Source organism: uncultured Pluralibacter sp. (assembly GCF_913775985.1).
Classification (GTDB): Bacteria; Pseudomonadota; Gammaproteobacteria; order Enterobacterales; family Enterobacteriaceae; genus Pluralibacter.
This window is the reverse complement of the sequence record NZ_CAJYMB010000147.1, coordinates 1-115343: the sequence shown is the minus strand read 5'-3', so window position 1 is coordinate 115343 and position 115343 is coordinate 1. Positions and strand designations below refer to the sequence as shown.

Genomic DNA, 115343 nt, shown 5'->3' with positions numbered 1-115343 from the left:
AGGGCCAGAGCCAGAAGGCGCAGGAACTTTTCAGCCAGCTGCCGGGGAACCTGAGCAATACCCAGCGCCAGGAGCAGGCGCTGCTGGCAGTCGAGCTTAAGCTGGCGCAGAACGATGTTGCCGGGGCGAAAGCGCTGCTGGCAAAGATTGACCGCAGCACCGTGCACCAGGACCAGCAGGCGCGCTACTGGCAGGACGTCATCGCGGCCGAGCAGGGTAAGCCTTCACTGACCCTGCTGCGGGCGCTGATTGCGCAGCAGCCGCTGCTGGCTTCGGTACAGGATCGGCAGAAAAATATCGACGCCACCTGGCAGGCGCTGGCCTCCATGAGCCGCGAGCAGGCCGCCGCGCTGGTGATTAACGCCGATGAGAACGTGCTGCAGGGCTGGCTCGATCTGCAGCGCGTCTGGCTGGACAGCCGCGGCGATGCGGCGATGATGAAAGCCGGTATTAAAGACTGGCAGACCCGCTACCCGCAGAATCCGGCGGCGAAGATGCTGCCGACCCAGCTCGGCAATCTGCAAAACTTCCGTCCGGCGTCCACCAGCAAAATCGCCCTGCTGCTGCCGCTGAACGGCCAGGCGGCGATTTTTGGCCGTACTATCCAGCAGGGCTTCGATGCGGCCCGCAGCGGCGGCGCGAGCGCTGTTATCGGCAGCGCAGTGCCGGAGCAGTCCGCACAGGCCGCCAGCACGCAGGATAACACCGTCGCCAGTCCCGCCAGCGCCGATGTCGGCGAGCTGCTCTCCCCGCAGGCGCAGCCGGTGGCCGGCTCGCAGGCCGATCCGGTGCGCGCGCCGGGTTCCGTGCAGGACGGTGAAACGGTGCCCGCCGCTCAGCCCGCGCCTGCCAGCAGCACCCAATCCCCCGCGCCGGATACGGCTGGCCAGCAGCAGCCAGCCAGCACGTCTGCGCAGGCGCAGCCCGCCGGTGATTCTGCCTCCGTGCAGCCTGCCGCTGCGCCAGCCCCGGCACAGAGCGTGCAGCCGGCTGTCGCAACCACTGGCACAACAGAACTGAAAATTTACGATACCACCACCGCACCGGTGAGCCAGCTCCTGACCCAGGCCCAGCAGGACGGCGCTTCCATCGTCGTCGGCCCGCTGCTGAAAAACGACGTCGACAGCGTGGTTAAAAGCAACACTGGCCTTAACGTACTGGCCCTCAACCAGCCGGAAAACGTCGAGAACCGCGCCAATATCTGCTATTTCGCGCTTTCTCCGGAAGATGAAGCCCGCGACGCCGCGCGCCATATTCACGAGCAGGGCAAGCAGTCCCCGCTGCTGCTGCTGCCCCGCAGCGCGCTGGGGGATCGCGTGGCGACCGCCTTTGCCCAGGAGTGGCAGAAGCTCGGCGGCGGCACAGTGCTGCAGCAGAAGTTTGGCTCCCTGAGCGAGCTTCGCGGCAGCGTTAACGGCGGTTCCGGCATTGCCATGACCGGCAGCCCGGTCAGCGTCGGCCAGCCGCAGAGCGTCACCATTGGCGATCTGACTATTCCGGCACCGCCGGCCGATGTACAGACTAGCGGCGGCAGTGTTGACGCGGCCTATATCCTCGCCACGCCGGGTGAAATAGCCTACATCAAGCCGCTTATCTCCATGCGCAACGGTAGCCGCAGCGCCACCGCGCTGTACGCCAGCTCCCGCAGCGCCCAGGGCACCTCAAGCCCGGACTTCCGTCTGGAAATGGAAGGTCTGCAGTACAGCGAAATCCCGATGCTGGCGGGCAGCAATCCGTCGCTGATGCGCCAGGCGCTCGGCGCGGTGCATAACGACTACTCGCTGGCGCGCCTCTACGCGATGGGCGCCGACGCGTGGACGCTGGCCAATCACTTTTCGCAGATGCGCCAGATGCCGGGCTATGAACTGCACGGCAACACCGGCGATCTGACGGCTAATCAGGACTGTGTGATAAACAGGAAGTTGTCATGGCTCAAATACCAGCAGGGGCGGATCGTCCCGGCGAATTAAGCCGCAAGCAGACCGGCGACGCGTTTGAACAGCAGGCGCGCCGCTGGCTTGAGCGCAAGGGACTGCGTTTTGTCGCCGCCAACGTTCGCGGGCGCGGCGGCGAAATCGACCTCATTATGCAAGACGGCGCGACGACGGTATTTATCGAAGTCCGCTACCGCACTTCGGCCCGCTACGGCGGAGCAACCGCCAGCGTGACCCGAGGAAAACAGCTCAAGCTGCTGTACACTGCCCGCCTGTGGCTCGCCCGCCACAATGGGAGTTTTGATACTGTGGATTGCCGGTTTGATGTGGTAGCCTTCACCGGCAGTAAGATTGAATGGCTAAAAAATGCCTTCGGCGAATAGCCCGACAGAAGATTAAGGGATACCGTGCTCGACAGAATTAAAGCCTGCTTTACGGAAAGCATTCAGACACAAATTGCGGCAGCGGAAGCGCTGCCGGATGCTATTTCCCGCGCCGCGCTGACGCTGGTGCAGTCCTTGCTGAACGGCAACAAAATTCTCTGCTGCGGCAACGGCACTTCGGCGGCAAACGCCCAGCATTTTGCCGCCTGCATGATCAATCGGTTCGAAACAGAACGCCCCGGTTTACCCGCGATTGCACTGAATACCGATAACGTAGTGCTGACGGCCATCGGCAACGATCGCCTTCACGATGAGATTTACGCCAAGCAGGTTCGCGCCCTCGGCCACGCCGGCGACGTGCTGCTGGCAATCTCCACCCGGGGCAACAGCCGCGACATCGTTAAGGCGGTTGAAGCGGCGGTAACGCGTGATATGACCATTGTGGCGCTAACCGGCTACGACGGCGGCGAGCTGGCAGGCCTGCTGGGACCGCAGGACGTGGAGATCCGCATTCCTTCACACCGCGGCGCGCGCATCCAGGAGATGCACATGCTGACAGTGAACTGCCTGTGCGATCTGATCGATAACACGCTTTTTCCCCATCAGGACGATTAAAGGAGTACGCATGAAAGCATTAGCACCCCTCGCAGTCCTCGTCTCTGCACTCATGCTGCAGGGCTGTATTGCTGCGGCGGTGGTCGGCACCACGGCAGTGGGTACCAAAACCGCCACCGATGCACGCACGGTCGGCACCCAGGTGGACGACGGCACGCTGGAGCTGCGCGTCAACAGCGCCCTGAGCAAAGATGAACAGCTGAAGAAAGAAGCGCGCGTAAGCGTGATGGCCTATCAGGGGAAAGTGCTGCTGATGGGCCAGGCACCGTCAACTTCGCTGGCCCAGCAGGCGAAGCAAATTGCGATGGGCGTCGACGGCGCGTCGGAAGTGTTTAACGAAATCCGCCAGGGACAACCTATCGGGCTCGGCACCGCGTCATCCGACACCTGGATAACCACTAAAGTCCGTTCGCAGCTGCTGAGCAGCGATCAGGTGAAATCCTCCTCGGTGAAGGTTTCCACTGAAAACGGCGAAGTGTTCCTGATGGGGCTCGTCACCCCGAGAGAGGGACAGGCGGCGGCGGATATCGCCAGCAGAGTCAGCGGCGTGCAACACGTCACCACGGCATTTACCAATATTCAATAACGTCGCAGCCCGGCAGCCGCCGGGCTTTTTTGTCCTACGCCAGCAGCGCCACGCCGCCGGTAATGATCCCACACAGCACCACCAGCACGCCGGCCAGCCACAGCGCCTTCGCCGGAAACGCCTTATGCAGCATCATCAGCGACGGCACGCTCAGGGCAGGCAGCGTGATCAGCAGCGCCAGCGCCGGAGCAATCCCCATGCCGGCCATCATCATCGTCTGCACAATCGGGATTTCAGCCGCGGTCGGGATCACAAACAGGCAGCCGGCCACCGCCATCGCCATCACCCAGAACAGCGTATTGCCCACCGCGCCGTCGGCATGGGGGAACAGCCATACCCGCGCCGCGCCCAGCGCCAGCACCGCGATGATATAAACCGGAATGGTATTCCAGAACAGCGTCCACAGCACCCGGCCCCAGCGCAGCAGGAACGGCCCGCCGCTCTCCTGAGGGACATCCTGCGGCAGTACGGCCGCTGCGGGTGGCTCCTTCACCCAGCGCTGCACCAGCGACGCCACAATCAGCACCGTTGCCAGACCGGCCACCAGCCGGATCAGGGTGAACTGCCAGCCCAGCACGAAGCCCATAAATACCAGCGTCGCCGGATTAAGCAGCGGATTTCCCAGCCAGAATGCCAGCGCGCCGCCGGTGGAAACCTGCTGACGGCGCATTCCCGCCGCCACCGGCGCGGCGCAGCAGGTGCACATCATGCCCGGCAGGGAGAACAGCGCACCCAGCAGCGTGCCGCGAAAGCGCGGCTGCCCGAGCGTGCGCAGCAGCCAGTTCCGCGGGATCAGCACCTGGATCAGCGAGCCCAGCAGCACGCCGAGCACCGCCGCCTTCCACACCGCCAGAAAATAGACCATGGCGTAATCCAGCGCCGCGCGCCACGGGTTATCTGCCGCCCCCGCAATAATGGATTTGCCGATACTGTGGGTGTCGGCAGCGGTAAAGGCCTTGCCGTAATAGGGCTGCCACTTCACGTACCAGAGGCCAACGATAACCACGAGGAAAAAGAGAGCCGGCTTCCACCACGCCAGTGGCGTTGCCGGGTGAGATGAAGACTGACCAGCCATAACATACTCCGGGAGAGTCAAAATTGTGCGGGGATATTACTCTGCGCCCGCCGCGGTTTCACGCAGTTTTGCTGAGGGAATAATATTCACTCCCGCCGCCGAGGGATGGCGCGCCTCGCGCAACAGCGCCAGGGCGACATCCCGGGCGTCAATATTCTTCAGGTTGCCCGGCAGCAGTGCAAAAAGCGGCGCCAGTAAAGATTCGCTGGTGCGCTTCTTCTCCCGCTTGCCGGTGAGCATTGAGGGCCGGGCAAGGGTCAGATACGGCCAGTTCTGGCCAATCAGCGTCTCTTCCATTTGTCCTTTTACCCGATTGTAGAAAAACAGCGAATGCGCGTTGGCGCCCACGGCGCTGACCACCAGCAGGTGAGTCGCTCCCAGCCGCCGCCCGGCAAGCGCAGTGTCCACCACCAGGGCATAGTCCGCGTGGATAAACGCTTCTTTGCTTCCCGCCTCGCGCCGGGTGGTGCCGAGGCAGCAAAAAACCGTATCGATCGGCCCTTCAACCCGGGCCAGCGCGTCGGTCAGCTGCGGATCCACCGGATTGAAAATCTTTTCAGACCGCAGCGCCAGCGCCCGTCGCGTGGGGGCGGCAATGTGCGATATCGACGGTTCCTGAATCAGCAGGCGAAGTAAGCGATCGCCAACCAACCCGGTCGCGCCGGTAATTAGGACATTATTCATTGACGGTCTCCTTTGCAGATTTATCCGTGTGGCGATTGTCGCTCAGTCAGCCAGGCTTATTAGTAAGTTCGTTTTCACTCAGATGGAGTGTAGACCCTTTTAAAATCACAACCATGGAGGAATCACATGAGCAAGAAGATTGCCGTACTGATCGCAGACGACTTTGAGGATTCAGAATTCACATCACCGGCCGACGCTTTTAAGAAGGCGGGTCATGAAGTCGTGACTATTGAAAAGCAGGCCGGTAAAACGGTGAAGGGCAAACAGGGCGACGCCACGGTAACCATCGATAAATCTATTGATGACGTGAAGCCCGGCGATTTTGACGCCCTGCTGCTGCCGGGTGGCTACTCCCCGGACAGCCTGCGCGGCGACGATCGCTTTGTGGACTTTACTCGCGAGTTTGTTAACAGCGGCAAGCCGGTGTTTGCTATCTGCCACGGGCCGCAGCTGCTGATCAGCGCTGACGTTATTCGCGGGCGCAAGCTGACCGCGGTGAAGCCTGTGGTGGTGGATGTTAAAAACGCCGGCGGCGAGTTCTACGACCAGGAAGTGGTGGTTGATAACGACCAGCTGGTCACCAGCCGCACGCCGGACGATCTGCCGGCGTTCAACCGCGAAGCGCTACGCCTGCTCGGCGCCTGAGTCCCGGCTCCACAGCAGCTTTTTACCGAAGCCGAGCGTGTTATCGGTAAATTTCATTTCGTCGATGCGCAGCTCCCACGCGGGGGCTGACAGCATCCTTGCTACCGGAAAGCGGCGGTTGTAGCGTTCGCGCACGGCTGCCGCTTCATCGCCCTCCAGCAGGCGGATCTCTCCGCGAAACTGCACCCCACGAATAAGCGCCACGCTTTTAGGCTGGCCGTTAACGGTGCCGGCAATCCGCGCGCGCCTGCCGCTCATCTGCGCGTGACGCGTGGACTCGTCGCTCAGAATATAAAACGCCACCTTTTCACTGTCGTAGAGATAGAAGGCGCAGGCGGCCCACAATTCGCCGTCGCGCGCCACGCTCCAGCTGACAACGTGCTGCTTGCCGAGCCAGCGGCTGATTGCGGTCAGTGACTCCATTTTATGGCTTCCTCATGCTATGGTGCCGCTCGGTTTATTACGGGAGCAGACAGGTGTGCTGGTTTGTCTATTTAGTTCGCACGGCGGATAACCGGCTCTATACCGGGATCACCACCGACGTTGCCCGGCGGCTGCAGCAGCATCAGCGCGGCACCGGGGCGAAAGCGCTGCGCGGCGGCGGCGCGCTGGAGCTGGCTTTTTCGCAAGAAGTTGGTGAACGCTCACTTGCGCTAAGAGTCGAGTATCAGATAAAGCAGCTGACAAAGCGCCAGAAAGAGCGCCTCGTCGCCGGAGAAGATAATCTGGACGCGCTGCTGGCGCGTCTCAGAAGCGATTGAAGTGGTCGCTGTACTCCACCCGGCCGTGAACGCCGTTCAGCGCGTCGTCCGCCAGCGGATGGATCTGGAAGGCGGCCTCGGCGCCCGGCCAGCGGCAGTGCAGATCGTAGCGCGCCGCGGGCGTGAAGCCGAGCTTGCCGTATAGCGCCGGATCTCCCAGCGCAACCACCGCGGCATAGCCAAACTCATTGAGCGAGTCCAGCCCGTCGTAAACCAGCTGGCGGCCAATACCCTGACCGCGCCAGGCGTCGTCTACCGCGAGCGGGGCAAGCCCCACCCACTGCAGCTCTTCGCCTTCAACGCTGACCGGGCTGAACGCCACGTAGCCTACCACCTGGCCTTCATCGTCCGTCGCCACCAGCCCGAGGGTGATCAGGCCATCTTCCCGCAGCGACTGAACCAGCTCCGCCTCATCGCTGCCGTTAAACGTCCGGCGCAGCAGCGCGTCGATGCCCGGTGCGTCTATTCCAATCTCTACCCGAATCAGCATGGTTCACCTACCGATGTCTGTCTGGTTTGCGGCGCAGTCTTAAGACCCGCCTCCACAAAATCTGCCAGCTGCAGCAACATTACGCGCAGCGCCGAAGGCATCTGATCAAGCTCGATGGCGTCCATCAGGTTTTTGACATACAGCCCGAGCTCGGTGTCGCCTTCAATAACCAGCCGGCGCTGGAAAAAGAGCGTGTCCGGATCCTGCTTGCGCGCGGCGATCATCAGCAAATCTGCGGCATCGGCGCTGAAGCTCACGTCTGCCTCTGCCGACGGGCTGACGATCAGGCGATCGTTTTCAACAGAGGTGAACCAGCGCAGGCCAATATCCCGCACCTCGATGCTCAACCAGCGCCCTTCAAGGAAATCCAGCTCGCCGTCGGCCAGCGCCTGGCGGAACTGCCAGCTAAGCACCTGCTCAAGTACCTGACGCTTTAGCGCGAAAGGCGTCACCCGAAGCGGGACGCTCATTAAGGTCGGTCCCATCTGTACCAGGCGTGAACGCAGTTTATTCAACACGAGCTTTACTCCCTTCAATGCATTAATCGGCCTATTTTGACATATCCCTCGCCGTACAACGCGGTATAAATCAACAATTCTGAAGTGTCGGCGCCCATTATTGATGCCATCAATACGCTTTTAACTGCCTCAAATCAAAAATTGTCGCGGATAGGTTAACTAAAATTCCGGCTCATTAACAATCCTGCGGCCCGAGGGTCGCTGTCTTCAGGGAGTACTATGGAGCTGCTCTGCCCTGCCGGAAACCTCCCGGCGCTAAAGGCGGCCATCGAAAACGGCGCCGATGCAGTTTATATCGGCCTGAAAGATGACACCAACGCCCGCCACTTCGCCGGTCTCAATTTTACCGAAAAGAAACTGCAGGAAGCCGTCAGCTTTGTTCATCAACATCGCCGCAAGCTGCATATTGCGATCAATACCTTTGCTCACCCGGACGGCTACGCCCGCTGGCAGAGGGCGGTAGATATGGCCGCCCAGCTTGGAGCCGATGCGCTGATCCTGGCCGATATTGCCATGCTGGAATACGCCGCCGAGCGCTATCCGCACATTGAACGCCACGTCTCCGTGCAGGCTTCGGCCACTAACGAAGAAGCGGTGCGCTTCTATCACAATAATTTCGACGTGGCGCGCGTGGTGCTGCCGCGCGTGCTCTCCATTCACCAGGTGAAGCAGCTGGCGCGCGTCACGCCGGTGCCGCTGGAGGTATTTGCCTTCGGCAGCCTGTGCATCATGGCGGAGGGCCGCTGCTATCTCTCCTCCTATCTCACCGGCGAATCGCCCAATACTGTAGGCGCCTGCTCCCCGGCCCGCTTTGTGCGCTGGCAGCAGACGCCACAGGGGCTGGAGTCGCGGCTTAACGAAGTGCTCATTGACCGCTATCAGGACGGTGAAAACGCGGGCTACCCGACGCTGTGCAAGGGACGCTATCTGGTAGACGATCAGCGCTACCACGCGCTTGAAGAGCCTACCAGCCTCAACACGCTGTCTCTGCTGCCGGAGCTGCTGGCCGCCAATATTGCCTCGGTGAAAATCGAGGGCCGCCAGCGCAGCCCGGCCTACGTCAGCCAGGTGGCGAAAGTGTGGCGGCAGGCCATTGACCGCTGCATGGCCGATCCGCAGCGCTACGTCCCGCAGGCGGAGTGGATGGAAACGCTGGGCGCGATGTCCGAAGGCACCCAGACCACGCTGGGCGCATATCACCGTAAATGGCAGTAGGTAACGCAATGAAATACGCATTAGGGCCGGTACTTTACTACTGGCCGAAAGAGACGCTGGAAACCTTCTATCAGCAGGCTACACACAGCAGCGCTGATATTATTTATCTGGGGGAGGCGGTATGCAGCAAGCGCCGGGCCACCAAAGTGGGCGACTGGCTCGACATGGCGAAAGCCGTCGCCGCCGGCGGAAAGCAGGTGGTGCTCTCTACCCTGGCGCTGGTACAGGCCTCGTCCGAGCTGAGCGAGATCAAGCGCTACGTTGATAACGGCGAGTTTTTAATTGAGGCCAGCGATCTGGGCGTGGTGAATATGTGCGCCGAACGCAAGCTGCCGTTCGTCGCCGGGCACGCACTCAACTGCTACAACGCCGTGACCCTGCGCCTGCTGCTCAAACAGGGCATGACGCGCTGGTGCATGCCGGTGGAGCTGTCGCGCGACTGGCTGGCGAATCTGCTCACCCAGTGCGACGAGCTGGGGATCCGCGATAAGTTCGAGGTGGAAGTGCTGAGCTACGGCCACCTGCCGCTGGCCTATTCCGCCCGCTGCTTTACCGCCCGCTCCGAAGATCGCCCGAAGGACGAATGCGAAACCTGCTGCATTAACTATCCCAACGGGCGCAGCGTGCTCTCACAGGAGAAGCAGCAGGTGTTCGTGCTCAACGGCATTCAGACCATGAGCGGCTACGTCTATAATCTCGGTAACGAGCTGGCGTCCATGCAGGGGCTGGTGGATATTGTGCGCCTGTCACCGATGGGAACAGAGACCCTGGCGGTGCTGGACAGCTTCCGCGCCAACGAAAGCGGCGCCGCGCCGCTGGTGCTGGAAAACAACAGCGACTGCAACGGCTACTGGAAGCGGCTGCCGGGATTACAGCTGCAGGTATAAAAAAAGCTCACTTTGTTAACGATCGTTAGTATTTTCTAATACAGTATTAAAGAAACGACGAAGACAAAGTGAGTAGCTATGACCCATCACGATTTCAATTTTTCGGTGCTCGATCTGGTGCCGATCCCCGAATGCTCCTCTGCCGCAGACGCTTTCGCGCGCTCCCTCGCCCTCGCGAAGCTCGCGGAGCGGCGCGGGTATCATCGCTACTGGCTGGCGGAACATCACAACATGAGCGGCATCGCCAGCGCGGCAACCTCCGTGCTGATTGGTTGGCTGGCGGCAAACACCACCACCCTGCACCTGGGCTCCGGCGGCGTGATGCTGCCCAACCACGCGCCGCTGGTGATCGCCGAGCAGTTCGGCACCCTGAATACGCTCTATCCCGGACGTATCGATCTGGGTCTGGGCCGCGCGCCGGGCAGCGATCAGCCGACGATGCGCGCCCTGCGCCGCCACATGAGCGGCGATATCGACAATTTCCCGCGCGACGTGGCGGAGCTGGTTGACTGGTTCGACGCCTCCACGCCCGAGCCGCAGGTGCGCCCGGTGCCGGGCTATGGCGAGAAAATCCCGGTCTGGCTGCTGGGCTCCAGCCTCTACAGCGCCCAGCTGGCGGCGCAGATGGGACTGCCGTTCGCGTTCGCCTCGCACTTCGCCCCCGATATGCTCTATCAGGCACTGCAGCTTTACCGCAGCCACTTCCAGCCCTCCGCGCGGCTCGATAAGCCCTACGCGATGGTGTGCGTGAATGTGATTGCCGCCGACAGCACCCGCGATGCGGAGTTCCTGTTTACCTCAATGCAGCAGGCGTTTGTGAAACTGCGCCGGGGAGAGAGCAACCAGCTGCCGCCGCCGGTTGAAGACATGAATCACATCTGGACGCCGGCGGAGAAATACGGCGTCGATCGGGCGCTGGGGATGTCAATCGTCGGTGATAAAACGAAGGTCAGGAGCGGGCTGGCGTCGCTGCTGCAGGAGACACAGGCCGACGAAATTATGGTCAACGGACAGATCTACGACTGCGAGGCGCGGCTGCATTCGTTTGAGCTGGCGATGCAGGTGCGGGAATCCATGGCGGGTTAATACAAGGCCCGGCAGCGATGCCGGGCTACGAACAGGCTATTGATAAACTGGCAGCAGGTTAAAGCTGGCTAAGGTATGGACGATGGCATTGCCAACGCCGAAGAGCAGCAGCAGGACAATCATCGGCTTACCGCCCCAGACGCGAAACTGCGGACTGCCGAAGCGCTTGCGCGATTTGCGCGCCAGCAGCGCCGGAACAATAGCCGCCCAGATTGTGGCCGCCAGCCCCGCATAGCCAATCGCGTACAGAAAACCGTTCGGCCACAGCAGGCCGCCGACAATCGGCGGTGCGAATGTCAGCACCGCCGTTTTAAAGCGCCCCGCGGCTGAATCATCAAACTTGAATAAATCTGCCAGATAGTCGAACAGCCCCAGCGTAACTCCCAGAAAAGAGCTCGCCACCGCAAAGTTTGAGAAAATCACCAGCAGCAGTTCCAGGCTGCGGCTGTTGAGCACGCCGCTCAGGGCCTGCACCAGCACGTCAATATTGCCGCCCTTCTGCACGATGCCGATAAAGTCCGGGCGCGGGATATTGCCCATGGTGCCCAGCAACCAGATGATATACAGGCTCAGGGCCAGCAGCGTGCCGTATACGAGGCACTTCACGATAGTGCGCGGATCCTTACCGTAATACTTCATCAGGCTCGGGACGTTGCCGTGAAAGCCGAACGAGGTCAGGCAAAACGGCAGCGTCATCAGCAGATAAGGTAAATAAGAGGCGTTTTTCTCAGCGACGTTAAACAGCGTAACCGGCTGCACGTGACCCAGCAGGCTGCCGAAGGTCAGAAAGAAGGTAATGACTTTTGCGCCCAGCACGATAGCGGTCATCCGGCTCACCGCCCGGGTACTTAACCAGACGATAAAGGCTACCAGCAGCGCAAAGCCGAAGCCCGCCAGACGCGGCGGTACGTTCAGCGACATCTCGCTAAACGTGTGGTGCAAAATAGATCCACTCGCCGAGATGTAAGCGTAGGTCAGAATATAGAGTACGAACGCGATGGACAGACCGTTAATCAGGTTCCAGCCCTTGCCCAGCAGATCCCGGGTAATAGTGTCAAAGCTGGATCCAATGCGGTAGTTGAGGTTGGCTTCCAGAATCATCAGCCCGGAGTGGAGCATGCAGAACCAGGTGAAGATCAGCGCCGCCAGCGACCAGAAAAACCACGCGCCCGACATCACTACCGGCAGTGAGAACATCCCGGCACCAATAATTGTGCCGCCGATAATAACCACGCCACCAAACAGTGACGGGCGGGCTGTCGTGGTAGTAAGTGTCGCCATAAATCTTCTCCATAAGTTTGCGCGAAACACTGTACCAGTACACGAGTACAAATGGAATAAAAAAAGCCCCGATTGCGTGAACCGGGGCCGTATATTTTACTTTACGCGCTTAAACGCAGCATTTTACGCTTTGTTTATGCGTCGCCACCGAAGCGGCGCGGGCTGCGGGTGTCGTCGCGGCGCGGGCCACGATTTTCACGACGCTCGCCGCTGAAGCGACGGCCTTCCGGACGAGCACCTTCGCGACGTTCGCCGCCAAAGCTGCGTCCGCCACCGCGGCGTTCGGTGTGCGGCTGGGCATCACCCATCAGCTGCATGTTCATCGGCTTGTTCAGGATGCGGGTGCGGGTAAAGTGCTGCAGAACCTCGCCCGGCATGCCTTTCGGCAGCTCGATGGTGGAGTGTGACGCGAACAGCTTGATGTTACCGATATAGCGGCTGCTGATGTCGCCTTCGTTAGCGATAGCGCCAACGATATGACGAACTTCAACGCCGTCATCGCGGCCCACTTCAATGCGGTACAGCTGCATGTCGCCAACGTCACGACGTTCGCGGCGCGGGCGATCTTCACGCGGGCCACGGTCGTCGCGGTCGCCACGGCGATCGTCACGGTCGCGGAATTCGCGTTTCGGACGCATCGGCGCATCCGGCGGCAGGATCAGCGGACGTTCGCCCTGGGCCATTTTCAGCAGCGCTGCGGCCAGAGTTTCCATATCCAGTTCTTCACCTTCGGCAGCCGGCTGGATTTTCGCCAGCAGTGCGCGGTACTGATCCAGATCGCTGCTTTCCAGCTGCTGCTGAACTTTTGCGGCAAATTTTTCCAGGCGGCGTTTGCCCAGCAGTTCTGCGTTCGGCAGCTCAACTTCAGGAATGGTCAGCTTCATGGTGCGTTCAATGTTGCGCAGCAGGCGACGCTCGCGGTTCTCAACGAACAGCAGAGCGCGGCCGGCGCGGCCCGCACGACCGGTACGGCCGATACGGTGAACGTAAGATTCTGAATCCATCGGGATGTCGTAGTTAACCACCAGGCTGATGCGCTCAACGTCAAGGCCGCGGGCGGCTACGTCGGTGGCAATCAGGATGTCCAGACGACCATCTTTCAGGCGATCCAGAGTCTGCTCGCGCAGGGACTGGTTCATATCGCCGTTCAGCGCGGCGCTGTTATAGCCGCTGCGCTCCAGCGCTTCGGCAACTTCCAGGGTGGCGTTCTTGGTGCGCACGAAGATAATCGCCGCATCAAAATCTTCCGCTTCAAGGAAGCGAACCAGCGCTTCATTTTTACGCATACCATAGGCAGTCCAGTAGCTCTGGCTGATGTCCGGGCGCGTGGTGATGCTGGACTGAATGCGCACTTCCTGCGGCTCTTTCATGAAGCGGCGGGTAATACGGCGAATCGCTTCCGGCATGGTGGCAGAGAACAGCGCGGTCTGATGACCTTCCGGGATCTGCGCCATAATGGTTTCTACATCTTCAATGAAGCCCATGCGCAGCATTTCGTCGGCTTCATCCAGTACCAGGCCGCTCAGTTTGGAGAGGTCAAGGGTACCGCGTTTCAGGTGATCCAGCAGGCGGCCCGGAGTACCGACTACGATCTGCGGGCCCTGACGCAGGGCGCGCAGCTGCACGTCATAACGCTGGCCGCCGTACAGGGCAACCACGTTTACGCCGCGCATATGTTTAGAGAAATCGGTCATTGCTTCGCCAACCTGAACCGCCAGTTCGCGGGTCGGGGCCAGCACCAGAATCTGCGGTGCTTTAAGCTCAGGATCGAGATTTTGAAGGAGCGGCAGCGAGAATGCCGCAGTTTTACCGCTACCGGTTTGGGCCATACCCAGAACGTCGCGGCCACCCAACAGGTGAGGAATACACTCAGCCTGAATTGGAGATGGTTTTTCGTAACCCAGATCGGACAGGGCTTCAAGGATAGGAGCCTTCAGGCCCAGATCTGCAAAAGTGGTTTCGAATTCAGCCATGTAGTACGTGTGCCTCAGAATAAATCGTGGCCAGTCTACATACCTCATCGTGAAAAATTGGGACTATTTTCATTAAAAGTGTGAACCGGCTCAAATTAGTTGAATTGACGAACAATGAAGCCCTCACCCGCTAAGGTGATGGCAATCAAAAAGATTTTGGGCTGATATGTTCGTCAGCTATTGCTGGTCCGATTCTGCCAGGTCATCTTGCTCCTGGCCCAAGAGCGCTAATTCCAACAATGCATATCGGTGCTCAACAAAGTTATGAACGTTGTTAGCAACCGCCAGTTTGAACAGTGCCGTAGCGCTGTCCCTGTCCCCCAGACTTAGGTAGTACTTACCTAAATAGAAGTTGGTTTCACTGAGATGCTCAGCGAGCGAGGTGTTATCCGTTGCGTCTGCCTTCAGTCTGTCCATTAGCGCTTGTTCGCTAATGTTACCGAGGTAGAACTCGACAATGTTCCATCCCCATTGTTCTTTGTCCGATTTTTCATAGCGCTGCTTCAGTGCTACGACAGCCTGCTTCTCGTCGAGCTTCTGCTCAACAAGGTAAAGCCACAGACTACGGAAAGGATCGTTGGGATCGTCTTGATAAAACGCCAGCAGATCATCTTGCGCTAACTTAGCGCGACCACCGTAATAGAGCGCGATGCCGCGGTTTAAGTGAGCGTAATTGTAAGTTGGATCAAGCTCAAGTACAGAATCAAACGCTTCATAGGCAGCATCAAAATTGCCTGCCTGCGTTAAGTAAATGCCTAAGTAGTTGAATACTTCGGGCATATCCGGTCTTATGGACAGTGCTTGCGAGAAATCATTCCGCGCCAGTGCCCTCAGACCCAAACTATCATACAACACTCCGCGCTCATATAAAAGCTGCGCTCGTTCGTCATCGGTTAAAGCCCGACTGGCAAGTATTTGTTCCATGCGTGCCAGAATGACTTCCTGCTGGAGCGTCGGCTGCAGTGGCACAGCCAAAACTTCGCTTTTACGCCAGGTTGAGGTGTCGCTGCATCCTGCCGCCAGCGTGAGTGCTGTAGCAACGAAACACCAGCGCAAAAAAGGCTTCATTTCCCACTCCCGAAGACAACAATTGGATGAACGTCCTGTTCCCCAACAGCAAACAAGCGTCCAGCCCGGAATGCGCCCTCCGCGGCTGCGGAGGGCAAACGGCAACCTTACTCGCCCTGTTCCGCTGCCGGAGCTTCCGGCGCGGCCGCAGGCTGAGTCTGCTCGGTCGCTTCTTTGATGCTCAGACGTACGCGGCCCTGGCGGTCAACTTCCAGTACCTTAACCGGCACTTCCTGACCCATCTGCAGGTAGTCGGTCACTTTCTCTACGCGCTTGTCGGCGATCTGAGAAATGTGAACCAGACCTTCTTTACCGCCGCCGATTGCCACGAAGGCACCGAAATCAACGATGCGGGTGACTTTACCGTTGTAGATGCGGCCCACTTCGATTTCAGCGGTGATCTCTTCGATACGACGAATCGCGTGCTGCGCTTTGTCGCCATCGGTTGCTGCGATTTTCACGGTACCGTCATCTTCGATTTCGATGGTGGTGCCGGTCTCTTCGGTCAGCGCGCGGATCACGGAGCCGCCTTTACCGATAACGTCTTTGATCTTGTCCGGGCTGATCTTGATGGTGTGGATACGCGGTGCGAATTCAGAGATATCGCCGCGCGGCGCGTTAATCGCCTGCTCCATTACGCCCAGGATGTGAAGACGCGCGCCTTTCGCCTGATTCAGCGCAGCCTGCATGATCTCTTTGGTGATGCCTTCAATTTTGATATCCATCTGCAGCGCAGAGATACCGTCGCGAGAACCCGCAACTTTGAAGTCCATATCGCCGAGGTGATCTTCATCACCGAGGATGTCAGAAAGCACAACGTAGTTGTCACCTTCTTTCACCAGGCCCATCGCGATACCCGCAACCGCAGATTTCACCGGCACGCCGGCATCCATCAGCGCCAGAGAGGCACCGCAAACGGACGCCATGGAAGAGGAGCCGTTAGATTCAGTGATCTCAGAAACTACGCGCACGGTGTACGGGAATTCGTCGGTAGTCGGCATAACAGCCAGCACGCCGCGCTTCGCCAGGCGGCCGTGGCCGATTTCACGACGCTTCGGAGAACCCACCATGCCAGTTTCGCCTACGGAGTACGGAGGGAAGTTGTAGTGGAACAGGAAGCTGTCGGTGCGCTCGCCCATAAGTTCGTCGATGTTCTGCGCGTCGCGTGCGGTACCCAGGGTTGCGGTAACCAGCGCCTGTGTTTCACCGCGGGTGAACAGCGCGGAACCATGGGTGCGCGGCAGTACGCCAGTGCGCACGTCCAGGCCACGAATCATGTCTTTCTCACGGCCGTCAATGCGCGGCTCGCCGGCCAGCACGCGGCTGCGAACGACGTTCTTTTCGATGCCGTGCAGGATGTCGCCCAGCTCGCCTGCGTCCAGTGAATCATCTTCGGCAACCAGTGCGGCGATCACGTCAGATTTGATAGCATCAACCTGCGCGTAGCGCTCCTGCTTGTCGGTGATGCGGTAAGCATCGCTCAGGCGAGACTGTGCCAGCTGCTCAACGCGCGCGTGCAGCGCTTCGTCAACGGCTTCAGGCTGCCAGTCCCAGCGCGGTTTACCCGCTTCTTTCACCAGGTCATTGATAGTCTGGATAACGATCTGCTGCTGCTCGTGGCCAAAGACCACCGCGCCCAGCATCTGATCTTCGCTCAGCAGTTCGGCTTCAGATTCAACCATCAGAACGGCGGCTTCAGTACCGGCAACAACCAGATCCAGCTTGCTGGTTTTCAGCTCTTCCTGGGTCGGGTTCAGCACGTACTGGTCATTAATGTAACCTACACGCGCGGCACCAATTGGGCCGTTGAACGGAATGCCGGACAGCGACAGAGCTGCAGAGGCGCCAATCATGGCAACGATGTCCGGGTTAACCTGCGGGTTAACGGAAACAACGGTGGCAATAACCTGCACTTCGTTAACAAAGCCTTCCGGGAACAGCGGGCGAACCGGGCGGTCAATCAGACGCGCGGTCAGGGTTTCGCCTTCGTTCGGACGGCCTTCACGGCGGAAGAAGCCGCCCGGGATTTTACCGGCAGCGTAAGTACGCTCCTGGTAGTTAACGGTCAGCGGGAAAAAGTCCTGGCCCGGCTTGGCTTTTTTCTGGCCTACAACGGTAACGAATACGGCAGTGTCATCCATGCTTACCATAACGGCAGCAGAGGCCTGACGCGCCATCATGCCGGTTTCCAGCGTGACGGTGTGTTGACCATACTGGAACTTGCGAACGATCGGATTCAGCAAAATTTATCCTTACTCAATAAGTAACAGCAGCTTTCAGCAAGCTGCGGGTGGAACTTATCTTCATTGCATCCTCGCGACTAATGAGAGCTCCGGGCCACAAAGGTTGAAACTCTCATTAGCCGCGCGAAACGCTGCACTGAAGATTGTTAATTACAGCAACACAAACAATACATTACTTTCGGTTTAATTGCTGCCACTGCATTTAAAAAAGGGGCCGTAAGGCCCCTCTCTCAGAAACTCGCAAGACTTAGCGACGCAGACCCAGACGCTCGATCAGCGCAGTGTAGCGTGCAACATCTTTACGTTTCAGGTAGTCGAGCAGTTTACGACGCTGAGAAACCATGCGCAGCAGACCACGACGGCTGTGGTGATCTTTTTTGTGCTCTGCAAAGTGGCCCTGCAGGTGGTTGATCTGCGCAGTCAGCAGTGCAACCTGAACTTCGGTAGAACCGCTGTCGTTAGCACCACGACCAAACTCGGAAACGATTTTTGCTTTAGCTTCAACGCTTAGAGACATGTTGTACTCCAGATTAAAAGAAATAAAGGGTGCCGATCTCTAATTCAGCAGCCCCGAGGTTAACGTCCCGGTAATTGTTACACCAATGCCCGGACGTTAAGCGGCGATATTCTACTCGCAGCGGCCAGTTATCGCAAGACAGGCCAGCGCTACTGCGGATACTCTACCACCAGACGACGCGGCGCCACGCGGCCCTCGTCGTCAATTTCGCCCATGCCGATAAATTTTTCGTCTTCGCCTTCGGTCACCCGCACAAGACCCTCGACAGGTGCTCCGCTGGCGCGTACCGGGTTGCCGTTTTTAAAGTAGACGGACGAGGTCAGCGGCAGGTTTACCCGCGGAAAATCAGACGCCGGGCTGTCCATCGGCATCAGCAGCGGATCGAGATGCTGCGATGCGGGAATATCCTGCGCTTCGGCATCGGCCACCAGCGCCTGCAGCTGCTCCAGGGTCACCATACGCTCCACCGGATAGCGACTTACCGCCAGACGACGCAGCATGATAACGTGCGCGCCGCAGCCGAGTTTCTCGCCGAGATCGTCAATGATGGTGCGGATATAGGTGCCTTTTGAGCAGTGGATCTCCAGCTCAAGCTCGTCGCCTTCATGGCGCAGAAACAGCAGCTCGTAAACGGTAATCGGGCGCGGCTCCCGCGGGACTTCGATGCCCTGGCGCGCGTACTCGTACAGTTTTTTGCCCTGATACTTCAGCGCCGAGTACATAGAAGGCACCTGCAGCGTATCGCCGCGAAAGCTCTCCAGCGCGGCGTCCAGATCGGCAGCGCTGAAGCTCAACGGGCGCTCTTCAACAATCTGGCCATCGGCATCTGACGTGTCGGTACGCTGCCCGAGCTTTGCAATCACCCGATAGCGCTTGTCAGAATCAAGCAAATACTGGGAAAACTTGGTGGCTTCACCGAGGCAGACAGGCAGCATACCGGTCGCCAGCGGATCCAGCGCGCCGGTGTGCCCGGCGCGGTTAGCATTGTACAGACGCTTCACTTTTTGCAGCACATCGTTGCTGGAAGCACCCTGAGGTTTGTCCAGCAGCAGCACGCCGTGGATATCGCGACCGCGACGGCGGGGACGACTCATTAGTCCTCCTTCGCGTCGTCCGGATTCACGCGACGTTCATCGTCGTGCTTCACCACGCTGGTCACCAGGTTAGACATGCGCATGCCTTCAACCAGCGAGTTGTCATAAAAGAAGGTCAGCTCGGGAACGATGCGCAGGCGCATTGCTTTGCCGAGGAGCGAACGGATAAAACCGGAGGCTTCCTGCAGAGCTTTGATGCCTGCCTTCACGGATGCTTCATCTTCATCGTTCAGGAACGTTACGAACACTTTTGCATAAGCCAGATCCCGGGACATCTCAACGCCGGATACGGTGGTCATCAGCCCAAGACGCGGATCTTTAATTTCACGCTGCAGAATGGTCGCAATTTCTTTCTGCATTTCCTGCGCTACGCGCTGCGGGCGACCAAATTCTTTCGCCATAATTTATTCTCCAGACTAAAAAGGGGCTATCAGCCCCTTTTTTAAATTACTGCCGGGTGACGCTTTGCTTACCCGGCCTACAATTTTTATCCATTCAGTATTTCGAGTCACGGCAAGGCGGCAAATCTGCAATCCCCCCGGGAGCATAGATAACTATGTTACCGGGGTGGACAAACGCAGCCAGCGCGGCTGTGGTACGAAAGACGACGTGGATTAGTCGATGCTGCGCTGGATTTCGATGATCTCGAACACTTCGATCATATCGCCAACGCGAACGTCGTTGTAGTTCTTAACGCCGATACCACACTCCATGCCGTTACGGACTTCGTTAACGTCATCTTTGAAGCGGCGCAGGGATTCCAGCTCGCCTTCATAGATAACCACGTTGTCGCGCAGGACGCGGATCGGATTGTGGCGCTTGATAAGGCCTTCGGTAACCATACAGCCCGCGATGGCGCCAAATTTCGGCGATTTAAACACATCACGCACTTCAGCCAGACCAATGATCTGCTGTTTCAGTTCCGGAGACAGCATGCCACTCATCGCCGCTTTCACTTCGTCAATCAGATTATAGATGACGGAGTAGTAGCGCAGGTCCAGGCTTTCCGCTTCAATCACTTTACGTGCGGAAGCATCGGCGCGGACGTTAAAGCCGACCAGGATAGCGTTGGATGCCGCAGCCAGAGTAGCGTCGGTTTCGGTGATACCACCAACGCCAGAACCGATGATCTTCACTTTCACTTCGTCAGTAGACAGCTTCAGCAGAGAATCGGAGATAGCTTCGACAGAACCCTGCACGTCTGCTTTCAGAACCACGTTCACTTCGTGAACTTCGCCTTCGGTCATGTTGGCAAACATGTTTTCCAGCTTGGACTTCTGCTGACGCGCCAGTTTGACTTCGCGGAACTTGCCCTGACGATACAGCGCAACTTCACGCGCTTTTTTCTCGTCGCGAACAACGGTCACTTCATCACCGGCTGCCGGTACGCCTGACAGGCCGAGGATCTCGACCGGAATCGACGGACCCGCTTCCATAACTTCTTTGCCCAGCTCGTCGCGCATCGCACGAACGCGGCCGTATTCGAAGCCGCACAGGACGATATCGCCCTTGTTCAGCGTACCTTCGCGTACCAGAACAGTCGCAACCGGGCCGCGGCCCTTGTCGAGGAAGGATTCGATAACGGCGCCGCTTGCCATACCTTTACGGACGGCTTTCAGCTCCAGCACTTCAGCCTGCAGCAGAATCGCATTCAGCAGCTCGTCGATACCGGTACCGGCTTTTGCAGATACAGGAATGAACTGCGCTTCGCCGCCCCACTCTTCCGGCATAACGCCGTACTGGGAGAGTTCGTTCTTAACGCGGTCAAGATCGGCTTCCGGCTTGTCGATTTTGTTCACGGCAACTACCAGAGGCACCTGCGCCGCTTTCGCGTGCTGGATAGCTTCAATGGTCTGCGGCATCACGCCGTCGTCCGCAGCAACAACCAGTACCACGATATCCGTAGCCTGGGCACCGCGAGCACGCATAGAGGTAAACGCGGCGTGGCCCGGGGTGTCGAGGAAGGTAATCATCCCGTTGTCGGTTTCTACGTGGTAGGCGCCGATGTGCTGGGTAATACCGCCCGCTTCGCCGGAGGCGACTTTGGTGGAGCGGATATAGTCGAGCAGCGAGGTTTTACCGTGGTCAACGTGACCCATGATAGTGACCACCGGCGCGCGCGGTTCAGCCGCTGCACCTGTGTCACGATCGCTCATTACCGCTTCTTCCAGCTCGTTCTCACGACGCAGTGTAACTTTGTGGCCCATTTCTTCTGCCACCAGCTGCGCGGTTTCCTGATCGATAACCTGGTTAATGGTGGCCATCGCGCCCAGCTTCATCATCGCTTTGATGACCTGAGAGCCTTTTACCGCCATCTTGTTAGCGAGTTCGCCAACGGTGATGGTTTCGCCGATGATAACGTCGCGGTTAACGGCCTGCGCCGGCTTCTGGAAGCCCTGCTGCAGTGCTGAACCTTTACGGTGCTTGCCGCCTTTACCACCGCGAATGGCCGCGCGGGCTTCTTCACGATCGGCTTTGGATTCAGCGTGCTTGTTGCCTTTTTTCGCCGGACGTGCCGCTTTCGCGGTGCGGCTGCGTGTGCGGCCAGCTTCGCTTTCGCGATCGTTCTCGTCTTCGGCCTGGCGCGCGTGCTGGGACGTGGTCACGTGATAATCCGTGGCGTCTTCCGTCGGCTCTGGCGTTTCGGTCCAGTTCTTTTCATTCGCTTCGGCCATGCGGCGAGCTTCTTCCGCAACGCGGCGGGCTTCTTCTTCAAGCTTGCGGCGCGCTTCTTCTTCCGCTTTGCGCTTCAGCTCGGCGGCTTCAGCTTCACGGCGGGCTTTCTCAGCCTGGGCGGTTTTTGTCATATTGTCTGTCTGTTGATTCACTGTATCTTTTTCCGCAGCGTCGCGTTTCGCTTTCTCAGCAGATTCACGTTTCGCTTTTTCAGCGGCCTCACGTTCAGCTTTTGCCTGTGCCTCGCGTTTGGCTGCTTCTTCAGCCTCGCGGCGGGCCTGTTCTTCCGCTTCGCGCTTCGCCTCTTCTTCCGCGGCCAGACGTTCGGCTTCCTGCGGATCGCGTTTTACAAAGGTGCGCGTTTTGCGGACTTCGATCTGTACCGATTTACTCTTGCCACCGGTACCTGGAACACTCAGCGTGCTGCGCGTTTTGCGCTGCAGCGTCAGCTTACCCGGCGCGGAGCTATGCTCACGATTCAGGTGCGCTAAAAGAGTTTGCTTCTCTTGCGGGCTTACAGCGTCATCAGCCTTCTTCGGAATGCCTGCGTCAGCGAATTGCTGTACCAGGCGGTCTACGGAGGTCTGAATCTCTGCGGCCAGCGTTTTTACGGTTACATCTGTCATGCTGTTCCTTCCTGCTACAGTTTATTACGCTTCGTCGCCAAACCAGCAAATGTTGCGGGCGGCCATGATGAGCTCACCTGCTTTTTCGTCGGTTAACCCTTCGATGTCAGACAGGTCATCAATGCCTTGTTCAGCGAGATCTTCCAGCGTACAAACACCGCGGGCAGCCAGCTGAAGAGCCAGAGGGCGATCCATGCCTTCAAGATTGAGCAGATCGTCAGCCGGTTTATTATCACCGAGGCTCTCTTCCTGGGCCAGCGCCAGCGTAGTCAATGCGTTTTTCGCGCGTTCGCGAAGTGCTTCAACGGTGGATTCATCCAGACCGTCGATTTCCAGCAGCTCTTTGATTGGCACGTAGGCCAGCTCTTCGAGGCTGGAGAAACCTTCTTCAACCAGTACCGTGGCGAAATCTTCATCAATATCGAGATATTTAGTGAAGGTGTCGATCGCCGCGTGGGCTTCAGCCTGGTGCTTCGCCTGCAGGTCATCAACGGTCATGACGTTGAGTTCCCAGCCGCTCAGCTGCGAGGCGAGGCGTACGTTCTGGCCGTTACGGCCAATCGCCTGCGCCAGGTTACCGGCTTCTACCGCGATATCCATGGTGTGTTTATCTTCATCAACCACGATAGAGGCTACGTCAGCCGGCGCCATCGCGTTGATCACAAACTGCGCCGGGTTGTCATCCCACAGCACGATGTCGATACGCTCGCCGCCCAGCTCGGTGGAAACCGCCTGCACGCGCGCGCCGCGCATGCCGACGCAGGCGCCGACCGGATCGATACGCTTGTCGTTGGTTTTCACCGCGATCTTAGCGCGGGAGCCCGGATCGCGAGCTGCGGCTTTGATCTCGATAACTTCTTCGCCAATCTCCGGCACTTCAATACGGAAAAGCTCAACCAGCATTTCCGGCTTGGAGCGGGTAACGAACAGCTGAGCGCCGCGCGCTTCCGGACGGACGGAGTAAAGTACGCCGCGGATGCGGTCACCCGGGCGGAAGTTTTCACGCGGCAGCATGTCTTCGCGCAGGATGACGGCTTCAGCGCTCCCGGCCAGCCCTTCTGATTTCAGTTCCAGAGAGATGTTGTCGCGGTTAACTTTTTTGACCACGCCGGTGACAATCTCACCTTCCTGATCGCGGAACTGATCGACAACCATCGCACGCTCGGCTTCGCGCACTTTCTGCACGATAACCTGTTTCGCGGTCTGGGTGGTAATGCGGTCAAAGGTAACAGACTCAATCTGATCTTCAACGAAGTCGCCCACGTTCATGCTTTCATCTTCAAAGCGGGCGGCTTCCAGCGTGATTTCGCGCGTCGGCAGAGTCACTTCTTCAACCACTAACCAGCGGCGGAAGGTATCAAAGTCGCCGCTGCGGCGATCGATCTCAACGCGGACATCGATCTCTTGTTCGTATTTTTTCTTGGTTGCCGTCGCCAAAGCGCTCTCAAGCGCTTCGAAAATTTTCTCGCGCGGCAGCGCCTTTTCGTTGGAAACGGCTTCTACAACAGCCAAAATTTCTTTGTTCATCGTGGCCTTTCACCTCAATCCAGACTGTTAAAAGTGGGGAACCAGGTTCGCCTTCTGGATGTTACTCAGCGCGAACACTTCATCTTTGCCGTCAACGGTGACTGTAATCATTTCACCGTCTACCGCTTTGATAATGCCCTGCCATTTGCGGCGGTTCTGTACCGCCATCCGCAGGACCAGTGAGACCTCTTCGCCAATAAAACGCGTGTAGTGTTCGGCGACAAACAGAGGACGTTCGAGTCCCGGTGAGGAAACTTCCAGGTTGTATGCAACAGTAATGGGGTCTTCGACATCCATGACGGCACTGACCTGGTGGCTTACATCAGCACAATCATCAACATTGATGCCGTTTTCACTATCAATATAGATGCGCAGCGTGGATGTGCGGCTGCGAATAAATTCGATGCCGACCAGCTCGAAGCCCAGGGCCTCAACTGGCGCTGTCAGCATCTCTGTTAATTTCTGTTCTAATGTGGACAAGCCCACCCCCAGGACATAAAAAAAGGGCATAAAGCCCAGTTATTCTTTAGTCAGATAACAAAAAACCCCGATAAATCGGGGCTTTATATAACTGAACCCTACAACCGCAACTGCGGTCTGGAATACTTTCCGCGAGAATTTTTTCAAATTCAGCAACAAATAGTGCGAAATATATTTGAAAAAGAACACTAAGGGAAAGTGGTTGCGGGGGCCGGATTTGAACCGACGACCTTCGGGTTATGAGCCCGACGAGCTACCAGGCTGCTCCACCCCGCGCCTGAAACGTGTCGTATTTTACCCATTTTGAGCAAAAAACGCAAATACTGCTGGGATTTGGTACCGAGACGGGACGTAAAATCGGCGTACAGTATAAGTAGATAGCCGGATGAATGTCAAGTTGCTAACTAATCAAGCATTAGCTGCTAACGTTCTTCCCCTTGCGCCTCTTTAGATCGGGCATTTACGTGCTAGCGAGGCTGGCTTTTTATCTTATCCTGCAGCCTGCAGAGCATTAATCGATAAACTGAAATGTGCGGTTATGGCACGGCGGTCCACACGGATGAGCCTGCCGGAACACCTGACAGGATTTTTTCAGCGAAATTCCATCAGGCACTTCCGGTAGCGGTGAAAAGATGATTAAATGAAAACTCACTTATTTTGCATAAAAATGCAATTACGGTAACACAACGACTTCCACCACAGTCAGGCAAGCAGGGCTCTATTTATGACGACGATACTCAAACATCTTCCGGTTGGTCAACGTATTGGCATCGCATTTTCCGGCGGTCTGGACACCAGCGCCGCGCTGCTGTGGATGCGAAAAAAAGGCGCCGTGCCTTACGCTTATACCGCGAATCTGGGCCAGCCGGATGAGGATGATTACGACGCGATCCCGCGTCGGGCAATGGAATATGGCGCAGAAAATGCTCGTCTGATCGATTGCCGCAAGCAGCTGGTAGCCGAAGGCATTGCCGCCATTCAATGTGGGGCTTTTCATAATACGACCGGCGGCCTGACCTACTTTAACACCACGCCACTGGGTCGCGCCGTGACCGGCACCATGCTGGTCGCCGCAATGAAAGAAGATGGCGTAAACATCTGGGGCGACGGCAGTACCTATAAAGGCAACGATATAGAGCGCTTCTATCGTTACGGCCTGCTGACCAACGCCGAACTGAAAATTTATAAGCCGTGGCTGGACACTGACTTCATCGACGAGCTCGGCGGCCGTCAGGAGATGTCTGAGTTCATGATTGCGTGCGGCTTCGATTACAAAATGTCCGTCGAGAAGGCCTACTCCACCGACTCCAACATGCTGGGCGCCACCCACGAAGCAAAAGATCTGGAGTTCCTGAACTCCAGCGTCAAGATCGTTAATCCGATCATGGGCGTGAAGTTCTGGGATGAGAGCGTGAAGATCCCGGCGGAAGAAGTGACCGTTCGCTTCGAACAGGGCCGCCCGGTTGCGCTTAATGGCCAATCCTTTAGCGACGATGTTGAGCTGATGATGGAGGCTAACCGCATCGGCGGTCGTCACGGCCTGGGCATGAGCGATCAGATTGAAAACCGGATTATCGAAGCCAAGAGCCGCGGTATTTATGAGGCTCCGGGGATGGCGCTGCTGCATATCGCCTACGAGCGCCTGCTGACCGGCATTCACAACGAAGACACGATTGAGCAGTATCACGCCCATGGCCGCCAGCTGGGCCGCCTGCTGTATCAGGGCCGCTGGTTCGATTCTCAGGCACTGATGCTGCGCGACGGCCTGCAGCGCTGGGTTGCCAGCCAGATCACCGGCGAAGTGACGCTGGAGCTGCGCCGCGGTAACGACTATTCGATTCTGAATACCGTTTCAGACAATCTGACTTACAAGGCAGAGCGCCTGACGATGGAAAAAGGCGAGTCAGTCTTCTCTCCTGACGATCGTATCGGCCAGCTAACCATGCGTAATCTGGATATTACCGATACCCGCGAAAAGCTGTTCGGCTACGCGCGTACCGGCCTGCTTTCCAGTACGGCGGTTGACGGTATTCCCCAGGTAGAAAACCTGGAAAACCACGATAAAGCCTAAGCTCTGCCGCTGCCGGCGATAACTTTTCGCCGGCGGCATTTCTCTTTGTCTGATTCTTGCTTCTTCTTGCTGTAAATCCCATCTTTTGTAAAAACGTTATACCCGTCATACTTCAAGCTGAATCTGCATCAGCTGCATTTGTTCATCAGCAAGCTCTGGGAGATTCATTCCTGCAGCATTAATGTAACCCGAGTTATTCAGGCTACATACTCAGAATAACCATGATGCCCCATTTCGCCGAAGGCTAAGGACGCTGTTAATGCACAATCTTGTTGAGGCCTGGAGCTGGCTGCAGGGCAATGAAATTGCTTTCTCCACCGTCGTCGTGATCTTTTTGCTTTTCGCCGGCTTTATGTCGTCAATGATCTGCAAGTTCTTTCTGCTGGGTATTGTTCGGCGCTTTATTCTGCACACTAAAAAATCCGATCCTCATAATAAGGATATGCGCATTGCGCGTGGGCTGGCGAACCTGGTTCCGGTGGTCACGGTGTATGTACTGTCGCAGATTATTGTCGGGCTGCCCGCTGGCCTGATGGAGGCGATAAGGACCATTTGCGGCGTGCTGTTTATTATCAACATCACCATGATGATTATTGAGATGCTGGATGTGGTCAATGTCATCTACATCAAAAAGCATGGTGAAAAACAGCACTCAATAAAGGGTTTTATTCAGATAGCCAAAATAGTCATCTCTTCTGTTGCCACTATTCTGGTTATTGCCACACTCTCTAACCGCTCCCCGGTGATTATTTTTTCCAGTATGGGTGCCGCGGCGGCCGTGCTGATGCTGGTGTTTCAGCACACGCTTATCTCACTGGTGGCCAACATTCAGGTCTCCTCATCGAACGTTATTAAGCAGGGCGACTGGATTGAAATGCCGCAGAACAACATCAGCGGCGAAGTCACGGATATTGCTCTGCACACAATCACGGTGCGCAACTGGGACAACACCATGTCCTGGGTGCCGACCAAGAATTTTATTACCGAATCCTATACCAACTGGCAACCGATGTTTGAATCCGGCGGCCGGCGTATCAAGCGCAGCTTTTTTATCGACCAGAGCAGTATTGTTTTCGCCACCATGGAGCAGCTCGCGGCGCTGGAGAAAATGTCCGCAGAAAAATACGCCATGCTTGAAACGTGGCTCAAGACGCGAGTTAAAGAGATTAATGCCCAGCAGCTCGGTGAGAACGGCGTCACTAACCTTGAGCTGTTTCGTAAACACGTCCTGAACTATTTACGCCGCCGCACGGATATCCGCAATGATATGTACCTGGTGGTCAGGCAGCTTAGCCCGACATCGGAAGGGTTACCGATCGAGATTTACTGTTTCACCTCCAACGTTTTCTGGACGGAATATGAGGATACCCAGTCGGAAATTTTTGAATATGTGCTGGCTATTGCGCGCTATTTCTCTCTGGAGATTTACCAGCAGCCTTCAGGTATCGATATGAAAAATATGATTGTCCGGAACAATAAGAGCCGTGTCTCGTGACGCTATGCTTAAGGATTTTTAATAGAGATTATTCCTGGTTGCAGTGACTTCCGATTATTCTTAGGGAGATTGTGACATTTTTCACTATGATTAATCCCTCAGACGTTATTTTAACTGCAAAAGGAAAATTAGCATGAGCGATACTGAAGTTATCAAGACTAAAGCTGACTACCTGAGTGATGTCACTACACAGTTAAAAGAGATGCGTCACTATGCGCAGACCAATACCGAAACGCTGTCTACGCACTGGCTGGCGTTCGATCAGGGTGAATACAAGGATGAAGAGTACGCCGCACGTATTGATACGCTGCTAAACAAACAGGGACAGCTGCTGGATGATATCGACCAGACCATTCAGGATCTGGAGATTGCCATCAATAATGCGGCACAGGGGAACTAATCGAGTCGATGTTTCTCTGCTGCAGGATGAATATAGCGCGGGCCCTAACGGCCCGCGCTGTTTATTTCTAAGTCAGAACAGATATTTAAAACCTACCGCTGCCTGCGTATCGCTGTATTTCTCATCACCAATCTGCTGAGCTACGCTTCCCCATAAATTAATGCTGCTGGAGAGCTGTCCCTCAACGCCAGTCTTGATTTCAGCAATATTGCGCGTACCTTCCATCCTTGCGGTGACGCCATCCATCGTGACACCGAATTTCTTCGTGTTATGGATCCAGCTGGTGGCAATAAATGGCTGGAAAGTTCTGCCTTTGCCTTCGTCCAGAGCGCTATGCCCCTGCATATAGGCTTTAACGCCCAGCCGGGTTTGAATATTATTCTGGCCCTTGCCGCTTACCCGCGTGCCGTTGTCTTCCGTATGTTTTTTGTCTTTAACACCCATCCAAATCATTTGAGCCTGGGGCTGAACCCACCAGGAGTTGATCATATCCGCTGCGGTACGGGTTTCTCCCAACAGGAAGCTGTATCCGCTCTCCAGCGACGCGGTGAAGCCACGAGACTTGTATTTTTCAGCCGGCAGGGCATCGCCATTGACTTTGTTTTTAAACCAGCTGTACTGCAGCCAGCTGTCCACGTACAGCCCTGACTTATCGGCTTCATTGGCATACCAGGTTCCGTACAGCCCTGTTGAATAACCGTCAATTTGCCCGCGTGAACGATAGCCGGTCACCGTCGAGTGCGTATGGCTCTTCTGGTTGGCATAGCCGGCCATCAGCCCAAGGTGATAACGATCGCGCCCGCTGGTCGTCCACTGAACTAAGTCACCGCCGAGCTGCATTACGTAACGATTAGCCTGGGTTTTATTTTGCCCGTCGGCCATTTTGCTTCTCTGATGCCCGCCTTCGTTGCGCAGCCACAGACTGGTCACTTTCTGTTCGCCAGTTAGCACGTCAGTATACTGCGTCTCTCCGAGCCGATCGTGAAGCGAGAGATTAAACATCGTATTTGCCGCCATCAGGTTAGCCGCATAGCTTCCGGTTTCAGGGCGGTAGATATGTTTTGCCGGGCCTGCACTTCCGCTGCCGCCGGCGCCAGGCTGCGCGGGTTTAGCCGGATCGGCAGGTTTTTCAGGTGCTGCTGGCGTGACTGGCTCAGCTGGCTTCTCAGGATTTGTCGGCGTGGCTGATTCAGGCGGCGCATCAGGATTAACCGGCGACACAGGATCCGCCGGCTTTTCGGAATCTGCTGGCGGTACAGTGGCGGGAGGATTAACCGGATCTTGTGGCTTAATGGGATCGACAGGAACAACCGGATCGACAGGTTTTTCAGGTTCAACGTAGTTGCTGGTTAAGTACCAGTTATTATTTTTCTTTTGCAGATCGTAATCATAGGCGCCAGCAGCAATACGGCCGGACTTGGTAAAGACGCCATCTGATGCACCACCAACGGAGATGAGCGCAATCCCTTCAATAGTTTGCGCCCCCTTGCCGCCCAGATTATTCACGCGAACGCTGGTTGAGCCCGCAGAATCGCCGGTAATAACCAGCCTGTCGGAAGCAGAATCATCCCCTGCCAGCGCCGAATTGAATGCAATCGTCCCGCCGTTGCCGGTGTAGTTACCTACCGTCAGTGTTTTAGAGTGCCCGTCAGCGGGGGGCGAGAATACGATAGTGCCGCTATTATTCACTGACTGAGATACGCTGGAATCCCCGGTGATATTCCACGTGCCGGCATTAGCGAGCGCCAGCGAGGTCCCGTTATTGATGGCGCCGGTATAGCGGGTGTTATCCAGAGAGAGGGCAACCGTATTATTGCCCTCGGCAATGACATCGCCGGTAAGGGTGGAGTCTTTCGCGCTAAAATTGACGTTGCCGATATTGCCGGTAGCGTCGTTTATGGCTCGAATCAGCACGCCGCTCCCTGCATGCTGATCTGTTACGCCATCAAGGCTGATATCCAGCAGGGCGCCTTCGGCATTGAGGGTATCGCCTGACGCCGAGTTGAGGGAGCCGCCGGTGATATGGATTGTATTGGCATCGGCAGAGCCATTGCGGAATACCAATAGCGCATGACCACCCTTACCCTGCGTCTGAATCGTTGTCTGTGCCGCCTTCAATGTACTGCCCCCCGACACGGCAACCCCATAGGCAGTATCGCCTGATGCTTTAATACTACTGTTGGTCAAATTCAGGCTGCTTTTCTCGCTGGCAATGGCGCCAGTAGCAAACTCGCCGTTCGTCTCTATGTTTGTATTCTCTGCCGTCAGGGAAGAGCCTGCATTTGTCACTCCCAGACCAAATCCTTCCCTGCCGGTGGTATTTATTTTCACGTCGCCAAGGGCAACGCGCCCGCCGTCAAAGACGGCGGCAGCATAGGCCTGTTCTCCGGCAGTTGTGATATTACTATCCTGCAGAGTGAGTTCGGCATTACTGGCGGTGACACCGCGCGCCATGAGTCCAGCGGTTTCAATGCTGACTTGGCGGGCGGTTATGGTAGATCCCGAATCTTGTGTCGCGATGCCATAGCCTTCCTTTCCGTGAGTTTTAATGTTCCCACCGCTGACATTAGCCTTAGCACCCTCGATTGCCGCTATGCCATAGGCATTGTCGCCGGCAGTTTCAATATTTACATCCCTGGTTTGAGCTGAGGAATCTTTATATCTGATAGCAACGCCAACGCCTCCTGCCCCCGTGGTATTTATCTTCCCACCCTGAAGAGCCACCTGCGCGGCATTCTGGGATAACACACCGTAGGCATTTGCGCCGGAGGTCGTGATATTGATATTTCCCGCACTAAGACGAGAATTTACGCTATCGGCGGCTAATCCGTGACTCTCAATCCCTCCGGTAGTGATAGAACCACCTTGTGCATCAACTTGGCTGTCTTTTGTCACGTTGATACCAAGAGCGCCGTCCCCCGAGGTTTCAATTGTAACGTTGCGGGCCTGAACAGCAGTATTTGCATTCTGAGTAGCAATACCGTGCCCTTTTTTCCCGGTGGTTTTAATAGCACCACCGGTAACAGAAACGCTCCCCTCGCTTTCGGCTAAGACTCCGTAGGCATCATTTCCATGAGTAATGATATTAACGTCTGTACTGGAGAGGGCAGAACCAGAGTCGCTGACTTCTATGCCGCGGCTTCTGACGCCCTGAGTCTGTATAGTGCCGCCGTGGATGGTCATAGTTCCGTTATCTACAACCTTTGCGCCCGCTGCATCATCGCCCTGGGTTTCAATAAGAACATCATTCGCTTCTATTAGTGCATCAATCCCGGAGGATAAAATACCCGCACTATAGACACCCGCAGTTTTTACGCTGCCGCCATAAAGTGTTATTGATGAGTTGTCCGTAGCAAGCGCACCAAAGGCTGTTTCTCCACTGGTTTCAATATTGACATTATTAAGTACAGAGAAAGGCATCGTCGTAAAACCAAAGCTTTCAATACCATTAACACTTCGACCCTCAGTTTTAATATAACTGTCAGTGAGCTCAACATAGGCCCCATCTCGGACCCAAACACCATTTTCTCGTTCAGTGGAGGGAGTTATAATATTGATATTGTTACCAATAAGGCGGCTGCCATCTTTTATTGCGAACAGTTTATCATAGGTGGCATTCTCCAGATTAACGATCTGTCCATCACGTACCTCAATCTCTTCTGCATGGGACAGAGGGATGCCTGCTGAAATGTAGGCAGTACTCACAAGCAACGTATGTTTAATGATGCCGGCAATGGCTTTCATTTTATGTTTGCGCATTTATATATCCTTATATCTCTTACTTTTAATAGAGTTTAAATCCCGGATAATCCTCCGGGCAGGTTTCGGTTCGGGTAGGGAATACATAACCAGGCTGAGAGCTCTGCTCAGATTATTTGTGAAATTTGCTGTTATACCTGTCATACCTGAGGCTGCCGGTGAGCTGGCCCAACTCCGGTTGCTTACTTCAGTAAGCTTGAGGGGGATTCACTCGCTACCGGCAGGCAACTCGAATTATTCAGGATATAGTCATTACATTCACGTGATGTATTGCAGCACCAGGGAGCGATTACGAGGAGTATAGATAAGGAAATACGTTCCGCGTTCCCTGCTGCTACCTGAGATGTCACCCGGACTCTCTGACATCATAAAAAAGCCGAAATCCATAAAGAGATCCCAGCGGCGTTATGAAAATATAAAATCCCATTATTTATAAAAATATATCGTGATAAAAATCACAATTCAATAACACCATAAATATATAACAATAAGATATAATTTATTCAAATAAGCTTAGTGCAATCATAGATATCATGAATTTAAGAAGAGCTTAAATAAACTCATCAGTAACTCTTTGCATAATAAGAATTATTAATAATCTGGCTTAACTTTAGTAAGGCCACTCAACATTCACACACATTGACTATCCATAAAGTCGTTATGGGAAATTATTCTGGCCGAATATTTAAAAAACGGGTACGGGACTTAGAAAACGGCAGTATCGTCAGGAAAGGGATAGAATGCGGGAGAAGGTAAGCAAAAGCTCGGAAAGATAAAAATACAAAACTAAGAGCGACAAAAACAAAAAAAGACGTCTTGCGACGTCTTTCTTCTGGAATTTGGTACCGAGGATGGGACTCGAACCCACAAGCCCGTTAGGGCACTACCACCTCAAGGTAGCGTGTCTACCAATTCCACCACCTCGGTACTGGATACTGCTTACTGCGGGATATCGCTGCTCGGCTGTGCCGGTGCTGCTGGCTGAGTTTGCTCCGTTTTCGGTGCACTCAGATTATCCCACTCGCTTCCTTTATGGGTCTTGTTAGCATTGATATTGCCAAGAACCAGACTGATGATGAAGAACAGCGCGGCCAGAATACCGGTCATTCGGGTCATAAAGTTGCCTGAGCCACTTGAACCGAACAGCGTGCCTGAAGCGCCAGCTCCGAAGGAGGCTCCCATATCTGCGCCTTTACCCTGCTGCAGCATAATAAGCCCAACGAGGCCAATCGCAACAAGAAGGAAAACGACTAAAAGAGCTTCGTACATAATCAACCTGTTCCTTGCGGGGTTCCCGCATACCAATTGCTTCAACCAATAAAGCAGGACGTTTATTAACTTTCCCACTGAAGCGGGTGTGAATACTAACCAAAGCGAATGAGGTTCGCAAGGGCAATTTCAGCGCATTGTATCAACTGCAGAAAAAAACAGCAAAAGGCAGCAATTTATGCAGTTTATGTGGATTAAACGCCGCCTTTTTATGCAGTTAGTAATACTTAGACCGCTTTTACCGCATCGGCAATACGATTAGCGAATGCAATAACCTGCGCTTCCTCTTCCCCTTCAACCATCACGCGGATCAGCGGTTCGGTGCCAGACTTGCGCAGCAGTACGCGTCCGCGGTTGCCCAGCGCCGCTTCGACCTCGGCAGCGATTGCTTTCACCGTTTCATTTTCCAGCGGGTTTACGGCGCTGTCTTTATAGCGGACGTTGACCAGCACCTGCGGAAACATCTTCATGCCGCTGCACAACTCTTGCAGGGTCATGTGATTACGCGCCATTGCGGCAACCACCTGCAGAGCAGCGACAATGCCGTCACCGGTAGTGGTTTTATCCAGAAGGATCACGTGGCCCGAGTTCTCAGCCCCAATACGCCAGCCTTTCTCCTTCATTTTTTCCATCACGTAGCGATCGCCCACTTTCGCCCGGGTAAAAGGAATACCGAGCTGCTTAAGGGCAACTTCAAGGCCCATATTGCTCATCAGCGTCCCGACCGCGCCTCCGCGCAGCTGGCCCTGGCGCAGGCCTTCCCGCGCGATAATATAGAGGATCTGGTCGCCATCCACTTTATTGCCTTCGTGATCGACCATGATCACCCGATCGCCGTCGCCGTCGAAAGCAATGCCGAGGTGGGCTTTCTCGGCCAGCACGCGCGCCTGCAGCGCCCGCACGTCCGTTGCACCAACCTCTTTATTAATATTGAGACCGTTAGGCTCGCAGCCTATTGCAATGACCTGAGCACCCAGCTCGCGGAACACATTTGGCGCGATGTGGTAGGTAGCGCCGTTGGCGCAATCCACGACAACTTTCAGTTCGTTGAGGCTGAGCTCGTTAGGAAAAGTAGCTTTACAGAATTCGATATAGCGGCCTGCGGCATCCACGATGCGGCTGGCTTTGCCCAGCTCGGCAGACTCAACGCAGGTTAGTTCTTTCTCCAGCTCGGCTTCGATAGCCTCTTCGACGTCATCCGGAAGCTTGGTGCCGTCGATAGTGAAAAATTTGATGCCGTTATCGTAATAAGGGTTGTGGGAAGCGGAGATAACAATCCCCGCTTCGGCCCGGAAAGTGCGGGTGAGATAAGCCACCGCCGGGGTTGGCATTGGGCCCGTAAAAGAAGCTGAAAGACCGGCGGCGGCGAGTCCCGCCTCAAGAGCGGACTCCAGCATATAACCGGAGATTCGCGTGTCTTTGCCAATAATCACTTTGCGTGAACCGTGGCGGGCCAGCACTTTGCCTGCGGCAAAGCCGAGACGAAGGACAAAGTCAGGAGTGACGGGCGCATCGCCAACGCGGCCGCGGATGCCGTCGGTACCAAAATATTTGCGGTTACTCATAGTATGTATTTTCCCTTGCCGACAGCGTAGCTTCCACCACACGCATCGCTTCTACCGTTTCTTTAACATCATGGACGCGAAGGATATGCGCCCCCTGCATTGCTGCGATCGCGGCGCAGGCCAGGCTGCCGCTGAGACGTTCAGAAGGCCCGACATTCAGAAGCTGGCCCACCATCGACTTACGCGACATGCCTACCAGCAGCGGTAAACCGAAATGATGAAACGCCGAGAGTTTCGCGAGCAAGGCATAATTGTGCCTGAGATTCTTACCGAAACCGAACCCCGGGTCGAGCAACAATTTTTCTTTTGCGATACCGGCCCGTTCACACAGGGCAACATGCTCGCTAAAAAAGCGATTCACCTCAGCAAAGACATCGTCATATTTGGGCGCTTCCTGCATGGTTTTTGGCTGACCCTGCATATGCATCAGGCAAACCGGCAAACCGGTTTCTGCCGCAGCCTCACGCGCCCCCGCTTCCGTGAGGGAGCGGATATCATTGATAATATGCGCCCCTGCCCGGGCCGCCTCGCGGATAACTTCGGGCTTTGACGTATCTACTGAAATCCAGACTTCAAAGCGCCGGCTAATGGCTTCAACCACCGGGATGACGCGCGCCAGCTCTTCTTCAACACTAACCTCTGCCGCTCCGGGCCGGGTTGATTCACCGCCTACGTCAACGATCGTCGCGCCAGCGTTAATCATCAGGTTGGCATGCTTAAGGGCATCAACCAGCTGATTATGCGCGCCGCCATCAGAGAATGAGTCAGGCGTAACGTTCAGGATCCCCATCACGTGCGGATGAGACAGATCGAGCGAGGTGCCCTGGGCGAAGAGTTTCATGCGTGATCCCTGCTTCATCAGAAAAGAAAAACCCCGGAGCAGGCTCCGGGGTTTCGATTATAGCGATATTTAACGACGCTTACATGGTATTACCAGGATTCGGCGTACGCGGCTCGTCAACCGGACGCGGCGCACGCGGCGTACCGTTGTTATCCGAGTTGTTCGGCGCCGGCGGCTCTTCCCAGCCAGCCGGCGGACGTACGTCGCGGCGGGCCATCAGGTCGTCAATCTGCGGAGCATCAATGGTTTCATACTTCATCAGCGCGTCTTTCATCGCGTGAAGGATGTCCATATTGTCGTTCAGAATCTGGCGGGCGCGACCGTAGTTACGCTCGATCAGGGATTTTACTTCCTGGTCAATAATGCGTGCCGTTTCGTCAGACATGTGCTTCGCCTTCGCCACTGAGCGACCAAGGAATACTTCTCCCTCTTCTTCTGCATACAGCAGAGGACCAAGTTTTTCAGAGAAGCCCCACTGGGTCACCATGTTGCGGGCCAGGTTGGTGGCCACTTTGATATCGTTAGACGCACCGGTAGAAACATGTTCTACACCGTAAATAATCTCTTCCGCCAGGCGGCCGCCGTATAGCGTTGAGATCTGGCTCTCCAGCTTCTGGCGGCTGGCGCTGATCGCATCGCCTTCCGGCAGGAAGAAGGTCACGCCCAGCGCGCGACCGCGCGGGATGATGGTGACTTTATGTACCGGGTCGTGCTCCGGTACCAGACGACCAATTATTGCGTGACCCGCTTCGTGATACGCGGTGGACTCTTTCTGCGCTTCAGTCATCACCATGGAGCGGCGTTCAGCGCCCATCATGATTTTGTCTTTCGCTTTTTCAAACTCGACCATCGATACCACGCGCTTGTTGCCACGGGCAGCAAACAGAGCAGCTTCGTTGACCAGGTTTGCCAGGTCGGCACCGGAGAAGCCCGGCGTACCGCGTGCAATAATGGCAGCATCAATATCCGGTGCCAGCGGGACGCGGCGCATGTGGACTTTCAGGATCTGTTCACGACCGCGAACGTCAGGCAGACCAACCACGACCTGACGGTCAAAGCGGCCCGGACGCAGCAGCGCGGGATCAAGTACGTCAGGGCGGTTGGTTGCAGCGATGACGATAATGCCTTCGTTGCCTTCAAAGCCGTCCATTTCAACCAGCATCTGGTTCAGCGTCTGTTCACGCTCATCGTGACCGCCGCCGAGACCTGCGCCACGCTGGCGACCAACGGCATCGATTTCATCGATGAAGATGATGCACGGTGCGGCTTTCTTAGCCTGCTCGAACATATCGCGCACGCGAGACGCACCTACACCAACGAACATTTCAACGAAGTCTGAGCCTGAGATGGTGAAGAAAGGCACTTTCGCTTCGCCAGCGATAGCTTTCGCCAGCAGCGTTTTACCGGTCCCCGGAGGGCCAACCATCAGCACGCCTTTAGGAATTTTACCGCCCAGCTTTTGGAAGCGGCTCGGCTCGCGCAGGTACTCAACGAGTTCGGCAACTTCTTCTTTTGCCTCATCGCAGCCTGCCACGTCGGCAAAGGTCGTTTTAATCTGATCTTCAGTCAGCATTCTCGCTTTGCTTTTGCCAAACGACATTGCGCCTTTACCGCCGCCGCCCTGCATCTGCCGCATGAAGAAGATCCACACGCCAATTAGCAGCAGCATCGGGAACCAGGAGATGAAGATAGAAGCCAGCAGGCTCGGCTCTTCCGGTGGTTCACCAACCACTTTTACGTTTTTGGTCAGCAGATTATCAAGCAGTTTGGGATCGTTTACCGGAATGTAGGTCGTGTAACGGTTACTGTCTTTCTTGGTAACGTTGATCTCACGTCCATTGATACGCGCTTCGCGAACCTGGTCCTGATTGACCTCTTGCAGGAAGGTAGAGTAATCCACCTTATGGCCATTTGACTCGCTGGGCCCAAAGCTCTGGAACACGGACATCAGGACAACCGCGATGACTAGCCAGAGAATTAGGTTTTTCGCCATGTCACTCAAGGGATTAACCTCTTATTACAACTGTGTTAATAACAGCGTCAGGTTACTCTATATCGACCGAATTTCAAAACCGCGCCGGCATAAGCCGCAGTTCAGATTCCGGTGTTTATGGTTTTCGCCCGGTCGCTACAATGTACACTTCTCGCGAACGAGCGCGGGAAGAGTCCGGCTTACGAACCTTAACTTTCGTAAACAGGGAGCGAATTTCCTTAAGGTATTCCTCGAAACCTTCGCCCTGAAACACCTTCACTAAAAAACTGCCGCCCGGTGCCAGTACATCCCGACACATCTCAAGGGCGAGTTCCACCAGATACATGGCGCGGGGGATATCCACCGCGGGTGTTCCGCACATGTTCGGTGCCATATCGGACATGACAACCTGGACTTTACTGTCGCCAACTCTCTCAAGTAGCGCTTTGAGGACTAATTCATCACGAAAATCGCCCTGAAGAAAGTCCACACCAACAATCGGATCCATCGGTAGAAGATCGCAAGCGATGATGCGGCCGCTATTACCAATCTGTGTTACAGCATACTGTGACCACCCGCCGGGTGCAGCACCAAGATCTACGATAGTCATTCCCGGCTTAAAAAGTTTGTCACTTTGCTGTATTTCATCAAGTTTAAACCAGGCGCGGGAACGTAACCCTTTTTTCTGCGCCTGTTGCACATATTTATCGCTAAAGTGTTCCTGCAGCCAGCGGCTGGAGCTGGCAGAACGCTTTTTACCTGTCATTTAACATTCCCGTTCGGGTGGTTCATCATCGTCAGCTGCGTAAATTTTAACGCACTAATTTGGCGATATTTGGGAGATGGCGGTAGAATGAGCCGTTTTCAATCCCAACGTAAGCAAAAATATACGATGAATCTGAGTACTAAACAAAAACAGCACCTGAAAGGTCTGGCACATCCGCTCAAGCCGGTAGTTATGCTTGGCAACAATGGTTTGACCGAAGGGGTACTGGCCGAGATTGAACAAGCGTTAGTGCACCACGAGCTTATCAAGGTGAAAATCGCCTCGGAAGATCGCGATACCAAAAACCTGATCGTGGAAGCTATCGTGCGCGAAACCGGCGCCTGTAAGGTCCAGGTTATCGGTAAAACGCTGGTTCTTTATCGCCCAACAGCAGAGCGTAAAATCTCGCTGCCACGTTAAGAGTAACCTGAATTGAACACATTTAATGTGTAAAACGAGGGGTTTGCGTGTGCAGGTGAGCAAAATGCCACGCTCTTAACGTTGATAAAAGGCCGCATCGCGGCCTTTTTCCTATCTTTACATTTACCGCTAACTGCGGGAGTTACAGATATTCTACCTTCAGAATTTCGTACTCCACTTCACCGCCGGGCGTACGGATGTTAACCACATCATCCTGCTCTTTACCAATCAGGCCGCGGGCAATCGGTGAGTTTACAGAGATCAGATTCTGCTTAAAATCGGCCTCGTCGTCGCCGACAATGCGATAAACTTGCTCTTCGTCGCTGTCCAGATTCAGCACCTGCACGGTAGCACCAAAAATAACGCGCCCGTTATTCGGCATTTTAGTGACGTCAATCACCTGCGCATTTGATAACTTGGCCTCAATATCTTTGATACGACCTTCGCAGAAACCTTGCTGCTCGCGGGCTGCGTGATATTCGGCGTTCTCTTTCAGGTCACCGTGCTCGCGCGCGTCAGCAATGGCGGCAATGATTTCCGGGCGGCGTACCGACTTCAGAAAATCCAGCTCTTCGCGTAATTTTTCAGCACCGCGTAAGGTCATTGGGATAGCTTGCATATGTTCTACCTCTTCATCATTCCTTTGGGTACGGCGAGCCGCCGTACCGCGTCCTCTCTCCTGCTGGCCGGGCCTGAGCCAGGAGAAAAGCAAAAAGAAAACTGACCCGGAATAAAATTCCAGGCCAGCGGTAATTTCTCTGTTTGATACACATTTTACCCTGAAGTTCACCACGGGTCATCGTTTACTTTACAGGGCGTTGCGCCGTAGTATGACGGCCTGTTTCCAGGTTGTTAGCGCGAGATTATGCGATTCTCCAGATTTATCATCGGATTGACCAGCAGTTTGGCTTTAAGCGTCCATGCAGCCGATGTTGACCAGTATATCAACCAGCTTCCTGCCGGGGCCAATCTTGCTTTAATGGTGCAAAAGATTGGGGCGCAAACTGCCAGTATCGATTATCACGGGCAGCAGATGGCGCTGCCGGCGAGCACTCAAAAAGTTATTACCGCGCTTGCAGCCCTGCTGCAGCTGGGGCCCGACTTCCGTTTTACCACGACACTGGAGAGTAAGGGTAGCGTAGTCGGCGGCGTAATAAAAGGCGACCTTACCGCGCGCTTTAGCGGCGATCCTACGCTAAAGCGCCAGGATATTCGCAACATGGTGACAGCGCTGAAGAAATCCGGCGTGCAAAAAATTGAGGGTAACGTCCTGATTGACACCTCGGTATTTGCCAGCCATGACAAGGCGCCTGGCTGGCCGTGGAATGATTTGACCCAGTGCTTCAGCGCCCCGCCGGCGGCGGCAATAGTCGATCGCAACTGCTTCTCCGTCTCCCTCTACAGCGGTCGGGAACCGGGCGACCTGGCATTCATTCGGGTGGCGTCCTACTATCCGGTGACCATGTTTAGCCAGGTGCGTACTCTGGCGCGCGGCTCCGGCGAAGCGCAGTATTGCGAGCTGGACGTAGTGCCCGGCGATTTAAATCGCTATACCCTGACGGGCTGCCTGCCCCAGCGCGCCGAACCGCTGCCGTTAGCCTTTGCTATTCAGGACGGTGCGGGCTACGCCGGCGCGATTTTAAAAGCAGAACTCCATGAAGCGGGCATCACCTATACCGGCACCCTGCTGCGCCAGACGCTGCCTAAAGACCCGGGAACCGTGCTCGCCAGCACCCAGTCGGCGCCGCTGCACGATCTGCTTAGAATTATGCTGAAAAAGTCGGACAACATGATTGCCGATACCGTATTCAGAACTATCGGCCACGCCCGCTTCGGAGTGCCGGGCACCTGGCGTGCGGGCTCGGACGCCGTGCGCCAGATCCTGCGCCAGCAAGCCAGTGTTGATTTAGGAAATACGATTATCGCCGACGGTTCGGGCCTGTCCCGCCACAACCTGATCGCTCCGGCGACAATGATGCAGGTCCTGCAGTACATTGCCCAGCACGATAGCGAGCTCAATTTTATCAGCATGCTGCCTCTGGCGGGCTATGACGGATCGCTTCAGTATCGCGCTGGCCTGCATCAGGCAGGCGTGGACGGAAAAGTCTCGGCCAAGACTGGCTCGTTGCAGGGCGTGTATAACCTGGCAGGCTTTATCACCACCGCCAGCGGCCAGCGCATGGCCTTTGTTCAGTATCTTTCAGGTTATGCGGTAGAGCCCGCCGACCAGCGCAACCGCCGCATTCCGCTGGTGCGTTTCGAAAGCCGACTCTACAAAGACATTTACCAGAACAACTGATATGAAAAAGGCTCCCTTGGGAGCCTTTCAGTGTGCGGGCAAGCTTAATGCTTGTAGATGAATTCGACGCCTTCTTCGTCGTCTTCATCCCAGTCATCGTCCCACTCTTCATCTTCTTCCGCTTCCATCTCGTCGAGCTGCTGGCGATGATAGTCATCCCACATAAACTCAACTTTTTCAGGCTGCTTCTCTTCTTCGGCCTGAACGATCGGGTTTTCGATGATAAAGGTCATCACGTCCCAGCAAAGATCCTTCACGCCCTGCTGGCTGGCGGCGGAAATCAGATAGAACTTATCATCCCAGCCCAGCGCTTCGGCGATGCTTTTCGCTTTCGCTTCGGCATCAGCTTTATCCATCAGGTCTATCTTGTTGAACACCAGCCAACGCGGCTTGGAAGCCAGCTTCTCGCTGTATTTCTCCAGCTCGCCGATGATGATTCTGGCATTTTCTGCCGGATCGGAACCGTCGACAGGCTCAAGGTCGATCAGGTGCAGCAGCACGCGGCAGCGCTCAAGATGCTTGAGGAAACGGATACCCAGGCCAGCACCCTCGGCAGCGCCTTCAATAAGACCCGGGATGTCGGCTACCACAAAGCTCTTCTCGTTGTCCATGCGCACCACGCCGAGGCTTGGTACCAGCGTGGTGAACGGATAATCCGCTACTTTCGGCTTCGCCGCAGAGACCGCGCGGATAAAGGTGGATTTACCAGCATTCGGCATCCCCAGCATCCCTACGTCGGCCAGCAGCATCAGTTCAAGCTGCAGATCGCGCTTGTCACCCGGCGTACCCATTGTTTTCTGGCGCGGGGTACGGTTAACGGACGATTTAAAGCGGGTGTTACCCAGGCCGTGCCAGCCGCCCTTGGCGACCATCAGACGCTGACCATGTTTGGTCATGTCACCCATGGTTTCACCGGTGCCCTGATCGATAACGCGCGTTCCTACCGGAACTCTCACCGTCACGTCTTTACCACGCTTGCCGGTGCAGTCGCGGCTCTGGCCGTTCTGACCGCGCTCGGCGCGAAATGACTTCTCAAAACGGTAGTCGATCAGGGTATTGAGGTTCTCATCGGCTTCAAGCCAGACGTCACCGCCGTCACCGCCGTCACCACCGTCCGGGCCGCCTCTGGGAATATATTTTTCACGACGGAAGCTGACGCAGCCATTGCCGCCATCCCCAGCCACAACGAGAATCGTTGCTTCATCAACAAACTTCATTTTACTCTCCGTAAATCATTCGCCTGAGCGGGGTAACGATACAACCGCTTCACGCTTACGCCACCGTCCCCATAGACGATGGCCAATGGCGGAATACATCGCGCCCGCAACCACGACAAACGCACCGAGATAACCGATAAGGTTTAACATCGGTCTGGCGAAGAAATCGGGCCAGGCCACTGATAATAAATCTGAAAATAACAGCGTAAACAGCGGTGTTAGCGTAACCAACGCGCTGACTTGTGCCGCCTGCCAGCGCGCCATCGCTTCCGCCAGCGCGCCGTAACCGACAAGGGTGTTTAACCCGCAAAAAATCAGACAGGCCAGCTGCCAGCTGCTCAGCTGAGTGATGACACCCGGCTTTGCCAGCGGCAGCAGCGCTATCGTACATAAAGTGTACAGCAAAAACAGAATTTGCTGTGAAGCCAGGCGGCGCAATAACACCTTTTGCGCGACGCCGTAGCTCACCCACACCGTCGCCGCACCGACACCGAAAATAACGCCCCAGGTATAGTCGGTCAGGCGGGTAAAGATCTCTACCAGGCTGGTGTTAAAGAACATAATCAGCCCGCAGAGCAGCATTGTTGCACCGACAATCTGCGTGCCGCGCATCTTCTCTTTGAGAATAACTACGCTGGCTATCATCATGCCGATGGGCGACAGCTGGCCAATCACCTGCGATGCCGTGGGGCTCAGATACTGCAGGGAAGAGCTAAACAGGATGAAGTTACCAAACAGGCCGCCGGTAGCAATTGCCAGCAGCACCAGCCAGCGCGGCTTGCGGAACAGCTGCAAAGAAGGCAGCCTGCCCTTGATGGCGAGAATAAGGCCAAGCCCGATACTGGCCATCAGGAAGCGCCAGAACACCACTGTAGGCGGTTCCATGACCTCAAGCACCTGCTTCATGGCGATGGGCAGAGAGCCCCAGCACATCGCGGTGGTCAGCGCCAGAACAATACCAATGCCCGCCTGCTGCTTCATGCCCGTTTTCCTGTTAAAAATTTACCGGACTTCTAATGTAAAAAGCCCCGCAACACGTTGCGGGGCTTTCATCCGTTACCGGACCGAAAAACTTACTCAGCAACGATGCTGATGTATTTGCGGTTGTTCGGGCCTTTAACTTCGAATTTCACTTTACCGTCTGCTTTAGCAAACAGAGTGTGGTCACGGCCACAACCAACGTTAGTACCGGCGTGGAATTTGGTGCCACGCTGACGAACGATGATGCTACCTGCCAGAACGCTTTCACCGCCGAAACGTTTTACGCCCAGACGTTTTGCTTCTGAATCGCGACCATTTCGAGTTGAGCCGCCAGCCTTTTTATGTGCCATTTAATCTACTCCTCAGGTCTTAGGCGCTGATGCCAGTAATTTTCACATCAGTAAACCACTGACGATGGCCCTGCTGCTTACGATAGTGTTTACGACGACGAAACTTAACGATTTTAACTTTCTCGCCACGACCGTGAGCAACAACTTCAGCTTTGATTACGCCGCCATCAACGAAAGGAACGCCGATTTTGACTTCTTCACCGTTTGCGATCATCAGAACTTCAGCGAATTCAACAGTTTCGCCAGTTGCGATGTCCAGCTTTTCCAGGCGAACGGTCTGACCTTCGCTTACTCGGTGTTGTTTACCACCACTTTGGAAAACCGCGTACATATAAAACTCCGCTTCCGCGCACATCCTCGTGTGATTCAGAGTGCGCTATAAATATTCACAATAGGGCGCGAATATTACGCAAAAGGAAAGCCTTTGACAAGTGCGATCGTCAATCCATGCAGAAAAAAACCACAACCCGCTCGGCAACGTTTATCTGCGTCGTTTTTTCAGTACAATCAGAGCTACAATTGTATTTCGGCCCCTTCGTTATCCCGTTTGGATAAGCGGTAAATTGGACATTAAGCCCGGCATTTGCGATGAATTTAGAAAAAATCAATGAGTTAACCGCGCAAGATATGGCGGGTGTCAATGCGGCAATCCTTGAGCAACTTGATTCTGACGTCCAGCTGATAAACCAGCTGGGTTTTTATATCGTCAGCGGAGGCGGTAAGCGTATCCGTCCGATGATCGCCATTTTGGCCGCGCGTGCTGTCGGCTATGAAGGCAATGCCCATGTATCCATTGCAGCCCTGATCGAATTTATCCACACAGCGACGCTTCTCCACGATGATGTCGTAGACGAATCTGATATGCGCCGCGGCAAAGCCACCGCCAACGCCGCCTTTGGAAATGCGGCAAGCGTGCTGGTTGGCGACTTTATTTACACTCGCGCTTTTCAGATGATGACTCGTCTGGGATCGTTAAAGATCCTCGAAGTCATGTCGGAAGCCGTGAACGTCATTGCTGAAGGCGAAGTGCTTCAGCTAATGAACGTTAACGACCCGAATATCACTGAAGAAAACTACATGCGCGTCATCTACAGCAAGACCGCGCGCCTGTTTGAAGCCGCCTCTCAGTGCTCCGGCCTGCTCGCCGGCTGTACCGACGAACAGGAAAAGGGTCTTCAGGATTACGGACGCTATCTGGGCACTGCTTTCCAGCTGATTGACGATCTGCTTGATTACAGCGCCGATGGTGAAACGCTGGGCAAAAACGTCGGTGACGATCTTAACGAAGGTAAGCCAACACTGCCTTTGCTCCACGCCATGCATCACGGTACGCCAGAACAGTCAGCCATGATCCGCGAAGCCATTATTAACGGCAATGGTCGGCATTTACTGGAACCCGTACTATCAGCAATGGCGAGCTGCGGATCGCTGGAGTGGACCCGGCATCGTGCGGAAGAAGAGGCGGATAAAGCCATTGCCGCCCTGCACTCGCTTCCCGATTCTCCGTGGAAAGAAGCGCTTATCGGTCTTGCCCACATTGCCGTCCAGCGCGACCGCTGATCCCTCTATCCTCCCGCGCTGGCGTGCGGGAGCTTCTGCCTTCCTCCCTTTCGTATCTTCCTGAGCAGTGCTCAATTTTTGTCTGATTTTATCTCCCTTACTTGAACTTATATGAATATAAATGATTAAATCGACACCACCAAGGAACGTACAAAAAACGTGTGGTTAATTATGGAATGGAGAAAAAGTATGGATAAGCTTATCGACTGGCATCCGGCAGACATCATTGCCGGGCTGAGAAAAAAGGGAACCTCGCTGGCCGCAGAGTCCAGAAAGAACGGCCTCAGCTCCTCAACGCTGGCCAATGCTCTGATACGTTCGTGGCCAAAAGGGGAAAAAATCATTGCCACCGCGCTCGACACCGACCCCTGGATTATCTGGCCTTCCCGCTATCATGACCCCATTACCCACGAATTTATCGACAAGCGGCAGCGCATCAGGCGTGCAGTAAAAAAATGATGCGATAAAAAAACACCCCGTGCCGCGGGCGGCAGGGGGTGCATAGATTGCGTTACTGGCTGGAGAATCGGGCGTCAGATACGCTCGATGGTGGCGCCGAGGGCGCGCAGCTTATCCTCGATACGCTCATAGCCGCGATCGATATGATAAATACGATCGACGATCGTGGTTCCATGCGCGATGCAGCCTGCCAGCACAAGGCTTGCAGACGCTCGCAGATCGGTTGCCATAACCTGGGCACCCGACAGTGTTTCTACGCCGTGGCAGATAGCCGTATTGCTCTCGATTTCCGCCCGCGCGCCCATGCGAATAAGTTCCGGCAGGTGCATGAAGCGGTTTTCGAAGATGGTTTCGGTGATAACTCCGGTACCTTCCGCCACCATATTCAGCAGGGTGAACTGCGCCTGCATGTCTGTTGGAAAGCCCGGATGCGGCGCGGTGCGCACGTTGACGGCTTTTGGACGCTTGCCGTGCATATCGAGGCTAATCCAGTCCTCACCCGTTTCAATATCCGCGCCCGCTTCCCGCAGCTTCGCCAGTACCGCATCCAGAGAGTCCGGACGGGCGTGGCGGCACACAATTTTGCCGCCGGAAATGGCGGCAGCCACCAGGAAAGTGCCGGTTTCAATACGGTCCGGCAGCACACGATAAACCCCGCCGCCCAGACGCTCTACGCCTTCAATCTTGATGCTGTCGGTACCCTGACCGCTGATTTTCGCGCCCAGCGCGTTCAGGAAGTTAGCAGTATCGACGATTTCCGGCTCGCGGGCGGCGTTTTCAATAATCGTGGTGCCTTCCGCCAGGGTTGCGGCGCTCATAATGGTAACAGTCGCGCCTACGCTGACTTTATCCATCACAATGTGCGCGCCCTTCAGGCGGCCGTCTACGGAAGCTTTCACGTAGCCCTCTTCCAGCTTGATCTCAGCGCCCAGCTGCTCGAGGCCGCTGATATGCAGATCTACCGGACGCGCACCAATGGCGCAGCCGCCGGGCAGCGAAACCTGCCCCTGACCAAAGCGCGCCACCAGCGGCCCCAGGGCCCAGATGGAAGCACGCATGGTTTTCACCAGATCGTAAGGCGCGCAGAAGATGTTAACGTTGCTGGCGTCAATCCATACGGAGCCGTTGCGTTCAACTTTGGTACCCAGCTGGGTGAGCAGCTTCATGGTGGTATCAATGTCTTTCAGCTTCGGGACGTTCTGGATTTCAACCGGCTCTTCGGCCAGCAGCGCGGCGAAGAGGATAGGCAGCGCCGCATTCTTGGCACCGGAGATGCTGACTTCGCCCTGGAGACGAGTCGGCCCCTGTACGCGGAATTTATCCATTCAATAAAATCTCTTCAAAATTTATCAACGCAGCGAAAAGCTCGCTGCTCAAAAACCATTTAGCTTGCGATCCCGCGCCCACTCCTGCGGAGTGTAGGCCTTGATCGACAGAGCATGGATACGGTTATCGGCGATGTATTCCATCAGCGGGGCATAAACTGTTTGCTGCTTTTTGACCCGGCTCATGCCGTCAAAAAGCGCACCCACAGCAATAACCTGAAAGTGGCTGCCGTCGCCGGAGACGTGGGCTTCCTCGAGGGAAAGTGCATTGACCAGCACGGTCTGAATTTCATGATTTTCCATGGGCGTCATTTTATCTGAGTGTGAAAACAGCCCAACATCTTAGTGGAAAGTGGCGCGGTCTTAAACAAGCAAAAAGCCCCGACGCACAAAACATCGAGGCTTTTGGGATTAATGCACTAAATGTACTAAGGAATTGCGTTTTCAGGCAGGTTGTAGAGCTGAACCAGCGTCTTCATTTTTTCGCTCTTGCCTTCGATACTGACCGGGCCACCCTGAGCGCGAATTAATGCTACCAGATGCACCAGCAGCGCAACTCCAGCGGTATCAACGCGCGTGATGGCGCTAAGATCGATGGTTTCGATGCCGCGCGTTGCTTCTTCACGCGCGTCCCAGAGCGGGACCAGGAAGTCCTGATCCAGCTCCCCGTTCAGCGACAGTCTTTTGCCGTCGCGGATCCAGTTCAGCGAGCCCGTCATTATTTTTTCTGATCCAGCGTAATCGGCTGTTTAGAAATAGACTGCAGCTGCGCGGTCAGGCCATCAATCCCTTTGGTACGCAGCAGATCGCTCCACTCGTTTTGCTTGGTGGTGATCATGCTGATGCCTTCGGCGATCATGTCAAATGCCTGCCAGTTACCGGTCTGGCTGTTTTTACGCCACTGGAAGTCCAGGCGCACCGGCGGACGACCGTTGGTATCAACGATAGTGACGCGGATCGGCACAATGGTCGCATCGCCCAGCGGTTTTTCCGGAGCAATCTGATAAGTCTGGCCGTGATACATTGCCAGCGCCTGACCGTAAGCCTGCTTCAGGTATTCACGAAACGCGGCAAAGTAAGCGTCACGCTGGGCCGGCGTAGCTTCACGATAGTAGCGACCGAGCACCAGGGCACCGGCGTATTTTACCTGTACGTACGGCAGCAGCTCCTGATCGACAATCTGACGCAGATAGTCAGGATTAGAGCGAATTTTTGGCTGCTCATTTTTCAGGCGATCAAAGGTCTTCTTCGCTGCCTGGTTCATTAGGGTATACGGGTTAGACTGGTCAGCGGCGGTTGCTGCCGCCAGAGGGGCAATAACCAGCATAGCGACCATCAATAGACGTTTAAACATCGAGTGACTCTCCTTAAATTAGTGTGCGGGTTCCGCAGGTGCCGCGGTATCAGTGTGCCCTTCCGCAGAAGCGGACACATCGCCGGAATTCTTATTGTCACCACCTTTATTGCTGTAAAGGAACTGGCCAATCAGATCTTCAAGCACCATTGCGGATTTCGTGTCCTGAATCGTACTGCCTTCCTTAAGCATAGACGTTCCCATGTCAGGATCGTCAAAACCGACATTCAGCGCCAGATACTGTTCGCCGAGCAGACCGGAGGTACGAATCGCCAGCGAGCTGGTATCCGGGATCTGGTTGTACTGCTTCTCAAGATCCAGCGTAACGCGCGGCAGATAGGTTTTCTGATCGAGATTGATATCGGCCACGCGTCCAACAACAACGCCGCCGATGCGCACCGGAGAATTGATCTTCAGGCCGCCAATGTTATCGAAGGTGGCATACACCTGATAGGTTGGCTCTGCCCTCAGCGAGGTGACGTTTGCCGCTTTCAGGCAGACAAACAGCGCCGCTAAAAACGCCAACAGTAAAAATATCCCTACCCAGATTTCACTCTTTTTCGTTTGCATGAACTCAATTCCCAAACATCAGTGCAGTCAGCACAAAATCAAGCGCCAGCACAGCCAGCGACGCGTGCACCACGGTGCGGGTCGTTGCGCGGCTGATCCCGGCAGAAGTCGGGATCGCATCGTAACCGTTAAACAACGCAATCCATGTAACGGTGATGGCGAACACCACGCTTTTGATAATGCAGTTAACCAGGTCCATTCGCCAGTCAACCGCATTTTGCATCGCCGACCAAAAGAATCCGGCATCAATGCCTTTCCAGGTCACCCCGACCAGCCAGCCGCCCCAGATACCAACGGCGACAAAGATGGTGGTCAGCAATGGCAGTGAGATAACGCCGGCCCAGAAGCGCGGAGAAATGACACGGCGTAGCGGATCGACTGCCATCATCTCCATGCTGGAGAGCTGTTCTGTGGCGCGCATCAGACCGATTTCAGCCGTCAGTGCAGAGCCCGCGCGGCCGGCAAACAGCAGCGCCGCGACGACGGGCCCCAGCTCGCGCAGCAGCGAAAGTGCCACCAGCATCCCGAGGCTCGTTTCCGCGCCATAGGTGGTGAGCACCAGATAACCCTGCAGACCCAGGACCATGCCGATAAACACACCGGACACCACAATAATCACCAGCGAAAGTACACCAACGTTATAAAGCTGGCGTACAAGCAGCGGCGCATGCTTGCGGAATTCCGGCTTGCCGATAATGGCATTGAATAACATTAACCCGGCACGGCCGAACGTCGCGAGAGTCTTAATCCCGCTGCGTCCCAGCGATGCCAGTGCATTTAACAGCATGAGCAACTTAACTCCCTGTTCCGAGTAAATCGTGATAGTAGTCGCCGGCAGGAAAGCGGAACGGCGCGGGGCCGTCTGCAATGCCGTCGAGGAACTGGCGCACGCGTGGGTCGCTGTTCTCTTGCAGCTCCTGGGCGCTACCGTGGGCCACAATCTTTCTTTCTGCAATGATATAAGCATAATCGGCGATGCTCAGAACCTCTGGCACATCGTGGCTTACCACGACGCAGGTCACCCCCAGTGCGCTGTTAAGCTCGGAGATTAGCTTCACCAATACGCCCATCGTGATGGGATCTTGCCCGACAAAAGGTTCGTCGAACATGATTAAATCAGGCTCAAGTGCGATAGCGCGCGCGAGCGCGGCGCGGCGGGCCATACCGCCGGAGAGTTCAGACGGCATCAGCTTTGCGGCACCGCGCAAACCGACGGCTTCAAGCTTCATCATCACAGTCGTTTTCAGCAGCGCAGGCGGCAGCGGCGTATGCTCGCGCAGCGGATAAGCTACGTTGTCAAACACGTTCATATCCGTAAACAGCGCGCCGGACTGAAACAGCATGCTCATGCGCTTGCGCACGTCATACAACCGCGAGCGGGACATCTCGGGGACGTTTTCACCATCAAACAGGATCTGGCCGCTGTCAGGGGGGATTTGTCCGCCGATAAGGCGCAGCAGCGTCGTTTTACCGATACCGGATGGGCCCATAATGGCCGTAATTTTTCCGCGCGGGACCGATAGTGAGATGTTATCGAAAATGGGACGTCCGCTGCGCGAGAAATTCACGTCGCGAACTTCAACTAAACCTTCCTGTGTCTGACTCATCGAAACATTCCCGGAGAAAGCGTATAAGCATAAACATGGCGCGTAATATTGCCACGAACCCAGCATTTTTACAGAATCTTACTTACCGCGATTAGCGAAAGTGGGCATTTGTTTTACTTTTCTGGCGCATAAAGTCAAAATTGACGCCTCGTCTGCGCCGTAAGCACTCGTGAGCCAAAAGACGATTATACCTGAAGAAAGGACTTTAGATGCTTTTAGCAATGGCTCTGTTAATTATTGGTTTCTTTTTGGTGGTCTACAGCGCCGATCGTCTTGTCTTCTCCGCCTCTATTTTATGCCGCACCATGAACATCCCGCCGCTGCTGATCGGCATGACGATTGTCAGCATCGGCACGTCACTTCCGGAAATTATCGTCTCGGTCAGCGCCTCGCTGAGCGGGCAAACTGATTTGGCCATCGGTACCGCCATTGGTTCAAACATAATCAATATCCTGCTTATCTTTGGCCTCTCTGCGCTGCTGCACGCATTTAGCGTGCATTCCGATATCCTGCGACGTGAATTGCCGTTAATGTTACTGGTCAGCGTGCTGACGGGTTTTGTGTTGTATGATGGCGAGCTTTCCAGGGCAGACGGCGGGTTTTTATTTGCGCTGGCCGGTATTTGGCTGCTGCTGATGGTTAAGATTGCCCGACTGGCGGAAAAGCAGGGAATTGACAGCCTGACGCGAGACCAGCTTGCCGAATTGCCGCGCGACGGCTCGCTGCCGGTGGCCTGCTTATGGCTCGGGGTGGCGCTGATCATTATGCCCATGGCAACCCGGATGGTGATTGATAATACTACCGTGCTGGCGAATTACTTTGCGCTGAGCGAGCTCACCATTGGCCTCACTGTCGTGGCTATTGGTACCAGCCTGCCGGAGCTTGCTACCGCCATTGCCGGCGCGCGCAAGGGCGAAGACGATATCGCTATTGGCAATATTATCGGCTCCAATATTGTTAACCTCGCCATTGTGCTGGGGATACCGGCGCTGATCGCCCCGGGAGCATTTAATCCGCTGGCTTTCAGCCGCGATTATGGCGTCATGGTATTGGTGAGCCTGATTTTTGCGCTGCTGTGCTGGCGCCGTAAAACGCAGATTAGCAAACGCGCAGGCGCGCTGCTCATCGGCTGCTTTTTCATTTGGCTGGCGTTCCTGTGGTTAGGCACGCCCTTTTTTGCAGAGTAAATGATCGCTATGTCACACACAGATGTTCAGTCGGATTTTGACTTTCAACAGGCAGGGCTCGAAGTTCTGGAAATTGAACGTGAAGGTCTGGCGCAGCTTGGCCAGTATATCAATCAGGATTTTAAGCTGGCATGCCAAAAGATTGCCGCCTGCAGCGGTAAAGTCGTGGTCATGGGCATGGGCAAATCAGGGCACATTGGCCGAAAAATGGCCGCTACCTTTGCCAGTACCGGAACGCCCTCCTTTTTCGTACATCCCGGCGAAGCCGCGCACGGGGATCTGGGCATGGTGTCTGCGCAGGATATCGTGATTGCCCTTTCCAACTCCGGTGAGTCCAATGAGATCCTGGCGCTGATCCCGGTGTTAAAACGTCTGCACGTTCCGCTTATCTGCGTTACCAGCCGCCCGGAGAGCAACATGGCGAAAGCCGCCGATGTGCACCTGTGCGTTAGCGTACCAAAAGAGGCCTGCCCGCTGGGTCTGGCCCCTACCTCCAGCACCACCGCCGCGCTGGTGATGGGCGACGCGCTGGCCGTGGCGCTGCTGAAAGCGCGCGGCTTTACCGCTCAGGATTTCGCGCTCTCACATCCCGGCGGGGCGCTGGGCCGCAAGCTGCTGTTGCGGGTTAACGATATTATGCACACCGGGGATGAAATCCCCCGCGTTGGCAAAGAGGCCTCCCTGCGCGACGCCCTACTGGAGATCACCCGCAAAAATCTGGGGATGACCGTTATCTGCGACGACCAGATGACTATTGAAGGTATTTTCACCGATGGCGACCTGCGTCGGGTATTTGATATGAACGTCGACGTGCGCGATCTGAGCATCGCCGATGTGATGACTTACGGCGGCGTTCGCGTTCGCCCGGGCATTCTGGCCGTTGAAGCGCTGAACCTGATGCAGTCGCGGAACATTACCTGCGTGATGGTTGCGGATGGCGACCATCTGCAGGGTGTGGTACATATGCATGATCTATTGCGCGCAGGCGTAGTGTAAGTAAGGATAAAACAATGAGTAACGCTGGCGAGTCGATATCGACCTGCTATGGTCCCGTAAGCGCCGATGTTATCGCGCGCGCGAAGCAAATTCGCCTGCTGATCCTGGATGTGGACGGCGTGATGTCGGACGGCCTTATCTATATGGGTAATAACGGCGAAGAGCTGAAAGCCTTTAATGTGCGCGACGGCTACGGCATTCGCTGCGCGCTTACCTCGGGTATTGAGGTCGCGGTGATTACCGGACGAAAAGCTAAACTGGTAGAAGATCGCTGCAAAACGCTGGGCATTACCCGCTTGTGGCAGGGCCAGTCAGACAAGCTTATTGCCTATCGTGAACTGCTGGACGCGCTGGCTCTGACGCCGGAGCAGGTGGCCTATATTGGCGACGATCTTATCGACTGGCCGGTGATGGCAGACGTGGGCCTGAGCGTTGCGGTCGCCGATGCACACCCGCTACTCACGCCGCGCGCGCGCTACGTCACGCACATTAACGGCGGCCGCGGTGCGGTACGTGAAGTCTGCGATCTGCTGCTGCTGGCACAGGGCAAGCTGGACGACGCCAAAGGGCAATCGCTATGAGTAAAACCAGACGTTGGGTTATCATACTGCTCTCGCTGCTGGTGCTGGTGTTTATCGGCCTCAATTTTGTCGATAAAGACGACGCGGTAAAGCCCGTTGCCAACAGCAACGACCCCACCTACCAGAGCGAACACACCTCGACGGTTGTTTATAACCCCGACGGCGCGCTCGCTTACCACCTGATCGCCGATCACGTGGAGTATTTTTCCGAGCCGGCCGAATCCTGGTTTACGAAGCCGGTATTAACGACGTTTGACGTGAAAGACGCCAATAAAGTAGCGACGTGGTCGGTGAAGGCGGATAAAGCCAAGTTGACCAATGACCGTATGCTGTATCTTTACGGTCACGTTGAGATCAACGCCCTGACGCCAGACTCTCAGCTGCGTAAAATCACAACGGATAATGCGCAAGTAAACCTGGTGACCCAGGACGTAAGTTCTGACGATCTGGTTACACTTTACGGTACAACATTTAATTCCAGCGGCCTGAAAATGCGCGGCAATTTACGCAGCAAAACCGCGAAGCTGATTGAAAAGGTGAGAACCTCTTATGAAATACAGAACAAACAAACTCAGCCTTAAGCTTGTGATTGCCGGCGCGCTGCTGGCCTCTAGCCTGCCGGCGCTGGCCCTGACCGGCGATACCGATCAGCCGATCCATATCGAGTCCGATCAGCAGTCTCTGGATATGCAGGGTAACGTGGCAACCTTTACCGGCAATGTCATCGTTACTCAGGGCAGCATCAAGATTAATGCCGATAAAGTGGTCGTCACCCGCCCTAACGGGGAAAAAGGCAAAGAGGTAATGGACGGATTCGGTAATCCGGCCACGTTCTATCAGATGCAGGACAGCGGCAAGCCGGTGAAAGGTCACGCGTCCAAAATGCATTATGAAACGGCCAGCGACCTGGTCGTTCTGACGGGTAATGCCTATCTGGAACAGCTCGACAGCAACATCAAGGGCGACAAAATCACCTATCTGGTTAAGCAGCAGAAAATGCAGGCCTACAGCGAAAAAGGCAAGCGCGTAACCACCGTGCTGGTACCTAATGAGCTGCAGAACAAAAATAAAAGCAGCACCGCTCCCGCCGGACAGAAAAAGAGTAATTAATTCGCTATGGCAACATTAACTGCAAAAAATTTGGCGAAAGCCTATAAGGGCCGCCGGGTCGTTGAAGATGTCAGTCTGACGGTGAATTCAGGCGAAATTGTTGGCCTGCTGGGCCCAAACGGCGCGGGTAAAACTACGACCTTCTACATGGTGGTGGGCATCGTGCCGCGTGACGCGGGCAACATCATCATCGACGACGAAGACATCAGCCTCCTGCCGCTGCATGCCCGCGCGCGCCGCGGCATCGGCTACCTGCCGCAGGAGGCCTCCATCTTCCGCCGCCTGAGCGTCTACGACAACCTGATGGCCGTTCTGCAGATCCGCGACGATCTCAGCAGCGAACAGCGTGCCGATCGCGCTAACGAGCTGATGGAAGAGTTCCACATTGAGCACCTGCGCGACAGCCTCGGCCAGTCGCTCTCCGGCGGCGAGCGCCGCCGCGTGGAGATCGCCCGCGCGCTGGCGGCCAATCCCAAATTCATCCTGTTGGATGAACCCTTTGCCGGGGTTGACCCTATCTCGGTTATCGACATTAAACGCATCATCGAGCACCTGCGCGACAGCGGACTCGGGGTGCTTATCACCGATCACAACGTTCGTGAGACGCTCGCCGTCTGTGAACGCGCGTACATCGTAAGCCAGGGCCACCTGATTGCCCACGGCACGCCGGAGCAGATCCTGCAGGATGAGCAGGTTAAGCGCGTGTACCTTGGGGAAGACTTCAGACTCTGATAGGGTAGTGATTAACGACGTTCTGCCCGGAGAAATTGATTCTGATTATGAAGCAAGGTTTGCAACTACGGCTTAGCCAACAGCTCGCCATGACGCCGCAATTGCAGCAGGCCATTCGCCTGCTGCAGCTCTCGACGCTGGAACTTCAGCAGGAGCTTCAACAGGCGCTGGAAAGCAATCCCCTGCTGGAGCAAACCGATCTTCACGACGAAATTGAGTCGCAGGAAAGCGTCGACAGTGAAACTCTCGACAGCGTCGATGCGCTTGAACAGAAAGAGATGCCGGAAGAGCTGCCTCTTGACGCCAGCTGGGATGAGATTTATACCGCCGGCACGCCGTCCGGCACAGGCACCGATTACCAGGACGACGAGCTGCCCGTTTACCAGGGCGAAACCACCCAAACGCTGCAGGATTATCTGATGTGGCAGGTGGAGCTAACGCCGTTTTCCGATATTGACCGCGCGATCGCCACTTCTATCGTGGATGCGGTGGACGACACTGGCTATCTGACCGTACCGCTGGAAGATATTCTGGAAAGCATCGGCAACGATGAGCTGGACATTGAAGAGGTGGAAGCCGTCCTCAAGCGCATTCAGCGATTCGATCCTATTGGCGTTGCCGCCAGGGATCTGCGCGATTGTCTACTTATCCAGCTCTCTCAGTATGCCAGCGATACGCCGTGGCTTACCGAAGCCCGGACTATCGTCAGCCATCACCTGGATCTGCTCGCCAATCACGACTTTCGCAGCCTGATGCGCGTCACGCGCATGCGGGAAGAAGTGCTTAAAGAGGCGGTCAACCTGATCCAGTCCCTCGATCCCCGCCCGGGCCAGTCGATTCAGACCGGCGAGCCGGAGTACGTCATCCCCGACGTGCTGGTGCGCAAAATCAAGGATCGCTGGACCGTCGAGCTTAACGCCGACAGCATTCCGCGCCTGCAGATTAATCAGCACTATGCCGGAATGTGCAACAGCTCGCGCAACGATACCGATAATCAGTTTATTCGCAGCAATCTTCAGGAAGCCAAGTGGCTGATTAAAAGCCTGGAAAGCCGCAATGATACGCTGCTGCGGGTTAGCCGCTGCATCGTGGAGCAGCAGCAGGCGTTCTTCGATCAGGGCGAAGAGTTTATGAAACCGATGGTGCTGGCGGACATCGCTCAGGCCGTCGAGATGCATGAATCCACCATTTCTCGCGTGACCACGCAGAAATACCTTCACAGCCCACGGGGCATTTTTGAGCTTAAGTATTTCTTTTCCAGCCACGTGAGTACCGAAGGCGGCGGAGAAGCCTCTTCTACGGCGATCCGCGCGCTGGTCAAGAAATTAATTGCCGCGGAAAATCCCGCGAAACCGCTGAGCGACAGTAAGCTGACCACCCTGCTGTCCGAACAGGGTATCATGGTGGCGCGCCGCACTGTTGCAAAGTACCGAGAGTCTTTATCCATCCCGCCGTCTAACCAGCGTAAACAGCTGGTCTGACTCAACCGATAAGGAAGACACTATGCAGCTCAATATCACTGGCCATAACGTCGAAATTACTGAAGCCATGCGCGACTTTATCAACAGCAAGTTTGCCAAGCTGGAGCAGTTTTTCGAACGGATAAATCAGGTCTACGTGGTGTTAAAAGTGGAGAAGGTGACCCATATCGCGGACGCCAACCTGCACGTTAACGGCGGTGAAATCCACGCCAGTGCGGAAGGGCAGGATATGTATGCCGCTATCGATGGACTTATCGATAAACTGGCAAGGCAGCTTAATAAGCACAAAGACAAACTAAAACAACACTAATTGTCCAGGCGTTCGTCCGGCAGGTTCGCCGGGCCGGACGACACGCAGGTGAAATTATGATGAACAACGATCCCGCTCTGCAACTGAGCAGCGTTCTTAACCAGGAATGCACCCGCAGCGGCGTTCACTGCCAGAGCAAAAAGCGCGCGCTGGAGATTATCAGCGAGCTGGCCGCCAAGCAGCTGAGCCTGCCCCCGCAGGTAGTTTTTGAAGCAATACTGACCCGTGAAAAAATGGGCAGTACCGGTATTGGTAACGGCATCGCCATTCCTCACGGCAAGCTCGAAGAGGATACGCTGCGCGCGGTGGGCGTATTTGTGCAGCTCGAAACACCAATTGCCTTTGACGCCATTGATAATCAGCCGGTTGATCTGCTATTTGCCCTGTTGGTCCCCGCCGACCAGACCAAAACGCACCTGCACACGCTGTCTCTGGTGGCCAAGCGCCTGGCGGATAAAACCATCTGCCGCCGCCTGCGTAATGCGCAAAGCGATGAGGAACTGTATGAGATCATCACTGGCGAAGAAGGCGAACATGACGACGTATAACGATAGCGGTATTACACGGAGGAGTCACAGCGCATGGTTCTGATGATCGTCAGTGGTCGCTCGGGCTCGGGTAAATCCGTTGCCCTGCGCGCGCTCGAAGATATGGGATTTTACTGCGTGGACAACCTGCCGGTAGTCCTGCTGCCGGAGCTGGCGAAAAGCCTCGCCGATCGCCAGATCTCCGCCGCCGTCAGCATCGACGTGCGAAACATGCCGGAATCGCCGGAGATCTTCGAAACGGCGATGCAAAATCTGCCGGACGACTTCTCCCCACAGCTGCTGTTTCTCGATGCCGATCGCAATACACTGATTCGCCGCTATAGCGACACACGCCGCCTGCACCCTCTGTCGAGCAAAAACTTATCGCTGGAAAGTGCCATCGATCAGGAGAGCGACCTGCTGGAACCGCTGCGTTCCCGGGCGGATCTGATTGTCGACACCTCTGAAATGTCGGTGCACGAGCTGGCTGAAATGCTGCGTACCCGCCTGCTGGGCAAGCGCGAGCGCGAACTAACAATGGTGTTTGAATCTTTCGGCTTCAAGCACGGCATCCCCATTGATGCAGACTACGTGTTTGACGTGCGCTTCCTGCCTAACCCGCACTGGGATCCGAAACTGCGCCCGATGACCGGGCTGGATAAGCCGGTCGCTGCCTTCCTCGACCGGCACACCGAGGTCCACAATTTCATCTACCAGACACGCAGCTATCTTGAACTCTGGCTGCCGATGCTGGAAACCAACAACCGCAGCTATTTAACTGTTGCGGTAGGCTGCACCGGCGGCAAGCATCGCTCGGTCTACATCGCTGAACAGCTTGCGGACTACTTCCGCTCCCGCGGCAAGAACGTCCAGTCCCGCCACAGAACGCTGGAAAAACGCAAATCATGACCGTTAAGCATACTGTTGAGATCACCAACCGGTTAGGCATGCACGCGCGTCCGGCCATGAAGCTGTTCGAGCTGGTGCAGGAATACGATGCCGAAGTGCTGCTGCGCAACGATGAAGGTACCGAAGCCGAGGCCAGCAGCGTTATTGCGCTTTTGATGCTGGATTCGGCAAAAGGCCGCCAGATTGAGATTGTCGCCACAGGCCCGCAGGAGCAGGAAGTTATGGACGCGGTGATCGCGCTGTTCAACGCCGGATTTGATGAAGATTAGCTGAGTGGATCCTGTGAATTACAAGAAAACGCCGCGAGGCGTTTTTTTTTGCTTTTACGCAAAGAAATGTACGAAAAGTGCTCTTTTACACTTCATATAAATATTAAGAAAACCTTAAGGTGACAATTTGAGTTAAATTTACTCCCGTATCCAGGAATAAACCTAAAGGGAGAGCCCATGATCTATTTATCTGACACCACGCCGCTCGGCACGGGCAGACATCGCAAGTGCTATCAGCACCCGACAGACGCTGCCCGCTGCATCAAAGTGGTATACAACAGCGAAAGTGGCGGTGATAAAGAAATCAAACGCGAACTGGGCTACTACCGTCACCTGTCGCGCCGCCTGCAGGACTGGCGCGGGCTTCCCCGTTATTACGGAACGGTAAAAACCGACTGCGGCACTGGCTATGTGTACGACGCTATTCTCGACTTTGACGGAAAGCCTTCAATCACGCTGACCGAGTTCGCTGAAAACTGCCGCTACGAAGAGGATTTTCGGACGCTGCGTACTCTGCTAAAAGCCCTGAAGCAATACCTGTACAAGAACCGCATCGTGACGATGACGCTGAAGCCGCAGAATATTCTGTGCCAGCGCATCAGCGAATCGGAAGTGGTGCCGGTAGTGTGCGACAACATTGGTGAAAGCACGTTTCTGCCCGTGGCCACCTGGTCCGCCTGGTTCTGCCACCGCAAACAGGAGCGCCTGTGGCAGCGTTTCCTCCAGCAGCCGGCGCTACGAAACGCGCTTACGGCAAGCAGCAGCTCTCAGGGAAAGACTGGCGCTTCAGCCTCGCTCAACGCGCCTGCCTGATCTAGCGCAGCCGGTGGCGAGTCATAAATTCCTCGCCGCCGAGCTGGTTCATTTGCCGCATTATCCACGCCTGGCGGTTGCGCACATAGCGATCGGGCGCACCGGCCCGGTACTGAATGGGATTCGGTAATACCGCCGCCAGCAGCGCCGCTTCAGACTGAGTCAACCGGCTCGCCGGTTTGTGGAAATAGCGCTGTGAGGCCGCCTCTACGCCGAAAGTCCCGTCGCCAAACTCGGCAATATTAAGATAGACCGTCAGAATGCGGCGCTTGCTCCAGACCGCTTCCATGCCGAGCGTTAGCCCCGCCTCCAGCCCTTTACGCACCCAGCTGCGCCCGTCCCACAGAAATAGATTTTTTGCCGTCTGCTGAGAGATCGTGGATGCGCCGCGAACCCGTCGCTCGCTGCGCTCATTGTGGGCCAGCGCCTGCTCGATAGCGTCGACGTCAAAGCCCCAGTGTTCGGGAAACTTTTGATCTTCTGCGGCAATCACCGCCAGCCCCATCCACGGTGAGATGTTATCCATGCTCACCCAGTCGGAATGCGCAACGTAGCCGAAATCGCCGCTGAACCACGCGCCAAGCTGCCGCTCGGCCATTACCGCCGAGAAAGGCACCGGTACGAAGCGAAGCAGCAAAATACCACCGCCCCAGATAACCGCCAGCGCCAGCAGCACCTTGCCCAGCGTGCGTTTCAGCACGCCGGCCCGGAAAGGCCGCTTACGCATCCGCCAGCGCCAGCACGCGCGCCACCAGCTTTTCAATACCGAACGCCGCCTCGCCGATGTTCTGAGCCAGCATATAGGCCGGCGTGGTGACCACTTTATGATCCTCATCGACCACAATGTCGTCCACCGGGCAGGGAACGTGCTCGGCGCCCATCTCTTCCAGAACCTCAGCGGTATCAATATCAGTGCCGATGGTGATCCTCAGCGGGAAATCAAAGATTTTTGGCAGCATCGCGGGCGCAATGCACATAAAGCCCAGCGGCTTGCCTGCCTCGTGCAGAGCCAGCGCCAGCGCTTTCAGCTCTTCATTAACCCGGCATTCGCTGCCTTCGGTGGCAAAGGTGCACAGGTTCTTCGCCGCACCAAACCCGCCCGGCACAATCAGCGCGTCCAGCGTGTCGGCCCGGGCCTGATTCAGGGGCTGAATGTCGCCGCGGGCAATGCGGGCGGACTCCTGCAGCACATTACGCTGCTCCGCAACCGCTTCACCGCTCAAGTGGTTAATCACATCGGACTGGCCGACATCAGGCGCAAAACAGACCGCCTGCGCGCCGCTGCGGGCGATGGCCAGCAGCGTAATGACCGCCTCATGTATTTCGCTGCCGTCGTAAACGCCGCATCCGCTCAGCACTACGCCAATCTTCTTCATTTCGCGTCTCCCCTATAGTCTGGCAATATGCAAATTAATAATTTTACTAAACAGCCTCGCTTCACATATTTTACTGATTTATGTAACAAATGGTCTATGCTTTGCTATCTTTATCTTCGTGTTATTCCTTCACCGGCTGCGCGCGCCTAAAACATTTATAATGATTAAGCGCGGCTACGATTTCCCTGGTGTTGGCGCAACGTTCGCGCACCCCGGCCTGGCCGGGGTCATTTTTTTCTACTTCGCCGCAACCCAGGCTTTGAGCGTCGCGACATCCTGCTGCCACTCGGTTTTCATCTCTTCAACCCATTCACCCACGTTATCCCACCACGCCGGCAAGTCCGGAGACTGAATCTGCTGTCCCAGCTGCTGTAGATGACGCAGCCCGACCGAGCCTGCTGCGCCCTTAATTTTATGCCCTTCATCGACGATGCCCTTCTGATCCCGGGCGGTCAGATTGGACTCCAGCACCGCCAGATACCCCGGCATCATTTTTTCAAACACCGCCAGCCCATCGGTAATCAGCTTCGGCCCCACCAGATCGATATACTGCTCAAGCATATCGGTATCCAGTACGCCCTGTGCTTTGCTGCTGTCCGTCTCTTTCATGCTGCACTCCTCATCATTGCGGGTATCCCAGAATTTCTGAATCATTGCCGTCAGGGCAGGCACTGCCAGCGGCTTGCTGAGCACGTCGTCCATCCCGGCATCGAGGTACTCTTTTTTATCTTTCAGCACGTTCGCGGTCAGCGCCACCAGCGGCGGCAGGTCTCCCAATGGATAGCGCTGTTTCAGCGCCCGGGAGATATCCAGACCGGTCATGTCCGGCAGCTGAATATCCAGCAGCACCAGGTCGTACTCGCCGGGGGAGAACATCTCGAGCGCCGCGCTGCCGGTCATCGCCACGTCTACCGTATTGCCGAGCTTCTCCAGCACCGAGCGGGCGACAATGACATTCAGCTCAATATCTTCCACCAGCAGCACGTGCAGAGCCGGCAGCGGCATATCGTCTTCGCTGAGGGTATCTTCCACCTCTTCGGCAATTGCCGGCGCGTGAACGGTGAGCGTAAAGACGGAACCTTTGCCCGGCTGGCTGGCGACGGTAATGTCGCCGCCCATACTTTTGGCAAGGCGGCGGGATACCGCCAGGCCAATACCGGTACCGGTGGCGGGCTTGCCGCCCTGGCTGTCTTTCACCTGGTAGTACATGGCGAAGATCTTATCCTGCTCTTCTTGCGGGATACCGATACCGGAGTCTTCTACCTCGAAGCGCAGCATCTCGCCCGGCTCGTAGCGGATGCGCACCGTCACGCTGCCGCGCTGGGTAAATTTGACCGCGTTGCTGATAAGGTTCCACAGGATCTGCCGCAGGCGCGTGCCGTCGGTGATCACTTTATGCGGCAGGGGCAGCGTGGGCTCCATAACAAAGCGCAGGCCCTTCTGCTGCGCCTGCAGACCGGAGAGGTTCTCCAGATCGGTGAGAATGCCGGTAAAATCCACCGGCTGGTTGTCCAGCTGCACCTTGCGGCGTTCGATTTTATCCATATCGATAATATCGTTGAAAATATTGCCCAGCGTCACCGCCGAAACGTGGATCGTTTTGAGGTACTTTTCCTGTTCGTCGGTCAGCTCGGTATCCATCAGGATCCGGCTCAGGCCCACGATACCGTTCAGCGGCGTGCGCAGCTCGTGGCTGATGGTGGAGATAAAGGTCGTCTTATCACGGCTGGCACGCTCCAGCGCATCCTGATAGCGCTTGCGCTCGGTAATATCGCGCCCAAAGCCCATCAGGCCGTGGCGCTTACCAACGCGGTCATAGTAGGGTACTTTACGGATCTCAAAGCAGGCCTTGCGGCCGTCAGGATAATCCAGCCACTGCTCGTAGGTCAGGGAGACGTTGTGGCGAAAGACCTTCTCGTCGGTCTCGATAACTTTGGCCGCTGCTTCCTGTGAGTAAACATCCTGCGGTTTCAGGTTAACCAGCTGCTTCTCGCTTTTGCCGGTCAGCAACTCCATTGCGCGGTTGCAGCCGGAAAACTCTTTATCTTCATTGCGATAGAAAACGAGATCCGGTGAGGCATCAAGAAAAGAGCGCAGGAAAGAGGATTGCTGTTCAAGCTGGATCTGGGTTTCGGCGCGCTCCTGCATCTCAATGCGCAGCTGTTCAAGAGTCGTCTGGCGCTCGGCTTCGGCCTTCTCGCGATCGCTTATCTCCTGATTGAGCTGGGCGATGTTGTCTTTTAGCTGCACGTTAAGCTTCAGGTCGCGGTCGCGCATCTCCTCCAGCTTGTGCACCAGATTTGACAGGCGCTGGCGCGACTCCTCCAGCTGCTCGACCACCACTGAAAGAAAATAGACCGCCCACGGCGTGATGAGCAGGCCGAAAAAGATAGAGCGGATAACGTCGATGCTCTCGACCTGGCCATGAAGCACCATAGTCACCGCCATCTGGACCACAATTGCCAGCACCACCAGCACCAGCGCCAGCAGCATGGAAAAGCGCACCAGGCCGAGCTTCATCATCAGATCCACATAGTACTGGGCAAGCTTACGGATTTGCTTCATAGGAGTTTCCTTCACCACAACATCGCTCAATAATACCCAATTCTGAGCAACGCGTTGAAGGTTGTGCGGAAAATTGCGGCGTGGCCGATTTTTCGGCATGAGCAATGCCGCCCGAAGAAGAGCGGTAAGAGAGGAGATCTAGCCCTGCCAGCTGCGCCCCAGCGCCGAACCCTGCGCGCCATGCGCGTTCAGGTAGCGGTCCAGCTCAACCATCCCGGTCCAGCGGTTTTCGCACCACAGCGGCGCCAGCAAAGTCGGACGGCGGGCGCTGGCGGAAACCCGGTGATAGATTACCTCGGGCGGGGTATGGCGGATCATTTCGCCGGCGGTAAGAGTGTAGTCCTCAAGCGCAATCCCGTTCAGGCGCCCTGCTTCCCACGCTTTCGCCATCGTGCTGCCGGTGACGATATGCAGCGGATGCAGCTTGATGCCGTCCACGCCGGTATCCACCACGCGCGCCAGCGTCCGCAGGCACGCCTCCTGCCCTTCCCCCGGCAGACCGACAATCAGGTGAGCACAGACTTTCAGCCCGCGCGCCCGCGCCAGGCGGGTAGTGCGCTGATAGCAGGCAAAGTCGTGCCCGCGATTAATGCGGCGCAGGGTTTTATCCTCCGCGCTCTGCAGGCCCAGCTCGAGCCAGACTTCATAACCCTGCTCGCGGTATTCGCTCAGCAAATCCAGTACCGCTTCGGGAACGCAGTCGGGGCGCGTACCGACGCAGAGCCCGACGATATTCGCCTGGCTTACCGCCTGCTGATACATCGAACGCAGCACCTGCACTTCGGCAAAGGTGCTGGTATAGGCCTGGAAATAGGCCAGATAGCGTTTGGCGCGGTTAACGAGGTGCGCCTGGTGCGCCAGCTGCTCGGCGATAGACTTATGCTGCTGCGCCTCATCGGCGAATGACGCCACGTTACAGAAAGTGCAGCCGCCGCGCCCAATGGTGCCGTCGCGGTTGGGGCAGCTAAAGCCGCCGTGCAGCGTCAGCTTGTGGACTTTCTCGCCGTAGCGGCGAACGAGATCGCCGCCAAACATATTGACTAATTTCTGTAACTGCATAATCTGAGAGGCCGCCCCGGGGAAAGGGGCCAAGACTGCCATTTTTACCCTTCTACGGCGATGACCTGGATCAAGCGCCGCGCCAGCCCCTATTCAACATGAATAATCAGTCACGATAACCGCAATTTCATTCATCGCCAATGTAATTACTTTTACTTATGCTCAATGCGCTTTTTTCACTAATCCTCAAAATGCTTCAAAACAGTGACATGATGCGGGTTTGCAGCGAGTCTCAGAATAATAAACTACCAATAAAAAGCTAATTAGCACAGATCATTAATTATGAGGCACTCATACAGTGAGACAGATCACATAATTCCAGCCATCGCGAAGGGATAAATTCAATATCAAAACCGCTACAACATATTAATAATCATAAAGTTAGATAATGATTAGCACATATTTGCATAAATAAGATTGCCATTTGACCTGCGTGAATATTCCCGATAACTTGAGGATCCGCTGGAAGCTTTCTCGATGAGCAGTCTGCTCATCATATTTATGCAGTAATTGAGATTCCCTCTGAAGCAAGTCCGAATACTTGTTTACCGATACGAATGGATTGTAAGAGGGCGAATGCGTGGCCCACGCCCCGCCGCCCTTTTTGCGCCCGCGCGCGTCGGTACCAGAGTGCGTCCGTAGAGCCTGGGGAGGTTCACTGATATGTTGTACGATAAGTCTCTTGAGAGAGATAACTGTGGTTTCGGCCTGATCGCCCACATAGAAGGCGAACCTAGCCACAAAGTTGTGCGAACCGCCATTCACGCGCTGGCGCGTATGCAGCACCGCGGCGCAATCCTGGCAGACGGCAAAACCGGCGACGGCTGTGGCCTGCTGCTGCAAAAGCCGGACCGTTTTTTCCGCATGTTTGCCGAAGAGCGCGGCTGGCGGCTGGCTAAAAACTATGCCGCCGGCATGCTGTTCCTGAATAAAGATCCGGTGCTGGCCAGCGCGGCCCGCGCCGTTGTCGAAGAAGAGCTGCAGCGCGAAACGTTGTCTATTGTGGGCTGGCGCGAAGTGCCTACCAATGAAGGCGTACTCGGTGAAGTGGCCCTCTCCTCGCTGCCGCGCATCGAACAGATTTTTGTCAACGCCCCGGCGGGCTGGCGCCCGCGCGATATGGAGCGCCGGCTGTTTATCGCCCGCCGCCGCATCGAGAAGCGTCTTGAGCAGGATAAAGACTTCTACGTTTGCAGCCTCTCCAATCTGATCAACATCTATAAAGGTCTGTGTATGCCGGCGGATCTCCCGCGCTTCTACCTGGACCTGGCAGATCTGCGTCTGGAATCGGCCATCTGCCTGTTCCACCAGCGCTTCTCCACCAATACCGTACCGCGCTGGCCGCTGGCCCAGCCGTTCCGCTATCTGGCGCACAACGGTGAAATCAACACCATTACCGGCAACCGCCAGTGGGCGCGCGCCCGTACTTATAAGTTCCAGACGCCGCTGATCCCCGACCTGCACGACGCTGCGCCGTTCGTTAATGAAACCGGCTCCGATTCCAGTTCGATGGACAATATGCTCGAGCTGCTGCTGGCGGGCGGGATGGATATCGTGCGCGCCATGCGCCTGCTGGTGCCGCCGGCGTGGCAGAACAACCCGGATATGGATCCGGATCTGCGGGCGTTCTTCGACTTTAACTCCATGCACATGGAGCCATGGGACGGTCCGGCGGGCATCGTTATGTCCGACGGGCGCTACGCCGCCTGTAACCTCGACCGTAACGGCCTGCGCCCGGCGCGCTACGTGATCACCAAAGATAAGCTCATCACCTGCGCCTCCGAAGTGGGCATCTGGGACTATCAGCCGGATGAAGTGGTCGAAAAAGGCCGCGTCGGCCCCGGCGAGCTGATGGTTATCGATACCCGCGTGGGCCGCATTCTGCACTCGGCGGAAACCGACTACGATCTGAAAATCCGCCATCCTTATAAAGAGTGGATGGAGAAAAACGTCCGCCGGCTGGTACCGTTCGAAGATCTGCCCGACGCCGACGTCGGCAGCCGGGTCATGGACGACGACACGCTGGCCAGCTACCAGAAACAGTTTAACTACAGCGCCGAAGAGCTGGATGCGATCATCCGCGTGCTCGGTGAAAACGGCCAGGAAGCGGTCGGCTCGATGGGCGACGATACGCCGTTTGCGGTGCTCTCCAGCCAGCCGCGCATCATCTACGACTATTTCCGCCAGCAGTTCGCCCAGGTGACCAACCCGCCTATCGATCCGCTGCGCGAAGCGCACGTGATGTCGCTCGCTACCAGCATCGGCCGTGAAATGAACGTCTTCTGCGAAGCGGAAGGCCAGGCGCACCGCCTGACCTTTAAGTCGCCGATCCTGCTTTACTCCGACTTCAGGCAGCTCACCACCATCGACGATCCGCACTATCGCGCCGACACGCTGGATATTACTTTCGACGCGGGCCAGACCACGCTGGAAGAGACCATCAAGACTCTGTGCAACACCGCCGAGCAAATGGTGCGCGACGGCACCGTGCTGCTGGTGCTCTCGGATCGCAACATCGCCAAAAATCGCCTGCCGGTGCCCGCACCGATGGCGGTAGGCGCCATCCAGACGCGTCTGGTGGATAAGAACCTGCGCTGCGATGCCAACATCATTGTCGAAACCGCCAGCGCCCGCGATCCGCACCACTTTGCCGTGCTGCTCGGCTTCGGTGCGACGGCTATCTATCCGTATCTGGCCTACGAAACGCTGGCGAAGCTGGTGGATGGCAAAGTCATTGAAAAGGCCTATCGCCAGGTGATGCTGAATTACCGCAACGGCATCAACAAAGGCCTGTACAAGATCATGTCCAAAATGGGCATCTCGACCATCGCCTCCTACCGCTGCTCGAAGCTGTTCGAAGCGGTTGGCCTGCACGATGATGTCGCCGGACTCTGCTTCCAGGGCGTTATCAGCCGCATCGGCGGTGCCGGCTTTGAAGATTTCCAGCAGGATCTGCAAAATCTCTCCCGTCTGGCCTGGCTGGTGCGCAAGCCGCTGCCCCAGGGCGGCCTGCTCAAGTACGTTCACGGCGGCGAGTATCACGCTTACAACCCGGACGTGGTGCGCACGCTGCAAAAGGCGGTGGAGAGCGGGGAATACAGCGACTACCAGGCATATGCGAAGCTGGTCAACGAGCGCCCTGCCGCTACCTTGCGCGATCTGATCGCCATTAAACCGGGTGAGGAAGCCGTCAATGTCAGCGACGTAGAACCGGCGCAGGAACTGTTTAAGCGCTTTGATACCGCGGCGATGTCCATTGGCGCGCTGAGCCCCGAGGCCCACGAAGCGCTGGCAGAGGCCATGAACGGCATCGGAGGTAACTCAAACTCCGGCGAAGGCGGCGAAGATCCGGCCCGCTACGGCACCAATAAAGTATCGCGCATCAAGCAGGTGGCTTCCGGGCGCTTCGGCGTAACGCCGGCCTATCTGGTTAACGCCGACGTGATCCAGATTAAAGTCGCTCAGGGCGCCAAGCCGGGAGAAGGCGGGCAGCTGCCGGGAGATAAAGTCACGCCGTACATCGCCAGGCTGCGCTATTCGGTACCGGGTGTAACCCTGATTTCACCGCCGCCGCACCACGATATCTACTCGATTGAAGATCTGGCCCAGCTGATTTTCGACCTCAAGCAGGTCAATCCCGAAGCGATGATTTCGGTGAAGCTGGTGTCCGAGCCCGGCGTCGGGACTATCGCCACCGGCGTGGCGAAAGCCTACGCGGATTTAATCACCATTGCCGGCTACGACGGCGGCACCGGCGCCAGCCCGCTCTCTTCCGTGAAGTACGCGGGCTGTCCGTGGGAGCTGGGGCTGGTGGAAACCCAGCAGGCGCTGGTCGCCAACGGCCTGCGGCATAAAATCCGCCTGCAGGTGGACGGCGGCCTGAAAACCGGCGTCGACATTATCAAAGCCGCTATTCTCGGCGCCGAGAGCTTTGGCTTCGGCACCGGCCCGATGGTGGCGCTGGGCTGTAAATACCTGCGTATTTGCCACCTGAACAACTGCGCCACCGGCGTAGCAACCCAGGACGACAAGCTGCGTAAAAACCACTATCACGGTCTGCCGTTCAAAGTGACCAACTACTTTGAGTTTATCGCCCGCGAAACCCGCGAGCTGATGGCCGAGCTGGGGGTGACGCGGCTGGTGGATCTGATTGGCCGCACCGATCTGCTCAGCGTGCTGGACGGCTTCACCGCCAAACAGCAGAAGCTGAACCTGTCGAAGCTGCTGGAGACCGCTACGCCGCACGAAGGCAAGGCGCTGCACTGCACCGAAAGCAACCCGCCGTTTGACAACGGCGTGCTCAACGCCCAGCTGCTACAGCAGGCGAAGCCTTTCGTGGATGAGAAGCAGAGCAAAACCTTCTGGTTTGATATTCGCAATACCGACCGCTCGGTGGGCGCGTCGCTGTCAGGCTACATCGCCCGCAGCCACGGCGATCAGGGCCTGGCTTCCGACCCGATTAAGGCCCACTTTAGCGGCACCGCGGGCCAGAGCTTCGGCGTGTGGAACGCCGGCGGCGTAGAGCTGCACCTCACCGGCGACGCCAACGACTACGTCGGCAAAGGCATGGCGGGCGGGCTGATTGCCATTCGTCCGCCGGTAGGCTCTGCCTTCCGCAGCCACGAAGCGACGATTATCGGCAACACCTGCCTGTACGGCGCGACCGGCGGCCGCCTGTATGCCGCAGGGCGCGCGGGCGAACGCTTCGCCGTGCGCAACTCCGGCGCCATCACCGTCGTTGAAGGTATCGGCGACAACGGCTGTGAATACATGACCGGCGGTATCGTCTGCGTCATGGGTAAAACCGGCGTCAACTTCGGCGCGGGGATGACCGGCGGCTTTGCCTACGTGCTGGATGAAGATGGCGATTTCCGCAAGCGCGTGAACCCGGAGCTGGTCGAAGTGCTGTACGTCGATTCGCTGGCCATTCACGAGGAGCACCTGCGCGGGCTGATTACCGAGCACGTGCAGCTCACCGGCTCCCAGCGCGGAGAAGAGATCCTCGCCAGATGGCCGGAATTCTCCACCCGGTTTGCTCTGGTAAAACCAAAGTCCAGCGATGTCAAAGCACTGTTGGGTCACCGTAGTCGTAGCGCAGCTGAGCTGCGCGTGCAGGCGCAGTAAGGGGTAGCAATGAGTCAGAACGTTTACCAGTTTATCGACTTGCAGCGCGTGGATCCGCCGAAGAAAGCGCTGAAGATCCGTAAAATTGATTTTGTTGAAATTTATGAGCCCTTTTCAGAGGGCCAGGCAAAGGCGCAGGCGGACCGCTGCCTTTCCTGCGGCAACCCGTACTGCGAATGGAAGTGCCCGGTGCATAACTACATCCCGAACTGGCTGAAGCTCGCCAACGAAGGACGTATTTTCGAGGCCGCCGAGCTGTCTCACCAGACCAACACACTGCCGGAAGTGTGCGGCCGCGTCTGCCCGCAGGACAGGCTGTGCGAAGGCTCCTGCACGCTGAACGACGAGTTCGGCGCGGTGACTATCGGTAACATCGAGCGCTACATCAACGATAAGGCCTTTGAAATGGGCTGGCGCCCGGATCTCAGCGGCGTGAAGCCCACCGGCAAGCGCGTGGCGATTATTGGCGCAGGCCCGGCTGGCCTCGCCTGTGCCGACGTGCTGACCCGCAACGGCGTCAAGGCGGTGGTGTTTGACCGCCATCCGGAAATAGGCGGCCTGCTGACCTTCGGTATCCCGGCCTTCAAGCTGGAAAAAGAGGTGATGACCCGCCGTCGTGAAATTTTCACCGACATGGGAATTGAGTTCCAGCTCAATACCGAAGTCGGACGCGACGTGCAGATTGAAGCGCTGCTGAGCGATTACGACGCGGTGTTCCTCGGCGTTGGCACCTATCAGTCGATGCGCGGCGGGCTGGACAATGAAGACGCAGAAGGCGTATTCGACGCCCTGCCGTTCCTGATTGCCAATACCAGGCAGATCATGGGCTACGGCGAAACCACGCAGGAGCCGTACATTAGCATGGAAGGCAAGCGCGTGGTGGTGCTCGGCGGTGGCGACACCGCAATGGACTGCGTGCGCACCTCGATTCGCCAGGGCGCGTCGCATGTTATCTGCGGCTATCGCCGCGACGAGCAGAACATGCCGGGCTCAAAGCGCGAGGTAAAAAATGCCCGCGAAGAGGGCGTCGAGTTTCAGTTCAACATCCAGCCGGTTGCCGTTGAGGTGAACGCTAACGGCCGGGTCAGCGGCGTGAAAATGGTGCGCACTGAAATGGGCGCACCGGACGCAGCGGGCCGCCGCCGGGCGGAAATCGTTGCCGGCTCCGAGCACGTTATCCCCGCCGACGCGGTGGTAATGGCATTTGGCTTCCGCCCGCACAGCATGGGCTGGCTGGCGCAGCACGACGTTGAGCTGGACTCTCAGGGCCGGGTCATTGCGCCGGAAGGCAGCGACAACCCGTTCCAGACCAGCAACCCGAAGATTTTCGCCGGCGGCGATATCGTTCGCGGTTCCGATCTGGTGGTGACCGCGATTGCCGAAGGCCGCAAGGCCGCTGACGGCATTATGAATTATCTGGAAGTGTAGACACTACCCGATATGAAAAAGGCCCGGTAGCTTACGCTACCGGGCCTTTTTATTGCTTTGCGCGCAATTATTTCACTACGCGCAGCGCCGGGCGCCCACCGCGCGGCGGCGGCGGCGTATCGTCCGGATCGCTGTCGTCGTCCGTATCGGGCTTATCACCGTCAATGACCGACATCACCGTTTCCGGCTCGGCGCTGTTAGCCTCTTCACTATCGTTAACGTGAGGAGCGTCTTCATCGTAGGCGGCTTCCGGTTCGAACATCGTACCGGCGCCGTTTTCGCGGGCGTAAATAGCCAATACCGCGGCCAGCGGAACGGAAACCTGACGCGGTACGCCGCCGAAGCGCGCGCTGAAGCGCACTTCGTCGTTGGACAGATCCAGGTTACCCACAGCACGCGGGGCAATGTTTAATACGATCTGCCCGTCGCGGGCATACTCCATCGGGACGCGTACATCCGGGAGCGTCACGTCAACCACCAGATGCGGCGTAAGCTGGTTATCCAGCAGCCATTCGTAGAATGCCCGCAGCAAATAGGGGCGACGAGGCGTCAACTGCGACACGTCCATGGCGTTATCCCCGGCCCAGGCGCATTTCGCGCTCGGCTTCGGTTAAGGAAGCGAGGAAAGAGTCGCGTTCGAAAACGCGGGTCATGTAGCCTTTCATCTCTTTTGAGCCGGTACCGACCAGCTCAATGCCCATGACCGGCAAACGCCACAGCAGCGGCGCGAGGTAGCAGTCAACGAGGCTGAATTCATCGCTCAGGAAATAGGGTTTCTGAGTGAAGACCGGCGCAATAGCCAGCAGCTCTTCGCGCAGCTGCTTGCGGGCGGCATCCGCCTGCGCTGCAGTTCCGTTTTCAACGGTATTCAACAGCGAATACCAGTCTTTCTCGATGCGCTGCATGTAGAGGCGGCTTTCACCGCGGGCAACCGGATAAACCGGCATCAGCGGCGGGTGCGGGAAGCGCTCGTCCAGATATTCCATAATGATGCGAGATTCCCACAGGGTCAGCTCGCGATCGACAAGGGTCGGGACGCTTTGATTCGGGTTGAGGTCAATCAGATCCTGCGGTGGATTGTCCTTTTCCACGTGTTCTATCTCAAAACTAACACCTTTCTCAGCCAGCACGATGCGGACCTGATGGCTATAGATGTCAGTAGGACCAGAAAACAGCGTCATTACCGAACGTTTGTTGGCAGCGACAGCCATGAAAACCTCCAGGTATATTCAGAAATTACTGCCACCGGCCACAGAGTGACCAGACAGATGTGAGTTCCCAACTGCCGCAAAGTTAATTTGCTCATCAGCACAACAAAAAATGAACGGCTATCAGCGTTTGGGCAGAAAATTGGATGATAGTTTACCAGATCTTAATTCCCTTGTGGTGAAGGGATTCTGGAAATACCAAAAAAGGGGTTAAAACAGACATAATAGTTACTAAAAACGCCTGTTTTTTGCATAAAAAAACCCGCCGAAGCGGGTTTTTTCGCCAATTGTTCTGCAAGAGCAGAAAGCAATTAACGCTTGGAGAACTGAGGACGACGACGTGCTTTACGCAGGCCGACTTTCTTACGTTCAACCTGACGAGCATCGCGGGTAACGAAGCCTGCTTTACGCAGTTCGCCACGCAGGGACTCGTCGTACTCCATCAGAGCGCGGGTGATACCGTGACGGATCGCACCAGCCTGACCAGAGATACCACCACCTTTAACGGTGATGTACAGATCCAGTTTCTCAACCATGTCGACCAGTTCCAGCGGCTGGCGAACTACCATGCGGGCAGTTTCGCGACCGAAGTACTGTTCCAGTGAACGCTGGTTGATAACGATTTTGCCGTTGCCCGGTTTGATGAACACGCGAGCTGCGGAACTTTTGCGGCGACCAGTGCCGTAGTATTGATTTTCAGCCATTGCCTATATCCCGATTAGATGTCAAGAACTTGCGGTTGCTGTGCCGCGTGGTTGTGCTCGTTGCCCGCGTAAACTTTCAGTTTACGGTACATAGCACGACCCAGCGGGCCTTTTGGCAGCATGCCTTTAACCGCGATTTCAATCACACGCTCAGGACGGCGGGCAATCATCTCTTCAAAGGTCGCTTCTTTGATACCACCGATGTGGCCGGTGTGATGATAGTACATTTTGTCTTCGCGCTTGTTGCCGGTTACAGCAACTTTTTCTGCGTTCAGAACGATGATGTAATCACCGGTATCTACGTGCGGAGTGTATTCCGCTTTGTGCTTACCGCGCAGGCGACGAGCCAGTTCGGAAGCCAGACGGCCCAGAGTTTTACCGGTCGCGTCAACAACATACCAGTCGCGTTTTACGGTTTCTGGTTTAGCTGTAAAAGTTTTCATTAAAAGCTTACCCAAATAATTAGTTACACGTTGGTGAACACCCAAGCGTTTAGTCAGTTGAGGTTCACACGACAAAGTCCGGCAAACCTACCCCTTCGAATAGCCTATGCCGACACTAGAAAGTTTCGGGAAAAAAACCTTCTCGTAACGTGGGGTCGCAAGATTATAGAGAAGTCGGGGTCAAAGATCGACCCCTTTATAGCGTTCAGCGGTGGTTTTCTGTCCGCGCGGGCGCGGATATCAGGGCATATGCTCGCGTTTGAGGTACTCCTCGCTCTGCATCTCCTGCAGGCGCGACAGGCAGCGCTGGAACTCGAACTTGAGTCTTTCACCCTGATAAATCTCGTGCAGCGGCGCGGCTGCGCTCACCGCCAGCTTAACGTGACGTTCGTAAAACTCGTCTACCAGCGCGATGAAGCGACGCGCCTCGCTCTCCATCAGCGGCGTCATCACCGGCACATCAAACAGCAACACGGCGCTGAACAGCCTTGATAGCGCGATATAATCATGCTGGCTGCGGGCGTCAACGCACAGCGTGGTGAACGATACGGCCAGCGTATGGTTAGCCTCGCCGAGCGTCGGTAGCGGACGATGGTTAATCTCAAGCGTCGGCGCCTCAACAGGGCGCGGCGTGCCCGCCAGCGCCAGCCACAGGGACTCCATCTGCTGCTGCGTCTCTTCATTAATCGGCGACAGCCACAGATGCGCCTGAGTCAGGGTACGCAGGCGATAATCGATGCCGGCATCCACATTCATTACATCGCAGTGCGCTTTTATGGCGTCAATCGCGGGCAGGAAGCGGGCGCGCTGCAGGCCGTTGCGGTACAGATCGTCAGGCGGAATATTCGAGGTCGCCACCAGCGTGATTCCCCGGGCGAACAGCGCTTTCATTAAACCGCCGAGCAGCATCGCATCAGTAATATCGGAGACGAAAAACTCGTCGAAGCACAGCACGTCCGTTTCGGCTTTAAATTTATCGGCGACGATCTCCAGCGGATCGCTGTGGCCCTGCAGAGCGGTAAGCTCTTCGTGCACCCGCAGCATAAAGCGGTGGAAGTGCAGGCGCTGCTTCCGCTGGCCGGGCAGGCTTTGATAAAACAGATCCATCAGCCAGGTTTTACCGCGGCCAACGCCGCCCCACATATACAGCCCGCGCGCCGGCGCAGCAGGCAGCGCATCGCGTTTTCCCAGCAGCCGGCTGAAGGTTGCACGCAGACCGCTGGCGGGCGCCGCAACATCTTCGGAGTGTGTTAAAGCCTGGTAGATGGCGTCGAGCCGTGAGACCGCCTCGCGCTGGACGTCGTCGGGCTGATGGCTGCCCTCGCCGAGGGCCTGGAGATATCGCGATGAGGGAGTCATGCTTTGCATAAGTTATTGTTATTTCCTGAAAAGCAGCGTGCTGTCGTTCACGTTTGTCGAAAAATACGCCGTCATACACTACGCTATGTGCGCCCGGGATTCCACTTCTGCGGGAATAGCGGTTATAGTGGCATTATCATCAGGCGCGGGCGATTAGCCTTACTGCCAACCCTACGGAATCACAATACAACGGGAGAAGTTCATGACCTGGGAATATGCGCTCATTGGTTTAGTTGTCGGCCTCATAATTGGTGCCGTGGCAATGCGCTTTGGTAACCGCAAGCTGCGCCAGCAGCAGGCGCTGCAGTACGAGCTGGAAAAGAACAAAGCGGAGCTGGAAGACTATCGCGAAGAGCTGGTCAGCCACTTTGCCCGCAGCGCCGAGCTTCTCGACAATATGGCCCACGATTATCGCCAGCTGTATCAGCACATGGCGCAAAGCTCCAGCAATTTGCTGCCGGAAATGTCCGCCGAAAGCAACCCGTTCCGCAACCGCCTGGCCGAGTCTGAAGCCAGCAACGACCAGGTGCCGGTACAGATGCCGCGCGACTATTCTGACGGCGCATCCGGCCTGCTGCGCGGCGGAGCCAAGCGCGACTAACCTCTTCTGAATAACACAGGCGCACAAGATGCGCCTGTGTCTCTCGCCCCATCCCGGCTATCATTCATTTATACATCCCGCCATCAGAGCCTTATTAATGAACAAGAATCTGTTGTTGAGTGCGATTACGTTAAGCATTGTGCTGGCGTCCGGAACCGCCTCACCGGCGTTTGCCGCCCTGCCCGCACAGGTTCCCGGCCAGCCGGCGATGCCGAGCCTTGCGCCGATGCTTGAAAAAGTGCTGCCTGCGGTTGTCAGCGTGCAGGTTGAAGGAGATGCCGCGCCACAGGCGCGCGGCCCGGTTCCCGACGAGCTGAAGCGCTTTTTTGGCGACAGCCAGCCCGATAACGCACCGCGCCAGTTCGAGGGCCTCGGTTCCGGCATTATTATTAATGCCGCAAAAGGTTATGTGCTGACCAACAATCACGTGATCAGCAACGCGCAGAAAATCAGCGTGGTGCTCAACGACGGGCGCAAGTTTGATGCCAGCCTGGTGGGCAGCGACGAGCAAAGCGATATCGCTCTGCTCCAGCTGAAAAAAGCAGATCATCTTACGCAAATCGCGATTGCCGACTCCGATAAGCTGCGGGTCGGCGATTTTACTGTCGCTATTGGCAATCCCTTTGGCCTTGGGCAGACAGCAACATCCGGCATTGTCTCAGCGCTCGGGCGCAGCGGGCTTAATCTTGAAGGGCTGGAAAACTTTATTCAGACCGATGCCTCTATTAACCGCGGCAACTCCGGCGGCGCGCTGGTTAATCTCAACGGCGAGCTGGTGGGGATGAATACCGCGATCCTGGCTTCCGGCGGCGGCAGCATCGGCATTGGATTCGCGATCCCCAGCAATATGGCGATGACTCTCGCCGGGCAGTTGATGCACGACGGCGAAGTACAGCGTGGGCTGCTGGGCGTGCGGGGCATGGAAATGAACGCCGATATTGCCAAAGCAATGAATTTGAACGTTCAGCGCGGCGCGTTTGTAAGCGAGGTGCTGCCGGGATCAGGTTCGGCAAAAGCGGGCGTGAAGTCCGGGGACGTGATCGTTAGCCTTAACGGCAAACCGCTGACCAGCTTTGCCGATATGCGCTCGCGTATTGCAACCACGGCGCCGGGTACCAAAGTGACGCTGGGCCTGCTGCGTGCAGGGAAGTCGCTGAGCGTGGAGGTCACGCTGGACAAGAGCCCAACGTCAACCGCCTCCGCCGGAGAACTCTCCCCGGCGTTAACCGGCGCGTCGCTGAGCGACGGCCAGATGAAAGACGGTACGCCGGGCGTCGCGGTTGACGATCTCGCCCCGCAAAGCCCGGCGGCGCAGGCGGGCCTCCATAAGGGCGACGTCATTATCGGCATTAACCGCGATCGGACGCGCACAATTATTGATATGCGTAAGATCCTGGAGAGCAAACCTGACGTTATTGCGCTTAACGTGATGCGCGGAGATCGGAATCTCTATTTGCTGCTGCGTTAGTTAATCTCACAGCCGGACATCACCCGCGTGTGATGTCCGCGCAACTCATGGTATGCTGCGGCAGACTCCCTATCAGCTATTAGTGATAACTGCATCATGCTCGTAAAGCTTATTCGTTCAATCGCTATCGGTTTGATTGTTGGCGCTATTCTGTTGGCAGCCATGCCCTCACTGCGCCAGTTAAAACCGCTATCGTCGCCGCACTATGACAGCGCCGATGAATCACCGGCCAGCTACAATGAGGCCGTTAAGCGCGCCGCACCTGCGGTGGTGAATGTCTACAACCGGGCGGTGAATAACAGCAGCCGCAATATGCTGACGCTGGGCTCGGGAGTGATTATGGACGAGCGCGGCTACATTCTGACCAATAAGCACGTTATTAACGATGCGGACCAGATAATCATTGCCCTGCAGGATGGCCGGTTTTTTGAAGCCCTGCTGGTAGGCTCGGACACGCTTACCGATCTGGCGGTGTTAAAAATTAACGCCACCGGTGGCCTGCCGGTTATCCCCATTAACGCAAAACGCAAGCCGCATATCGGCGATGTGGTACTGGCCATCGGCAACCCTTACAATCTCGGGCAGACCATCACTCAGGGGATTATCAGCGCTACCGGCCGCATTGGCCTCAATCCCTCGGGCCGCCAGAACTTTCTTCAAACGGATGCCTCAATTAACCACGGGAACTCCGGCGGTGCGCTGGTGAACTCTCTGGGCGAGCTGATGGGCATAAACACCCTCTCCTTCGATAAGAGCAACGATGGCGAAACGCCCGAAGGTCTCGGTTTTGCCATTCCGTTTCAGCTGGCCGCTAAAATCATGGATAAACTGATTCGCGACGGCCGCGTTATTCGCGGCTATATCGGCATCAGCGGTCGAGAGATTGCCCCGCTCCACACTCAGAGCAGCGCGCTGGATCAGATTCAGGGCATCGTGGTTAACGATGTTGCCCCGGGCGGCCCTGCGGCGCTGGCGGGCATTCAGACCAACGATGTGATTATCTCTGTTAACGGCAAACCGGCTATTTCCGCGCTTGAAACGATGGATCAGGTCGCAGAAATTCGCCCTGGCTCCGAAATTCCGGTTGTGGTTATGCGCGATGACAAAAAGATCACGCTCAATGTCACGGTGCAGGAGTATCCCGCGACCAACTAGCATAAAAAAACCGGAGTCGGTAAATCGACTCCGGTTTTTGCATCCGTTAACCGTTAATTGCGCTCGCAATCACTTATTAACGAACTCCTCCCCAAGGGCAATGTCTTTTTTCAGCGTGTCCAGCATGCCTTCCAGCGACTGCTGTTCGAAATCGCTGAGGGCGCCAATCGGCTGATGCGCTTCAATCCCGTTTTTACCAAGCAGCAGCGGCTGAGAGAAGAAACGCGCATATTTGCCGTCGCCTTCGACGTAGGCGCACTCAACAACACCCTGCTCGCCGTTCAGTGCGCGAACCAGCGCTAAGCCAAAGCGTGCTGCGGCCTGGCCCATAGAGAGCGTCGCGGAGCCGCCGCCGGCTTTCGCTTCAACCACTTCGGTGCCCGCATTCTGAATACGCTTCGTGAGATCGGCTGTTTCCTGCGCGGAGAAGCTCACGCCCGGGATCTGCGACAGCAGCGGCAGGATGGTGACGCCGGAATGGCCGCCGATCACCGGCACGTTGATGTCGCCAGCGTGCTTGCCTTTCAGCTCGGCAACAAAGGTATTTGAGCGGATAATATCCAGCGTCGTTACGCCAAACAGCTTGTTTTTGTCATACACGCCGGCTTTTTTAAGCACTTCGGCCGCGATAGCTACCGTGGTGTTGACCGGGTTAGTAATGATGCCGATGCATGCTTTCGGGCAGGTAGTCGCAATCTGCTGAACCAGATTTTTGACGATGCCCGCGTTAACGTTGAACAGATCGGAGCGATCCATTCCAGGTTTACGCGCAACGCCGGCGGAGATCAGCACGACATCGGCGCCTTCCAGCGCGGGTCTTGCATCTTCACCGGAGAAACCTTTGATTTTAACATCAGTAGGGATATGGCTGAGGTCCACTGCGACACCCGGCGTTACCGGCGCAATATCATACAGGGAGAGTTCTGAGCCTGAGGGCAGTTGGGTCTTGAGTAGTAGGGCAAGCGCCTGGCCGATACCGCCAGCAGCGCCGAGGACTGCAACTTTCATCCTAAACTCCTTATTATGGTTTGATTTCATCTACCGAAACTCTGCCGCGGCACCTTAATTCACGCCATGCACAATAACAACTCACATCACTGAAGAATGCGGCGCTCTCCGCACGAAAGCCTTGTTACTGCTTACTTTGCAATCGATGAAAGGCCTACAGCGCGCAGGGTTGAGGTTGATGCCGGTTACAATACACCCAGCGCAATAAGCAAAACAACATCATTTTGATAACATTTAATTCACCTTTAGGCTTATTTTAACGGCGTGATGAAGGCATGTTCCTCGATAACGATTTTTGATAAAATAATCCGTTTCCATAACATTATTTCAGCCTTCCGCATGGCAGAATATTTGCATAAAAATTCATTTATATGCATAATAATGTTGTTTATAGCGCCATGAAATGGGTGAATTATGCGAAGCTCTGCTAAGCAAGAAGAATTAATTAAAGCGTTTAAATCGCTACTTAAAGAAGAAAAGTTCAGTTCACAGGGAGAGATCGTTCAGGCTCTGCAGGACGAAGGGTTCGATAATATTAATCAGTCGAAAGTGTCCCGCATGCTGACCAAATTCGGCGCCGTACGTACCCGTAATGCCAAAATGGAAATGGTGTATTGCCTGCCCGCAGAGCTGGGCGTTCCCACTACCTCAAGCCCGCTCAAGAACCTGGTTCTCGATATCGACTATAACGATGCCGTCGTGGTTATCCATACCAGCCCCGGTGCCGCGCAGCTGATTGCTCGTCTGCTGGACTCGCTGGGCAAAGCGGAAGGGATCCTCGGCAGCATCGCCGGCGATGACACCATCTTTACCACTCCGGCGCGCGGCTTTAGCGTTAAAGATCTTTACGAGGCTATCCTGGTCCTGTTCGAACAGGAGCTGTAGCCCCCCTCTCCGGTGATGCACTGGAGAGCATTACCTATGCTTTTCACCTCTCCAGCGCTATATTACACCGCACTTAATTTGACATTGAGTGCGATTAACTGAGTTTTTTGTATCCTCCAGTCGATCTCGCCACCTTTATCGCACAAATTGCAAAATCTTACTATCCCCATGATTTTATTAACCTAAAAGTAACCTCTTATTATCACTCATCCTCTTTTAATTCCTTTTAGTTATAAAAAATATCATTTTTGCTACGCAATAACCCAGTAAACAATTAGCATGGTATTAATTTTTTAAGTTACTAGTGTATACTTGTTTCTGTGATGAGGGTCACGAAATAAAGACTCTTAAAAAAATCGACGAGGCAGAAATTATGAAAATCAAAACTACATTAAGCGTTCTGGGTATGCTCTCCGTTCTCTCTTTCGGCGCCTTTGCTGCCGATTCAATCAATGCTGAGCAGGCGACAAACCGCCAGCCGGTAGGCACCATTTCCGTCGGCGCCGTCGGTTCATCGCCGATGGACATGAACGAAATGCTGAGCCAGAAAGCGCAGCAGCAGGGTGCATCTTCTTACCGAATCATTGAAGCCCGCAGCGGCGCGCACTGGCACGCCACTGCCGAGCTCTATAAATAAGTTTAAGCAATTAGCAATGTCACACGATTAACTGAGATGTTCTGCGGCCCCGGGTATACAGCGTTGTTCCACCCTCTGGCTGCAGCATACACAGCACGAGGAGTCACTTATGAACAAGACAATTATCGCAACACTGGGCCTGGCAACGGTTCTCTCATTCAGCGCCGGCGCGGCCGTGCAGCAAATCAACACTGAGCAGGCCCAGGGCCTGCAGCCAATGGGCACCATTTCATTTTCACAGATTGGCAGTTCTCCGATGGATATGCGCCATGAGCTGGCCGCGAAAGCAGCAAAAGAAGGCGCCAGCAGCTACCGCGTGATTGAAGCCCGCACCGGCGACAGCTGGCACGCCACCGCTGAGCTGTACAAATAAACCCTCGTCGTCTGACGTGACGACTTGCCCCCGTTCCCCGGGGGCTTTTTTATGTCTGAAGGAAAGTGAATGCCCGCTGTACCCGATGCGAGCCACCTTTTCTCCAACATAAAAAAAGCCGACGCTGTCGTCGGCTTTTTATCCCAGGCGCTCTAGGCCAGGGCACCCTGATATTTTCTCAACATATCAGTCAGGCGCTTAACCGGCTCGGTCACCTGCAAGGGCGCGTCCCAGTACACCAGCTTCTCCTGATAAACCTCCAGCTCGCTAAGCAGCTGATCAAAAGTCTGCCGGCGTCTGTCATCGCTGCGGGTAGATATGAGCTTGTCAGCGGTGCGCCGCAGCTGGCGGTGGAAAGCAGAGAGATCGTCGTTAACCGGCACCGGTGCATTACGCAGGCGCTGGTGGGCGATGATAAGGTTCAGCGCCAGGCGAAATTTAGGCATATCCCCGGGAAATTTGTTCAGCAGCAAAAACAGCTGCTGATAAAGCGCCGGCAAATGGTTTTCTTTACGGCGGTTCTTGTTGGTGGTCAGCGAGGAAACCGCCGCAGACACAAATTGATTCAGCAGCACGCGCCCCGTTCGGGAGAGTGAGTTGTCGCGCACCAGCAGAATGACGATCAGCGCCAGTACGCACCCGACCAGCTGCCCGAGCGCGCTGTCAAGAAACTGGCTGAAGTGAAAGGTCATCGGGTTATCCAGCACGAGTACGTTAATGGTATTCGCCAGCGCACCCAGCGTGCCTAATCGGCGCTTTTGTACCTCGATACCAATAAAAAACGCCATCACCGCAAGCGCAATACAGAGCAGCAGCATACTTTGCTGAGTCGATGGCATTATCACCAGGAAGTAGAGCGCGCCAAGCGGCAGCGCGACAATGGTGCCGTACACGAAGTCCATCGCCACCATGCGCGGATTGGGCAAGCGCATCGCCAGCGCGGTGACCACGGCAATCATTACCATTGCGCTGCTGCCGGACGTCCAGCCGGTCCAGAGCCAGAAAACGGTTCCAAGCGCGCAGGAGAGCGTGGTACGCCAGAAGTTTACCATCGCGTGATGGCGCTCGGCGGACTCGACTTTAACCACCGCTTCCCCCTGTAATACCTCCTCTTCACGCAGGCTAATGCGTGTATTGCTCTGCACCCCGCGCTTGAGCAGCTGAAAACGCGTCGCTGCCCCGATCCAGGTAAAGATAGTGATTGGCGTGTCGTGCTGGCCGGTCCAGGAGAGAATGCGCCGCATCCGCTTAAGCTGGGTGTGAACGTCCTGTACGGTTTCAACCGGTTTATCAAACAGCTCGCGCCAGGATGGCGCAACCGCCTCAGGCCGCGAGTTCTGGATGAGATAGGTTTCACAGGCCTGGGTAATGAGCGTCAGTGAAAGGGTATTCAGCACGCGCAGGCGGCGGTTTGCCCGCGCCCAGCGGGAGGACTCCATATTCAGATTGCTGCGCATTCCCGACAGCGCCTGCGTGCGGCGCACCAGCCCGCTCCAGGCAACATCAACCTCAGCAGGATCGCCGTGACGAATGCAGAGCTGCATCAGCTGATATTGCGCCACCAGCAGCGCATCAAGTTCGCGGTCGATCTCCTGCTTAATGGAACGCGGCGAAAACAGCAGATCCGCAACGATGGCGCAGACAATCCCGATAACGATTTCGCTGCAGCGCTCGACGGCAAACTGCGGCGCCAGTAGCGGCTCATTTTGAATACTGATAACGATAATGAGCGCCGTATAGCCTGCAAGCCCCCACGCATAGGAGTTTTCGATGCGCACCAGCGACGAAACCCAGGTGCAGAAACCGGCCCACAGGCAGCACACTAAAATCATCAGCAGCGGCGCGCGGATCATCATAATGATGATCGTCAGCGCGGCGACGCAGCCGATAAAAGTGCCGCAGATACGCAGCATACCGCGATAGCGAATGGCACCCGAATAGGGTTCACCGCCTGCGGCAAACGCCGGGCCCGCAGCGACAATCGCCGCGGTAAGCACCGCCCAGCGCGGCGTTTCCAGCTGAAAGTGAAATCCGATGAACAGCGCCAGCACGATGGCGGTAGCCAGCTTAATGGCAAAGCGCAGGTGCCGAAGCTCAATCGTTAAAAAGCCCATCGACGTTAACCGAATTCACGCAGGCGCATGCCAATCTTCTGGAAGAAGGACATCTGTCGTCGATCCCGGTCTTTTTCACCGGTAATAATTACCGTAGCGGTTGTGCCAGCGGGCCAGAGATTTCCGACCTGCTTATCGAGGCGGATGCGGACAGGCACGCGCTGCGCCAGGCGCACCCATTCCAGATTGGAGTCGATGGTTGCCATACCTTTGGAATCGACGCTGCTGCTGGCGTTAGTCACGCCGGAGGCCACGCTATCCACCGTGCCTTTCAGTACGCGAGTACTGCCTAGCGGGGTAATTTCCGCGCGATATCCCGGACGCACGCCCTCGAGTTTGGTCTCTTCCATATAGGCGGTAACGTAGAACGTACCTGATTTAACCAGCGCTACCGCCGTTGAACCGCGGGTAATGAACTCGCCGCCGTAGACGTTCAGGTTGGTGATCCAGCCGTCGGACGGTGCGCGAATAACGGTACGCTCCAGATCGAGACGTGCCAGGTCGCGCACTGCCTGGGATTTAGCAAGCTGGTGTTCGACGGTTTGCAGGCTGCTGTTGGCCTGATCGAGCTCTTCACGGGACAGCGCCACGGTGCCAATCTTATTGCGACGCCCTGCTTCACGGCGCTTTTCGGCGGCCAGCGCCTGGTAGTAGGCTACGTCAGCTTCCGCCTCGTCGAGGGCTTTTTCGTAACGCGGGCGGTCAATAACGAACAGCGTCTGCCCTTTCTTCACCAGCTGGTTATCTTTGATATCCACTTCGGTAATCAGCCCGGACACATCGGGGGCGATGGCCACAACGTCTGCACTGAAACGCGCGTCGCGGGTCCATGGAGACTCGGTGTAGTAGACCCACGCATGAAAGATGGCGATAAAGGCCAGTATCACAAGAATGACCGTAATAGCCGTACGGGAGAATTTTCTTATTAGTGTTTTCACAGCGACCTCAGGCAAACATGCGGGATATCAGGTAGAACAGGCAGCAATAGAGTGCGGTATTAAACAGCGCCGGATGCCACACGAAATCATAGATCCCCGTCGGCACCAGCAACCGGCGCACGAGCCAAAAAATGGCCAGAGACAATAGCAGCTCGACGAAAATCGGCGGAAACGAGAGACCGAAAATCACGATAACGGGAAAGAGACTCATGATGACCTTGACGATGAAAGAGTGCAGATTAGGGAGTTAATTTTATTATTTAACTAACAGTATATTATCGTAACTGTTATCACTTGATCTATATTGTGTGATCTAAATCACTTTTAACTCAGAATGAACAATGGAAAGACTCAAGCGTATGTCCGTTTTCGCGAAAGTCGTGGAATTAGGCTCCTTCACAGCGGCGGCAAGACAGCTGGAAATGAGCGTTTCATCGATAAGCCAGACGGTGTCCCGCCTCGAAAATGATCTGCAGGTTAAGCTATTAAACCGCAGCACGCGCAGCCTGGGGCTTACCGAGGCCGGCAAGATTTACTATAAAGGCTGCCAGCGGATGCTGCACGAGGCGCGGGACGTTCACGAGCAGCTCTACGCATTTAACAACACGCCGATTGGCACACTGCGCATTGGTTGTTCTTCAACCATGGCACAAAATGTCCTTTCGCGTATTACCGCTGAAATGCTGCGGGAGTATCCCGATCTGGCGGTGAATCTGGTGACCGCCATCCCGCCGCCCGATCTGATTTCCGACGGTCTGGATCTGGTGATCCGCGTAGGCTCTCTGCAGGATTCCGGGCTGTTTTCACGTCGCCTGGGCTCAATGCCGATGGTGCTGTGCGGCGCCAGAAGTTACTTGCAGCAGGTTGGGGTCCCGGAGAAACCCGCCGATCTGGCAAATCACTCCTGGCTTGAGTACAGCATCCGCCCGCACAATGAGTTTGAGCTGATCTCTCCGGAGGGGCTGCCGATACGCATTGTCCCGCAGGGACGCTTCGTCACTAACGATCCGATGACGCTGAGCCGCTGGCTGACCGCGGGCGCGGGGATCGCCTTTGTACCGCTGATGTGGGTGGCCGATGAGATTAAGCGCGGCGAGCTTGAGATCCTGCTTCCTCGCTATCATTCCGATCCGCGGCCGGTGTATGCGGTGTATACCGAAAAAGACAAGCTGCCGCTCAAGGTGCAGGTCTGCATTAACTATGTGACAGACTATTTTACGGAAGTGTCGAAGCCGTTTCTGGGAAGCCAGCTCGGCGAAAAGGCATAAAAAAGCCCGCATGATGCGGGCCTGAGTGCGAAGCGGTTATGCCGTGCCGCCCACGGTGAGGCTGTCCACTTTCAGCGTAGGCTGACCCACGCCGACCGGCAGGCTTTGCCCCTCTTTACCGCAGACGCCGACGCCGCTGTCCAGCTTCAGATCGTTACCAACCATCGAAATCTGCTGCATCGCGTCGATACCTGAGCCAATCAGCGTCGCGCCCTTCACCGCTTTGGTCACTTTCCCTTTTTCAATCAGGTAAGCCTCAGAGGTAGAGAACACAAACTTCCCGGAAGTGATATCCACCTGGCCGCCGCCGAAGTTTGGCGCGAAAATGCCGTAATCCACCGAGGCGATAATCTCTTCCGGCGTCGACTGGCCTGCCAGCATGTAGGTGTTGGTCATGCGCGGCATTGGCAGATGGGCATAGGACTCGCGGCGGCCGTTGCCGGTAGGCTTCATCCCCATCAGGCGGGCGTTAAGCTTGTCCTGCATGTAGCCTTTGAGCACGCCCTTCTCGATCAGCACGTTGTACTGTCCCGGCGTGCCTTCGTCGTCAATGGCGACCGAGCCGCGGCGATCGGTCATGGTGCCGTCATCAACCACGGTGCACAGCTCTGAGGCCACCAGCTTGTCCATCTGGCCACTAAAGACCGAGGTGCCGCGGCGGTTAAAATCGCCTTCCAGACCGTGACCCACCGCCTCGTGTAGCAGCACGCCGGGCCAGCCCGCGCCGAGCACTACCGGCAGCGCACCCGCCGGTGCTGCAACGGCGGTCAGATTAACCAGCGCCATGCGCACCGCTTCCCGGGCCCACGCGTCCGCACGGATTTCACCGCCGACGTCTGCCAGGAACCACTCATAGCCGAAACGGCCGCCGCCGCCGCTGGAGCCGCGCTCGCGCTTGCCGTTATCTTCCACCAGCACGCTGACGGAAAGGCGCACCAGTGGACGCACGTCGGCCGCGAGAGTGCCGTCTGTTGCCGCCACCAGAATCAGCTCATAGACACCGCTCAGGCTGGCAGAGACTTCCTGCACGCGCTTGTCCGCGGCGCGGGCGGCTTTATCGACCCGACGCAGCACGTCGAGTTTCTCTTCGCGGCTCATGCTCTGCAGCGGATCGAGGCTGGTGTACAGCATCGGGTGATCTTTCCCGCCCAGGGCGTGAACCTTGCCGTCGCCGGTATCGCGCACGATGGTGCGGGCCGCCTGCGCGCTTTGCTGCAGCGCCTGCAGGCTAATCTGATCCGCGTAGGCAAAGCCGGTTTTCTCTCCGCTCACCGCGCGAACGCCGACGCCCTGGTCAATATTGTAAGAACCATCTTTGATGATGCTGTCTTCCATTACCCAGGATTCGTGATAGCTCGATTGAAAATAGAGATCGCCGTAGTCGAGGCGGCGCTCGGCAAGTTGGCCAAGAATGGCAAACAGATCCTGATGGTTCAGGCCGTTTGCCGACAGCAGTTGTTCACTTACCAGGTTCAGGCTCATGGTGTTAATCGCTTTAGCTAAGAATAGTATGAGAGTGGGGCAATTCACTCGCCCCGTCAAATCATTGCGTTTTATCGCTGCGCGCCTGGCGCAGCACTTCGTTGATCTGCGGCTGATCGATGGGCCCGGTGATGCGGTAGCGCAAAATGGAGACCTTGTTCCACAGCGGCCCCAGCACTTTGCTGGCGGCAAACACCGCTGCGCCGACAATCGGGTTAATCACAAAGGCGGTCGCCACGCCAACGGTCGTGGAGATCTCCGGGGCCACAATCGCCTCCATATCAATGCGCCGCTGCACCAGATCCAGCGTGCCCTTCAGGCCAATATCCGCCTCCAGCCCGTCCACCAGCGTATCGTCGGTGTGCAGCTTGCCGTCTTTAATCCAGGCGGTGCTTTTCATCGAGTCGTAGTAAAAGCCTTCGCTGAACGTATCGCTGAAATCAAGGCGCAGCTTGCGCAGCAGGGCATCAAAACTCACTAACCGCAGCAGCTGCCCGGCGTGGCCGGTACTGATATCGGTAAATTCACCCTTACCCATGTGGGTTTTGATAATGCCGTTCAGCGTCGTGACATCCGGCTTCCACGGCGCGGCGCGCCAGTGCAGATCGTAATCAATATCGAATGAAGAGTCGCGGATTGGCGAGTCGAGGCCGAAAAAGCTAACCGCCGTGTCGATTTTCTTACCGCTGAGCTTGCCCTTCAGGGCACTGCGCTCGCCGCCCGGCGTATTGACCCATTCGCCGCTGGTGGTCAGACGTGCGAAACCGGTATCGACCAGGCCATTGGTCAGCGACAGCGTATCGCCGCTGATGGCAAAATCGCCGTTGATGCGGCCATATTTTTGCCCCCACAGCCAGCACTCGGCGCAGCGCAGCTGCAGGCTCGGCCAGCCCTTAAAGTTAATGGGATCCTCGCCGCCGGCGGGCGTACTGCCGGATGCAGGCGCGCTGCCGCCGCTTGCCGGGTTGAAGTAAAGATAGCTAATATTCGCCAGCCACGGACCGCGGTCGCGCATGGTCAGCGAACCGTTAATTTCGCGGCTCTGAGCGTCAACTTTAGTGCCACCGGCAACGGGCCCGGCGACCACGCTCAGATTATTCCAGCGCTGGCCGCCCATTAACAGCGCCGGCGTGCGTAACGTAATGCGGGTCGGAAACTCGGTAGACGCGCCAACGCTATCCGCCGCGCCCTTGCGGAACAGCGCCAGCCACTGCATACCGTCCATCTCCGGCAGGTTCAGCTCAAGCCCGGAGGCATCCGGCAGCGGCGGCATGCTGCGGCTGTCCGAAGTCCAGATGGCGCGGTCGAGCTTCAGCTTTTGCCCCAGCAGCCAGCGGCTGTTGAAGTGGTGATTGCCGCCTACGCTGCCGGTTAAATCGAAACGCTCCAGCCCGCCGGTGACATTGACTTTCACCGGCAGCGGCTGGCCCGCTTCTTTGTTGACCGGTGCGGGCAGGCTGCTGTGAATATTCTTCAGGTCACCGGTAATATCCACTTTATAATTCGCGCTGCCCTTGTAAGGCAGTTCAATGGCGACTTTGCCCTGCCACGGCACGCTGCCGCTGAGAGCATCGTTCACCTGCTGCGGCAGCAGGCCGGTTTTGTCCGGCTGCAAGCTGCCGTCGAGATCCACGCCCACCTGAAAAGCCTTATCGCCTTCGCGGGTGGAGAAGTCCACGTTGAGCGGTTGATTGAACCAGCTGGCTTTCAGCGGCCCGCTCTGTAAATTGCCGTTCTCAAAGGTAAAGCCGCCGGTCAGGTTTTCCAGGGTGCTGTTCAGCGGCTTGATAAACAGCGAGTTGTTGTTCAGCCGCACGTCGCCTTTTGCCAGCACCTGCGCGCCGTCCAGCGGAATATCCAGATGCAGGCGGGCGCCGACATTGCCGTCGAGCTGCAGCTCCTCCAGCGTCGTGCCGAGAGAGTCTTTCAGCGGCGTTTCCATGAAGTAGGGACCGACGCTTTTGCCGGGGCCGTTAACATCGGCGTCGATAATCAGCTTATGCTTGCCGTAGTCCGGGATCGCCGCGTTAAGATTAGACGCGGTCACGCCGCCGAGGGCGACGCTGTCCGCCTTCATCCACAAGCCGTCATTGAGAAAGTTAAGATCGATATCCAGATTTTTCAGCGCGGGCCAGCCGGGCTGAAACGCGAAGGTTGCATTGCGCAGCGGCACCCAAACCTGGAACTGACCTTCATTGTGTTTGTAGGGGAAAAGATGCGGATTACCGCTGTAAACCAGCGTCGCATTATCCGCCTGCCCGCCTTTGATAGCGCTTGTAAGATAGTCTGCCAGATCTTTTCCCATCAGATTTTCCGGGAAATAACGCCAGGCCTCGCCGCCGTCGCTGGTGCTGATACCCGCCAGAATACCGAGCCACGGCGCATCGCCCTTCGGTTCCAGCCAGCGGAAGCCGCCGCGGGCCCGCAGCGCTTTCGCCTGGACGTCAATATCGCGGCCGTCGAGCATGAAGCCCTTTTCGTTTTGCTCCCAGCGCAGGTTTGCCCCGCCGCGGCTAATCTGCAGCGGCGCGCGAAATACCGTTTCGTAAGGCATCACCGCATCTTTCATGGCGACGTTGAGCACGCCGTTTTCGGCGCTGCCTTCGGCGGTACCGGAAACGTGCTCGGCGCCCGGCAGCAGCTTCCACTGCTTCCATGCCAGATCGCTCCACGCGGCCTTAAAGCGGGTTTTATCAGCGTTGCGCAGCGGAATATCCAGCGCCAGCATGTCAATTTTCCCGCTGGGCTGGGCCGTCTGCCAGATATCCCCCAGCGACGGAGAGAGTTTCTCCGCAATCGGCAGTAGCCCCGCCAGACCGCCCAGCTCAAGGTTGCTGGCGCGCAGCCGGATCTCGCCGCCGTTCTGGCTCTCTTTCTGGTCGTTGTCTTTATCCGGGAACCACGCCAGTGCCAGCGCGCCGCGGGGCCAGCGCTTGTCGTCAATGGCGATGCGGGTATCGGGAATATGAAAAGCCCAGCCGTTCCCTTCCCGGGCAACGTGGGTGGTGAGGTTATCGACGGAGAGCGTATGGGTTCGGTTATCCCCCTGCCAGCTGGCGCCGCCCTTTTTTAGCCAGACGTCGCCGCTGGTGATATCACCTCTGGCAAGCGTCATCCAGCCTTCAAGGCTGAACCGCGCCGAGGTGAGCGCAACATTGTCCTGGGTCCACTGGCTGAGCCACGGTTTAACGTCGATATCATCGGCCTGCAGCCAGACCCGGCCTTCGTTAAGAATGCCGCCCTGGTCGCGCATATCCATGCGTACTTTCATGACGCCGTGCTGGCCGGTCAGGCTGGAAAGGCTCAGCTCCCCTTCGGCGCGGTGGCGGTTTTTTCCGTTAAGCCAGGTGAGCTGGGGAATGGAGAGCGCCACACGCTTGCCGGAAAGCGTCAAAAAGCTCAGCTGGCTGTCGCGCAGGGTGAACTGATCGAACTGGCGCAGGAACAGGTCGCCTACGCGATCCGCTTCCAGGTCGCCGGAACCATCATTGCTTTGCAGAGTGGAGTCGGTGTGAACGTTTAGCTGCCAGAAGGTCAGCTCGCGAAACTGCGGGCGCAGGTGCAGCAGGCTCTGCCAGACGTCAAAGGCCAGGGTAACGCGCTTGACCGACAGCTCGCCGCCGTCGTTCATGGTGGTTCTGAGATCGCGGATGTCCAGCGTCGGGCCAAAATTTTCCCAGCTGGCCTTCAGCGAGGAGGCTTCCACCGGGTGCCCGGCCATCTGGCTGGCATGGGCCAGCAGCTGAGGCCGCCACGTGTTGAGATGCGGCAGCGCAAGGCGCAGGCCGCTCACCAGTAGCGCGACGATAACGATCAGTGTCGCCAAAGCGATCAGCAGTATTCCGGGCAAACGCCTCACGCACCTCTCCTTGTAACAGCAGGAATTACATCATTACCACGTCAAACTGCTCCTGATTATAGAGCGGTTCTGTTTGTACCTTGACCTGCTTGCCGACAAAGATTTCGACTTCGGCCAGCGCGTGAGACTCTTCCCCTTTCAGGGCTTCAGAGACTGCGGCAGAAGCGTAGACCAGAAAACGGTCGGAGTCATAGGCGTGATGCACGCGCACAATCTCGCGCATTATCTCGTAGCATACGGTTTCCACTGTCTTCACGCGCCCGCGGCCCTGGCAGGTGGGGCACTCGTTGCACAGGACGTGTTCAAGACTTTCCCGCGTGCGCTTGCGGGTCATCTCCACCAGCCCGAGCTGAGAGAAGCCGTTGATGCTGGTTTTCACCCGGTCTTTACTTAACGCCTGATCCAGCGAATGCAGCACCCGGCGGCGGTGGTCTTCATTATTCATATCGATAAAGTCGATGATGATGATCCCACCGAGATTGCGCAGGCGCAGCTGGCGGGCAATGGCCTGGGTGGCCTCAATATTGGTATTGAAGATAGTATCGTCAAGATTGCGGTGGCCGACGAACGCGCCGGTGTTGATATCGACGGTGGTCATCGCCTCGGTCTGGTCAATCACCAGATAGCCGCCTGATTTGAGCTCGACTTTGCGTTCCAGCGCACGCTGGATCTCGTTTTCCACATCAAACAGATCGAAGATGGGCTGGCGACCGCTGTAGTGTTCAAGCTTGCCGGTCATTTCGGGCATATATTCAGCGGTGAACTCGGTCAAGGATTCAAACGTCAGGCGGGAATCTACGCGGATACGGTCCAGGTGCGCGTCAGCAAAATCACGCAGCACGCGCTGGGCCAGGGCCAGCTCGCCGTACATTTTATAGCGGGTCTGGGGGCGTTTTTTGCGCTCCATAACCTTCGTCCAGACGCGTTTAAGGTAAGCGGCATCGGAGGCCAGATCCGCCTCGCACACGCCTTCAGCAGCGGTGCGGATAATAAAACCGCCCTGCTCGTCGCAATAGTCGCTGACTACGCGTTTAAGCCGCTCGCGCTCGGCTTCGCTTTCAATGCGCTGGGAAACCCCAACGTGGGAGGCGCCAGGCATAAAGACCAGGTAGCGGGAAGGCAGCGTGATGTCAGTGGTAAGGCGGGCACCTTTGGTACCCAGTGGATCTTTCACCACCTGCACCATTAAGTCTTGCCCCTGGCGCACCAGCTCCGAAATATCGCGCACTGTAAACTGCTTCTGCTCATCACCCGCCACGCACTCGGTGTGCGGCATGATGTCAGAAGCGTGAAGAAACGCGGCCTTGTCCAGGCCAATATCTACAAATGCCGCCTGCATCCCAGGAAGTACGCGACTAACCCGACCCTTGTAGATATTGCCTACGATGCCACGCCGCGCCTCGCGCTCGATGTGGATCTCCTGCAGAATACCGCCGTCGATGTACGCGACCCGCGTCTCAGAAGGCGTTATGTTTACCAATAATTCAGCCGTCATGTTTATCCCTTTGTTCACGCAGTGCGTTAAAGTTACCCAGCAACTCATACGTCTCTACCAGCGGCAGGCCAACCACGGCATGATAGCTGCCGTTTATTTTTCTCACAAAACAGCCGCCCAGGCCCTGAATACCGTATGCGCCGGCTTTATCCATCGGTTCGCCGCTGGCTACGTAGTCCGCAATGTCTTCCTCAGATAATACCCGGAAGGTCACTTCTGTCATCACCTGACAGTCGATGGTTTGCGTGCGGTCCGCCAGTGCTATCGCCGTCAGCACCTGATGCGTCTGCCCGGAGAGCTGTCTGAGCATTGCGGCAGCCTGCTCTTTATCTTTTGGCTTCTCCAGCACCTGGCCATTCAGTACGACAATGGTATCCGCCCCCAGCACCGGCAGATCGCGCGCGGCCAGCGCAACGCCAGCCTGCGCTTTTTCACGCGCGAGGCGCGTGACGTAATGCGGCGCTGTCTCCTGCGGCTGGCGCTGTTCTTCGATACCGGGAACCAGACGCTCGAAGCGAATTCCCAGCTGCGTGAGCAGCTCCTGGCGGCGAGGTGAACCGGAGGCGAGATAAAGCATTGTCATAGAAACCTTTATTGTACAGAGAATTGCTGACGAATTTTTCGCATCAGCAGAAACAGCCACGGCCAGAGCGCGCCGTTTACTACGCTGCTCCAGAAAACATCTGGTTTGAAGGCCACGTTAATCACTAAAAATTCGGCCCAGAACACCACAATATCAACGGACAGCGACAGCAGCATCACCACCAGCGCCTGCTGCCAGAGCGCGAGGTTGCGAAAGAGCTGATATTTGAGCGCCACCAGATAGGCGATGATGCTGAGCGACAGCGCGCGAACGCCGAGGGTTGAGCCGCTAATGAGATCAAGTATGGCACCCATCACGAAACCCGTCCCGACATTCACCCGGTGCGGAAGAGCGAGGATCCAGTAGAGCAGGATCAGCAGGACCCAGTTTGGCCGGTAGACAATAAGGTCATCCGGCCAGGGCATAACCTGCAGCAGGAGCGCCACCAAAAACGACAGCCAGATTACCCAGCGTCCCTGGCTTCGATAGCTGGCCACTACTGCCCTCCTGACGAAGAGGCGTGAGAGGCTTCTCCGGTCATTCCCGTCGCCGGTGCCGGCAACGGTGCCGGCGGCCCCATAGTGTCAGTAGACGGCAGCACCTGAGGCATCATCTGCATCAGGCGCTCGTTCGCCACGCGATGCACCTCTTCCGGCGTCATCGGATTGGCGCCGTTGCGATCGGCGCCCCACAGCAGCAGCAGATAGCGCAGACGCTGAAGGCCCGCGGTCGGGCGCGCCTGAATGACGGTATACGCGCGCTGGGTATCCAGCTTAACGGAGGAAACCACGCCTACCGGATAACCTTCCGGGAAACGGCCGCCGAGACCGGATGTCACCAGCACGTCGCCAACGCGAATATCGGTATTGGCCGGCAGATGCTCCAGCTGCAGATCGTCCGTGCAGCCGTTACCGGCGGCAATGACGCGAATATCGTTGCGCAGCACCTGAATGGGCAGCGCGTGGGTTGCGTCGCAGATCAGCAGCACGCGACTGGTCAGCTTGGCAACGGCAATCACCTGACCAACGACGCCTTTATCGCTGATCACCGGCTGGCCTTCGTACACGCCGTTAACGCTGCCTTTGTCGATAACCACCTGGTCGCTGTAGGGATCGTTTACGGTAGAGATCACCTGCGTGACCATCTTCTGTTCGTCCTGGCGCAGCGGAGAACCCAGCAGCTCGCGCAGGCGGGCGTTTTCCTGTTTGTACTGGCCAAGCATCAGCAGATCGCTGTTTTTAAGCAGCAGCTCCTGGCGAAGGGCGCGGTTTTCCAGCTCGAGCTGGTCGCGGGTTGCCAGAGTCTGTGAGATCCCGTCAAGAAGTTCGCGAGGACCGTTTGAAATGAAGTAGAAAGGGCTTACGGCGGTATCCATGTACGTTCTGATTTGGCTGAACGTACCGAGGCGGCTGTCGGCAATAATAACGCCAAGCGCGACCAGCACCGCCAGAATCAGGCGAATCTGCAGCGACGGGCCACGGCTAAAAATGGGCTTCATAGGCTATGCGTACTCTCGCGTCAGTGAAATAACTGGGGCAGCCTGCGCTGCCCCAGACTTCAGGCTGACTACTCTTCGCTAAACAAGTCGCCGCCGTGCATGTCGATCATTTCCAGCGCCTTGCCGCCGCCGCGGGCAACACAGGTCAGTGGATCTTCTGCAACTACGACAGGAATTCCTGTCTCTTCCATTAACAGGCGGTCGAGGTTGCGCAGCAGCGCACCACCACCGGTCAGCACCATGCCGCGCTCGGAGATGTCAGAGGCCAGCTCCGGCGGGCACTGCTCCAGCGCCACCATCACCGCGCTAACGATGCCGGTCAGCGGCTCCTGCAGTGCTTCAAGAATTTCGTTCGAGTTCAGGGTAAAGCCGCGCGGCACGCCTTCGGCCAGGTTACGACCGCGCACTTCGATTTCGCGCACTTCGTCGCCCGGGTAGGCGGAACCAATCTCGTGCTTGATACGCTCGGCGGTGGCTTCACCAATCAGGGAGCCATAGTTACGGCGTACGTAATTGATGATGGCTTCGTCGAAGCGGTCGCCGCCAATACGCACGGAGGAGGAGTAAACCACGCCGTTCAGGGAGATAACGGCCACTTCGGTCGTACCGCCACCGATATCCACAACCATAGAGCCGGTCGCTTCAGATACCGGCAGGCCTGCGCCAATTGCCGCCGCCATCGGTTCTTCAATCAGGAAAACTTCGCGAGCGCCGGCGCCCTGAGCGGATTCGCGGATAGCGCGACGCTCAACCTGGGTTGCCCCAACCGGTACGCACACCAGCACGCGCGGGCTCGGGCGCATGAAGCTGTTGCTGTGAACCTGCTTAATGAAGTGCTGCAGCATCTTTTCGGTCACGAAAAAGTCGGCGATAACGCCGTCTTTCATCGGACGAATAGCTGCGATGTTGCCCGGCGTACGGCCAAGCATCTGCTTTGCTTCATGGCCCACCGCCGCGACGCTTTTCGGAGAACCGGCACGATCCTGACGAATGGCGACTACGGAAGGCTCATTCAGTACGATGCCTTGTCCTTTTACATAAATCAGGGTATTCGCAGTACCCAGGTCAATGGACAGGTCATTGGAAAACATGCCACGAAATTTTTTCAACATACTAAGGGATAATCCTGAAAGCTGGGGCGGAACACAAAATCCGCTTACTTTACCAACCACACGCAGCAGCGACAAGGCGCAAAAATCGGCTGCAGCGGTGAAAATTAGTGCAGTTCGTTTCCTTTGTTACAATTTCAGTCTGACAGCCGTCAGGACCGCAGCACACCTCGCTGACATTGCAGCTAACTTAAAGGACGAACACTGGCTTTTCCTGAAACATGTCGGCAGGTCGTCGAGCGTACCTCCGAAGCAACAGCGCGCGTTATTCTACGTGAAATCACGTCAAACGGCAGATCAAACAGAGTATCTTTGCGAATATTTTTTCACGCTGGTGTCAAGCGGCTGTACGGCCGCGAAAAATACGCCCTGACCGCCTAAAACACCGCATTCTCTAAGGACTTGCCACTCGCTGCGGCTGCATACGCCAGTGGCGTAAACCTGGGTAGAGGTTCCCTTGCAGGCCTCCACCAGGCTCTGCACCAGCAGCTGGTTCTCGCTGCGCTTCTCAATATTGCGCACCAGGCCCTGGTGAAGCTTGATAACATCGACTGACAAATCCTTGATCCAGCTGGTGCCCACGAGGGTTAAACCCGCCTGAATCACCACTACTCTTGCCCCCAGCGCGGTGATTAAACGCACCGCAGGCTGTAATCGGCTGATATGTTGACAGACATCCGCCTCTGCAAGTTCAAAAATAATCCTGGATCGATGAGATTTTTCAGACTGCATGAGCGTATCGCGCAGCCAGCGCTGGAATCGAGGGCGAATTAGCGACTCAACCGTCACCTGCATCGCCAGCCTCTCTTCCGGCCAGAATGAGAGAAACGGCAGCAGTCGGGTTATCTGCAGCCGGTCATACTCCTCCGCCCGGCCAAACTCGATCACCATCGGCATATACTCGGCGGCAACCACTTCTTCTTTACCGTCAAACATCCGGCACATGAGCTCCCGGTGATGTACGCGCCCGTCGTACTGCAGGGCCGGCTTTTGATAGAAGCGCGGGCCGCCGCGGGTCAGCATCTCTTCAATCAGGGTGCGCCAGCGGACGTTACCGCGCCCTTTTTCCGGCAGCGTATCGTCATAAACCGCCCAGCTGTTGCTGCCCTGCAGCACCGCGTTACGTACCGCCGATTCCGCGTGATCCATCACCTGAGTGGTCGTCTGCCCGCTGCGCCAGCTACAAATGCCAATGTGCATAATGTCGTCACGATCGAGAATTTTGGTCGGCGGCAGCGTATTGACTGCTTTCAGCAGCAGTGAGGCAATGCTGTCGGCCTCTTTCAGCGTCCGGTGCGGCAGCAGAACCGCGAAGTCGCTGCGGTGATAGCGCGCCAGCAGCGCTCCCGGATAGCGCAGCATGAACGTTGAGAGCATGTTAATGAATGTCAGGAAATGCTCTTCCGCCGCCGCCCGGCCCCAGTTGTCACGCAGCAAATCGAATTCGGGAACCCGTATAATCATCACGATGCCGTAAGAGCCTACTTTATCTGGATCTTCAAGCTGGGTGGCCAGCTGATTATCGAAAAACAGCCGGTTGCTCAGCCCGGTCTTACTGTCCTGCGCGGCATAGGAGCGAATCAGCGTATCCATGCGGCTGCGCTGCTCGCCGGCGAACTGGATCTCAGAGAGCAGCACGTCCAGCGCGCTGCTGGCGCGCGCCGGCCATTCGTGAACCGAGCCGCGCACCTGGTTGCCGCGCTCGCCGTTCAAAATGCGCGTTGAGCGGCGCTCGAGCAGCTCCTGGCCGGAAAGCTGGTTGCGCAGCCAGCGCACCGCCAGAAACACCACCAGCACCATAAAGGCAATAGCGACGGTGAGCGGTGCAGTGGTCAAAAGAGAGTGAAAATCGTTAACCATCGGGTCGAGATAGCGCAGTTCAATGGTCATCCCGGGATTGCGGATTGATGCCACGCTCAGCTCGCGGAAGCGGTAGTTGCTGCCTACAGGCTGATAGCTGGTGCGCCGCGTATGGCTAAAAACAGGCTTTCCGTTCACCACACAGCGGATACTGACAATATCCACGGGCACCATCATTTCGTCCATTTCGCTATCCAGCTGCGCAAATGGCGTATTGATAAGGCGGGTGTCAATGATGGTCGCTACGGCGCGTATGCGCGAGTCCGACTTCTGCTGAATACCGTTATAGAAGCTTAGCGAACTGCCGATTAGCGTGACAAAGATAGTGAGACCTATCAGCAGCGTCACAAAGGCGGAAAATTTCGTCGTTAATCGCATCCCTGTATTAACTCCGTGAGTCAAAAACAGCCCGACTGACCGGACACCCGCTCTCGCACATTAAAGTCAGTAAGTACCAACTAGCGTTCCGGCATGGCCTGAGCATACTACCAGAGTGAACGCATCTGGCAATTTATTGCGTTAAATCGGTGCCACACTTTACTAAGCGAGTATAGTCTTCAGAAATTTTTTTCCAATCGCTAACCACCCGAGGAGGGATCATGCAGGCGTTAATCTTAGATCAGCAGGATGATAAGACTGTTGCATCAATTCAGCATATTGACGAAAGCCAGCTGCCGCAGGGTGGTGTCACCGTCGATATTGACTGGTCGAGCCTCAACTATAAAGATGCCCTCGCCATTACCGGCAAGGGCAAAATCATCCGCAATTTTCCGATGGTGCCCGGCATTGACTTTGCCGGTACGGTGCACAGCAGCGAAGACCCGCGCTTTCACACTGGCGAGCGGGTGATCCTCACCGGCTGGGGCGTGGGTGAAAACCACTGGGGCGGGCTGGCTCAGCGCGCGCGGGTTAGCGGCGACTGGCTGGTGGCGCAGCCCGCCGGGCTGGACGGCCGCCAGGCGATGATTCTGGGCACGGCAGGCTTTACCGCCATGCTGTGCGTGATGGCGCTGGACGATGCCGGTATCCGCCCCGAAGATGGCGAAATCGTGGTGACCGGCGCCAGCGGCGGCGTGGGCAGCACTGCCGTGGCGCTGCTGCACGCGCTGGGCTATCAGGTGGTGGCCGTTTCCGGACGCGAAAGCACGCATGATTATCTGCGAGCGCTCGGCGCCAGCCGCATTATTGGCCGCGATGCGTTTGCTGAAACTCGTCCGCTGGAGAAGCAGGTCTGGGCAGGCGCGGTAGATACCGTGGGCGACAAAGTGCTGGCAAAAGTGCTGGCGCAGATGAACTACGGCGGCTGCGTGGCGGCCTGCGGCCTGGCAGGCGGTTTTGGCCTGCCGACCACCGTGATGCCGTTTATTCTGCGCAACGTCCGCCTGCAGGGCGTGGATTCGGTGATGACGCCGCCCGCGCGCCGCGCCGAAGCCTGGCGTCGGCTCGCCGATCTTATTCCGGCCAGCTTCTACCAGCAGGCGGCCACCGAGATCGAGCTGGCTCAGGCGCCAGAGTACGCACAGCGCATCATCAATAACCAGGTACAGGGCCGCACGCTGGTCAAGCTGGCCTAATCTTCACATTTTCGTGAGATATTCGCGCTAATGCTCTGCCTCCGTCATGATTACTATAAATCATGATGGAGGATGCCATGTCACCTAAAAAGTTAACGGAAGCCGATGTAACCCCGGAATCCGTATTTTTGCTCAGGCGCCGCCAGGTGCTGAAGATGCTCGGCATTGGCGCGGGCGCAGCTGCACTCCCATCTTCTGCCGGTGCCGACCTGCTGGACTGGTTTAAAGGCAACAACCGCCCGCCGGCCCCCTCCGGCAAGCCGCTGGACTTTACCCGCCCCGCGCAGTGGCGCAGCGACCTGCCCCTGACGCCGGAAGACAAAGTCACCGGCTACAATAACTTCTACGAATTTGGGCTTGATAAAGCCGATCCTGCCGCTAATGCCGGCAGCCTGAAAACGGATCCCTGGACTTTAAAAATCGACGGTGAAGTGAACAAGCCGCTGACTCTCGATCACGACGACTTAACCAAACGCTTTCCGCTGGAAGAGCGCATATACCGCATGCGCTGCGTCGAGGCGTGGTCGATGGTGGTGCCGTGGATTGGTTTTCCGCTGCACAAGCTGCTGGCGCTGGCAGATCCTACCGGAAACGCCAAATATGTGGCTTTCAAAACCCTGTACGCGCCGGACGTGATGCCGGGACAGCAGGACCGCTTTATCGGCGGCGGCCTGAAATATCCCTACGTGGAGGGGCTGCGCCTGGACGAGGCAATGCATCCCTTGACGCTGCTGAGCGTCGGCGTCTACGGTAAAGCCCTGCCGCCGCAGAACGGCGCGCCGGTGCGCCTTACCGTGCCGTGGAAATACGGTTTTAAAGGCATAAAATCTATCGTCAGTATTACCCTGACTCGCGAGCGGCCGCCCACCACCTGGAATATGGCGGCCTCCGACGAGTACGGCTTCTATGCCAACGTCAATCCGCACGTCGATCATCCCCGCTGGTCGCAGGCCACCGAGCGCTTCATCGGCTCCGGCGGCGTGCTGGACGTTAAGCGCCAGCCCACGCTGCTGTTTAACGGCTACGCCGATCAGGTTGCTTCTCTTTATAAAGGACTCAACCTGAAGGAGAACTTCTGAGTGCGCCTTAACACAAAGCAGATAGTCTGGCTCAAGGTCGGGCTGCATCTTGCGGCATTTTTACCGCTGGCGTGGCTATTTTGGGCGGGCTATCACGGTGACTTTAGCGCCGATCCGGCCAAAGACATTCAGCACTTCACCGGTAGGATGGCTCTTAAACTGCTGCTCGCCTCCTTGCTGGTAGCCCCGCTGGCGCGCTACGCTAAGCAGCCTTTATTGATACGCACCCGGCGGCTGCTGGGATTGTGGTGCTTTGCCTGGGCGACGCTGCATTTAACCAGCTACGCCTTGCTGGAATTGGGTATTCAAAATTTGGGTCTGCTGGCGCAGGAAGTCATTAACCGCCCGTACCTCACGCTGGGATTGATAAGCTGGATTATTCTGCTGGCGCTGGCGGCGACATCTTTCCAGCGGGCGCAGCGAAAATTAGGCTCCCGATGGCAGAAACTGCACAACTTCGTTTATCTGGTGGCGATCCTCGCACCGATACACTACTTGTGGTCGGTCAAAATTATGTCGCCGCAGCCGGTGCTGTACGCCGTGGCCGCTTTCGTACTTTTAGCCTGCCGTTATAAAAAGTTCCGGATCTGGTTTCGATAGTTTCCAATAATGTGCAGTTTCCCGCAGAACGCGCCCTCTCCGGAGGGCTTTCTTATTTAGGTATTGATAATCTTCCCTGATAAGACCAGTATTTAGCTGCCAAATGCAACGAAATCGTTATAATGTGCGACCTTAGTTTTCCCGACAGTGTTTTTTCGCCACTGAAAAGATGACAATTGCGTATCGAAGGTATATTTTGTTTTTTGCCTGAGAGTTGCAGGAGATAGCAGCACAATGTCCAACAAGTTTCGCATTTTGCTTTTGAATGGTCCGAATCTGAACATGCTCGGCACCCGAGAGCCGGAGAAGTACGGCACCCTGACGTTAGCGGAGATTGTTAACCGTTTAACCGAGGAAGCCGGCGCTCTGAATGCGTCCCTGGAGCATTTGCAGTCGAATGCCGAGCACGCCATCATTGACCGAATTCATCAGGCTAAAGACAACATCGACTATATCCTGATTAATCCGGCCGCGTTTACGCATACCAGCGTTGCGATCCGTGATGCGCTGCTGGCGGTGAGCATCCCGTTTATCGAGATACACCTGAGTAACGTTCATGCCCGCGAGCCGTTTCGCCATCATTCATATCTCTCTGATATTTCTGCCGGTGTCATCTGTGGATTAGGCGCCGATGGTTATACATACGCTTTACAGACAGCGATAAAACGCCTGTCATAATCACACTAAACAAAGAGTACGGAACCCACTCATGGATATTCGTAAGATTAAAAAACTGATCGAGCTGGTTGAAGAATCAGGTATCTCCGAACTGGAAATTTCTGAAGGTGAAGAGTCTGTACGCATCAGCCGCGCCGCGCCAAACGCGGGCTATCCGGTTATGCAGCAGGCTTATGCCTCACCGATGGTTTCTCCGCAGCCAGCACCCGCTGCCGCACCGGCTGCGCCAGAAGCGCCGGCTAAAGCAGAAATCAGTGGTCACATCGTACGCTCCCCAATGGTTGGTACGTTCTACCGCACGCCGAGCCCGGATGCGAAAGCCTTCATTGAAATCGGGCAGAAAGTGAACGCGGGCGACACTCTGTGCATCGTCGAGGCCATGAAAATGATGAACCAGATCGAAGCGGACAAGTCCGGTACCGTGAAGGCGATTCTGGTGGAAAGTGGTCAACCGGTAGAATTTGACGAGCCGCTGGTCGTCATCGAGTAACGAGGCGAACATGCTGGATAAAATTGTTATCGCAAACCGCGGCGAGATCGCACTGCGTATTCTTCGTGCCTGCAAAGAGCTTGGCATTAAGACTGTCGCCGTGCACTCCACTGCAGATCGTGATTTAAAACACGTGCTTATGGCGGATGAAACGGTCTGTATTGGCCCGGCGCCGTCTGTAAAAAGCTACCTGAATATCCCGGCGATCATCAGCGCGGCTGAGATCACCGGCGCCGTGGCGATTCACCCTGGCTACGGCTTCCTGTCTGAAAACGCCAACTTCGCCGAGCAGGTTGAGCAGTCCGGCTTTATCTTCATCGGTCCGAAAGCGGACACCATTCGCCTGATGGGCGATAAAGTGTCTGCAATCACCGCGATGAAAAAAGCGGGCGTTCCAACCGTGCCGGGCTCTGACGGCCCGCTGGGCGATGACATGGATAAGAACCGCGCCCATGCCAAGCGCATCGGCTACCCGGTGATTATCAAAGCCTCCGGCGGCGGCGGCGGTCGCGGCATGCGCGTTGTGCGCAGCGACGCTGAACTGGCGCAGTCCATCTCCATGACTAAAGCGGAAGCGAAAGCCGCGTTCAACAATGACATGGTGTACATGGAGAAGTACCTGGAAAATCCTCGTCATATCGAGATCCAGGTACTGGCAGACGGTCAGGGCAACGCTATCTATCTGGCCGAGCGCGACTGCTCCATGCAGCGCCGCCACCAGAAAGTGGTTGAAGAAGCACCGGCACCGGGCATTACCCCGGAACTGCGTCGCTACATCGGCGAACGCTGTTCTAAAGCCTGTGTGGATATCGGCTACCGCGGCGCGGGTACTTTCGAGTTCCTGTTCGAAAACGGCGAGTTCTACTTCATTGAAATGAACACCCGTATTCAGGTTGAGCATCCGGTTACCGAAATGATCACCGGCGTGGACCTGATCAAAGAGCAGCTGCGCATCGCTGCCGGCCAGCCGCTGTCCATCAAGCAGGAAGAAGTTCAGGTTCGCGGCCATGCGGTAGAATGCCGTATTAACGCCGAAGACCCGAAAACGTTCCTGCCGAGCCCGGGGAAAATCACCCGCTTCCACGCGCCGGGCGGTTTTGGCGTGCGCTGGGAGTCTCATATCTACGCCGGCTACACTGTACCGCCGTATTATGACTCCATGATCGGCAAGCTTATCTGCTACGGTGAAACCCGCGATGTGGCTATCTCACGCATGCGGATTGCCCTGCAGGAGCTGATCATCGACGGCATCAAAACCAACGTCGATCTGCAAATGCGCATCATGACCGATGAAAACTTCCAGCACGGTGGTACCAACATCCACTATCTGGAGAAAAAGCTCGGTCTGCAGGAAAAATAAGCCTGCGACAGACGCAAAAAGGCCGGATCTCCGGCCTTTTTTCTTTTTTGCCTCTCTGCGAGTACAATCCCCCGATTTCCTTTGACCCTCAACCCTCGGGAGCCTTATGGACACGCGTTTTGTTCAGGCCCACAAAGAAGCCCGCTGGGCGCTGTGGCTGACGCTGCTCTATCTTGCGGCCTGGTTTGCAAGTGCTTACATACCAAACTCACTGCAGGGATTAACCGGCCTGCCGCACTGGTTCGAAATGGCCTGTCTGCTGACGCCGCTGGTATTTATTCTGCTGTGCTGGGCGATGGTGCGCTTTATCTTCCGCGACATTCCGCTGGAGGACAGCGATGCAAACTGAAATTATCACCGTCCTGATCGTCTATCTGGTGGTGGTGTTCGCGCTGTCGATGTACGCCATGCGCAAGCGCAGCAGCGGCTCCTTTTTGAGTGAGTACTTCCTCGGCAGCCGCTCGATGGGCGGCCTGGTACTGGCAATGACCCTGACCGCCACCTACGTCAGCGCCAGCTCGTTTATTGGCGGACCCGGTGCGGCCTACAAATACGGGCTCGGCTGGGTGCTGCTGGCGATGATTCAGGTGCCGACCATCTGGCTGTCGCTGGGCATTCTGGGGAAGAAGTTTGCCATTCTGGCCCGGCGTTATAACGCGATCACCCTGAATGACATGCTGCAGGCACGCTACCAGAATCGCGCGGTGGTGTGGATTGCCAGTATCAGCCTGCTGGTCGCCTTCGTGGGCGCTATCGCCGTGCAGTTTATCGGCGGCGCCCGCCTGCTGGAGACCGCCGCGGGCATTAAGTATGAAAACGGCCTGCTGATCTTCGGCATCTCTATCGCGCTGTACACCGCGTTTGGCGGTTTTCGCGCCAGCGTGCTGAATGACACCATGCAGGGCATGGTAATGCTTATCGGCACGCTGGTGCTGCTGGCAGGCGTAATCTACGCCGCCGGCGGGCTGCACAGCGCCGTGCAGACGCTGGAGCATATCGATCCGAAGCTGGTAAGCCCGCACGGCGCCGACGATATTCTGACACCGGCGTTTATGACGTCGTTCTGGGTGCTGGTCTGCTTCGGGGTCATCGGCCTGCCGCACACCGCGGTGCGCTGCATCTCCTACAAAGACAGCAAGGCCGTACACCGGGGCATTATTATTGGCACTGTCGTGGTCAGCCTGCTGATGCTGGGCATGCACCTGGCGGGCGCGCTGGGCCGGGCAATTATTCCCGATCTCACGGTCCCCGATCTGGTTATCCCGACCCTGATGGTGAAAGTGCTGCCCGCCTGGGCCGCCGGGCTTTTCCTGGCCGCGCCGATGGCGGCGATTATGTCTAACGTCAACGCGCACCTGCTGCAGGCTTCCGCCACCATCGTGAAAGATCTGTGGCTCAGCGCGCGTCCGGCTAAAATAGAGAACGAGCGCCGCCTGAAGCATATTTCCACCTGGACCACGCTGATCCTCGGCGTGCTGATGATGCTGGCCGCCTGGCGACCGCCGGAGATGATTATCTGGCTGAACCTGCTGGCCTTTGGCGGCCTTGAAGCGGTATTTCTGTGGCCGCTGGTGCTGGGCCTCTACTGGGAGCGGGCAAACGCTGCTGGAGCGCTGAGCGCGATGATCGTTGGTGGCGTGCTGTACGCAGCGCTGGCGACGTTTAATATTCAGGTCGCGGGCTTTCATCCCATCGTTCCGTCATTACTGTTAAGTTTACTGGCTTTCGTTATCGGCAACCGTTTCGGGCAGCCGGTGGCGGAAGCTCCGAATATCACCGTTAATCACTAGAAGAGTTTTGCCATGCCGTGGATCCAACTGAAACTGAATGCCTCAGGGGCAAATGCTGAAGCGCTGAGCGATGCGCTGATGGAAGCCGGAGCGGTGTCAATCACCTTCCAGGACACGCACGACACGCCGGTGTTTGAACCACTGCCCGGCGAAACCCGCCTGTGGGGCGATACTGACGTCATCGGCCTGTTTGATGCCGAAACCGACATGAAAGAGGTGGTGGTAATCCTTGAGCATCATCCCCTGCTCGGCAGCGGCTTCGCCCATAAAATCGAGCAGCTCGAAGACAAAGACTGGGAGCGCGAGTGGATGGATAACTTCCACCCGATGCGCTTCGGCGAGCGTCTGTGGATCTGCCCGAGCTGGCGCGAGATCCCGGACGAAAACGCAGTCAACGTGATGCTGGATCCGGGCCTGGCCTTCGGTACCGGCACGCACCCGACCACCTCCCTGTGCCTCCAGTGGCTCGACGGGCTGGATCTGGAAGGCAAGACCGTGATCGATTTTGGCTGCGGATCCGGCATTCTGGCGATCGCCGCGCTGAAGCTCGGCGCCGCCAGCGCCATCGGGATCGACATCGATCCGCAGGCCATTCAGGCCAGCCGCGATAACGCCGAGCGCAACGGCGTGTCGGACCGCCTGTCGCTGTACCTGCCGCAGGACCAGCCAGCGTCAATGAAGGCCGACGTGGTGGTAGCAAATATTCTGGCGGGCCCTTTGCGCGAGCTGGCACCGTTAATCAGCGTTCTGCCCGTTGAAGGGGGCGCGCTGGGCCTGTCCGGCATTCTGGCTAGCCAGGCGGAGAGCGTCTGCGAGGCCTACCGCGATCTCTTCACCCTCGATCCGGTAGTAGAGAAAGAGGAGTGGTGCCGCATCACCGGCATCAAACGCTAGACCTCGCTTTTATGCGCAGCCTGGGGGCTGCGCATATTTTGCTCCCCAAAGTTGCGTGAAGCAGGTCATAAATCACTCACTTTTATCGCTGCATCTCTCACCGGATACAGGATTAAAAATGAGATCCAGCTCTTACTCTTTGGCATAAAATGCTGAAAAAATCGGCAAATTATCTCTTTTCTGCTCCAGATGACTCCAGAAAAAACGATAAGTTACTCAAAATTATATCTGTAGATAAATCGAGCAACTCAAGTTAACTTAATGATTTATTTAAAAATTAAAAAAGATGACAAGGTTTGCCGGGCGATTCCTTGATCTATAACAGGGGATTGCTCAAAGTTTGGCCTTTCATATCGCGTAAAAAATGCGTAATATACGCCGCCTTGCAGTCACAGTATGGTCATTTCTTAACTCATGCGCATCGGACACCACCAGCTCAGAAATCGCCTGATCGCAGCGCCAATGGCTGGCATTACTGACAGACCATTCCGGACGCTGTGCTACGAGATGGGAGCCGGTTTAACCGTTTCCGAGATGATGTCCTCTAACCCTCAGGTTTGGGAGAGCGACAAATCCCGCTTGCGGATGGTGCACGTTGATGAACCCGGGATCCGCACCGTGCAAATTGCCGGTAGCGTACCTGAAGAAATGGCGGAGGCCGCACGGATTAACGTCGAAAGCGGCGCCCAGATTATTGATATCAATATGGGTTGCCCGGCGAAAAAAGTGAATCGCAAGCTTGCAGGTTCGGCCCTCCTGCAACACCCGGATCTGGTGAAGTCTATCCTGACCTCGGTAGTGAATGCAGTGGATGTACCCGTTACGCTCAAGATTCGCACTGGCTGGGCGCCAGAACACCGTAACTGTGTAGAGATTGCCCAACTGGCTGAAGACTGTGGCATTCAGGCTCTGACTATTCACGGACGCACCCGCGCCTGCTTGTTTAACGGAGACGCTGAATACGACAGCATTCGGGCAGTTAAGCAGACAGTTTCCATTCCGATTATCGCGAATGGTGACATTACTGACCCGCTTAAAGCCAGAGCTGTGCTCGACTATACGGGGGCTGATGCCCTGATGATAGGCCGCGCAGCTCAGGGAAGACCCTGGATCTTTCGGGAAATCCAGCATTATCTGGACACTGGGGAGCTGCTACCACCGCTGCCGCTGGCAGAGGTAAAGCGCTTACTTTGCGCGCATGTTCGTGAATTGCATGATTTTTACGGTCAGGCAAAGGGGTATCGAATTGCGCGCAAGCACGTCTCCTGGTATCTCCAGGAACATGCTCCAGATGACCAGTTTCGGCGCACATTCAACGCCATTGAGGATGCCAGCGAACAGCTGGAGGCGTTGGAGGCATACTTCGAAAATTTTGCGTAAACAGAAATAAAGAGCTGACAGAACTATGTTCGAACAACGCGTAAATTCTGACGTACTGACCGTTTCTACCGTTAACTCTCAGGACCAGGTAACTCAAAAACCTCTGCGTGACTCGGTAAAGCAGGCACTGAAGAACTATTTTGCTCAACTGAATGGTCAGGATGTTAATGACCTCTATGAGCTGGTACTGGCTGAAGTAGAACAGCCCCTGTTGGACATGGTGATGCAATACACCCGCGGCAATCAGACCCGCGCGGCCCTGATGATGGGGATCAACCGTGGTACTCTGCGTAAGAAACTGAAAAAATACGGCATGAACTGATACTAGTCAGTTATGTTGTTGATATAAAAGGCGCGAACCGGCATGGGGAAGCGCCTTTTTTATTGAAATAACGACACAATTATCTTTAACGTCACCGCTTTACCTTCCCGCCAGGCCACAGCTTATTGAACCCTGCGATACACCCGCGGGATTACATTCACATTTTTTATCACAACCGTGAACAATCACCGCCGGGCCTCTTCACCAAAATTCAGCTTGGTGTATATTGCCTGACATCTTTTTCACTTATTCAGGGACAGATTATGCTGCGCAAATATGGATGGCTCATTGCATTTGCTCTGTTGATGTTTTTGTTCGAAGGCGTGGTCATGCATCTTATTGAATTGCTGACGGTCGAATATGAAAAATGCCGCAATATGAATTCAGTCAATCCGCTAAAGCTGGTGCGTTGTTCAGATCTCAACGTCATGGAATAGTCCGTAATATCCGCAACGTTACTGATATCTCCCCGCCTTCTGCGGGGTCTTAATTCTCTTTGCCGCTTGGTCGGGCGATGCTAATGTCACCGCACTGCCAATAAGTGATGACATCATGCTGTTCAGCCACTACAACGCCATTCTCGTCGCCGTCTCTTTTCTGATTGCTATTCTCGCCTCATGGGCCGCGCTGAATATGGCCGGACGCGTCGCGATTAGCCGCGGGAGAACGGCCCGGCTGTGGCTGATTGGCGGCGGCGTATCGATGGGTATCGGGATCTGGTCGATGCACTTTATCGGCATGCTGGCGATGGATGCCGCAATGCAAATGCGCTACGACCTCCTGCTGACGCTGCTGTCGCTGGCGGCGGCCATTGCCTCCTCCCTGTTTGCGTTGAAAATGGTGAGCGTTGGCCGGCTGGGTCTGCGCCGTCTGCTGCCCGGCTCTCTCATCATGGGCAGCGGCATTGTCGTGATGCATTACACCGGCATGGCTGCTATTACGGTAGATGAGCCCATTGGCTGGAATTACGGCTGGGTGGCCTGCTCGGTAGTTATTGCCCTGCTGGCCTCCTTTGCCGCGCTGATGCTGACCTTCAGGCTGCGTCACGAAACGGCCCAGGTTGCACTGATGCGCTTTGGTGCGGCGGTGCTGATGGGCATTGCCATCGCCGGTATGCACTATACCGGCATGATGGCGGCCCACCTGCCGACTCACATGGCCGCCCACCACAGCGGCATTCAGGGCAGCTGGCTGGCGGCGCTGGTCAGCATCGTCACGTTGTTTATCCTGGCGATCACTTTATTGCTCTCTATTCTGGATGCGCGCCTGCAGGCCCGTACGGCGCTGCTGGCCACCTCGCTTGAAAAAGCCAATCAGGAGCTGGCCCGGCTGGCGCTGCAGGATCCTCTGACGCAGCTGCCCAACCGGGTGCTGTTTGAAGATCGGCTGGCGCAGGCGCTGGGCAAAGCGCAGCGAACCGACAGCCTCTTCGCAGTCATGTTTATCGATCTCGATGGATTTAAAGCAGTTAACGATGCCTTCGGCCACGAAATGGGCGACAGGCTGCTGGTTGCGGTAACCGAGCGGCTCCTGCAGCCGCTGAGCGGCCAGTATACGCTGGCCAGGATCGGCGGCGATGAGTTTGTGCTGCTGGCGGAAACCGCCGCGCCGGATGATGCCGCACGGCTTGCCAGCGCGCTGGTCAGGGCTATTGATACTCCCTTCATCATCGATCGCTACGAGCTTATTGTCACCCTGAGTATCGGCATTGCGCTTTATCCGGCGGACGGTGAAAACGAGCGCGAGCTGATGTTTAACGCCGATGCTGCGATGTACCACACCAAATTCAGCGGCCGCAACGGCTATCACTTCTTCCAGCCGTCCATGAATACCTTCGCCCAACGCCAGCTGCAGCTGACGAACGATCTCTGGAACGCGGCCGAGCGCGGCGAGTTGCGCCTGCACTATCAGCCGAAGGTGGAAACCCGATCCGGTGCGATCGTGGGCTTTGAAGCACTGCTGCGCTGGGAACATCCCCGCGAAGGGCTGCTGATGCCGGATCTTTTTTTACCGCAGGCGGAAAAAACCGGCGTCATTATTCCGGTAGGCAACTGGGTCATTAATGAAGCCTGCCGCCAGCTGGCGGCGTGGCGCGCCCGCGGCCAGCTGGGCTGGTCGATAGCCGTCAATCTTTCCGCACTGCAGTTCGAGCAGCCGCAGCTGCTGGATACCGTTCTGGCCGCGCTGGCGCAGCACCAGATCCCACCCGAGAAGCTGATTCTGGAAGTCACCGAAACAACGGCCATGCGCCATCCCGAGAAAAGTATTAACGTGCTGAACAGCCTGACGGCGCTGGGAGTAAAAGCCTCAATCGATGATTTCGGTACCGGCTACTCCAGCCTGCTGTATCTTAAGCGCCTGCCCGCCAGCGAGCTGAAGATTGACCGGGCGTTTATTAAGGAGTTAACCGGAGACAGCGAGGATGCAATTATCGTTTCGGCAATCGTCGGGCTGGCGCGAACTCTGGATCTAAAAGTGGTGGCCGAAGGCGTCGAAAATATTGAACAGCTTGAATTTTTAACCACACTAGGCTGCGATGTCCTGCAAGGCTATTTTTTAGGAAGGCCGGCCACCCCAGCCAGCATTGAGGTAGATGGCCCGCTATAAATAAAGCGCCTAAAAGCGTTGATCGTCTGCGCAACAGGACTGGAATTATAAATGAGACGTTACCCTGCACAATTTCTTCATATTTTAATAACCAATTGTTAAATACCTCCACGATTTTTACACTGCTCATAAATTGAGACGGTTCCCATCTCTATAGGCTGTATCCGCCGTGGTATAATGCCCCCCTAATCCGTAAGGCCGATGTACGTCATCAGCGACGGCGAAAAGAGGTAATATGATGAAACGATTGATTTCCGTTGCAGTTCTGGCGGCTACCCTTGCCGGTTGCGCCCATGATTCTCCGTGCGTGCCGGTCTATGACGATCAGGGACGGCTGGTACACACCAATACCTGCGTAAAAGGCACAACTCAGGACAACTGGGAAACTGCCGGCGCTATCGCGGGCGGTGCCGCCGCACTGGCTGGCCTGACCCTCGGGATTGTGGCATTAACCAAGTAATAACGATGAAAAGCGCGGGCGACCGCGCTTTTTTATTATCCTCTTTTCCCGCCCTCTCTTGATTTTGAATCCATCGCGTTATTTGCTGTGAATATATTTTTGAATTAACGATCTCACTATTAATTCCTATCTTGCCCGGCTATCTATTTCCCGATCAATATTAACCTGCGAAATCATCTTTTTCTTATTGTCCTTGCCTGAAACTTTTTTGCTCCGTTTTGTGGCAGCCGTTGCAATTTTGCACCACCCCGGCGCGCGATCTCTATTCTTTCCTGTCTACACTCATTTTGTTGCACTCCCGCCGCTGTATTTCCGGTTATTGCAATCCTGGCACTCCGTTTGCTTTACCAAAAACGGACAGGTTCTCATGCTCACTGATAACGATAATTTCAACGCCAAACAGGATGCTTTATGAAAAAAATGATGCTCGCCAGCTTTGCAGCCGCAGGTGTACTGTTCGCGATTGCTAATCAGGCCCAGGCCGGAACCACGCTCGATGCGGTTAAAAAGAAAGGTTTTGTTCAGTGCGGTATCAGCGACGGGCTGCCCGGCTTCTCCTATGCCGATGCCAGCGGCAAATTCACCGGCATTGATGTTGATGTCTGCCGCGGCGTGGCGGCCGCGGTGTTTGGCGATGCAAACAAGGTGAAATATACGCCGCTCACTGCCAAAGAGCGTTTCACCGCCCTGCAGTCTGGAGAAGTCGACCTCCTGTCACGTAATACGACCTGGACCTCATCCCGCGATGCGGGCATGGGCATGTCTTTTACCGGCGTAACCTACTATGACGGCATCGGCTTTCTTACTCATAACAAAGCCGATCTGAAAAGCGCGAAAGAGCTGGACGGCGCTACCGTCTGCATTCAGGCCGGCACGGACACCGAGCTGAACGTGGCAGACTATTTTAAAGCCAACAACATGAAATACACGCCGGTCACCTTTGACCGCTCCGATGAATCAGCGAAAGCACTGGAGTCAGGCCGCTGCGATACTCTTGCCTCCGACCAGTCGCAGCTGTATGCCCTGCGCATCAAGCTCAGCAAACCTGACGAATGGATTGTTCTGCCGGAGGTTATCTCTAAAGAGCCGCTGGGGCCGGTGGTTCGCCGCGGCGACGATGACTGGTTTGCTATCGTCCGCTGGACCCTGTTCGCGATGCTTAACGCCGAGGAAATGGGTATTGACTCGAAGAACGTCGATGCGAAGGCGGCCAATCCGTCTACCCCGGATATGTCTCATCTGCTGGGTAAAGAGGGCGACTTCGGTAAAGACCTCAAGCTCGACAATAAATGGGCCTATAACATCGTTAAGCAGGTGGGCAACTACGCGGAAATTTTCGACCGCAACGTGGGGAAAGACTCCGCCCTGAAGATCAAGCGCGGACAAAACAATCTGTGGAACAACGGCGGCATTCAGTACGCACCGCCGGTACGTTAAGGGTTTAGCGGTAACGGGCGCTGCCCCGGCGGCGCCCACTCAGCGTTCTGGCTATTGAGGTTCTACTATGTCTTACCGCCGCCCTGCGTTGAAAGGTGCGTTCTCCCTTTCCAGCCCAAAATTTCGCGCCTGGCTGTTCCAGATTGTCGCGCTGGCGGTCGTTGCGGCCGTCTTCGTCTACCTGATCCACAATACTATCGTTAACCTCAACAACCGCGGTATTACCTCCGGATTTGCTTTCCTCGACCGCAGCGCGGGCTTCGGCATTGTTCAGCACCTGATTGATTATCAGGAAGGAGACACCTACGGCCGGGTATTTCTGGTTGGCCTGCTGAATACGCTGCTGGTTTCTGCACTGTGCATTGTATTCGCTTCCGTTTTCGGCCTGTTTCTCGGACTGGCGCGCCTGTCGGAGAACTGGCTGCTGCGCAAGCTTTCAACGTTGTATATTGAGATTTTCCGTAATATTCCGCCGCTGCTGCAGATTTTCTTCTGGTATTTCGCGGTGCTGCGCAACCTGCCGGGACCGCGGCAGGCGCTTGACGCTTTTGACATGGTTTATCTCAGCAACCGCGGGCTCTATATTCCCTCACCACAGTTTGGCGAGGGCATACTGGCCTTTACGGCAGCGATCGCGCTGGCGCTGGCATTGACGGCCGGGCTGTACCGCTACAATAAAAATCTGCAGATCAAAACCGGGCGCCTGCGCAGGACGTGGCCCGTCGGCATTGCCCTGCTGATTGGGCTATCTCTGGTCGTGCATTTACTGACGGGCGCGGCTGTGCACTGGGATGTACCGACGCTTCGGGGCTTCAACTTTCGCGGCGGCATGGCGCTCATCCCGGAGCTGGCGGCGCTTACCCTTGCACTTTCGGTATACACCTCGGCCTTCATTGCGGAGATTATCCGCGCCGGCATTCAGTCCGTGCCTCACGGACAGCTCGAGGCGGCCCGCTCTCTGGCGCTACCGCACCCGGTTGCCCTGCGTCAGGTTATATTGCCGCAGGCGCTGAGGCTGATTATTCCGCCGCTGACCAGCCAGTATCTGAATATTGTCAAAAACTCCTCGCTGGCCGCCGCAATTGGCTATCCGGATATGGTGTCGCTGTTTGCCGGTACGGTGCTAAACCAGACCGGTCAGGCCATTGAAACTATTGCGATTACCATGTCGGTTTACCTGATCATCAGCCTGGCAATTTCGCTGCTGATGAATATCTACAACCGGCGAATGGCGCTGGTTGAGCGCTAAGGGATGATGATGACTAAAGCCGTACTGCCTCCTTCTGCGCCACGCGCCGGTTTCACGCCCCTGCGCGGGCTGCTGTGGATGCGTAAAAATCTGTTTTCCGGCTGGCTGAATACGCTGCTGACGCTGTTTTGCCTGTGGCTGCTGTGGGAGGTTCTGCCGCCGCTGCTGAACTGGGCGCTGCTCCAGGCCAACTGGGCAGGCACCACCCGTGCGGACTGCACGAAAGCCGGTGCCTGCTGGGTATTTATTCATCAGCGCTTTGGCCAGTTTATGTATGGACTCTATCCCCACGAGCAGCGCTGGCGTATTAATCTTGCACTGGCGGCTGGCCTGCTAAGCATAGCCCCGATGTTCTGGCGCGCGCTGCCGCACCGCGGTCGCTATATCGCCTGCTGGGTGATTGCTTATCCTGTTCTGGTCTGGTTTCTGCTGTACGGCGGCTTCCTCGGTCTTGAGCGAGTTGAAACCCGCCAGTGGGGCGGCCTGACGCTGACGCTGATAATTGCTTCAGTGGGCATTGCCGGCGCGCTGCCGCTCGGTATTCTACTGGCCCTCGCCCGACGCTCGACGATGCCGGTTATCCGGACACTCTCTATCATTTTTATTGAGTTCTGGCGCGGCGTGCCGCTTATCACCGTGCTGTTTATGTCATCGGTGATGCTGCCGCTTTTTATGGCCGAAGGGACCACAATCGACAAGCTGATCCGCGCCCTGGTTGGCGTGATCCTGTTTCAGTCGGCCTACGTGGCGGAGGTGGTGCGGGGCGGGCTGCAATCGCTGCCAAAGGGGCAGTACGAAGCAGCAGAGTCGCTGGCGCTGGGATACTGGAAGACACAGGGGCTGGTGATCCTGCCCCAGGCGCTGAAGCTGGTGATCCCCGGACTGGTTAATACCATCATTGCGCTGTTTAAGGATACCAGCCTGGTGATCATTATCGGGCTGTTCGATCTGTTCAGCAGCGTACAGCAGGCCACGGTCGATCCTGCATGGCTCGGGATGTCAACGGAGGGCTATGTCTTTGCCGCGCTGATCTACTGGATCTTCTGTTTTAGCATGTCGCGCTATAGCCAGCATCTGGAGAAGCGCTTTAACACCGGGCATACGCCGCACTGAGGACACTATGAGTCAAACATTACTGCAACCGGCTGAAGCGATGATCACGCTGGATAACGTTAATAAATGGTACGGTCAGTTTCACGTGCTCAAAAATATCAATCTCAGCGTCAGGCAGGGCGAGCGCATTGTGCTTTGCGGGCCGTCCGGCTCCGGGAAATCCACGACTATACGCTGCATTAATCATCTGGAGGAGCATCAGCAGGGGAGGATAGTGGTTGACGGTACCGAGCTGAATGACGACCTGCGCAATATTGAGCGAGTGCGTCAGGAGGTGGGCATGGTGTTTCAGCACTTCAACCTCTTCCCACATTTGACTGTGTTGCAAAACTGCACTCTGGCGCCGGTGTGGGTCAGAAAGATGCCTAAAAAAGAAGCGGAAGCGCTGGCGATGCACTATCTGGAACGCGTTCGTATTGCCGAACACGCTCATAAATTCCCGGGGCAGATCTCCGGCGGGCAGCAGCAGCGCGTGGCGATCGCCCGCTCGCTGTGTATGAAGCCGAAAATTATGCTTTTTGACGAGCCGACTTCTGCGCTGGATCCGGAAATGGTGAAAGAGGTGCTGGATACGATGATAGGTCTGGCAGAGTCGGGGATGACGATGCTTTGTGTAACGCACGAGATGGGATTTGCGAGGACGGTAGCAGACAGGGTTATCTTTATGGATCGTGGGGAAATCGTTGAGCAGGCGGAACCAAATGCGTTCTTCGCGCACCCTAAATCGGAGCGCACGCGGGCTTTTCTTTCGCAGGTTATCCACTAACAGGAGGCCAAAACCTTTTGCTCAATCGGTTTTGGCCAGTAGATCGCAGACAACGTAAAAGGCCCAGTCTTTCGACTGGGCCTTTTACGTTATTTGATGTCTGGCAGTTCCCTACTCTCGCATGGGGAGACCCCACACTACCATCGGCGCTACGGCGTTTCACTTCTGAGTTCGGCATGGGGTCAGGTGGGACCACCGCGCTGTTGCCGCCAGACAAATTCTTTTACTTTACTGCGTATAACTGGTGCTGATACCCAGAGTCGAACTGGGGACCTCACCCTTACCAAGGGTGCGCTCTACCAACTGAGCCACATCAGCACGCTTAACTGTCGAACCGTTCACGACGCTATCGTGACCGCGTTCTTAAATTGATGCCTGGCAGTTCC

110 protein-coding genes, 3 tRNA genes and 1 rRNA gene (1 of these 114 running past the window's edge) are annotated in these 115343 nt (G+C 56.3%); 55 read left to right on the top strand and 59 right to left on the bottom strand.

All coding sequences use genetic code 11. The features are described 5' to 3' along the window. The 4 genes in view from QZ766_RS18010 to dolP are tightly spaced (at most 24 nt apart) and all read left to right on the top strand, a layout consistent with a single transcriptional unit that may run on beyond the window. Window positions 1–1970 carry the 3' portion of a penicillin-binding protein activator gene (locus QZ766_RS18010; protein WP_297205480.1) on the top strand. The gene continues 229 nt to the left of window position 1, outside the view, so the window shows 1970 of its 2199 coding nt (coding positions 230–2199); its start codon lies off the left edge, out of view; it ends in the stop codon at window positions 1968–1970. Further along, window positions 1928–2317, top strand: a complete 390-nt coding sequence (locus QZ766_RS18005; RefSeq protein ID WP_297205477.1) for a YraN family protein — start codon at window positions 1928–1930, stop codon at window positions 2315–2317. Before QZ766_RS18010 ends, QZ766_RS18005 begins: the two co-directional genes overlap by 43 nt. Before the next feature lie 24 nt (window positions 2318–2341). After that, window positions 2342–2932 (top strand): DnaA initiator-associating protein DiaA, encoded by a 591-nt coding sequence (gene diaA, locus QZ766_RS18000; RefSeq protein ID WP_297205475.1) that lies wholly within the window; start codon window positions 2342–2344, stop codon window positions 2930–2932. Between the two features lie 10 nt (window positions 2933–2942). Beyond that, on the top strand, window positions 2943–3518 hold the full coding sequence (gene dolP / locus QZ766_RS17995; protein WP_297205473.1) for a division/outer membrane stress-associated lipid-binding lipoprotein: 576 nt from the start codon (window positions 2943–2945) through the stop codon (window positions 3516–3518). Window positions 3519–3552: 34 nt separating this feature from the next. Here the strand turns inward: dolP and QZ766_RS17990 are convergent, their stop codons facing one another. After that, window positions 3553–4593, bottom strand: coding sequence for a permease (locus QZ766_RS17990; RefSeq protein WP_297205467.1), 1041 nt, complete (start codon window positions 4591–4593; stop codon window positions 3553–3555). 36 nt (window positions 4594–4629) lie between these two features. After that, window positions 4630–5277 (bottom strand): NAD-dependent epimerase/dehydratase family protein, encoded by a 648-nt coding sequence (locus QZ766_RS17985; RefSeq protein ID WP_297205465.1) that lies wholly within the window; start codon window positions 5275–5277, stop codon window positions 4630–4632. 126 nt (window positions 5278–5403) lie between these two features. On the opposite strand from QZ766_RS17985, the gene QZ766_RS17980 reads away from it, so the two are divergent. Beyond that, window positions 5404–5922: a type 1 glutamine amidotransferase domain-containing protein gene (locus QZ766_RS17980; protein WP_297205462.1), complete on the top strand. Its 519-nt coding sequence runs from the start codon at window positions 5404–5406 to the stop codon at window positions 5920–5922. Here the strand turns inward: QZ766_RS17980 and QZ766_RS17975 are convergent. After that, the gene (locus QZ766_RS17975; protein WP_297205459.1) at window positions 5902–6345 is read right to left on the bottom strand and encodes a YhbP family protein; all 444 of its coding nucleotides are present in this window, start codon (window positions 6343–6345) and stop codon (window positions 5902–5904) included. The two genes, QZ766_RS17980 and QZ766_RS17975, sit on opposite strands and share 21 nt — an antisense overlap. A 53-nt stretch (window positions 6346–6398) precedes the next feature. Here QZ766_RS17975 and QZ766_RS17970 point away from each other — a divergent pair, with 53 nt between their 5' ends. Continuing rightward, complete coding sequence (locus tag QZ766_RS17970) at window positions 6399–6683, top strand: GIY-YIG nuclease family protein (protein ID WP_297205457.1); 285 nt, start codon at window positions 6399–6401, stop codon at window positions 6681–6683. Here the strand turns inward: QZ766_RS17970 and QZ766_RS17965 are convergent. Together QZ766_RS17965 and QZ766_RS17960 are read right to left on the bottom strand one after the other, a co-directional pair. Then, on the bottom strand, window positions 6670–7173 hold the full coding sequence (locus QZ766_RS17965; RefSeq protein ID WP_297205455.1) for an N-acetyltransferase: 504 nt from the start codon (window positions 7171–7173) through the stop codon (window positions 6670–6672). The genes QZ766_RS17970 and QZ766_RS17965 overlap by 14 nt on opposite strands. Next, the gene (locus QZ766_RS17960) at window positions 7167–7691 is read right to left on the bottom strand and encodes an SCP2 domain-containing protein (protein WP_297205452.1); all 525 of its coding nucleotides are present in this window, start codon (window positions 7689–7691) and stop codon (window positions 7167–7169) included. The genes QZ766_RS17965 and QZ766_RS17960 overlap by 7 nt, the downstream gene beginning before the upstream one ends. 219 nt (window positions 7692–7910) lie before the next feature. On the opposite strand from QZ766_RS17960, the gene QZ766_RS17955 reads away from it, so the two are divergent. The 3 genes from QZ766_RS17955 (at window position 7911) to QZ766_RS17945 (ending at window position 10879) form a co-directional block, all read left to right on the top strand. Further along, the gene (locus tag QZ766_RS17955) at window positions 7911–8906 is read left to right on the top strand and encodes a peptidase U32 family protein (protein ID WP_297205449.1); all 996 of its coding nucleotides are present in this window, start codon (window positions 7911–7913) and stop codon (window positions 8904–8906) included. A gap of 8 nt (window positions 8907–8914) precedes the next feature. Continuing rightward, window positions 8915–9793 (top strand): U32 family peptidase, encoded by an 879-nt coding sequence (locus tag QZ766_RS17950; RefSeq protein ID WP_297205447.1) that lies wholly within the window; start codon window positions 8915–8917, stop codon window positions 9791–9793. A gap of 78 nt (window positions 9794–9871) precedes the next feature. Next, window positions 9872–10879 (top strand): luciferase-like monooxygenase, encoded by a 1008-nt coding sequence (locus tag QZ766_RS17945; protein WP_297205445.1) that lies wholly within the window; start codon window positions 9872–9874, stop codon window positions 10877–10879. Between the two features lie 36 nt (window positions 10880–10915). Here the strand turns inward: QZ766_RS17945 and mtr are convergent, their stop codons facing one another. From mtr to QZ766_RS17890, 12 genes are all read right to left on the bottom strand, one after another. Beyond that, on the bottom strand, window positions 10916–12160 hold the full coding sequence (gene mtr, locus QZ766_RS17940; protein WP_297205442.1) for a tryptophan permease: 1245 nt from the start codon (window positions 12158–12160) through the stop codon (window positions 10916–10918). Window positions 12161–12294: 134 nt separating this feature from the next. Continuing rightward, the gene (locus tag QZ766_RS17935) at window positions 12295–14133 is read right to left on the bottom strand and encodes a DEAD/DEAH family ATP-dependent RNA helicase (protein WP_297205440.1); all 1839 of its coding nucleotides are present in this window, start codon (window positions 14131–14133) and stop codon (window positions 12295–12297) included. Beyond that, entirely contained in the window at window positions 14126–14206 is an 81-nt protein-coding gene (yrbN, locus tag QZ766_RS23115) for a protein YrbN (protein WP_366509456.1), read from the bottom strand. The genes QZ766_RS17935 and yrbN overlap by 8 nt, the downstream gene beginning before the upstream one ends. Window positions 14207–14310: 104 nt before the next feature. After that, window positions 14311–15201 (bottom strand): lipoprotein NlpI, encoded by an 891-nt coding sequence (gene nlpI / locus QZ766_RS17930; RefSeq protein WP_297205437.1) that lies wholly within the window; start codon window positions 15199–15201, stop codon window positions 14311–14313. A gap of 107 nt (window positions 15202–15308) precedes the next feature. Then, complete coding sequence (gene pnp, locus QZ766_RS17925) at window positions 15309–17444, bottom strand: polyribonucleotide nucleotidyltransferase (protein WP_297205435.1); 2136 nt, start codon at window positions 17442–17444, stop codon at window positions 15309–15311. A gap of 247 nt (window positions 17445–17691) precedes the next feature. Next, window positions 17692–17961, bottom strand: coding sequence for a 30S ribosomal protein S15 (gene rpsO / locus QZ766_RS17920; RefSeq protein ID WP_024552689.1), 270 nt, complete (start codon window positions 17959–17961; stop codon window positions 17692–17694). Window positions 17962–18110: 149 nt separating this feature from the next. Further along, entirely contained in the window at window positions 18111–19055 is a 945-nt protein-coding gene (gene truB / locus QZ766_RS17915; protein ID WP_297205430.1) for a tRNA pseudouridine(55) synthase TruB, read from the bottom strand. Continuing rightward, window positions 19055–19456: a 30S ribosome-binding factor RbfA gene (gene rbfA, locus QZ766_RS17910; protein ID WP_297205427.1), complete on the bottom strand. Its 402-nt coding sequence runs from the start codon at window positions 19454–19456 to the stop codon at window positions 19055–19057. Before rbfA ends, truB begins: the two co-directional genes overlap by 1 nt. A 213-nt stretch (window positions 19457–19669) precedes the next feature. Beyond that, window positions 19670–22357, bottom strand: coding sequence for a translation initiation factor IF-2 (gene infB, locus QZ766_RS17905; protein ID WP_297205425.1), 2688 nt, complete (start codon window positions 22355–22357; stop codon window positions 19670–19672). Window positions 22358–22381: 24 nt separating this feature from the next. After that, entirely contained in the window at window positions 22382–23884 is a 1503-nt protein-coding gene (gene nusA, locus QZ766_RS17900; protein ID WP_297205422.1) for a transcription termination factor NusA, read from the bottom strand. Between the two features lie 27 nt (window positions 23885–23911). Then, window positions 23912–24364, bottom strand: a complete 453-nt coding sequence (gene rimP, locus QZ766_RS17895; protein WP_297205420.1) for a ribosome maturation factor RimP — start codon at window positions 24362–24364, stop codon at window positions 23912–23914. 199 nt (window positions 24365–24563) lie between these two features. Continuing rightward, a tRNA-Met gene (locus tag QZ766_RS17890) sits at window positions 24564–24640 on the bottom strand. A 448-nt stretch (window positions 24641–25088) separates the two neighbouring features. Between QZ766_RS17890 and argG the strand changes: the two genes are divergently transcribed. The 3 genes from argG (at window position 25089) to QZ766_RS17875 (ending at window position 28330) form a co-directional block, all read left to right on the top strand. Continuing rightward, on the top strand, window positions 25089–26435 hold the full coding sequence (gene argG, locus QZ766_RS17885; protein ID WP_297205417.1) for an argininosuccinate synthase: 1347 nt from the start codon (window positions 25089–25091) through the stop codon (window positions 26433–26435). Between the two features lie 259 nt (window positions 26436–26694). After that, window positions 26695–27930, top strand: coding sequence for a mechanosensitive ion channel domain-containing protein (locus QZ766_RS17880; protein ID WP_297205414.1), 1236 nt, complete (start codon window positions 26695–26697; stop codon window positions 27928–27930). A 133-nt stretch (window positions 27931–28063) separates the two neighbouring features. Then, complete coding sequence (locus tag QZ766_RS17875; RefSeq protein ID WP_297205411.1) at window positions 28064–28330, top strand: hypothetical protein; 267 nt, start codon at window positions 28064–28066, stop codon at window positions 28328–28330. Between the two features lie 72 nt (window positions 28331–28402). Here QZ766_RS17875 and QZ766_RS17870 read toward each other — a convergent pair whose 3' ends face one another. The 7 genes from QZ766_RS17870 to rlmE all read right to left on the bottom strand — a co-directional run bounded on the left by QZ766_RS17870 (window position 28403) and on the right by rlmE (window position 38502). Continuing rightward, window positions 28403–32089, bottom strand: a complete 3687-nt coding sequence (locus QZ766_RS17870) for an autotransporter outer membrane beta-barrel domain-containing protein (RefSeq protein ID WP_297205409.1) — start codon at window positions 32087–32089, stop codon at window positions 28403–28405. 840 nt (window positions 32090–32929) lie between these two features. Continuing rightward, window positions 32930–33016: transfer RNA gene (locus QZ766_RS17865), tRNA-Leu, on the bottom strand. 12 nt (window positions 33017–33028) lie between these two features. Beyond that, window positions 33029–33358, bottom strand: coding sequence for a preprotein translocase subunit SecG (gene secG / locus QZ766_RS17860; protein WP_297205407.1), 330 nt, complete (start codon window positions 33356–33358; stop codon window positions 33029–33031). Between the two features lie 227 nt (window positions 33359–33585). Beyond that, window positions 33586–34923 carry a phosphoglucosamine mutase gene (gene glmM, locus QZ766_RS17855; RefSeq protein ID WP_297205404.1) on the bottom strand — a complete coding sequence of 446 codons (1338 nt, stop codon included), beginning with the start codon at window positions 34921–34923 and terminating at the stop codon, window positions 33586–33588. Then, window positions 34916–35764: a dihydropteroate synthase gene (folP, locus tag QZ766_RS17850; protein WP_297205401.1), complete on the bottom strand. Its 849-nt coding sequence runs from the start codon at window positions 35762–35764 to the stop codon at window positions 34916–34918. The genes glmM and folP overlap by 8 nt, the downstream gene beginning before the upstream one ends. 79 nt (window positions 35765–35843) lie before the next feature. Then, window positions 35844–37757, bottom strand: a complete 1914-nt coding sequence (ftsH, locus tag QZ766_RS17845) for an ATP-dependent zinc metalloprotease FtsH (RefSeq protein ID WP_297205398.1) — start codon at window positions 37755–37757, stop codon at window positions 35844–35846. Window positions 37758–37872: 115 nt separating this feature from the next. Continuing rightward, window positions 37873–38502 (bottom strand): 23S rRNA (uridine(2552)-2'-O)-methyltransferase RlmE, encoded by a 630-nt coding sequence (gene rlmE / locus QZ766_RS17840; RefSeq protein WP_043080875.1) that lies wholly within the window; start codon window positions 38500–38502, stop codon window positions 37873–37875. A 126-nt stretch (window positions 38503–38628) separates the two neighbouring features. On the opposite strand from rlmE, the gene yhbY reads away from it, so the two are divergent. Beyond that, complete coding sequence (yhbY, locus tag QZ766_RS17835) at window positions 38629–38922, top strand: ribosome assembly RNA-binding protein YhbY (protein WP_297206467.1); 294 nt, start codon at window positions 38629–38631, stop codon at window positions 38920–38922. Window positions 38923–39064: 142 nt separating this feature from the next. Here the strand turns inward: yhbY and greA are convergent, their stop codons facing one another. Beyond that, a complete protein-coding gene (greA, locus tag QZ766_RS17830) occupies window positions 39065–39541 on the bottom strand; it encodes a transcription elongation factor GreA (protein ID WP_297205394.1) in 477 nt (158 codons plus the stop codon). 246 nt (window positions 39542–39787) lie between these two features. Between greA and dacB the strand changes: the two genes are divergently transcribed. Then, on the top strand, window positions 39788–41221 hold the full coding sequence (gene dacB / locus QZ766_RS17825; RefSeq protein WP_297205391.1) for a serine-type D-Ala-D-Ala carboxypeptidase: 1434 nt from the start codon (window positions 39788–39790) through the stop codon (window positions 41219–41221). 44 nt (window positions 41222–41265) lie between these two features. On the opposite strand, the gene cgtA is transcribed toward dacB, so the two are convergent. The 4 genes from cgtA to rplU all read right to left on the bottom strand — a co-directional run bounded on the left by cgtA (window position 41266) and on the right by rplU (window position 44100). After that, window positions 41266–42438, bottom strand: coding sequence for an Obg family GTPase CgtA (gene cgtA, locus QZ766_RS17820; RefSeq protein WP_297205388.1), 1173 nt, complete (start codon window positions 42436–42438; stop codon window positions 41266–41268). A gap of 15 nt (window positions 42439–42453) precedes the next feature. Next, window positions 42454–43419 carry a DMT family transporter gene (locus QZ766_RS17815; RefSeq protein ID WP_297205385.1) on the bottom strand — a complete coding sequence of 322 codons (966 nt, stop codon included), beginning with the start codon at window positions 43417–43419 and terminating at the stop codon, window positions 42454–42456. Between the two features lie 92 nt (window positions 43420–43511). Next, entirely contained in the window at window positions 43512–43769 is a 258-nt protein-coding gene (gene rpmA, locus QZ766_RS17810; protein WP_003861831.1) for a 50S ribosomal protein L27, read from the bottom strand. Between the two features lie 19 nt (window positions 43770–43788). After that, a complete protein-coding gene (gene rplU, locus QZ766_RS17805; RefSeq protein ID WP_000271401.1) occupies window positions 43789–44100 on the bottom strand; it encodes a 50S ribosomal protein L21 in 312 nt (103 codons plus the stop codon). 257 nt (window positions 44101–44357) lie between these two features. On the opposite strand from rplU, the gene ispB reads away from it, so the two are divergent. Next, window positions 44358–45329, top strand: coding sequence for an octaprenyl diphosphate synthase (gene ispB, locus QZ766_RS17800; RefSeq protein WP_297204698.1), 972 nt, complete (start codon window positions 44358–44360; stop codon window positions 45327–45329). A 189-nt stretch (window positions 45330–45518) separates the two neighbouring features. Beyond that, complete coding sequence (gene sfsB / locus QZ766_RS17795) at window positions 45519–45788, top strand: DNA-binding transcriptional regulator SfsB (RefSeq protein WP_297204696.1); 270 nt, start codon at window positions 45519–45521, stop codon at window positions 45786–45788. A 74-nt stretch (window positions 45789–45862) separates the two neighbouring features. Here the strand turns inward: sfsB and murA are convergent, their stop codons facing one another. The 7 genes from murA to mlaF form a co-directional block, all read right to left on the bottom strand. Continuing rightward, window positions 45863–47113 carry a UDP-N-acetylglucosamine 1-carboxyvinyltransferase gene (murA, locus tag QZ766_RS17790; RefSeq protein ID WP_297204693.1) on the bottom strand — a complete coding sequence of 417 codons (1251 nt, stop codon included), beginning with the start codon at window positions 47111–47113 and terminating at the stop codon, window positions 45863–45865. 48 nt (window positions 47114–47161) lie between these two features. Further along, window positions 47162–47416 carry a BolA family iron metabolism protein IbaG gene (ibaG, locus tag QZ766_RS17785; protein ID WP_297204691.1) on the bottom strand — a complete coding sequence of 85 codons (255 nt, stop codon included), beginning with the start codon at window positions 47414–47416 and terminating at the stop codon, window positions 47162–47164. 125 nt (window positions 47417–47541) lie between these two features. After that, window positions 47542–47832 carry a lipid asymmetry maintenance protein MlaB gene (gene mlaB / locus QZ766_RS17780; protein WP_297204688.1) on the bottom strand — a complete coding sequence of 97 codons (291 nt, stop codon included), beginning with the start codon at window positions 47830–47832 and terminating at the stop codon, window positions 47542–47544. Further along, window positions 47832–48467, bottom strand: a complete 636-nt coding sequence (gene mlaC, locus QZ766_RS17775; protein ID WP_297204686.1) for a phospholipid-binding protein MlaC — start codon at window positions 48465–48467, stop codon at window positions 47832–47834. Before mlaC ends, mlaB begins: the two co-directional genes overlap by 1 nt. A gap of 18 nt (window positions 48468–48485) precedes the next feature. Further along, window positions 48486–49037, bottom strand: coding sequence for an outer membrane lipid asymmetry maintenance protein MlaD (gene mlaD / locus QZ766_RS17770; RefSeq protein WP_297204684.1), 552 nt, complete (start codon window positions 49035–49037; stop codon window positions 48486–48488). Window positions 49038–49041: 4 nt separating this feature from the next. Continuing rightward, window positions 49042–49824, bottom strand: coding sequence for a lipid asymmetry maintenance ABC transporter permease subunit MlaE (gene mlaE / locus QZ766_RS17765; protein WP_297204682.1), 783 nt, complete (start codon window positions 49822–49824; stop codon window positions 49042–49044). Between the two features lie 7 nt (window positions 49825–49831). Continuing rightward, window positions 49832–50644 (bottom strand): phospholipid ABC transporter ATP-binding protein MlaF, encoded by an 813-nt coding sequence (gene mlaF / locus QZ766_RS17760; RefSeq protein ID WP_297204680.1) that lies wholly within the window; start codon window positions 50642–50644, stop codon window positions 49832–49834. Between the two features lie 209 nt (window positions 50645–50853). Between mlaF and QZ766_RS17755 the strand changes: the two genes are divergently transcribed. The 12 genes from QZ766_RS17755 to yrbL all read left to right on the top strand — a co-directional run bounded on the left by QZ766_RS17755 (window position 50854) and on the right by yrbL (window position 59559). After that, the gene (locus QZ766_RS17755; RefSeq protein ID WP_297204677.1) at window positions 50854–51831 is read left to right on the top strand and encodes a calcium/sodium antiporter; all 978 of its coding nucleotides are present in this window, start codon (window positions 50854–50856) and stop codon (window positions 51829–51831) included. A gap of 9 nt (window positions 51832–51840) precedes the next feature. Continuing rightward, complete coding sequence (gene kdsD, locus QZ766_RS17750; RefSeq protein WP_297204675.1) at window positions 51841–52827, top strand: arabinose-5-phosphate isomerase KdsD; 987 nt, start codon at window positions 51841–51843, stop codon at window positions 52825–52827. 14 nt (window positions 52828–52841) lie between these two features. Beyond that, complete coding sequence (gene kdsC, locus QZ766_RS17745) at window positions 52842–53408, top strand: 3-deoxy-manno-octulosonate-8-phosphatase KdsC (RefSeq protein WP_297204673.1); 567 nt, start codon at window positions 52842–52844, stop codon at window positions 53406–53408. After that, window positions 53405–53989, top strand: a complete 585-nt coding sequence (gene lptC / locus QZ766_RS17740; RefSeq protein ID WP_297204671.1) for an LPS export ABC transporter periplasmic protein LptC — start codon at window positions 53405–53407, stop codon at window positions 53987–53989. Before kdsC ends, lptC begins: the two co-directional genes overlap by 4 nt. Then, complete coding sequence (lptA, locus tag QZ766_RS17735; protein ID WP_297204668.1) at window positions 53958–54518, top strand: lipopolysaccharide ABC transporter substrate-binding protein LptA; 561 nt, start codon at window positions 53958–53960, stop codon at window positions 54516–54518. Before lptC ends, lptA begins: the two co-directional genes overlap by 32 nt. Before the next feature lie 6 nt (window positions 54519–54524). Continuing rightward, complete coding sequence (gene lptB, locus QZ766_RS17730) at window positions 54525–55250, top strand: LPS export ABC transporter ATP-binding protein (RefSeq protein WP_297204665.1); 726 nt, start codon at window positions 54525–54527, stop codon at window positions 55248–55250. Window positions 55251–55297: 47 nt separating this feature from the next. After that, window positions 55298–56731: an RNA polymerase factor sigma-54 gene (gene rpoN, locus QZ766_RS17725; protein WP_297204663.1), complete on the top strand. Its 1434-nt coding sequence runs from the start codon at window positions 55298–55300 to the stop codon at window positions 56729–56731. Between the two features lie 22 nt (window positions 56732–56753). Continuing rightward, entirely contained in the window at window positions 56754–57041 is a 288-nt protein-coding gene (gene hpf, locus QZ766_RS17720) for a ribosome hibernation promoting factor (RefSeq protein WP_297204660.1), read from the top strand. A 56-nt stretch (window positions 57042–57097) separates the two neighbouring features. Next, on the top strand, window positions 57098–57589 hold the full coding sequence (gene ptsN, locus QZ766_RS17715) for a PTS IIA-like nitrogen regulatory protein PtsN (RefSeq protein WP_297204657.1): 492 nt from the start codon (window positions 57098–57100) through the stop codon (window positions 57587–57589). A gap of 33 nt (window positions 57590–57622) precedes the next feature. Continuing rightward, window positions 57623–58477 carry an RNase adapter RapZ gene (rapZ, locus tag QZ766_RS17710; RefSeq protein ID WP_297204654.1) on the top strand — a complete coding sequence of 285 codons (855 nt, stop codon included), beginning with the start codon at window positions 57623–57625 and terminating at the stop codon, window positions 58475–58477. Further along, window positions 58474–58746 (top strand): PTS phosphocarrier protein NPr, encoded by a 273-nt coding sequence (gene npr, locus QZ766_RS17705; protein WP_297204652.1) that lies wholly within the window; start codon window positions 58474–58476, stop codon window positions 58744–58746. Before rapZ ends, npr begins: the two co-directional genes overlap by 4 nt. Window positions 58747–58923: 177 nt before the next feature. Beyond that, entirely contained in the window at window positions 58924–59559 is a 636-nt protein-coding gene (gene yrbL / locus QZ766_RS17700; protein ID WP_297204650.1) for a PhoP regulatory network protein YrbL, read from the top strand. A 1-nt stretch (window position 59560) separates the two neighbouring features. Here the strand turns inward: yrbL and mtgA are convergent, their stop codons facing one another. The 4 genes from mtgA to QZ766_RS17680 all read right to left on the bottom strand — a co-directional run bounded on the left by mtgA (window position 59561) and on the right by QZ766_RS17680 (window position 64559). Then, a complete protein-coding gene (gene mtgA, locus QZ766_RS17695) occupies window positions 59561–60286 on the bottom strand; it encodes a monofunctional biosynthetic peptidoglycan transglycosylase (RefSeq protein ID WP_297204648.1) in 726 nt (241 codons plus the stop codon). Then, window positions 60279–60935 carry an isoprenoid biosynthesis glyoxalase ElbB gene (gene elbB / locus QZ766_RS17690; protein ID WP_297204646.1) on the bottom strand — a complete coding sequence of 219 codons (657 nt, stop codon included), beginning with the start codon at window positions 60933–60935 and terminating at the stop codon, window positions 60279–60281. The genes mtgA and elbB overlap by 8 nt, the downstream gene beginning before the upstream one ends. 237 nt (window positions 60936–61172) lie before the next feature. Continuing rightward, window positions 61173–63500, bottom strand: coding sequence for an aerobic respiration two-component sensor histidine kinase ArcB (gene arcB, locus QZ766_RS17685; RefSeq protein WP_297204645.1), 2328 nt, complete (start codon window positions 63498–63500; stop codon window positions 61173–61175). 138 nt (window positions 63501–63638) lie between these two features. Beyond that, a complete protein-coding gene (locus QZ766_RS17680) occupies window positions 63639–64559 on the bottom strand; it encodes a TIGR01212 family radical SAM protein (protein ID WP_297204641.1) in 921 nt (306 codons plus the stop codon). Window positions 64560–65222: 663 nt separating this feature from the next. Between QZ766_RS17680 and gltB the strand changes: the two genes are divergently transcribed. Continuing rightward, window positions 65223–69683 (top strand): glutamate synthase large subunit, encoded by a 4461-nt coding sequence (gltB, locus tag QZ766_RS17675; protein WP_297204638.1) that lies wholly within the window; start codon window positions 65223–65225, stop codon window positions 69681–69683. Between the two features lie 9 nt (window positions 69684–69692). Continuing rightward, window positions 69693–71111 carry a glutamate synthase small subunit gene (locus QZ766_RS17670; protein WP_297204634.1) on the top strand — a complete coding sequence of 473 codons (1419 nt, stop codon included), beginning with the start codon at window positions 69693–69695 and terminating at the stop codon, window positions 71109–71111. 67 nt (window positions 71112–71178) lie between these two features. Here QZ766_RS17670 and sspB read toward each other — a convergent pair whose 3' ends face one another. The 5 genes from sspB to zapE all read right to left on the bottom strand — a co-directional run bounded on the left by sspB (window position 71179) and on the right by zapE (window position 74834). Further along, entirely contained in the window at window positions 71179–71679 is a 501-nt protein-coding gene (gene sspB / locus QZ766_RS17665) for a ClpXP protease specificity-enhancing factor (protein ID WP_297204631.1), read from the bottom strand. Window positions 71680–71683: 4 nt separating this feature from the next. Beyond that, window positions 71684–72322, bottom strand: coding sequence for a stringent starvation protein SspA (sspA, locus tag QZ766_RS17660; protein WP_297204627.1), 639 nt, complete (start codon window positions 72320–72322; stop codon window positions 71684–71686). A 308-nt stretch (window positions 72323–72630) separates the two neighbouring features. Then, the gene (gene rpsI / locus QZ766_RS17655; RefSeq protein ID WP_000829815.1) at window positions 72631–73023 is read right to left on the bottom strand and encodes a 30S ribosomal protein S9; all 393 of its coding nucleotides are present in this window, start codon (window positions 73021–73023) and stop codon (window positions 72631–72633) included. 14 nt (window positions 73024–73037) lie between these two features. After that, on the bottom strand, window positions 73038–73466 hold the full coding sequence (gene rplM, locus QZ766_RS17650) for a 50S ribosomal protein L13 (protein WP_004868222.1): 429 nt from the start codon (window positions 73464–73466) through the stop codon (window positions 73038–73040). A gap of 240 nt (window positions 73467–73706) precedes the next feature. Beyond that, window positions 73707–74834: a cell division protein ZapE gene (gene zapE, locus QZ766_RS17645; RefSeq protein ID WP_297204279.1), complete on the bottom strand. Its 1128-nt coding sequence runs from the start codon at window positions 74832–74834 to the stop codon at window positions 73707–73709. A 193-nt stretch (window positions 74835–75027) separates the two neighbouring features. Between zapE and zapG the strand changes: the two genes are divergently transcribed. From zapG to degS, 3 genes are all read left to right on the top strand, one after another. Continuing rightward, complete coding sequence (gene zapG, locus QZ766_RS17640) at window positions 75028–75426, top strand: Z-ring associated protein ZapG (protein ID WP_297204277.1); 399 nt, start codon at window positions 75028–75030, stop codon at window positions 75424–75426. A 97-nt stretch (window positions 75427–75523) separates the two neighbouring features. After that, on the top strand, window positions 75524–76894 hold the full coding sequence (degQ, locus tag QZ766_RS17635) for a serine endoprotease DegQ (RefSeq protein ID WP_297204275.1): 1371 nt from the start codon (window positions 75524–75526) through the stop codon (window positions 76892–76894). Between the two features lie 96 nt (window positions 76895–76990). Next, complete coding sequence (degS, locus tag QZ766_RS17630) at window positions 76991–78049, top strand: outer membrane-stress sensor serine endopeptidase DegS (RefSeq protein ID WP_297204273.1); 1059 nt, start codon at window positions 76991–76993, stop codon at window positions 78047–78049. A 69-nt stretch (window positions 78050–78118) separates the two neighbouring features. Here the strand turns inward: degS and mdh are convergent, their stop codons facing one another. Further along, complete coding sequence (mdh, locus tag QZ766_RS17625; RefSeq protein WP_297204271.1) at window positions 78119–79057, bottom strand: malate dehydrogenase; 939 nt, start codon at window positions 79055–79057, stop codon at window positions 78119–78121. Window positions 79058–79471: 414 nt separating this feature from the next. On the opposite strand from mdh, the gene argR reads away from it, so the two are divergent. From argR to yhcN (QZ766_RS17610), 3 genes are all read left to right on the top strand, one after another. Further along, window positions 79472–79942 (top strand): transcriptional regulator ArgR, encoded by a 471-nt coding sequence (gene argR, locus QZ766_RS17620; protein ID WP_297204269.1) that lies wholly within the window; start codon window positions 79472–79474, stop codon window positions 79940–79942. A gap of 373 nt (window positions 79943–80315) precedes the next feature. Beyond that, a complete protein-coding gene (gene yhcN, locus QZ766_RS17615; protein WP_297204268.1) occupies window positions 80316–80579 on the top strand; it encodes a peroxide/acid stress response protein YhcN in 264 nt (87 codons plus the stop codon). A 109-nt stretch (window positions 80580–80688) separates the two neighbouring features. Continuing rightward, window positions 80689–80952 carry a peroxide/acid stress response protein YhcN gene (gene yhcN / locus QZ766_RS17610; protein WP_297204266.1) on the top strand — a complete coding sequence of 88 codons (264 nt, stop codon included), beginning with the start codon at window positions 80689–80691 and terminating at the stop codon, window positions 80950–80952. Window positions 80953–81104: 152 nt separating this feature from the next. Here the strand turns inward: yhcN (QZ766_RS17610) and aaeB are convergent, their stop codons facing one another. The 3 genes from aaeB to aaeX are packed head-to-tail and all read right to left on the bottom strand — an operon-like array spanning window position 81105 to window position 84215. Further along, on the bottom strand, window positions 81105–83066 hold the full coding sequence (gene aaeB / locus QZ766_RS17605; protein WP_297204264.1) for a p-hydroxybenzoic acid efflux pump subunit AaeB: 1962 nt from the start codon (window positions 83064–83066) through the stop codon (window positions 81105–81107). A 5-nt stretch (window positions 83067–83071) separates the two neighbouring features. Beyond that, window positions 83072–84004 (bottom strand): p-hydroxybenzoic acid efflux pump subunit AaeA, encoded by a 933-nt coding sequence (gene aaeA / locus QZ766_RS17600; protein ID WP_297204261.1) that lies wholly within the window; start codon window positions 84002–84004, stop codon window positions 83072–83074. A gap of 7 nt (window positions 84005–84011) precedes the next feature. Then, a complete protein-coding gene (gene aaeX / locus QZ766_RS17595; protein WP_297204258.1) occupies window positions 84012–84215 on the bottom strand; it encodes a p-hydroxybenzoic acid efflux pump operon protein AaeX in 204 nt (67 codons plus the stop codon). 130 nt (window positions 84216–84345) lie between these two features. On the opposite strand from aaeX, the gene aaeR reads away from it, so the two are divergent. Then, a complete protein-coding gene (aaeR, locus tag QZ766_RS17590) occupies window positions 84346–85272 on the top strand; it encodes an HTH-type transcriptional activator AaeR (protein ID WP_297204256.1) in 927 nt (308 codons plus the stop codon). A gap of 36 nt (window positions 85273–85308) precedes the next feature. On the opposite strand, the gene tldD is transcribed toward aaeR, so the two are convergent. The 8 genes from tldD to csrD all read right to left on the bottom strand — a co-directional run bounded on the left by tldD (window position 85309) and on the right by csrD (window position 97536). Further along, window positions 85309–86754, bottom strand: a complete 1446-nt coding sequence (gene tldD, locus QZ766_RS17585; RefSeq protein WP_297204254.1) for a metalloprotease TldD — start codon at window positions 86752–86754, stop codon at window positions 85309–85311. 61 nt (window positions 86755–86815) lie between these two features. After that, complete coding sequence (gene yhdP / locus QZ766_RS17580) at window positions 86816–90613, bottom strand: AsmA2 domain-containing protein YhdP (RefSeq protein ID WP_297204252.1); 3798 nt, start codon at window positions 90611–90613, stop codon at window positions 86816–86818. A gap of 25 nt (window positions 90614–90638) precedes the next feature. Further along, window positions 90639–92108: a ribonuclease G gene (gene rng / locus QZ766_RS17575; RefSeq protein WP_297204250.1), complete on the bottom strand. Its 1470-nt coding sequence runs from the start codon at window positions 92106–92108 to the stop codon at window positions 90639–90641. Then, window positions 92098–92691 carry a Maf family protein gene (locus tag QZ766_RS17570; protein ID WP_297204248.1) on the bottom strand — a complete coding sequence of 198 codons (594 nt, stop codon included), beginning with the start codon at window positions 92689–92691 and terminating at the stop codon, window positions 92098–92100. Before QZ766_RS17570 ends, rng begins: the two co-directional genes overlap by 11 nt. Window positions 92692–92699: 8 nt before the next feature. Beyond that, window positions 92700–93188 (bottom strand): rod shape-determining protein MreD, encoded by a 489-nt coding sequence (gene mreD / locus QZ766_RS17565; RefSeq protein ID WP_297204245.1) that lies wholly within the window; start codon window positions 93186–93188, stop codon window positions 92700–92702. Then, window positions 93188–94189 (bottom strand): rod shape-determining protein MreC, encoded by a 1002-nt coding sequence (mreC, locus tag QZ766_RS17560; protein WP_297204243.1) that lies wholly within the window; start codon window positions 94187–94189, stop codon window positions 93188–93190. The genes mreD and mreC overlap by 1 nt, the downstream gene beginning before the upstream one ends. 68 nt (window positions 94190–94257) lie before the next feature. Further along, window positions 94258–95301, bottom strand: a complete 1044-nt coding sequence (gene mreB, locus QZ766_RS17555; protein WP_006818047.1) for a rod shape-determining protein MreB — start codon at window positions 95299–95301, stop codon at window positions 94258–94260. A 294-nt stretch (window positions 95302–95595) separates the two neighbouring features. Then, window positions 95596–97536 (bottom strand): RNase E specificity factor CsrD, encoded by a 1941-nt coding sequence (csrD, locus tag QZ766_RS17550; RefSeq protein WP_297204241.1) that lies wholly within the window; start codon window positions 97534–97536, stop codon window positions 95596–95598. Between the two features lie 221 nt (window positions 97537–97757). Here csrD and QZ766_RS17545 point away from each other — a divergent pair, with 221 nt between their 5' ends. The 18 genes from QZ766_RS17545 (at window position 97758) to QZ766_RS17460 (ending at window position 114957) form a co-directional block, all read left to right on the top strand. Further along, window positions 97758–98732: an MDR family oxidoreductase gene (locus QZ766_RS17545; protein WP_297204239.1), complete on the top strand. Its 975-nt coding sequence runs from the start codon at window positions 97758–97760 to the stop codon at window positions 98730–98732. A 77-nt stretch (window positions 98733–98809) separates the two neighbouring features. Continuing rightward, complete coding sequence (msrP, locus tag QZ766_RS17540) at window positions 98810–99811, top strand: protein-methionine-sulfoxide reductase catalytic subunit MsrP (protein ID WP_297204237.1); 1002 nt, start codon at window positions 98810–98812, stop codon at window positions 99809–99811. Then, on the top strand, window positions 99812–100411 hold the full coding sequence (msrQ, locus tag QZ766_RS17535; RefSeq protein ID WP_297204235.1) for a protein-methionine-sulfoxide reductase heme-binding subunit MsrQ: 600 nt from the start codon (window positions 99812–99814) through the stop codon (window positions 100409–100411). Between the two features lie 234 nt (window positions 100412–100645). Continuing rightward, window positions 100646–101089: a type II 3-dehydroquinate dehydratase gene (gene aroQ, locus QZ766_RS17530; protein WP_297204232.1), complete on the top strand. Its 444-nt coding sequence runs from the start codon at window positions 100646–100648 to the stop codon at window positions 101087–101089. Window positions 101090–101120: 31 nt separating this feature from the next. Continuing rightward, window positions 101121–101579, top strand: a complete 459-nt coding sequence (gene accB / locus QZ766_RS17525) for an acetyl-CoA carboxylase biotin carboxyl carrier protein (protein ID WP_297204230.1) — start codon at window positions 101121–101123, stop codon at window positions 101577–101579. A gap of 10 nt (window positions 101580–101589) precedes the next feature. Next, window positions 101590–102939 (top strand): acetyl-CoA carboxylase biotin carboxylase subunit, encoded by a 1350-nt coding sequence (accC, locus tag QZ766_RS17520; RefSeq protein ID WP_297204228.1) that lies wholly within the window; start codon window positions 101590–101592, stop codon window positions 102937–102939. A gap of 106 nt (window positions 102940–103045) precedes the next feature. Continuing rightward, on the top strand, window positions 103046–103288 hold the full coding sequence (locus QZ766_RS17515) for a YhdT family protein (protein WP_297204226.1): 243 nt from the start codon (window positions 103046–103048) through the stop codon (window positions 103286–103288). Then, on the top strand, window positions 103278–104729 hold the full coding sequence (gene panF / locus QZ766_RS17510) for a sodium/pantothenate symporter (protein WP_297204223.1): 1452 nt from the start codon (window positions 103278–103280) through the stop codon (window positions 104727–104729). The genes QZ766_RS17515 and panF overlap by 11 nt, the downstream gene beginning before the upstream one ends. 12 nt (window positions 104730–104741) lie before the next feature. Continuing rightward, window positions 104742–105623, top strand: a complete 882-nt coding sequence (prmA, locus tag QZ766_RS17505) for a 50S ribosomal protein L11 methyltransferase (protein ID WP_297204221.1) — start codon at window positions 104742–104744, stop codon at window positions 105621–105623. A gap of 414 nt (window positions 105624–106037) precedes the next feature. Next, the gene (gene dusB, locus QZ766_RS17500; RefSeq protein ID WP_297204219.1) at window positions 106038–107003 is read left to right on the top strand and encodes a tRNA dihydrouridine synthase DusB; all 966 of its coding nucleotides are present in this window, start codon (window positions 106038–106040) and stop codon (window positions 107001–107003) included. A gap of 25 nt (window positions 107004–107028) precedes the next feature. Beyond that, window positions 107029–107325 (top strand): DNA-binding transcriptional regulator Fis, encoded by a 297-nt coding sequence (fis, locus tag QZ766_RS17495; protein ID WP_000462905.1) that lies wholly within the window; start codon window positions 107029–107031, stop codon window positions 107323–107325. Window positions 107326–107588: 263 nt separating this feature from the next. After that, window positions 107589–107762, top strand: coding sequence for a DUF2556 family protein (locus tag QZ766_RS17490; RefSeq protein WP_297204205.1), 174 nt, complete (start codon window positions 107589–107591; stop codon window positions 107760–107762). Between the two features lie 115 nt (window positions 107763–107877). Continuing rightward, the gene (locus tag QZ766_RS17485) at window positions 107878–109932 is read left to right on the top strand and encodes a bifunctional diguanylate cyclase/phosphodiesterase (protein WP_297204204.1); all 2055 of its coding nucleotides are present in this window, start codon (window positions 107878–107880) and stop codon (window positions 109930–109932) included. Between the two features lie 238 nt (window positions 109933–110170). After that, entirely contained in the window at window positions 110171–110392 is a 222-nt protein-coding gene (locus tag QZ766_RS17480; protein ID WP_043080943.1) for a lipoprotein, read from the top strand. Between the two features lie 411 nt (window positions 110393–110803). Next, window positions 110804–111829: an amino acid ABC transporter substrate-binding protein gene (locus QZ766_RS17475; protein ID WP_297204202.1), complete on the top strand. Its 1026-nt coding sequence runs from the start codon at window positions 110804–110806 to the stop codon at window positions 111827–111829. A 67-nt stretch (window positions 111830–111896) separates the two neighbouring features. Further along, on the top strand, window positions 111897–113078 hold the full coding sequence (locus tag QZ766_RS17470) for an amino acid ABC transporter permease (RefSeq protein WP_297204200.1): 1182 nt from the start codon (window positions 111897–111899) through the stop codon (window positions 113076–113078). A 9-nt stretch (window positions 113079–113087) separates the two neighbouring features. Further along, the gene (locus QZ766_RS17465) at window positions 113088–114191 is read left to right on the top strand and encodes an amino acid ABC transporter permease (protein ID WP_297206464.1); all 1104 of its coding nucleotides are present in this window, start codon (window positions 113088–113090) and stop codon (window positions 114189–114191) included. Between the two features lie 7 nt (window positions 114192–114198). Beyond that, a complete protein-coding gene (locus QZ766_RS17460; protein ID WP_297204198.1) occupies window positions 114199–114957 on the top strand; it encodes an amino acid ABC transporter ATP-binding protein in 759 nt (252 codons plus the stop codon). A gap of 98 nt (window positions 114958–115055) precedes the next feature. Here QZ766_RS17460 and rrf read toward each other — a convergent pair. Both rrf and QZ766_RS17450 read right to left on the bottom strand, forming a co-directional pair. After that, window positions 115056–115171, bottom strand: a 5S ribosomal RNA gene (gene rrf / locus QZ766_RS17455). Window positions 115172–115199: 28 nt separating this feature from the next. Continuing rightward, window positions 115200–115275, bottom strand: a tRNA-Thr gene (locus tag QZ766_RS17450). Window positions 115276–115343: the final 68 nt, after the last annotated feature.

Bases quoted from the DNA above. Each gene is read 5' to 3' on its own strand.
- sspA (WP_297204627.1), bottom strand. From the start codon at position 72,322: ATGGCTGTCGCTGCCAACAAACGTTCGGTAATGACGCTGTTTTCTGGT.
- rapZ (WP_297204654.1), top strand. From the start codon at position 57,623: ATGGTTCTGATGATCGTCAGTGGTCGCTCGGGCTCGGGTAAATCCGTT.
- QZ766_RS17545 (WP_297204239.1), top strand. From the start codon at position 97,758: ATGCAGGCGTTAATCTTAGATCAGCAGGATGATAAGACTGTTGCATCA.
- degS (WP_297204273.1), top strand. From the start codon at position 76,991: ATGCTCGTAAAGCTTATTCGTTCAATCGCTATCGGTTTGATTGTTGGC.
- QZ766_RS17955 (WP_297205449.1), top strand. From the start codon at position 7,911: ATGGAGCTGCTCTGCCCTGCCGGAAACCTCCCGGCGCTAAAGGCGGCC.
- lptB (WP_297204665.1), top strand. From the start codon at position 54,525: ATGGCAACATTAACTGCAAAAAATTTGGCGAAAGCCTATAAGGGCCGC.
- rpsO (WP_024552689.1), bottom strand. From the start codon at position 17,961: ATGTCTCTAAGCGTTGAAGCTAAAGCAAAAATCGTTTCCGAGTTTGGT.
- mtgA (WP_297204648.1), bottom strand. From the start codon at position 60,286: ATGCGTAAGCGGCCTTTCCGGGCCGGCGTGCTGAAACGCACGCTGGGC.
- npr (WP_297204652.1), top strand. From the start codon at position 58,474: ATGACCGTTAAGCATACTGTTGAGATCACCAACCGGTTAGGCATGCAC.
- lptC (WP_297204671.1), top strand. From the start codon at position 53,405: ATGAGTAAAACCAGACGTTGGGTTATCATACTGCTCTCGCTGCTGGTG.
- QZ766_RS17875 (WP_297205411.1), top strand. From the start codon at position 28,064: ATGAGCGATACTGAAGTTATCAAGACTAAAGCTGACTACCTGAGTGAT.
- QZ766_RS17935 (WP_297205440.1), bottom strand. From the start codon at position 14,133: ATGGCTGAATTCGAAACCACTTTTGCAGATCTGGGCCTGAAGGCTCCT.
- zapG (WP_297204277.1), top strand. From the start codon at position 75,028: ATGACCTGGGAATATGCGCTCATTGGTTTAGTTGTCGGCCTCATAATT.
- QZ766_RS17950 (WP_297205447.1), top strand. From the start codon at position 8,915: ATGAAATACGCATTAGGGCCGGTACTTTACTACTGGCCGAAAGAGACG.
- ftsH (WP_297205398.1), bottom strand. From the start codon at position 37,757: ATGGCGAAAAACCTAATTCTCTGGCTAGTCATCGCGGTTGTCCTGATG.
- rpsI (WP_000829815.1), bottom strand. From the start codon at position 73,023: ATGGCTGAAAATCAATACTACGGCACTGGTCGCCGCAAAAGTTCCGCA.
- QZ766_RS17515 (WP_297204226.1), top strand. From the start codon at position 103,046: ATGGACACGCGTTTTGTTCAGGCCCACAAAGAAGCCCGCTGGGCGCTG.
- rpmA (WP_003861831.1), bottom strand. From the start codon at position 43,769: ATGGCACATAAAAAGGCTGGCGGCTCAACTCGAAATGGTCGCGATTCA.
- msrP (WP_297204237.1), top strand. From the start codon at position 98,810: ATGTCACCTAAAAAGTTAACGGAAGCCGATGTAACCCCGGAATCCGTA.
- QZ766_RS17870 (WP_297205409.1), bottom strand. From the start codon at position 32,089: ATGCGCAAACATAAAATGAAAGCCATTGCCGGCATCATTAAACATACG.
- kdsC (WP_297204673.1), top strand. From the start codon at position 52,842: ATGAGTAACGCTGGCGAGTCGATATCGACCTGCTATGGTCCCGTAAGC.
- QZ766_RS17475 (WP_297204202.1), top strand. From the start codon at position 110,804: ATGAAAAAAATGATGCTCGCCAGCTTTGCAGCCGCAGGTGTACTGTTC.
- QZ766_RS17980 (WP_297205462.1), top strand. From the start codon at position 5,404: ATGAGCAAGAAGATTGCCGTACTGATCGCAGACGACTTTGAGGATTCA.
- QZ766_RS17965 (WP_297205455.1), bottom strand. From the start codon at position 7,173: ATGCTGATTCGGGTAGAGATTGGAATAGACGCACCGGGCATCGACGCG.
- rbfA (WP_297205427.1), bottom strand. From the start codon at position 19,456: ATGGCGAAAGAATTTGGTCGCCCGCAGCGCGTAGCGCAGGAAATGCAG.
- aaeR (WP_297204256.1), top strand. From the start codon at position 84,346: ATGGAAAGACTCAAGCGTATGTCCGTTTTCGCGAAAGTCGTGGAATTA.
- degQ (WP_297204275.1), top strand. From the start codon at position 75,524: ATGAACAAGAATCTGTTGTTGAGTGCGATTACGTTAAGCATTGTGCTG.
- elbB (WP_297204646.1), bottom strand. From the start codon at position 60,935: ATGAAGAAGATTGGCGTAGTGCTGAGCGGATGCGGCGTTTACGACGGC.
- rlmE (WP_043080875.1), bottom strand. From the start codon at position 38,502: ATGACAGGTAAAAAGCGTTCTGCCAGCTCCAGCCGCTGGCTGCAGGAA.
- infB (WP_297205425.1), bottom strand. From the start codon at position 22,357: ATGACAGATGTAACCGTAAAAACGCTGGCCGCAGAGATTCAGACCTCC.
- yhcN (WP_297204268.1), top strand. From the start codon at position 80,316: ATGAAAATCAAAACTACATTAAGCGTTCTGGGTATGCTCTCCGTTCTC.
- QZ766_RS17570 (WP_297204248.1), bottom strand. From the start codon at position 92,691: ATGACAATGCTTTATCTCGCCTCCGGTTCACCTCGCCGCCAGGAGCTG.
- yhcN (WP_297204266.1), top strand. From the start codon at position 80,689: ATGAACAAGACAATTATCGCAACACTGGGCCTGGCAACGGTTCTCTCA.
- gltB (WP_297204638.1), top strand. From the start codon at position 65,223: ATGTTGTACGATAAGTCTCTTGAGAGAGATAACTGTGGTTTCGGCCTG.
- dolP (WP_297205473.1), top strand. From the start codon at position 2,943: ATGAAAGCATTAGCACCCCTCGCAGTCCTCGTCTCTGCACTCATGCTG.
- QZ766_RS17990 (WP_297205467.1), bottom strand. From the start codon at position 4,593: ATGGCTGGTCAGTCTTCATCTCACCCGGCAACGCCACTGGCGTGGTGG.
- mlaC (WP_297204686.1), bottom strand. From the start codon at position 48,467: ATGTTTAAACGTCTATTGATGGTCGCTATGCTGGTTATTGCCCCTCTG.
- dusB (WP_297204219.1), top strand. From the start codon at position 106,038: ATGCGCATCGGACACCACCAGCTCAGAAATCGCCTGATCGCAGCGCCA.
- QZ766_RS17670 (WP_297204634.1), top strand. From the start codon at position 69,693: ATGAGTCAGAACGTTTACCAGTTTATCGACTTGCAGCGCGTGGATCCG.
- QZ766_RS17815 (WP_297205385.1), bottom strand. From the start codon at position 43,419: ATGAAGCAGCAGGCGGGCATTGGTATTGTTCTGGCGCTGACCACCGCG.
- QZ766_RS17480 (WP_043080943.1), top strand. From the start codon at position 110,171: ATGAAACGATTGATTTCCGTTGCAGTTCTGGCGGCTACCCTTGCCGGT.
- prmA (WP_297204221.1), top strand. From the start codon at position 104,742: ATGCCGTGGATCCAACTGAAACTGAATGCCTCAGGGGCAAATGCTGAA.
- mreC (WP_297204243.1), bottom strand. From the start codon at position 94,189: ATGAAGCCCATTTTTAGCCGTGGCCCGTCGCTGCAGATTCGCCTGATT.
- nlpI (WP_297205437.1), bottom strand. From the start codon at position 15,201: ATGAAGCCTTTTTTGCGCTGGTGTTTCGTTGCTACAGCACTCACGCTG.
- fis (WP_000462905.1), top strand. From the start codon at position 107,029: ATGTTCGAACAACGCGTAAATTCTGACGTACTGACCGTTTCTACCGTT.
- mdh (WP_297204271.1), bottom strand. From the start codon at position 79,057: ATGAAAGTTGCAGTCCTCGGCGCTGCTGGCGGTATCGGCCAGGCGCTT.
- mlaB (WP_297204688.1), bottom strand. From the start codon at position 47,832: ATGACGGGCTCGCTGAACTGGATCCGCGACGGCAAAAGACTGTCGCTG.
- yrbN (WP_366509456.1), bottom strand. From the start codon at position 14,206: ATGAAAATAGTCCCAATTTTTCACGATGAGGTATGTAGACTGGCCACG.
- csrD (WP_297204241.1), bottom strand. From the start codon at position 97,536: ATGCGATTAACGACGAAATTTTCCGCCTTTGTGACGCTGCTGATAGGT.
- murA (WP_297204693.1), bottom strand. From the start codon at position 47,113: ATGGATAAATTCCGCGTACAGGGGCCGACTCGTCTCCAGGGCGAAGTC.
- nusA (WP_297205422.1), bottom strand. From the start codon at position 23,884: ATGAACAAAGAAATTTTGGCTGTTGTAGAAGCCGTTTCCAACGAAAAG.
- zapE (WP_297204279.1), bottom strand. From the start codon at position 74,834: ATGCAAAGCATGACTCCCTCATCGCGATATCTCCAGGCCCTCGGCGAG.
- ptsN (WP_297204657.1), top strand. From the start codon at position 57,098: ATGATGAACAACGATCCCGCTCTGCAACTGAGCAGCGTTCTTAACCAG.
- QZ766_RS17485 (WP_297204204.1), top strand. From the start codon at position 107,878: ATGCTGTTCAGCCACTACAACGCCATTCTCGTCGCCGTCTCTTTTCTG.
- QZ766_RS17470 (WP_297204200.1), top strand. From the start codon at position 111,897: ATGTCTTACCGCCGCCCTGCGTTGAAAGGTGCGTTCTCCCTTTCCAGC.
- mlaD (WP_297204684.1), bottom strand. From the start codon at position 49,037: ATGCAAACGAAAAAGAGTGAAATCTGGGTAGGGATATTTTTACTGTTG.
- mreB (WP_006818047.1), bottom strand. From the start codon at position 95,301: ATGTTGAAAAAATTTCGTGGCATGTTTTCCAATGACCTGTCCATTGAC.
- sspB (WP_297204631.1), bottom strand. From the start codon at position 71,679: ATGGACGTGTCGCAGTTGACGCCTCGTCGCCCCTATTTGCTGCGGGCA.
- glmM (WP_297205404.1), bottom strand. From the start codon at position 34,923: ATGAGTAACCGCAAATATTTTGGTACCGACGGCATCCGCGGCCGCGTT.
- lptA (WP_297204668.1), top strand. From the start codon at position 53,958: ATGAAATACAGAACAAACAAACTCAGCCTTAAGCTTGTGATTGCCGGC.
- rplU (WP_000271401.1), bottom strand. From the start codon at position 44,100: ATGTACGCGGTTTTCCAAAGTGGTGGTAAACAACACCGAGTAAGCGAA.
- aaeB (WP_297204264.1), bottom strand. From the start codon at position 83,066: ATGGGCTTTTTAACGATTGAGCTTCGGCACCTGCGCTTTGCCATTAAG.
- QZ766_RS17460 (WP_297204198.1), top strand. From the start codon at position 114,199: ATGAGTCAAACATTACTGCAACCGGCTGAAGCGATGATCACGCTGGAT.
- folP (WP_297205401.1), bottom strand. From the start codon at position 35,764: ATGAAACTCTTCGCCCAGGGCACCTCGCTCGATCTGTCTCATCCGCAC.
- QZ766_RS17490 (WP_297204205.1), top strand. From the start codon at position 107,589: ATGCTGCGCAAATATGGATGGCTCATTGCATTTGCTCTGTTGATGTTT.
- QZ766_RS17880 (WP_297205414.1), top strand. From the start codon at position 26,695: ATGCACAATCTTGTTGAGGCCTGGAGCTGGCTGCAGGGCAATGAAATT.
- mlaE (WP_297204682.1), bottom strand. From the start codon at position 49,824: ATGCTGTTAAATGCACTGGCATCGCTGGGACGCAGCGGGATTAAGACT.
- argG (WP_297205417.1), top strand. From the start codon at position 25,089: ATGACGACGATACTCAAACATCTTCCGGTTGGTCAACGTATTGGCATC.
- secG (WP_297205407.1), bottom strand. From the start codon at position 33,358: ATGTACGAAGCTCTTTTAGTCGTTTTCCTTCTTGTTGCGATTGGCCTC.
- yrbL (WP_297204650.1), top strand. From the start codon at position 58,924: ATGATCTATTTATCTGACACCACGCCGCTCGGCACGGGCAGACATCGC.
- QZ766_RS17975 (WP_297205459.1), bottom strand. From the start codon at position 6,345: ATGGAGTCACTGACCGCAATCAGCCGCTGGCTCGGCAAGCAGCACGTT.
- rplM (WP_004868222.1), bottom strand. From the start codon at position 73,466: ATGAAAACTTTTACAGCTAAACCAGAAACCGTAAAACGCGACTGGTAT.
- truB (WP_297205430.1), bottom strand. From the start codon at position 19,055: ATGAGTCGTCCCCGCCGTCGCGGTCGCGATATCCACGGCGTGCTGCTG.
- accC (WP_297204228.1), top strand. From the start codon at position 101,590: ATGCTGGATAAAATTGTTATCGCAAACCGCGGCGAGATCGCACTGCGT.
- mtr (WP_297205442.1), bottom strand. From the start codon at position 12,160: ATGGCGACACTTACTACCACGACAGCCCGCCCGTCACTGTTTGGTGGC.
- aroQ (WP_297204232.1), top strand. From the start codon at position 100,646: ATGTCCAACAAGTTTCGCATTTTGCTTTTGAATGGTCCGAATCTGAAC.
- rpoN (WP_297204663.1), top strand. From the start codon at position 55,298: ATGAAGCAAGGTTTGCAACTACGGCTTAGCCAACAGCTCGCCATGACG.
- tldD (WP_297204254.1), bottom strand. From the start codon at position 86,754: ATGAGCCTGAACCTGGTAAGTGAACAACTGCTGTCGGCAAACGGCCTG.
- QZ766_RS17755 (WP_297204677.1), top strand. From the start codon at position 50,854: ATGCTTTTAGCAATGGCTCTGTTAATTATTGGTTTCTTTTTGGTGGTC.
- panF (WP_297204223.1), top strand. From the start codon at position 103,278: ATGCAAACTGAAATTATCACCGTCCTGATCGTCTATCTGGTGGTGGTG.
- mlaF (WP_297204680.1), bottom strand. From the start codon at position 50,644: ATGAGTCAGACACAGGAAGGTTTAGTTGAAGTTCGCGACGTGAATTTC.
- QZ766_RS17465 (WP_297206464.1), top strand. From the start codon at position 113,088: ATGACTAAAGCCGTACTGCCTCCTTCTGCGCCACGCGCCGGTTTCACG.
- greA (WP_297205394.1), bottom strand. From the start codon at position 39,541: ATGCAAGCTATCCCAATGACCTTACGCGGTGCTGAAAAATTACGCGAA.
- QZ766_RS17985 (WP_297205465.1), bottom strand. From the start codon at position 5,277: ATGAATAATGTCCTAATTACCGGCGCGACCGGGTTGGTTGGCGATCGC.
- hpf (WP_297204660.1), top strand. From the start codon at position 56,754: ATGCAGCTCAATATCACTGGCCATAACGTCGAAATTACTGAAGCCATG.
- accB (WP_297204230.1), top strand. From the start codon at position 101,121: ATGGATATTCGTAAGATTAAAAAACTGATCGAGCTGGTTGAAGAATCA.
- yhbY (WP_297206467.1), top strand. From the start codon at position 38,629: ATGAATCTGAGTACTAAACAAAAACAGCACCTGAAAGGTCTGGCACAT.
- dacB (WP_297205391.1), top strand. From the start codon at position 39,788: ATGCGATTCTCCAGATTTATCATCGGATTGACCAGCAGTTTGGCTTTA.
- cgtA (WP_297205388.1), bottom strand. From the start codon at position 42,438: ATGAAGTTTGTTGATGAAGCAACGATTCTCGTTGTGGCTGGGGATGGC.
- argR (WP_297204269.1), top strand. From the start codon at position 79,472: ATGCGAAGCTCTGCTAAGCAAGAAGAATTAATTAAAGCGTTTAAATCG.
- sfsB (WP_297204696.1), top strand. From the start codon at position 45,519: ATGGATAAGCTTATCGACTGGCATCCGGCAGACATCATTGCCGGGCTG.
- ibaG (WP_297204691.1), bottom strand. From the start codon at position 47,416: ATGGAAAATCATGAAATTCAGACCGTGCTGGTCAATGCACTTTCCCTC.
- arcB (WP_297204645.1), bottom strand. From the start codon at position 63,500: ATGAAGCAAATCCGTAAGCTTGCCCAGTACTATGTGGATCTGATGATG.
- kdsD (WP_297204675.1), top strand. From the start codon at position 51,841: ATGTCACACACAGATGTTCAGTCGGATTTTGACTTTCAACAGGCAGGG.
- QZ766_RS18005 (WP_297205477.1), top strand. From the start codon at position 1,928: ATGGCTCAAATACCAGCAGGGGCGGATCGTCCCGGCGAATTAAGCCGC.
- ispB (WP_297204698.1), top strand. From the start codon at position 44,358: ATGAATTTAGAAAAAATCAATGAGTTAACCGCGCAAGATATGGCGGGT.
- aaeX (WP_297204258.1), bottom strand. From the start codon at position 84,215: ATGAGTCTCTTTCCCGTTATCGTGATTTTCGGTCTCTCGTTTCCGCCG.
- rng (WP_297204250.1), bottom strand. From the start codon at position 92,108: ATGACGGCTGAATTATTGGTAAACATAACGCCTTCTGAGACGCGGGTC.
- QZ766_RS17680 (WP_297204641.1), bottom strand. From the start codon at position 64,559: ATGCAGTTACAGAAATTAGTCAATATGTTTGGCGGCGATCTCGTTCGC.
- QZ766_RS17945 (WP_297205445.1), top strand. From the start codon at position 9,872: ATGACCCATCACGATTTCAATTTTTCGGTGCTCGATCTGGTGCCGATC.